Genomic DNA, 115343 nt, shown 5'->3' on the forward strand with positions numbered 1-115343 from the left:
ATGTAATGTAAGAACGATGGCAACGGAAGAAGCCATATGTCTGCAGTCTTTCTTCCAGCTCGTTAATTATGAAGGATGTTGGATACATCTCCCCTTTAATATAGAGATTCGTTTGTCCTTCACTGCTTTCGATATAATCAATTTCCGGAGGATTGAACAATATAATTTTGTCATTCATTCGAGTCGGAATTTTCTCAAATCTGACGTGCTGAACTATAGGTTCATCATCTTCAAGGTCCTCATCACTTGCTGCATGCGAAGGCATAGATTCTTCCTTTTTATCCGCATCTTCTGTCGATACTAATTTCGGTTCCTCTTCTGTATCTTGAACATCAAAAGCTTTGAGTCCCTTCTCATCCAGTCGATAGACCCGGCTTGTCACACTAAGCGCTGTTTCCATATTCCCCGTGAGTACGAGAATCGCTTTGCCGCTTTCCCCGAGTGTACGAACTATTTTATGAAAAACAATCCTCGTTTCGATATCTACGTTCTGATCCGGCTCCTCAAATATGAAAAGAGCAGGATCTYGAAACAATAAGCGTGCAAACTGAACCCGTCTTTTCTCTGACAGGCTCAGCTTCGTTAGGCGCTTATTGGCTTTCAGATCAAGATTGACGATTCGGACAGCTTCATCGATGGATAGGCTTGAACCGTATATTTGTTTAAAGAAGCTAAAGTTTTCTTTGACAGTCAACCGTTCATAAGAGCCTTCTTCCAACAGCAGAAGACCTATCTGACTAAGAAATCCTTTCCTGTTATTTGCAAATGACAGATCATTCAACTTAATTTCCCCGCTGGAAATCGGCAGTTCTCCTATCAGCATCGCTAATAACGTATTTCGGACATTCATGCTCGAATAAAGCGCGACCACCTCATGACGTGCAATTTCAATATGAAAGGCTGGAAATACGAGTACATTTTCGGTATATCTCTCTAACTCATTGATGGTCAGAACCGCCATATGATCACCTAGCTTATCTATAGTTTAAAAGCCATATTTTTCATTTAACCTGTTTATTATACATGAGCACATAGCTATGCTGAATATAATGTGGGTATTTATTCAATTTGCAACAAAAAGCCACAACCTTCTTATGGTTGCGGCTTTTTATCGAATCAGAAAAAAACGATATTACCTATTCGAACCCATTCCCTGAATCGTAATTTTAAACTTCACATTTACTTCCGCCTCTGAGAACGCTTCTCCCCAATGGTCCTTAACCTTTTTCCATTGCTGGTATTTAAAAGCTCTAGCATATAAGCCGAGTCCAATGGGGTCGATTTTGGCCTTTTGTAATTTCTTGACCATCTGATCCACTTGCTTCTGAAGCTCTTCCTCGATTTGTTTTTGTAATTCGGGTGCATTCTTCTGAACATCAAAAACAAATAAACGTTCTGTGAGGTTAATCCCCATCCTCGCTTCAATATCAAATTTAAATTGATCGTTCTTGTAATCGGTTTTTGTTCTTACTTGAATTATGGTAGGAAAAAAACTTATTTTATTTTCCTGAGCCATTCCCTCGTTTGGCTGCTGAGGAAGGCTGAGCGTAAATGAAAATACGCCGCCTGTTTCATCCTGCAAAATTTTCAGAAGTTTTGACTGATTCCTATCCAGCGTTAATTTGTATTTTCCTGAATGATCCAAGAGCGCTGTACCTGTTACTCTTATGAGATTATCTTTTTTCATCTCGGTCATGCTCGGAGTTATCCCTTTTTCCGTAAATTGACGATGAAGCTCTTGAAGCGTCGTTTTCACTGTAAGATTTTGATTGTTCGTCGTCTCAATCAGTTTCAATAAATACATCGGAAGACGCGGCTTATCCTTAGGCGTGAACATCGCAATTTCTGAAACGGGTCCGTCTACCAAGACGACTCGAGACATCGTTGTATTTTTCCCATCGCGATACATCGTGTCCAAAATATTAAACCAATCCTTATGCTGAAATACACGTTTGCCGATAAGAAATACTTGAATCTTGCCTCGCCTCGATAATGCCGTTATTGATGAATCCAATTGATCTCTAGACTCTCTAATCGTAATGGATTTAACCATCGTATTCTCTTCCTTATCCTTCGCTTCTTTATAGAAAACAGGGCTAGAGGAGGAAACAACGAGATTTCCATCCTTATCTAGATCGATTCCCAACATCAAGCTAAGAGATATATCCTCAATGTTAATCCGATCCACACAGCCCGAAAGAACGGAAAGCGATATCAGCAGAAAAACAAAGTAAACGACTTTCACAGGCTATCACTCCGCTTAAACCGATTATATATGCTTACATAGAGGTAAAGCAGAATAGGAAACACATAAGCGAACCCAATTCCTACAGTGCTGATGAAAAGCACCCAATTCCCCGTTTGATTCCATGAAGGGTGGAGAAAAAGGGTGCAAATCACGATCGAAACAAACAAGGTTATGACGATAGGCGTTGGTTTTTTTGTCCCGAGCAGATGGTTTGTACTAAAGACCACTCCGTACATATAAGGAAGCCAAGCGGTGGAAATGACAAACAAATAAAGAGCCAGAAATACCATGTCAAAGCGCTCCAAAAAGTGCAGCTCGATCATTTTCAATAAATTAAATAGCGGCTCATTATATTCGGTTATGCCGTCCGGACTAAAGTAGGCGAAGCATATAAAGGTAACGCCCAGATAGATAAATAGAGTAATGGAATTAGCTATGACAATTCCGCGAACAGCCAAATGCTTTTTTTGCAAAAAAGGATATATCAAAAAAACGATTTCAAAACCGAGAAAGGAGAACGTGGTTGCTTTAACTCCATTGAAAATAGGCATCCAGCCTTCCTTGATAATGGGAAGCAGGTGAATCCAGTTGCTGTCTCCCATAGGGATAAGCAATAGAAAAAACATCCAAAACGTCATATAAAAAACAAGCTCCGCGTAGCGTCCCAACGCATGCAGCCCTTTTCCAACTATAAAAAAACCAGGAATAATGAGTAAAACCATCACAATATAATCCGGAGTCATTTGCAAAAACCACTGTTTAATAAATAACATCGTGACTGACAGTATCGTCCATGCAAAAAAGGCGAAATAAGCAATAATAGGAATGCTCATTACCTTCCCTGCAAATTTGCCAAAGAGTCGCATTAACAAGTCTGGCAAAGTATCCTCCGGGTATTTTTCAAAAATCTTTATGATTGTAATACTGGCTATCAGGTTTACGCAGTATCCAATGAGCAAGGATATCCACCCGTCCGTTCCTGCCTTTTCTGCAAGCGTCCTTGGCAGGGAGAATACGCCTGTTCCCACTTGGCTCCCATGAATAATAAAAATAAACTGCATGATCGTAATTTGGTTTCGTTTATATTTGCTCAAGAATCTTCACCACTCCGATATTTTTTCTGTCTAGTGGTTTGTAACGACATCGTGCTCTTAGGGCGCTTAAGCATGCTCCATATCGGAAAACGAACAAAAACATCCTTCATTTCAGAATATCTAAACGGAGCTAAAGGGCTCCCATAGGGCGTTCCCAACGATTCCATAGAAACGAAATGGGCAACTAATGCGCTCGCACCAATGACGATGCCTACTATGCCAAACATCGAAGCCAAAATCATGATTGGAAATCTTAGAAGGCGTATGGAAGCCCCCATATCATAGTTCGGGATAATGAAAGAGGCGATCGCGGTAGAAGAAACGACAATAACCATAATGTTGCTCACGATTCCTGCCTGAACTGCCGCTTGTCCAATAATGATGCCGCCTACGATACCAATCGTTTGACCAATCATCGCAGGCAGCCGAATTCCCGCTTCTCTCATCATTTCGAGCATGATTTCCATCAAAATAGCTTCTATTATCGGCGGAAAAGGAACCCGAGATCTAGTCTCCGCAATCGATAGAACGAACTGAACGGGAATGACCTCGTAATTGAACGAGATGAACGCGATATAGGCAGATGGCAAGAATAAAGCGATAAATAGAGCAAAAAAACGCAAAAGACGAATAAAAGAAGCTATCAGCCAGCGGCTATTGTAATCATCAACACTCTGAAAAAAGGCAATGAAGTTTACAGGAGCAATCATCACAGTAGGGGAACGATCCACAACAACTGCAAATCTTCCTTGTAGAATATGTGATGCTGTTGTATCGGGTTTTTCGGTCAAAATAACTTGAGGAAATGGTGAAAAGGGATTATCTTCGATAAATTCTGCCAGCTCTCCCGTATTCATGATGGCGTCAATATCAATATGATTGATCCTCTGTTCGAGCTCCTTAAGAATCTCTGGATCAGCCACGTCAGCTAGATATAAAATTGAAACCTTTAATTTTCCGCGTTGTCCTATGATTAGCTCTTTGATTTTCAATTCACGGTTTGGAATATATCTGCGAATCAAGGCTATATTTTGGCTCCCCGTTTCAACAAAGCTCTGATGGGCTCCTCGCAGCGAAGCTTCGATACGAGAATCATCAACCGGTCTTTGCGGCCAGCCCTTCGTATCATAAACGTAAGCCTGGGATTGCCCCTCAACAAAGAGCACACTATCCCCTTGCAAAATGGCATTTTCGATTTGATTCCAGGTTGATTCGTTCCGGATCGTTCCTACACTGACTTCAGGCAAGCGGAAATATTGGCCAGAGTCGCCGTTAATTAAAGCATGTAAAATATTATTGTGAATGTATTCCTTATTGACTAACCCCTCCAAATAAACAAGAGTCGCAGAATTATCATCTTGATTCGTTTGGATCTGCCTTATGATTAAATCTGGCGTTAACGTGAACAGCTGTTTGAGGTAAATAATATTAGTTGACATATTTTTGCTAATGGGAGGATCTTGAAGAGATGAGGCACTATTCGTCGGTATCCGATATTTTGATTTTCGGTTCCCTCTAAAAAATTTCATGTATGAAAACACAAGGAATCATCCTATCTCGTTTCTGTCTATGGATTTAAAATAGTCATTCCAAGGATCGACAAAAAGCGACTAAAAGATACTCCGCGTGCCTTACTGGATATAAAAAGAAGCCCTCAATCCCACTCCTATTGTGGTTTTGAAGGCTTCTTCCTTATGGCTTGCTCCTACTCATGCGGCTATTGGAAATCCAAGATAAAATATAGCACCGCCGCCCTTGCGGTTATCGGCAGTAATGAGTCCCCCGCATCGTTCCACAATCGCTCGCGATATGGCAAGGCCGAGGCCGGACTCTCCGTCCTTGCCTTTCACAAAACGATGAAATAAATAAGGAAGAAGCTCATCCGGAATGCCGCCGCCATCATCGGACACCGATATTTCTATGCGGCCTTTCTTAGCCGAAGCATGAATATAAATATTTTTATCCGCATGTCGAATCGCGTTTGTCACAACATTAAGCATCGCTTGAAGAAGCTTGTCTTGGTCTGCTCGTACAATCAGCTGTTCATGCTCATCATTGCTTGGATGCAGTGTAATTCCTTTTTTGACGAGCATAGGGTTTACACGTTCAATCGTCTCAGCGAGCAAATCCTTTAAACACACCAACGAGGGCTGATAAATATCCTCCTCGCTGTCCAGCTTCGCTAACAACGTCATTTCGGTAACCAAATTTTTCAGCCTGTCACTTTCGCTTAAAATAATGTCCAAGCCTTTATAAACACCTTCACCTTCAAACACTCCGTCTCTAATGCCTTCCGCATAACCCGCAATGGACATTAAAGGTGATTTCAGCTCATGTGAAGCATTTTGGAAAAACTGCTTTTGCGCACGGTTAAAGCGATTAAGCTCGTCAGCCATTTCAAAAACGACCTGTGCAACAGAACCAATCTCCCCCCCTGCCTTTACGCGCTTCACCTCGGAAAACTGGCGGCTCTTCACCTTTGTCAATTCTTCCTTTAATCTCATGAGCGGCTTGATTAGCTTCCTCGTGATCAAATGGCTGAGCACCAGCATAAGCATTCCGCCCAAACCGAATACAAGAAGCAAACGTTTCAGCAGCGCCTGTTCAATTTCTTTGATTTTGCTGACCGGCGTAAAGAGCGTCAAGGTACCCTGCGGAATGGCGTTCACTTCAACAAGAAACCCTTTATCCGTCCCGTCTACTACCTTACCAACGCTCGTAATGGCTGCTGTCTCCGTGCTCGATGCTTTACCGGCCTGCAAAGATTGCATCGGCAATACCTCTTTCATAATATTTCCTTGGGCATCCGTCACGACGGCTTCAATGGATGGGTTAATTGACAATGCACTGGCGGAAAGTGTCACCTGGCTATCTTTCGCTGATTGGGTCACCATTTCCGTCTTCATAGTAGCGGACAGCGTTGCGCTTGCCATCTTCAGTTCTTCCTTTTGCGCAACCATAAAATGATCTAATAACACATAGTGAATTAAAAGCGCAGTGATCGATAAAACAAGCACAAGCGCGATGCCAAATGCGAGATTAATCTGATGAACGAGCCTCATATTAATACACACCCCGATCCGTTCTCATTCGATAGCCATGACCCCATACCGACTCTATCGGTAAATGCTCTATTTTTTTTCGTATTCGTTTAATAAGATGATCGACTGCACGATCGCTGCCGAAATAATCGTCGCCCCAGACGAGTGTGAGCAGATCAGCTCTAGCAAAAGCACGGTTCGGCTGCTCAATAAACACCTTGAGCATCGTGAATTCCTTGCTCGTCATGTCCACTTCCTCGCCTTGCCAGAATACACGCCTTTCCTCCAGCATCAATTGAAGCTCACCGAGCTCCAGCCGCGACAATGGCGTTGCAGCATTCGCCGTGTTTTCTTCGGCTTGGTTAATTTTATACCAGCGTTGGAGCTGCCGCTTTATGCGCGCCATCAGCTCGCGAGGACTAAACGGCTTAACTAAATAATCGTCGCTCCCAAGCTCCAAGCCTAATATTTTATCAACCTCTGTATCTTTGGCTGAAATCATAATAATGGGCACTTCTGCCTCATTCCGAATTCGCCTGCATAGCTCATAGCCATCCATTCCCGGCAGCATAATATCGAGCACCCACAGATCCGGAGGATTGGTTTGCCACAGCTCCCATGCGTCCTCTGCATTTTCCAAACCGATTGTCTGGTAATTTTCCTTCTGCAAATAAATCTCGACTAAATTACGTATATGAAAGTCATCATCCACAACGGCGATGCGATAATTGCTGTTCACCTTCACTAACCCCCTGAACATTTCTTCTATAAGTATACCAAGCCCACAATCGCAATGGGGTCGTGCCATCGTTTTTCCACAAATACACCAATGTTCTGACACAGCCTTCTTGTAGAGTAAGACGAGTAAGACAAACCCATTAGGAGCGTGAAACCATGAACCATAAGTTGATTATTTCCAGAGTTGTCCTTTCATCTGCTTTATTGATGTCCGCTGTTGCAGGCCCTGCCATCTCGAATGCAGCGTCTAAAGCGCCAGCACCTGAAAAATTCTCAATGCTGCAAAACGTAACAGCAAGCACTTCCATCTCCGCAGATGCAACAACTGGCGTAGCTGTGGTTAACAGCTTTACTAATCCGCTCGACTTAGCCAAAAAGTATGCGCCTGACACACTCGCTGACTGGCAGGATACATTAGACCAATATGAGAAAACGATCGGCAGCACGATGAAAAATCTCATTTCATCTGTCGAAGCAATACCAGCAATTTCAGCTGGCAAGGAAACGATTTCTATCTCTAAATCGGAGAAATTGGAGAATAGCACAACTTTGTCATTGAAAGCTTCTGCAGTAAAAATCTCAGATTCCACTAAATTAAATATTGCACCAGCTGATGTCGTTCAGCTTGATAAGAATACAGGTACGGCGGTTCAAATGACTGAGGCGACTATTAGCGAAGCCGACAGCGCTGACATGGCGTTTATTAGAGCAGAGATTAAGCTGGCGCAAGCGGTTCAAGCTGAAGATGCTGCTGCTATTAAGCAATCACTGAACGAGCTTCTTGTACAATACAAACAGCAAATCGCTGAATGGAAAGCAGAGAAGTAAAGCCTTTAAAAAAGAAAACAAGCTCACCTCCTTGATGAGGTGAGCTTGTTTCTTTTTCGCATATGCTTACGCATCTAACGGTAGAAAATTACTGTTTCTAAGCTTTGCAGCATAATTTAAAGTGAAGTCTTAGCCAAGGATGTGTTGCCATGAAACGTAATCAGCAAGCTTCCCGAAAGCTCGATAAGCCTAATTTCCTTGTCATTCTGGTGGATGAGGAACGTTATCCCCCTGTATATGAGAACGCCGAAATAAAAAAATGGCGCAAAAAAAATCTAATCGCACAGGAGCTGTTGAAAGAAAACTCTATGGAGTTCCATAGGCACTACATCGGGAGCTCCGCATGCTGCCCAAGCCGGGCAACCTTGTTTACCGGACATTACCCATCGCTCCACGGCGTCAGCCAAACGGTTGGAATCGCCAAAGAGTCTTTCGATTCCGATGTGCATTGGCTGGATAAAAACACCGTTCCTACGATGGGCGACTATTTCCGCGAAGCCGGCTATCAGACGCACTACAAAGGGAAATGGCATATAACCAATGCAGATATTATCGTCCCTGGCACCCACAACAGCATACCAAGCTTTGATCCTTTGACAGGCGTACCTGACAGAGAGCAAACCGACTTATATTACCAAGCTAATCGCCTAGATGACTTCGGCTTCTCTGACTGGATTGGTCCGGAGCCAAATGGAAAAAATCCGCGTAATTCCGCCTCCTCTGCAGGTTTTGGAATAAGTGGACGCGATGTGGTTTATGGTGAGGAAACTGTGATGCTGCTTGAAAACCTTGATCGTCAAAAAAGCAATGATAAAAATGCCAAGCCATGGTTAGTCATTGCTTCCTTCGTTAACCCGCATGATATTGTTTTGTACGGTGCGCTCACCGCGCATTTGCCCGCCTTCCGTTTCGAAGTGGAGCCTACGGTACCATCCGTTTCCCCGCCGCCAACGATGAATGAATCGCTGCTTACGAAACCACGCTGCCAAGCAAGCTATCGCGATACCTACCCAAAGGCGCTGCAGCCGATCATCGACAATCCATTTTACCGTCAGCTTTATTACCAGCTGCAAAAAAATGCCGATCAGCAAATGTTAAAAGTATACGAGGCGCTTGCTCGCTCATCATTTTATGACAATACGATCGTTATTTTCACCTCAGACCATGGTGATTTGCTCGGATCTCACGGAAATCTTCATCAGAAATGGTACTGTGCCTATGAAGAGTTTCTGCATGTGCCTTTCCTTATTCATAATAAACATCTATTTCCGCGTAATAAAAATGTGGATACCCTTACAAGCCATGTTGATTTGCTGCCTACTATGCTTGGACTTGCGAATGTGGACATCCATACCATTCAATGCTGCTTGCAAAAGAGATTCAGCGAAGCCCGCCCTTTTGTTGGGCGCGACCTCACTCCTATCATTTTGGAACAAAAACCGGCCGTAACCGTCGATAGTCCTGTATACTTCATGACCGATGACGACGTGACACGCGGCCAGCACCAAGTCAATCCACTTGGGGAGCCCTATTCATCCGTTGTTCAGCCTAACCATATTGAGTCTGTCCTCATGACGATTATTACCGATGGAAAGAAACAATTATGGAAATTTTCCCGTTACTATGACAACGTGCAATTTTGGAGCCAACCAGGCGTACAGGATGTAACCTTTTTGCAAGCTGATCCTGTAAAAGGCGAACAGTACCCGCTGTGGGTGACACAAGTGAAAACGGAGCCGGCTCCAGAGGAATTTGAGCTGTACAACTTAACCGAAGATCCGCTAGAAGCTCGCAACCTTGCTAGTCCAGCCTATGCCACGCAGCATACGAAGGAAATTGAAACATGGATGATGGAGCTGCTGAATGAGCAGCGCATGCAAAAAAGACTTGTCCCAGCGGATACGGGCATCACTTAAAGCCATGAATTAAATCAAGCCTTGCAGGCGAATAATCGCCTGTGCGCGATCAACAACTTCCAGTTTGCTATAGAGATTGCTGATGTAGTTGCGTGCTGTACCTTCGGCTATGAACAACGCATCAGCAATTTCTCGATTGTTCAGTCCGCGTATAATAAGCTGTGCCAACTTTTTCTCGCGATCTGTCAGCTGGATGTGACGCTGGCTCGTTTTTTGCCATTGCTCGTGATCCTCTGTAAACCTGTTCATCCTCTCAGCCAGTTTGGCTGCAACCGCGGCTGGAAGAATGAACTGCCCGGATATCGTATCACGAATCGCGGCAATCATTTTATCGATGTCCATATCCTTCAGCATATAGCCGCTTGCCCCATGCGCCATGCCCTCTACAATATAATCCGCGTCTATGAATGTCGTTAAAAACAAAATAAAAATGTTGGGCGAGCTCTGCTTAATTCGTTTTAAAGCGGTGATTCCATCCATAATCGGCATTTGAATATCCAGCAGCATAAGGTGTGGCTGAAGCGTCTCTGCCATTTCACACGCCTCTTCCCCATTTTTAGCTACGCCAACGATCTCGAAATCATCTTCCAAGTCCAATATGGTTCGAAGCCCTTCCCGTGTCAGCATCTGATCGTCGGCAATTACTATCGTTATCTTATTCATTCCCTCTCTCCATTCAAACGTATCTTGTAGGGCAAATCGATTTTTAACAGACAGCCTTGATTTGGCCATGATTCAATAGAGAGGCTTCCGCCCAGCTGTTCCACTCGCTCTTTCATCGCCTTTAACCCAAATCCAAGCGCAATTCCAGGGGCTCCTATTCCGCAATCTTCGAGCCTGAACTGCAAATAGGTTCCTACGGTTTGCAAACTAAAGCGGAATTCCTTGCTCCCCCCATGTCGGATGCCATTGGTTAAGCCTTCTTGGAGCGCATGATAGATCGCCTTCTTATGCGCTGTCGACAGCTTCGGCAAAGGCTGAATCGCTGCATGAACTTTCACTTCCATATTGCGCTCTGTATCTTGAATGAGCCGGTTCAGCATTTGTCCGAGGTCAGCGAACTTGTCCTCTTTCAACATATGGACAGAACCGCGGATCTCATTCAGGCTATGCCTTGCTAGATCCTGCGCTTCTTTCAACCGCTGTATGCCGCCCTCCAGGTCCTTGTGCAGCAGTCGCTTTCCAGCTTCAATCTGAAGGATCGTCGAGGTAAGTGAATGGCCGACAATATCATGAATATCATGGGCAATGCGGCTCCGTTCCTCATAAACAGAAGCTTCGGCAAGCGCAGCAGACGTCTCTTGCATCGATCTCTCAAGACTGCGAGTCCGCTCGACAACTTGCGCCTCTAAGTTATTTTTGAGATATTGTATCCCCGAATAAAGCTTAGCGTTTTCTATGGAAATGGCGCACTGGGAGCCGAGCAGCTTCAGAACATCAAGCCGCTGCGGTGTGAAGACGCTCGTCGATAGCTTATTCTCCATATAGAGCAAGCAAATCAGCTTATTCTGATGCATGATCGGCAGACATAGAACCGACTTTAATCCATTATTTTTAACATACGGAATTCGGACGAACATCCCTTCATGAGCTGCATCATGCAGGACAACTTCCTCTTTCGTTCGTGCTGCATAGCCAATAATAGCCGCTGAGGCGATTTCCGATTCCTCCGCAAGGGGCACGGTTTCAATGTGAAGCTCCTCTGCTGTTCCATAAGCCTCAACAACCCAATTGTCTTCGTGACCAAAAATAAGTACGCCATATTCCGCGCCAGCATTATGAAGCATGATACGCATCAGCGTGTCGAGCAAACGATTCATTTCCATTTCGCCCGATAATGCTTGCGCGGACATGACTGCTGAGAGATAATCAACACTTTCAAGGCCCGACTCCCGTCTGATGTGGAGCAGATGCCCATATTTTTGTTCCAGATCAGCCGCTTTCGCAGCCGCCCCCCATTCAATATATGCTTCATACGCTTCCGTCATATAGATTTTCGCGAGCTGCTGCCTGCCTTGACGAAGGGCAAATTTTGCAAGACATTCCGCTGCTATTGCAAGATCATGTATATATCCATARGCACGCGCTGCCTCAATCGACTGCTCAAACAGCTCCTCCGCTTGACGGCTCTTTCGTGTAATCCGCGCCATTTCAGCTTTAATGAGCAAATATTTATGCTTATAGTTTTCTGGGCAACGCGTAGTGAGCACTTTCATTCTTTTCATATGCTTCTTAATAGTTGTCAAAAATTCTTTTTGCTCCTGTACGGAAACATCCTCATAAAGCTGTGCCAGCACTAACGATTCATAAAAGTATTGTACGGTGCTCTCATAGTTATCATTACGCGCAGAAATAATTGCGGCTGCTCTCTTCAAAGCTTCATTTGCTTCCTGATACTGGCCAAAAAAGTAGCCAGGCAAATAATGAAGCGTGCAAACCAGCTCTTGAATCGTATTAAATTGATCTCCGTGCACCGACCCGGCAAAATCCTCGCTAAAGATATCCGTTTCCATAAATGGATCATTCGGCGCGCGATATCCCGTTAAACGTACAAGGAGAGCGGAAAGCAGAACAGCTTGCTTCCAATGAAGCGTATTATTATGGCGCAAAAAATCGCCTGAATGCGCAATTAACCGGTTATAAATATCACTAAGCGGATGACCATATTGCAGCAGAGTTGCACAATTAATTAATACACTTTGATTGCTGTGCCACAGATCTCCAGATTCCAGTCCAACTTTCCCAGCATGCTCAGTAAAGGTCTTCAGCATCATCGGATCAAATTTGCGCCAGCTGTCGTAACAAAGGGTGAATGAAGTAAGCGTCTTAACATGCAGTATAGGGTACGGCTTCGATAATTCACAGGCGAGCATCCCCCATTCGAATGCCTCTTTATAATGCCGAAATTGAAAATTCAGGAACATGGCATAACCGACAAAACCGATTGATGACCCCGGGGCCATGCCGTAATCTAGTGTCATTTCGACCATGGTAAAAGTAGTAGCAAGCCAGCCTTTTTGATTTACAAAAAAACTGGCATTGCTCGTATAGACCATCGCGGTCATAGCCGCTTTCCGTACTTCATCTGTCATTGGCGGCAGTTGCTGCAGCGATGCTATCGAATGTTTCTTAATTTTGCTTCTGAGCTTTAACCACTGCACAGTCAATTCGAATGTGCTTGGCTCAAAACGAGGGTGAATATCCAATAGCTCCAACGTTTGACGGCCCAAAGAAAGGACCTCGTCGTAATTGTCATTCGTTGCCTCTAATTGAATATTCATAGTCCAAACGAGCGCTTTATCTAAATTAGTTTCCGCTTTGCTGATCAACAAATTAAATAAATCATGTGCTTTCGCAAAATGACCGCATAAATATTCCGCCTCGGCGCGTTCTCTGAATATTCGGAAGGCAAGCGAGTAGCTGTTTTTCCAACATTCCTCTTCGATAAGGGCAGCAGCATGACGCAAATAGCCTAGTGATGTCTCATATGCGGTCGATTGTTTGGCCTTCAAGGCCGCCTTTAAGTTCAGCTCGGCGAGTTCAAGCTTCTGCTCTAGACGTTCTATTTGTTTCCATGCCTGATTGAAATGATTGACAGCTTCGAATACATTTGCATCTTCAGTGAATGCAACACGGTCCGCAAGCAGCGATCCGATTCTCCAATGCAGTGCGGGAAGCTCATCCTCGGATACAAGATGATAGGCAGCCTGCTGAATGCGATCATGCTGAAATTGATAAATTTGTCCGTTCCCGAGCTTAACTGGCTGCAATAATTGTTCACGCTCGGCTTTCTCCAGCACTTCTTCCAGCTCCTGCAGGGGTAGATTCGTAATGGAAACAAGCATATCTACATCAAAGCTGGTGCCAAGAACAGCTGCCCGCCCTAGCACATAAACCATTTGATCCGGGAAAAGCTTCATCTTACCCGATATATAATCAGCCGTATTGGCCGGAACGTTCCTTTCAGCAATAAGCTGCAAATCCCACTGCCAGCGCCTGTTCGATTCATCAAACATAACTTGCTCATCATCAACCAAATCCTGAATAAATTGCTTTAGAAAAAAAGGATTGCCTTCCGTCTTATGGAGCAATACAGCAGCCAGCTCATCTGTTTCAGCAGCTTCGCAGCCCATGGTGTCGCTTAGAAGGCTGGTTAAATCAGCGGCTTCCAAAGCCTCTAGATGAATACGGCTGTTCTTTGTGTTGTGCTCTTCAAAATGATTCTCCAAACGGCTTAGCGGATGCAGAGGCGTAATTTCTCCATCCCGATAAGCCAAGATGACGAGTAAATGATTGATGTCCCTATCCTCTAGAAGATAAGCAAGATACTGAAGCGATTCTTCATCCGCCCATTGAAGATCATCAAAGAACAAAACCAACGGGCAGTCCCGGTGAAGGAAGAGATGAATAAAACGGCTCAAAATAAGGTGAAAACGGCGCTGCGCTTCCACTGGCGGCAATGAAAGCACCGCTGGCTGCTCTCCAATCAGCAGCTCCAGCTTTGGAACCAATTCAATCAACAGCTGTCCATACCCATTTAAGGCATCTATTATGCGCAGCTTCCAAACCTCTGCCTGCAGCTTGCTCTCCATGAGCATTAGGCTAACCAATTCATCAATGGCTTGAATCCATACGTCGTAGGGTTTTGCCGTTTGCTGCGGATTGAATTTGCCCGTAACAAAATAAACTTCAAGCGGCATCGATTTTCTAAGCGTTTCATTCACAAAGGACGTTTTTCCTATTCCTCCGTTGCCGCTAACCCAGATAACCTCCGCAGCGCTTAACGACGCTCGCTGCAGTGCATCTTGCAAGCATTGCTGCTCGGAGCGTCTGCCGTAATACTGGTTTGAAGTCCTCCAAAGATCTGAAATATCACGGCTTGCCAGTGCAAAGGCTTCTACTTCTCCTGATAACTGGAATTGATTCAGACATTCTTCCAAGTCCGACTTCAACCCGAATGCACTGATATACCGCGCATCAGGCATCTTCTCCATACACTTGCTTACAATAGCAGATACCATCTCGGGTATAGAGGAATACCTCTTATGCAGAGGTTCAGGCGTGCTGGCAATATGCCGATATATAACATCCATTACATCTTGTGATTCAAAAGGAAGGCTTCCCGACATCCATTCGTATAAGGTGACGCCGAGCGAATAGAAATCAGAGCGGTAATCGGGGATCATTCCCGTTCTGCCCGTCTGTTCTGGGGAGATATAGGACAAAATGAAGTCAGGCCTGCCTGTTGTTAATGGAAGCGGACTCTTGTTAAGTTCAGTTGAACACATTCGAATATCAATAAACTTCACTTCATAGGTATCGGGATTAGCGATGAGATGAAAGGGGGTTATTTCATTGAGTATTATTTTTTCACGATGTATTTGCATCAGGCTATCTGCTGCCGATACTGCGATGGCCAGCAACGCTTCATGCATAAAAGGGTTATCGCGCGTGCGCAATACCCGATCCAGTGTACTGCCTCCGATATCCAGCAAAATCAGAACAGGTCTGTCTGCTAACATTTCCAGACTATATGCTTCTAACGTTCCTCGTCCGCCGAGCTTAACGAGCAGCTCATACTCATGCTGAAATGCAGCAACCACGTTCGGTCCTGGATAGATATCACATGTGGTTTTGGCGATAACAGGAATGTTATCCGCTTGGCGAATCATTCTATATAGGTTTATATCATCATAACTGCCTATTTCATCGATCATTTGATAACCTGATATCTCAATCAAGAAGCCGCACTCCCCAGTTGCTAGATATGGAAAGAATTCATTAATTAAACAAAGGTAATCAATTAAAGGAAGCCCAGAAGAAATTTAACTTCATTATAGCATTGGCTCTTCTACTATGAATACCACGCTCGTGCTCGGAATAAAAAAACAGACCATCCGATGGAAAGTCTGCTCGTTACATTCACTTAAACATCCGTTTTCGATGATTGCTCCCAATTTTATACCAATATTTAGTATGTTCATCCTTAAACAGTCGAATGCCCACCAATCGGAAAGGCGTCCAAATCTCTCGAAACATGATATACTCAGCCATTGTTTTCACCTCAAAAATAATTCCTATTATCTATTTACCTTTAGCATTTCTACCATTTACATGATACTAATTACCTATAAACAGTATAATCCAAATTATCCCTTTTATATAGTGAGAGTTGTCATTTTTTTGTCATATGACAACAATCGGTCAGCATGTACGTAAAAAATGGGCTGTCCCAACCGTAGATTAATCTACTTTTGAGACAGCCCGCTAGTATGATAGAGATATAAAAGATGATCCGATTGCTTAGCATGCTATACGGATATGACAATTCCAAAATATTTACGTAATGCTTCCGCATATTCCTCTTGTGTAGAAGGTGTGACTACCTGAACGCCCAAACCCGTAAATATACGAAACTCTTCGCCTGCAATCGTATTTCTTCCTTCAGCTGTCCGAATGGCCGCCATCGGCGTGCTCACAAATATCGAATCTTGTGCATGCTCACACCAGTAGGAGGTCATAATGAAATCCTGCGGCAACTGCGGTTCCTCGGTAAAGGTATAAAGGCGGCTCCATTCCCCCTTCTTCCTCTCCAGCAGCACCCAGCCAAAAAAGGCATCCCGCTCCAGCTGATACGCTTCTTCCTTTTGCTCATAGACGACATTTTCAGCCAATAGAATCGGGTTTCGCGGTGCAATACCGCCTACTCCCACATCGCATAGATACGGCTTTCCTTCAGCTACTACCTGTAAAATATGATGCCTGCGTTTTGGCGGTGTCTGTGTTTCATCACGCCAGAACCTAGCAAAATAGTTCGTCACGTTAAAGCCGAGCTCGGCTAGCAACCAACCAAACAGTGCATTCAACTCAAAGCAATAGCCACCGCGATGCTTAGTAACGATTTTATTGAACAGGTCGGGAATTTCCAATGATAGCGGTACCCGATTTATAATATCTAAGTTTTCGTAGGGTACGGTATGTACATGGCAGTTCTGGAGCTCCGTAAGTGTTGCCAAACTGTTGTCGATCGGGCCGTTATAGCCTATTCGTTCAAGATACGCCAATACTTCAGGTTTCCATAGCTTGTGGTCAACTACCATTTTATTTACCCCTCGCTGTTCGTAGACTTGTTATTTATTTCATCATATCTTCCTGCATCGACTAATGGCAAGACAAGCGCTGCAATTAATGAAAATCAGTAAAATTATTGTATTCAAAATAAACCATTTACGGGCAAAGCCACGATTTACTCCGAATACCGTTCCGATTATCCAATAGCTTATAAAAGCTGTCCCAAAAGTAGAAATCTACATTTGGAACAGCCCTTGTTATGTTTATGGAGGCTTAGATAAAATGCATGCCTGAGTGAATCGCTGTTAACAAGGCGCTCCTTTGCCCGGAATTTGTATTGGATTTATCTCTAACGAACCCAGCAGCTCTTATTTAAGCCATTTGGAATGATTTGAATTTGTAACGAACTCCAGCGTCGCTATTTTGAGAAAAACAGCACCTAACCTCTCCTACAGCATGCCATAACGTTAATCAGATTCGTTAAAATTTATAAGATGCCGTTTTCTGCCTAATAAGCATATTACGATTCGTTAGAGAAGTAATGAACCGAAATTATCTGCTTACTAAATTTGAGAAACCATAAAAAATTGAGTAAACTATAGGTAATAAAGGAGGCGTATGCTTATGGCCGATTTGGCAGCAAACATGGAAATTGGAATTAGTACTTTTTTGGAAACGACACCGGACCCGGTGACAGGAGTAATCATGAGCCATGCTGAACGTCTGCGCAACGCGGTTGAGGAGATTGTGCTCGCAGATCAAGTTGGACTAGATGTTTATGGTATTGGAGAGCATCACCGTGCTGATTACGCGGGCACTGCGCCTGCGGTTGTACTGGCAGCAGCAGCTCCGATGACCAAAAACATTAGACTCACCAGCGCTGTTACCGTTCTGTCCTCAGACGACCCGGTTCGTGTATTTCAACAGTTTTCCACACTCGATGGCCTCTCGAACGGCAGAGCCGAAATTATGGCAGGACGGGGATCATTTATTGAATCCTTCCCGCTATTTGGGTACAGCTTAGAAGATTATGATGAATTGTTTGAAGAGAAGCTAGAGCTGCTTCTTGCTATCAGAGATTCCGAAAAGGTCAATTGGCGCGGTGGACATCATCCTGCTATTCATAATCTACCTGTATACCCGCGGCCAGTTCAGAGCCCGCTTCCCGTTTGGATCGCAAGCGGCGGCAACGCGCAATCTGCGATTCGCGCAGGTCTGCTCGGCCTTCCTATCGCCTTCGCTATTATTGGCGGGATGCCTGAAAATTTTGCACCGCTGGTCGATCTTTACAAAGAAGCTGCTGCAAAAGCTGGCCATGATCCCAGCAAGCTGCAAATCGCCACTCATTCACACGGCTTTGTTGGTGAAACAACGGAGCAAGCAGCCGATTTATTTTTCCCGCCAACTCAGGCTCAAATGAATGTCATTGGACGTGAACGCGGCTGGGGGCAGCATTACAGTCGTGCAGCTTATGACTCTGCCCGCAGCCTTCGAGGCGCTTTATATGTGGGTGATTCTGAATATGTTGCAGAGAAGATTCTTTTGCTGCGCAAAAATTTAGGCGTTACTCGATTCTTCCTGCATGTGAATGTAGGTACGATGCCGCACCGCGAGGTACTGCGAGCTATTGAACTGCTCGGCACCAAGGTCGCCCCAATTGTACGCAAGGAGCTTGCAAGAAGCGAAGGAAAGCAATAAGAAAGATAGCCATTATCTAAAAATAGAAGTGTGCGGGCCTGAGATGCCAGTGCACTTCTTTTTTTAGGTTAGGTAAATCTTCTAATAAAAGGAAAAACGAAAAAGACAGAGAAATAGTACACAATCCGACACTTAAGGAGCCTCTGTATGAATCATCTTTCTCGCAAACAAATACAGCAAATTCAGCATATGTTTCCCACATTCGCCCATTATATCAATTAAGTACTGAATGGCAATATATTAGCTCTTATAATGTTTCTACAGAACCATATTTAATAGCATACTCATCTCAAAGTAGAGAACCTACAACTGCAGAATGTTTGATTGGGCAATGTGAACTAAATACAGTAAGTAATACATTTGATTCATTAGCTGGTTTTCATATCCCATCAGACATTACAAGTGGAAGTTGGACAGCAACAACGACTACCTTAGCTACTGACTCAATTCAAACGAACACAACTCAAATTGAGAGTAAAACTTTGATAGAGAATCCAGAGTATACAGCTATCGAAAACAAGATACAATTGGATGAATTCGCAGCTGAGGTGAATGACAATATAAGAGAACTTAAGGGTAATGAACTTTCAGAGTTTATTATTACTTTTAACAGACCTTTATCAAGTGAAGAAGTCAAAGAATATTTAGATGATATTTCGAGTGTATTATTGTATGGAAGAGGTATTAACTCAAATAGTGAACGTGTAACTATTGGTCAAGTACTACTGTCTGATTCAGTGTTTGATGCAATAGAAAGTGATACAAGTTATGAATTTAAAGGCTATATACAATTACAAGGTGTGGCAAGTAAAGAAGTTTTAGAAAAATTGGTAGATGATTCGAATGTGTATTCAGTTGAAGTTGCTAAAGGTACAATTCCAATGGGATTATATTGGAAGCTAGAAAATAGTAAATAATAATCTTAAGCCTGGAGACTTGTCTTCAGGCTTAATAATTTTTGTGAATGTGGTATAATATATACTAAACAAACAGGGGTAAGGTGGTGAGTCATATCAAAGTTGGTCACTATAAAAGGATAATTGGAATCCTTACATGTTTGACAGGTTTACTCTATATTCCTAGTGTATTGAAATGGCTTTGGAATAGTGATTCAACTATGAGCGACCTCTCAGTTAGCTTAGTATGGAGTTTCGTTTGTGTTTTTATTGGTATTGCTTTATGCTCTAAGGACTGGAGTAATCTTCATGTTGCTTTTTTAGTGATCAATTTAATTTATCACTTGATTTGGAGTTACTTAATAATTGATCAAGTCCTACATCTTCCTAACAAGCAACTCCAATACTTACCTTACTACATTCATATCGTATTAGTAGTAGGTTGTGGAGCGTATTTTATTATTTATAACAACAAAAAAAATACAGTTTAACAATAGTATCAAGTCAATAAGTCTAGTGTATTCTAGGCTTTTTATTTTGCGATCTATTATTACTTTTTATAATTTTAATAGGTGTAATAAACTTAAGGCTCTTCGCTCTATTACGTGGGTAAGCAGAATTTTGCTCCGATGATAGAACGATTTGACTTGGAGCCTCTGCGGCATGAGTAGTCGCGCCAAAGAAGAAACAGTCATTACAATATTTTCATGTTTCGGTCCCCAAACATATTCATTACTATAAATAGGTTCCTTGCCCTTAGTCTTATTGAGCTTTTGTATTAATCGAAACTGTTCTTGAAGAGAACATGCTAACTGAATATCTTCCTCTGAAAACGTTTGACTCGCAAGCAAATTAGTTAGTTCACTTTGCAGAAGTGGAATTTTCTTTGTTTGGTCTAATGTTTCAACTGCAATTCGTTCTATGTCTGATGGATTTAAATTTTCATACACTTGACCTGTAATACCAAGAACTTGATTATTTGCTAGAACATATTCTTCAAGTCTTATAAAATCTCCAGCTGCATTTTTTTAAATTCAATTTGTTGGTCAGAAGCTCTCTCTATTTCTGGCAAAATAGTTCTGTGTAGTTCCTGCTTGCCAATACCAACGGATAAAACCATTTTTTTAACTTTTTAACATTTGCAATAACAGAGTTTCCTCTAATGACACCTAGTAAACGTTCAGCTTTCCCAGCTACATTTAATGAATCGAATTCATCTAAATGGGGGCTATCTGGCTTATAGTTTTTCTAGTGTTTTTGTGTTGCAATCGACCAGTAACCCTCTCTTAGTTTGTCCATTATCATTTCCTCCGTAATTAAAAGTTACTAAATGAATTTATTAATATATTATATTAGATATCTCCAATTCCGACTTCAATTCTTCAACTGCGTTTCCACTAATAATAATCTTTGGGGAAATTTCAATAGTCATGTAAAACAAACCCTCTTTCTTAGAATCTTACAATCCGACAAAAATGAAAGAGCTCATTGCTGTAGCCGTTGCTCATGTGATCGGATGCCCCTATTGCATTGATGTGCATGTGAAGAAATGCAAGGAGCTAGGAGGCACACGGGAGGAAATAATAGAGGCCGTTTTGGTTGCAGCATCCACAAGAGCAGGCGCCATTCTCAGCCATGCGACCCATGCCTTAATCTCATTTGAAGAAGATGATAACAAACGTCACGCAAGGAAGCAGAGCAATCATCCTCAGCGCCTGACTGTTTCTGTTAAGTTTATTTCTTCAAATTAAAAAGCAGCAGCCCCCATTTGTTGTCGCGGGGGCTGCTGCATATTCCCTCAATCCAGAAACGGACTAACCGTTATGCTCACGACACTAATCTCGCCATTGCCGCCTGTGAGCCTAATGATATTGTCATCACCTGGCTCTAGCTGAACGGTAATGCTGGCAAGGCCGCTATAGTCCAGCAGACTTCCTGTCGACAGTGCATTAAGCAAGGAATAATCATGACCATTCACGGTCAGGTTTAGTTTGGCGAGTCGCTCTGCCGTTGCATAACGAATATGAATGGCCGCTCTTCCGCCTTTTTCTCCGTTGATAGCTTGAAACTCACAATAAGAGCCCTCAATATCCAAACGATTAACGACACTTTCTCCTTGCTCGTTTGCTTCAACAACCGCTCCTCCGTCCACACGGCTGGCAGAGTAGGTTTTCTGATTTGTGTTAGGAGCCGGAGCATCCCCTACAGGCTTGACGCCTTCTTTGGTTTGAACGACGGTCTGGATCGTTCCATCTTCATTAAAATACAAATAATCAATACACATGCTTCTTAAATTGCCTTGGCCCGAAATTTCCTGATTGTGATAAAACAAATACCACTGCCCCTTAAACTCCGCCACAGAACCGTGAGTAGTCGAGCATCCAGTCGGCTCTAGAAAAATACCTCTATATGTCCATGGTCCAAGCGGATGCTTGCTGGTAGCATATCTCATGCGGTTGTTTCCATCTAAATTATCGGCGTAGGTCAGATAGTAGAGGTCTGCCCTTTTGAAAACCCAAGCCGCCTCATGAAAATCCTCCAGTCCTTCCATCTCGCGCATCTCGCCGTTAATGGACATCATATCGTCGTTCAGCTCGCCGCCCTCGCATCTGCTGCCCCCGCCATAATACATATAAGCACGTCCATCATCATCAACGAGCACGCATGGATCAATGAGTGCAAATCCGCCCAGTCCCGAGATATAACCTTGATCCTTAAAACCGCTTCCTGGTTTTTGACTCGTCGCCACACCGATTTTCCATGTATCATTCCAATTTGACCCGCTGGGATGCGGGTAATAGAAATAATAGGTTCCGTTCTTGTAGGCACAATCGGGCGCCCACATGAAGCCGCCTTCCGGCCTGCCCCATGCTACATCGTCTGAACGAAGAATTTCACCCTCATCCAACCAATTGACCATATCGGAAGAGGAGTACACATGGTATCGATCCATTAAATCACAGCCTCTTGCCGGATCCATATCATGTGAAGCATAAATATAAACCTTGCCGTCCTCCCAAACATGAGCAGAAGGGTCAGCCGTATATATTGTAGTTATTATCGGATTTTGAGATGTTAACTTCACATGTTTACGTTCTACTGGAATACCTTCATTTTTTATCATGTTCATCTATTCCTCGCTCTCCAGCCTATATTTTATAAACTTAACCAAATGATTAGCTTACTCCAGCATAACTCGACTTACCTATACGTCACCATGAGACGATATTAAACAATCTAGTCGATTTGAATAGCATCTTCATATGCCACGTTCATTACATTTGTTTTAAAAAGCCAAATAAAAAAAGAGCACCATCAACGGTGCCCTCCAAAAAAATCAATAACTATATTCCGACACGGATCTTAAACGGTCGTAGACTTCCCACGGCAGCGTATTCCCTTCAGCTTCAAAAGCAAGCCACACCGCTCCGACAACCGGTTCAATCTCGAGCTTAACTAATGATGCATCTGGAGCACAGCTTTTGACAGCTTGTTCAATATACGGGTGAATAAAACTTGCCTCTCCCCTAGTAAGTACGCTGCCAGCAAGGACAACATCGAACTTGTCCGCCTCCATCCTCAGACGTTGAATGACAGCCCGCGCCGACTTGCCCAGCTCCTCCCCCTGCACTCGCAAAATCGTTAATGCAACCTCATCTCCCTGTTCTGCTGCTTGAAACAGCAGCTTCACTGTTCTAAGCGGGGGTGTTTTATCGTGATTCAAATAATCGTTGAACATGCTCTCCACACTGTCGTAGCCTTGGTCCTGCAGGAGGAGGTTCGTCAATATAGTCGGCCGCTCGCGCCCATCCCAAGCCCGAATAACCGAGCGGAAAGCTTCAATGCCTAAGTCGCTGCCACCGCCGAAATCTCCGAAAGCATAAGAGAAGCCTCCGCACTGATAAAACTCATTCCGAGAGTTAACGCCCGCGCTGTTCGTCCCAGCACCACAAATCAGTACAACGCCATACGGCTGATCCGTTCCCGCTCGAAGAGCTATCGCTGTATCGCAATTCACTTCATGCTTTGCAAATCCCAGTTCTGCGATCATAGGTCTCAATATTTCATAATCCGCTTCCCTGTCAGCACCAGCCAATCCAAAATAAGCGAACTGAATGTCACTGTGGACTACATTTGCTTCTTGTAATGCCATCTCAACCGATTCGCGTATGTTGCGTTTGGCCGCCTCATAATCAACCTGATGATTGCCGTTCCCGCTATTCCCTTTTCCTACAATTCTGCCCGACTCATCTGCAATCAGCGTGTACGTCTTGCTGCCGCCGCCATCTACACCCAAGTAATATTTCAACGGATACACTCCCTTGATTTCATGTTTGTTATTGCCTCAAAGAAGTTGTCTCCCGAATAACCAGCTCAGGGCTCAATTGAACAGTGACATTTCTTTTGGCTGCACCGCTTATGCTCTTCAGAAGCAGTTCAACCCCCATCCTTCCAATTTGCGCGGCCGGCTGGCGCATCGTCGTCAGCTTCGGGTGAAACTCCGTGGCAAGAATCTGATCATCAAATCCAATGATCGAAATTTGCTGAGGTATCCGAATTCCTTCAATTATAAAAGCATTCATAGCGCCGAGCGCCATATTATCATCGGACGCAAATACCGCAGTCGGCAGTCTGCCAGCGTCCATCCAGCTTCGAGCAATTCGATAACCCGTAGATATTTCAAAATCTCCGCGCTCCACACAGAAGGGTGTTATGCCCGCTTCTTCCAATGCGGCATGGTATCCTCGTTCACGCTCTCGACTGCTCAGAAACAGCTCTGGACCACTAATATGCGCGATATCCCTATGCCCCAAATCGATTAAATGTTTGGTTGCTTCATATCCACCATAAAAATTGTCTACGATGACAGAGGTTGCTGGCGAATTCATCTGCTGATTATCGAGCATGACAAATGGAATTCGGTTTCTCTTAAGCTCTAATACGTACTCATCCTCACGTATGGGTGACAATAAGATGACGCCATCGACACGGCCTTCCTGAAACAATGATCGATGGATGTGATCATCCTCTTCTGTTGAAATCGATAATGCAAGAAAATAGCCGTTTTCCGCAAGCCGATCATTAACCTCCTTCACGACCGCATCGAGAAACGAGTCATGCAAAGTTGTTAACGCTAGTCCGATTATGCCTGTTTTTCCTCGTGCAAGACTCCTTGCAGACGCATTAGGGTGATAATCAAGCTCCTTCATAGCCTGAAGAACCCGCTCCCGGTTGCTCTTTCTGACACTTGGCAAATTGTTTAATACCCTTGATACTGTCACAATGGATAATCCTGATTTTTTGGCAACGTCCACAATGCTTACCTTCATAAGAACGCCTTCCTCAGACTAGTAGTAATTATGCTTTGTATAAAATGGAGGGGAGCAGCCTAAATCGCCCCTCCCCTTAACCCATTACTTATTCACTCTTGCCAAAAGATCCTTCAGCTTCTGTTCAATGACTGGCAGCACATCCTCAACCTTCTGCTTTCCGTTCTCTACACCTGAAAGTTCATTGATGAACAGCTCATTGATTTGAGAGTAATTGGAAATCAAATGATTGTACGATTCGAAGCCGTATTTATAAGCGCCTTCAAATACTTGTTTAATGCCAGCTGGATCGATGCCTTCAAAGTTGCTGTAATACTTTTCTGCAGCTGCTTGGTTGACCGGAGGATTGCCTCCGCTAAGCTCGATCGATTTCTCCTGAATTTCAGTTGTAACCAAGAACTTAATCCACTCCGCAGCTTCCTTCGGATGTTTCGAATCCTTAAGTACAAATAATGGATCCACGTAAAGCACGCTCCGCACATCACCTTTTGGACTTACTGGAACCGCAGCAACACCTACTTTAAAGTTGAAATCTGCAGCGGCAGCAAGGCTCCATGAACCAACTACAGACATCGCGATTTTACCCGATAGGAACGGATCGCCGAATTGCCCGGATACGGATTGGGAGAATGCTGGCGTTGGCGACACTTTCAAATCATGAATGAGACCATAAAGTGTTTTGTAAGCATCAATCACATCAGGCTTAGTCAGATTAATTTCGGAAGGTTTGCCGCCATTTGTCCATGTATCATCGGAGTAAACATTCGCACCGAAGTATTGAGGACGTTGGTCGCGCTCACCAAATCCAAAGTCGACGCCATATTGAGCTTCCTCCAAATTTTCAGAGTCAACGGTCAGCTTCTTCGCATATTCGACCATTTTGTCGAATGTCCAGCTTTTATCCTCGTAATCAGTTGGAGGGTAAGGAAGTCCCGCTTTATCAAAAAGATCCTTGTTGTACAGCATGACGGTCACGTAGCTATTTAACGGAATACCATAGGTTTTACCATCAACCTTGTAGATGTTCATTACATCTTCCGGAATATTGTAGTCCGCTGCTTTGAAGTCTTCAAAATAAGGGGTCATATCCATCAGCATATCTTTATTGTAATATTCCATAAAACCGCCATAGCCCCAGTGAGAGGTTACGTCCGGGGCATTTTTCGCGGCAATAGACGATTGCAGCTTGGAATCAAACTGTTCATAAGGTGCTTTAGTCACTTTAACTTTGATGTTCGGATGTTTTGCTTCAAACTCAGGAATCAGCTTCTCTACAAACGTTCTGTCCGGCGAGTCAATCGTATAATGCGTGATCGTTACCTGCTTTTCTTTGCCGGAACCCTCGTTTCCGCCGTTTGAGCAAGCGGTTGCAAACATCGATAATGCGAGAATAGCGGTAATGGATAACCATTTCTTGTTCTTCATTCTAATTTCCCCCTTGATTTTATTAGATTCCATACAAGCAAGCTAAAACGCTAAAAAAACTATTTAATGCCTGTAAGTACGATTCCCTCAACGAATCTCTTCTGTGCTACCGCAAACAACACGATAATTGGCAGTACGGAAAGAATCGAAGCGGCCATCAGTAAATTCCAAGGCGCTAAACGAAACTTCGATGACAGCATAGCAGCCATCCCTACTGGAAGCGTGAAGTTCTCCTGCGAATCTAAGTAAAGTACAGGGGTGAGCAGGTCATTCCAACTCCAAATGAATGAAAATATAGCAACCGTAGCGAGCGCTGGTCCTGCTAAAGGCAGCGTAATATTCCAGTACAGTCTGAACTCGCTGCAGCCGTCAATCCGGCCGGCGTTATAAAGCTCGTCAGGCAGCGTAGAGAAAAACTGTCGCAATAAAAAAATCATATAAGCTGACCCAAAGAAAGCGGGCAGAATCAGCGGCAATAATGAATCATGCAGTCCAAGATTCATAAATAATAGGAACTGCGGAATCATAATCGCTGGATAAGGAAGCATCAATGTGCTGAGCACTAGCATGAACATCAGCCCGCTGCCTTTTCCCTTATATCTAGCAAATCCAAAGGCAACGAATGATGATGAAAGCACCGTTCCAATAACTGTGAATAGGCCAACAATCAAGCTGTTCTTATATTGCTGTCCGAATTTAATTTCGGTATTGGTAAACAATTCACGGAAATTTTCCCACGCAAACACTTTTGGAATAATTGTTGGGGGAAACATAAGCATTTCTTTCGTCGTCTTCAGGGATGTCGAGAGCATAAACCAAACCGGTGACAGCATCGTAATCGTTACCGCTAATAAAATTAGAAATCCGACAATTTGCGAAAGCTTTAGCTTTCTTTTGACAATAATTCGCTTTGAGCTCGCGTCATGGGTCACTTCACTCATTTGCTGCCCCCTCCTTCGTAGTAAACGTAACGTTTCGACGTTCTCATGATAAAGTAGGTGACAACGAGTACTGCCACGAGAAGGATCCAGGCCATGGTAGACGCGTATCCGTAGCGGAAATTTTTGAACGCATTGATGTAAATGTTGTACACGTAAAACCATGTAGAGTAGTTCGGTCCACCACGCGTGATGGTATAGGCCTGTGTAAACACTTGGAAGGATTCARTGACACCGATGATAAGCTGGAACAGAAAAACGGGCGAAATCATTGGAAAGGTTACATTCCAAAATGTTTTCCACCGGCCAGCGCCGTCGAGCCTTGCTGCCTCCAGCAGATGAGCCGGCACACCTTGCAGACCCGCTAAGAAAATGAGCATGCCTGCGCCGAGTCCCCAGAACGACATAATGATGAGCGCCCACAAAGCGTAATTCTCATCCAGGAACCAGTGAATGGGGTCAATTCCGAAAAAAGATAATCCATAGTTGAACAATCCCGCCTGTGGATTAAACACCCAAAACCATAACAAGGCCATGGATACGCCTGAAATCATACTTGGAAAATACATCGCTGTTCGGAAAAAACCGTTAAAAGGAATCTTTTGGTTAATCAAGATTGCAAACATAAGTGATAAAAACAACGTAATAGGAACACTAATAAGCGTGTACTTGAGCGTAACCATTATCGAATTATAAAACTGTTCATCCTGAAAGAGCTCTTTGAAATTGTTTAATCCCACGAAAACAGGCGGGTTAATAATATCGTAGTCTGTGAAGCTGTAGTACAATGATGCGCCTACTGGATATAAAGCAAATATGAGAAAACCAATAATCCATGGCGAAATAAATAAATAAAAGTGTTTGTTTTCTCGTCTCTGAAATTTGCTGTTCTTCAGTAAAACCGCCCCCTTCCATTTGGTTTCCTATTCCTCTTGGCCTTAAAAGAAGCAAATTTAAAAACTCTTAATCGCTCTCTTGTATGCCCCTTTTTTCCGCCATTACTTTGCTTCTGCATTTCATCGAAATCGCTTTTCAAATCACCTCTTTTTCTCTCTGTTATTGCTTTTCATCCACGAAAGTTAAACCGCTTTAATATTCAACATGAGTTTATACCGACATTCAAAATATGTCAATTAATATTTTTTTTGTTTATTATGGATTATAGATTCCCTTTACCTAGTACAAAAACGCACGGTTTCTGTTTTTGTCTTTACTTGTCTCTTATAAGTATCAAACGTATATTTTGTCGTATATTTTGTTTAAACGTTTAAACTTTATTATGTGAAAGCGCTATTCAATTATCGGGTTCTCTTAAAATGATTAATGCTGATATTGTTGAGGGCGGGACATTAATTATTCCACATATTACTTTGAAGCTAAATAAAGAAGGCATAATTACCGATTCCCCATTAAAGCAGGAGTTAATAACCGCGCTTCAATCACTTGAGCAGGCTTGCTACTAGAATTAATAGCCACTCAGCCAAATTAAATAGAAAGAGCCAGCGCAATTACTATACAAATAGTAATTGCGCTGGCTCGTTTGCTCATTATTATTAAACTTAACGCCCTCTAGGCGCTCCCGTCGATTTCCTCACCATTAACTCCGGATCAAACTCCATGATCGTATTTCTTTTTGGAGAATCCTTGATTAGCTTCAGCAAAATATCCACACCCTGCCGCCCAATTTTCTCAAATGGCAAACGGATGGTTGTCAGCGCAGGATGGAATTCTTCCGCATAGATCTGATCGTCGAAACCTACGACGGATACATCTTGAGGAATGCGAATCCCTTCATTTTTGAAAGCGTCCATTACGCCTAAGGCCATAAAGTCATCTGCTGCGAATACCGCTGTAGGCAGCTTGCCTGCATCGATCCAGCGCTTGGCAATGGCGTAGCCTGAAGGAATATCAAACGATCCTTGCTCCACTTCAAAAGGCTGCAAGCCTGCTTCTTCGAGCGCGAACAGAAAACCTCTCTCACGCTCACGGCTGCTCAGAAACGGATCTGGCCCGCTAATATGAGCGATTTCGGTATGTCCAAGGTCGATGAGATGTTTGGTTGCATCATATCCGCCTTTGAAATTATTAACAATAACAGAAGGAACCGTCGGATTGCGCTGCTGATTATCAAGGATGACAAAAGGAATTTTCCGCTTCTTCAGCTCCATCACATATATATCTGCATTAATTGGCGAGAGCAAAATAACTCCATCTACACGGTCCTCTTGAAACATCGAACGATCGAATGAATCCTCGTCCCCCTGCGAGATGGAGAGTGCCAGGAAATAACCCTGCTCTGCCAAGCTATCATTAATTTCTTTGACTACAGCGTCAAGGACAGTATCATGCAATGTCGTCAAAGTTAGACCGATAATACCGGTTTTGCCGCTTGCAAGACTGCGGGCTGAGGCGTTCGGATGATAGTCCAGGTCCTTCATGGCCTGCAACACTTTTTCTTTATTTTTCTGGCGCACGGATGTCGACTTATTAAGAACTCGGGATACCGTTACAACCGACAATCCTGACTTCTTGGCAACATCGAATATACTAACCTTCATTGATGAACCGCTCCTGTTAAACGCAATTTACATAAACATACCACATTTACCACTAGATTTCACATAAGTTGAGACTTTATTAGAGTAAATTTATGTTTTATTCCATTGACAGGTCTATATTCTGGTTTTGACCGTAAAAGGCACCTCGCATCCCTGCCCAATTGTGGATCGGCATATAAAAGCTTTGCATTAATTGAATAGAAAAAAAGAACCGTCACGTGGAAGGACGGTCCTTTTGTAAAATCTATTTTGCTCCGACTATGAATGGTTTAATTGGTGAAGCAAGCCGTTTAGCATTTCGTCTGTAAACGCCCCTTGGCTAAAGGACACCAAGCTGCGAAGAGGCATAAATTTCATCATCGCGGCCATCATGTCTGCCATTTCGTTATCCTCAGACATCAAGATTCCCATTCCTGCTTGAACCTGCTGCATAATGCCTTGCACGATTGGACCCTTCTCCGTATCGCTTATTAAGTCACCGAGAAGGCTATTGCGATGATACACAACTTTCAGAGGGACAGTGGATTGAACGCGCAGCGTCTCGCCTAGAACAATATTCTCCGATGAACGCCCAATAAGAACAGCAAAGTCTCCGCTCTCGACATGCCAGTCTTTTAGAGCAACATTGTAATAAGCGAAAGATCGTTTATCCAGCGTAAACGTTATCTTCTTTTGCTCTCCAGGCTGCAGCTCTACCTTGGCAAAACCTTTCAGCTCTTTCTCCGGCCGAATTACGGTGCTCTCGACATCTTGAACGTACAGCTGAACGATTTCTTTGCCGGTGCGTGTTCCTGTGTTCTTAATCGTGACGTGAACGTTTACCGTTTCCGTATCCTTTATTTCCTTGCTGTCTATCAACAGATTTGTGTACTCGAATGTTGTATAGCTCAGACCATGCCCAAACGGAAACATCGGCTTAACGCTCTTTGAATCATAGTAGCGATATCCGACAAAGATGCCTTCCCGATACTCCGCATGATCTGCCTCGCCTGGATAAAATAGAAATGATGGATTGTCGCTTAGCTTAGCAGGAAATGTCTCTGCCAGCTTGCCGGATGGATTCGCTTCTCCAAACAGGACGTCAGCAATTGCACCGCCAACCGCTTGCCCTCCTAAGTAAGCCTCCAAAATGGCTCCCACCTCGTCAGCCCAAGGCATCTCGATAGCCGAACCATTCATAAGGACAACAACGACGTTGCTTTGCACACTCGCTACAGCCTTAATCAACTGATTCTGATTACCCGGCATATTTAGATGTTTTCTATCGTATCCCTCAGATTCATAACGGTCGGGAAGACCCGCAAATACAACAGCCACATCAGCTTCGCCAGCAGCCTTCTTCGCTTCTTCCACGAGCGCATCATCAATATTATCGTTATCCAGCGAGTAACCCTCAGCATAAACAATGAATGACGAGTCTCCAGCCAGCTGCTTCATTTCCTGCAGCGGATTATCGAGCGCAGTCGGCACGATATGCGAGCTGCCGCCGCCTTGAAACCTAGGTTTTTGAGCGAATGCGCCAATGACCGCCACTTTTTTTCCTTTGCTAAGCGGCAGCAGCTGTTGTTCATTTTTCAAAAGCACCATACATTCACTAGCAACCGTGCGAGCTAGCTGATGATGCTCTCCCACATTGTAGGAAGCGTTCTCTTTTTTCTGATCAACGCTCATAAAGATAATCCGAAGCAGTCTTGCAACAGCTTGATCGAGCAATTCCACGGATAGCTTGCCGCTTTGAACGGCCTCTATTATTTTTTTGTCGCCACTGCCGTTGCTGGAAGGCATTTCTAGCTCAAGCCCCGCTGCAAGCGCATCTACTCGCTCATCTACCGCACCCCAGTCGGAGACAACAAAACCTTCATGGCCCCATTCTTCCTTCAAAATATCCGTTAACAAAAATTCGTTTTCCGAAGCATACGTTCCGTTTACTTTGTTGTAGGCGCTCATGACCGTCCATGGCTTCCCTTTTTTCACCGCACCCTCGAAGCTTGCCAAATAAATTTCACGCATCGTCCGCTCGTCGACAATCGCATCAACTGACATCCGGCGGTGTTCTTGATTGTTGAGTGCAAAATGCTTGAGTGAAGTGCCAACACCCTGGCTTTGTACCCCTTGAATATGGCTTGCCGCCATTTCCGAGGATAGGAAAGGATCTTCAGAAAAGTATTCAAAATTCCGTCCGCATAGCGGCGTCCGCTTGATGTTCGCGCCTGGTCCAAGTAAAACAGCCACATCCTCCGCTTGGCATTCCTCGCCAAGAGCCACGCCTACCTTTCCAACTAATTCACGGTCCCAAGAGCCGGCAAGCCCCGCCGCTGATGGAAAGCAGGTAGCAGGAACGCTATCAAAAATACCCACATGGTCAGAAGAGCCCTTTTGCTTACGCAGCCCATGAGGTCCATCCGTTACCATTATAGAAGGAATATTTAGTCGTTCAACACCCTTTAGATGCCAGAAATCGAGCCCCGAGCACATTCCTGCTTTTTCTTCTAAAGTCATTTGGTCAATAAGCGCTTGAATATCAATTTTCATTTAAAATCCTCCTCTATTATGTTTCTCATTACACCTATGTTTAGACGCCTTAAGCTCTGAATACAGCATTAGGATTCTCATGCCTAGCCGTACTAAAGAGAATGCTGCCTGCGATAAATAGGACAATAAATGCAGGATGCTCGCCGAAGTTTTCAAAAAACTGTCCAAACAAGGAGTGTTCCTCGTTATATATCGCTTTGGACAAGCTCAAATCAGCAAAACTAAAAACGATCATGACTGCGACCCACAAGAGCACAAATCCCCAAATAAAGAGACGCATTCCTTTCGATGTCATATCCATACCCCTTTTCGAAAAATGTATTACAGCAAGCGCTTACATTTATTCAAAAAAGATAGAAGCTGCGACTAAACCATTACTTCCAGCATGGTCATGCCTCATTTTCAAATACCTCCTCATCCCCATTGGTGCATCCCAATACGTTGATTATAAAATGCCAATTCCACAAAATATGGTATAAATTTCAGAAAAATAGTATTTTAATGAGATGTTGTGAAAACAGAAAAAAAGGAGCTCCTTTAAAAGGGCTCCTTGAGTGCCAGAATAGCGATTATACTTTTCGTACCGTTTGAAGCTGTACTAATCTCCGAAATTTAATATAAGAAACGACTCGCCATGGGATGACGTAGAAGAACGCTAAAATCATAAACAAAGCAGCCAGCGTTTGAGGTTCAATTGTGGACATGTAATGGTGAAGCTCGAAACGAATAGCAATGACAACAAGAAAAGCGACGATGAATCCCCAGTTCTTCTTGGCGTATATAAGATGATCATCACGAATTTCATAGTTTGTGGTCCATATTAGAGGAATCGAGAGGATAATACCGATAGCCGCAGCAATCAAAAATTCGTAAAACGGCGCATGGACGTTGGAATTAAATATCAACAGCAGGCCCGGCAGCATAAATAGAATCGGGTACAACAGCCTTTTGCCGTCTCCTCGAATGGGGCGGTAAAAGCTCCTTGTTCGTCTCCACAGCACGAGGGCAGCAATGCCAATGACAAACACATAAAATGAGCTATCCATTTCAACACCGCTTTCTACAAATTAAATATTGAATTTCCATAATTTATATTATACCTACTCGAAGGAAATACCTGCAATACGATTCCTTTGGATATAAAGGGATCACTATGTGAAGTATATGCTGCACGCATACTCTCCGCCAATTATATATATTTAATATATATAATTATTGTATGCAATACTCATGGTTTGGCTATGTAAAAGGGACTATTGTCTATCTCTTTTGCGCTATAATCCTTTAGGTCTCGAGTTGCCTTCTGTTGGAACCTTTGTCGAAACGATTGTATTAAACATAAATATATTTAATATATAGTTTAGGTACTGCCGTATGCGCATTAGCGAAGCCGCCTAAGAAGGAGGGAATGGAAAAGGCGCTATGACGATGGTATTACCCAATCAGATGAGACGAGGTGTAAGATCGTGATTCGAAAACTTACTGTCACATGTCTGGCTATCGTATGTACGCTGTCTTTAACGCTTGGCGCTTCAGCACCAGCTGCAGCAACTGCGGAATCCAAATCCGGCAATAGCTCCATTAGCTGGCCAAACAAGCAAGCGCTTCCATCCTTTGCAACCCCCAAAAAACTAGATGTAGCTGATATTTATGATGCGCCAGGGGACATTAAGCTTCTGCTTGCAACGCTGCAGGGTATCGTTAACCGTGAGGAGCCTCGAATATATCTGCTGGAAAACCAAGAAGAAGGCAAACTGACCTGGCTAAAAGATTTGAAGGTTCCCTACAATGTGCATGCAGATTACTGGGATATCGTCAAAAAATATAAAAAAGAAGTAAAAGGCATCATTGTTTACGATCCGAAGGTTGCTGATACCGTCAATGTAGCGACTACTCTTGCTGGGTTAAAGGATGCCGTTGTCGCTAGCCCTGCTCTCGCCGCGCAGTTGAAAGCAGCACCTTTTAACCTAAAAGTGCTCGATGATTTACAAGGCAAATTCAAAGACCGTTTGGATGCTTACACATGGCAATATGAGAATCTATGGGCCAAATCGACACATCGGATGTTAGTCGGATTAAGCCCTGACACATCTGTTAGAATACCCCCCGGACTCCCTGAATCGTTCAAGACCATTGCAGAAGACACCACGCAGGAGCGCGATGGCAAAAATAAAAATACGTACGAGCTGGATTTGACGAGCAATTTGGGCAAAGAATCCGTATTTCTTCGCTTCGAGGACGCTTTCCCTCAGGATGGCTGGGGATCCGCCGTTCATGAAGTAACCGTGAAGGCAGACGGGCAAACAATCGCACAGTTCATTCCAGGTACGCCTGAGGAAGAGGCGTTTCTGTACGACCGCCAAAGCTCTCAAGTATCAACAGGTCAAGGCGGACACCGATTCGCAGACAATGGCCGATACTTCGTCTATAAGTTTACGCCGCCTGCAGGTACAAAGCAGTTAACTGCCTCCGTCCTCATGTGGAATCAATTTAAGGTATCGGCAGGCAATATCCAGCCGCCAACCTCAGACCAGAAGGAGCCTTACGGCTACCTCCGTGATTATGCAGTTGCGAACAAAGCGATGGTGTTCTGGCTTGATTCCAACGTGCCGGAACAGAAAGCGCTTTTCGAAAAAATCTTATCAGGCGTCAAGCCAGGCACCCCTTACTTAGGCTGGTTCAATAATGACGTTGAAGGCGAATTCAGCTCCGTAGAAATTACATCCAATTACAGTGTCTACGTGCTTGCGGCCGACTGGTTCAGCAACTTAACGGTTTTCTCGGGTACAAAGGCAAAGGCAGTCAAAGCCAAAACGCCTAAGGCGCCTAAGCTTGCAAATAAAATTTACGTCACATACACCTTCAGCGAAGGCGACAACTTCCAATACAATCAGCATAGAATGCGTATCCTATGGGATGATCCTGCTCGCGGAAAAGTACCGATCAACTGGACATCAAGCCCGCTTCTTTATGACGGCGCACCCGCTATTCTGAACTATTTCCAAAAGACAGCGACGGAAAACGACCTCATCATCGCTGGTCCGTCTGGATCAGGATACTTCTATCCAGAAGCATGGCCGGAAGCCACATTCTCTGATTTCCTTAAGCAGTCTTATACGTATATGAAGCAAACAGGAATGACCGTTCCGTATGTGCTGAATCGTGTGAACAGCGTGAATGTTCCGCTCAGCGCATCAAAGGCAGCTGCCTATGAGAAGTTTTACAAGGCAAAAGGACTATTCCTAAGCTGGGAAGATCATTACGGCGTCGAAATCATAAACGGTACACTGCCGGTATCCACGATTCAAGGCATAAGTACCGCACAAGACGGGAAAAACATTTTGGCAGCAGCCAAAGCAAAATGGGATGGAAAATCACCATTATTCGTATCACTCGGGCTGCTCGCATGGAGCATGACACCTTCTGATGTTGTGGCGATAACAGAATCGCTCGGACCGGAATATCAAGCTGTACGGGCTGACCACTACTTCTCACTTATCCGCGATTACAATAAACTGCCAGCCAAATCGCAGCTAGCAGAGGACGAAAACGAGGATTAGATTTAAAGTGGACGAGGCTTTTGTTAAAAGTGGAACCAAAAAAACTCTGACCAAAGGTCAGAGTTTTTATTTCTACATCATTCCTATTAGTTCAAGAAAAATTGAATCGTACGATCCGACGAACCCGGCAAATGCTCATGCCCGAAGTCCGGATAGATGGCTAACTGCTTAGGAGAAGTTATTTTGTTATAAGCTGCAAACTGTGTGGAAGGCGGACAAATGGTGTCCATGAGGCCAACAAACATCAATACTTCGCCGCGAATGCGGTTTGCAAGAAATTGAAGATCGATATAACCCAGCTTCTCAAAAATTTCATCCTCGCGCTCATGCAGCGGATCAAAATAACGGAAGAAGGTACGAAGCTCCTGATACGCGTCCTTCGCCAAATCCATCTCCCACGTGCGTTTATAATCGCAAAGGAATGGGAAAACAGGAGCTAGCTTCTTTACTCTCGGTTCAAGCGCCGCACAAGCAATCGTAAGCGCTCCGCCCTGCGAACCGCCAGCTGCATAAACACGTTCTGGATCAACCTCAGGCAAGCCCAGTGCGATGCCCGCCAATTGTGCAGTATCCAAATAGATATGACGGAACAACAGATTGTCCGGATGGTCATCTAATCCCCGAATAATATGACCCTGATGTGTATTTCCCTTCACATTGCCGGAATCCTCAGACTCCCCGCCTTGACCACGGCAATCCATAGCTAGAACGGAGAAGCCTAATGCGGCATAAGCCAGCTTGTCACTCCAATCGCCTGCATTTCCCGTATAGCCATGGAATAATACGACTGCCGGATGCGGCTCTGCCATATGTTTTGGCCGAACATATTTTGCATGGATACGAGCCCCGCGAACGCCCGTAAAGTAGAGATCGAAGCATTCCGCGTTCGGAGTCTGAAATGAGCTTGGAACGAGCTTAATTTGTGGATCTACAGCACGCATCTCAGCGATCGCACGATCCCAATAAGCATCAAAATCAGCAGGACGAGGATTAATTCCTTGGTACTCTTTTAACTTCTCAAGCGGCATGTCAACTAACGGCATTTACACTCATTCCTCTCAAATATAATCGATTTATTAAAGTAGGCGTTTAGCGTATGGTAGCATACGAATGACACCTGCAACAACACAAAAAAGCGACCTCGAAAGGCCGCCTGCGAAAGCTTTGATTAAAGCAATATCTTTATTCTTACTCTGTAATTAATTCATAGGCGGAAATTCCTTTGATTCTCCGCGACACAAGTATGGAAACAACATAAGACAACATAACAATTCCGAAACAAAGCGCAATAACAAGAGGCAATTTAATAATGAACTGGACATTGTGAATTCCCGCTCCAGAGAGCAGCAGGGTCAGCATGGAATTGGTATACAGGCTGCCCAGCACACCGCCTATAACTACCCCTATAATGACAATTGGTACAAAGCTGAGCATGATTTGCGTCATTAGCTGGCTCGTCGTATATCCTGTTGCTTTAAATATTCCGAGCTCCCTCTTGCGCTTCAGAATCATCGTTTTAATAACAAGATAAAGAATGAGAACGACAACCAATACAGTGATCGCGAGAACAAGCACCATAACAGCAAACACCGCGGAAATATAAACGCTGCTTTGGCTGTTTATCGTCTCATCTACATCAACAAATTCCTCTACTGAGCTTCCGTATTGTACTTTACTATTTTTGATAAAGCTTGCATTATCGATACCATTTAAATAAACGTTGAGCATCTTGCCTGTATAATCTGGAATGAGGTGCCTAACACCTTCCAAAGTGACAGATGATATTTGCCCCATATTGCTAATAGACTGGCTCAGACCGGTAATTAAAAAAGAATAACTGGCTTCCCCTAAATCTACTTTGACCGTATCCCCAATGTTTTTTTCAAGCAGCTGCGATACTGCCCACGAAACGACAATTTCGTTATCATATTGCGGATATCGTCCCTCATACACCATTTGGTTTTCCAACCCGCTGTAATCATCCGAAATCGTCATAGCAAACGGTTTATCGTCAACTTTCGCTATTAAATAGTCCAGTAATACCGTTTTTTCAACACCATCCATTTGCTTAATGGATGCAAACAGCGCCTCACTATCTACGTCCTCTTTAGCCTGAACATTGACATTCGAGGTTTCTGCACCAACGAGGTGAATAAAGGCTGTTTTATCTGTTGCTATATTGTAATAAAGAACGATAGCAAAAACAGAGGCAAAGGTAACGGCGGCAACGATAAATGTAATCATAATGTTCTGCCTGATGTTCATCACGATGGTTTTGCAAGCAAGCACAAAGCTTAATCCACCCTTGGCTTGATCTAGTGGGAAGCGATTTTTCTTAAAGCTATGAGTCACAATGCCTCCCCGCAGCGCCGCTATGGGATGCAGCTTTCTAATACGAATTGAAGCGAGAAGGGTTACGGTTACGACCAGTACAACTACAATTAGAATACTGGCTAAATTAATTACAGCATTAAAGCTTTGATTCCATAGCAGTCCAGACAGCGTAGAAATAATGCCTCCGAATACAGGCATAACGGTGTAAGTGACCRCCACCCCCATAATGCTTGCCAATAAGGTAATGATCATAAACTGCATCATAATAGATAAAATAATTTGCTGGCTCGTATAGCCCACTGCTTTCAGAACACCAATATTAACAAGGCCATCCTCAATACTATTAGTGACACGGAACTTAATAACAAGCAATGACACCACAACAATAACCGCTGCAAAAGCAACCATAATCATAGCGACCAGATTGATCGTCATCGTACTTATACCCTTCATCGTCATAACGTCTAATGAAGAATAAAAGGAGCTTGCCTCATTATGGGAAAAGGGAAATTGCTCTTCGTAATCTTTAAGCAGTTGAATCGATTGCTCGCTGTTTTTTAACTTGGCAGATAAGAAGGTGCCTTCCTCTTTGGGGCTGAGCTGGCTGAGCAGCTGCTCAAATTCCTTATCCGGCAAAAAATATTTCATCAACGTTATGTTGGTGGTGCCAAGCATCGTTGTCTCAAAAAAACCTGCAACCCGGTAACGATATTCCTTGTCCTGATAGGTAAAGACGAAGCTGTCAGCCAGCTTATACCCGCCGCTTACTTTAAAGCTGTAAGGGAGGTATATATCCGGCTCAGAGCTCAAGGCTATCTGCTCAATTAGTTTTAATGGTGCAATCGTGCGATCAGTATCCGCATTAAGGATAACAGCGGCATGGCTCATGTCACTATCCCCATAACGAAATTTGGCTGAACTCATCAACACCATGTTTTCGAGCTCATACTCACTCACATCAGAATAGTTTTTCAAAAAGTCGCCCTTGGCATTCGTATAGCTTGCACTGTCCATGATGATGTTTAAGTGAGGATCATGTAGTTCCGCCACCTTATCATCAAAAAACGTATTAATTTTGAAAATAACCGTCATTCCCACATTAAGCAGCAGCGCTGCGATAAATATCAAAATAAAAAGGGAAAATGCCGCGCTTTTGCCTTTTCTGATGTTGGCCCAGGCTAGGTTGACGATGTTCATCTCACCACCCCATTTCAGCCAAAAATGCTTTTAGCTGCTCATGCCGTTTATGGTTATTTTCCACATGGAACGGACTAAGCTGCAAATCCCCGAAAATAACGCCATCACGCAGGTAAAGGATTCTATTCCCTCTTAATGCGGTTTTCATATCATGTGTAACCATAACAATGCTTTGTCCGCTCTTATTAACCTCCGTCATGACATCCAGCACACTGTCGCTAGCAGCGGAATTAAGCGCGCCGGTTGGTTCATCTGCAAACACAATTTTGGGATCATTGATCAACGCGCGCACGATGCCAGCACGCTGCGCTTCTCCTCCGGAGAGCTGCTCCGGAAATTTACCCCATGAGGTTTCATTTAATCCCACTTGGGCAAGCAGTTTTTTTGCTTTGGCTACGATAGCCCGCTTGTTTTTGCTAACGAGCAGACCGCTTGCCAGCGCATTATCCAGCACGCTCATATTGTCGAGCAAATAAACCTTTTGGAATACAAAGCCGCAATTGTTCCTTCGGAAAATCGCCAGCTGATCGTTATTTAGCTTCGAAATCTTTTTCTCCTCAAAATAAATTTCGCCTAACGTCGGTTTATCCATTCCAGAAAGCGCGTAGAGCAGGGTCGATTTGCCCGAACCCGAGCTTCCCATAATAACGGTAAAGTCACCCTCCATTAAACTAATGTCGAGGTTTTTTAGCACATGCTGCTGATTTCCCCCGCTTGAGAACGTTTTGCACAATTTTTCGGTTCTTAACATTTGGCTTGGCATAAATTAAATCTCCTTTATACTGCAGTTGTATGATAGCTTCGCTCTGCCCTAAGCAAAAAAGACTGTAATGTAGCTTACAGTCCTATCATACAAAACCAATTCTTAGTTAAGCTTTGTTCAATCCTTAGCCAATTCTTAATTCTTTAAGCCAACTTAATTTTTAACGTCACGCTAAAACCATCTTCACGGTTATGGCAGGTTATATCGCCCTGCATGCTTTGCATCAAGTACTCGGATATGTATAGCCCAAGCCCTGATCCACTTCGTCCCTCTGCATTATTTCCTCGATAAAATTTATTGAACAAGAGCGGCAATTCATCCGGATGAATACCTTTTCCATAATCCATAATGCTTATTTCTAAATAGCTGTGTTTTATTGCGGATAAAATGGTAACTGAGGTGCCCGCATACTTATAAGAATTGCTCAAAATATTATCAAATACCTGCTGTAAACGCGATACATCCGTTAAGATTAGGCATGCAGGAACAGGAGCAAAGCTGATTTGATCATCATAATTTACGTTAGCGATAATACCGTTTAAAACGCTGCTTTCTTCCTCCGTCACCGTTACTTTTAACTCATTAAGCTCCTCTAAAGTCGCCGTAAACATATCGCTCACCAATAGGTTGATCTGCTCTGCCTTTGAATAAATCGTCGTTAATTGCTTCGTTACTTTCTCATCGTCAGCTCGAAGCAGCATCAATTCGCTCACCGCTTTAATCGAGGCGACTGGTGTCTTAATGTCATGACTTAAGCTGGCTACAAGCTCCTTCTTGCTGCGGTTTGCCTCATATTCACTTTGCCTTGCTAGAGCCAGTTCCTCGCGCATAATGTCGAAGCTTTCTGTAAAAGCGCCAAACGGGTTGTTTTGACCCATTTTCAAAGGAATATCCAGATTCCCTCTCGCCACGTTAACTGCAAAGCTTTGCAGCTTATGAAATGGTTTGAAAACCTTATAATTTAAAAATAAAACATAGATGACACTCAGCAGCGCAAACATGGTAAAAGTGATAAAGAGCACGATAATAAGCTGCCGTTTCATTTGCTGAATTACTTTTTTATCATCGTTTAGCACAATAAGCTTGCCAACTAAAGTACCCTCTACTACGACATCTGCTATCGTATCTCTGTTTTTAATGGCATCATTAATGGTAGGAGATTGCCCCTCGAATGTTTGAAAGCGTACATGGCCATGAGTATCGATAACGCTGAATGGCTGCTTTATCGTGCTGAAATCCGCTTGATCGATTTGCCCCCAGTGGCTCTCAAGCTTTTTTAACACCTCATTTATAGCTACCATATCCACTTCGGTATCCGTCTTGCTATTCATAACGAGCCAAGAAGCTGCACTGCCTGTTGCAAATACAAAGAGGATAGTGATGAACAGCCACTTTATTCTCATAGCTTGTGATCTTCCAGGACGTATCCCGTCCCCCATACCGTTTTAATATATTGCGGCTGGTTGGGATTCGGTTCGACTTTCTCACGCAAGTGGCGAATATGTACATTAAGAGTTCCATCTCCGGCAAAGGAGTCACCCCACACCTTGTCAAACAGCTCTTCTTTTGAAATGACTCTGTTTTTATTTTTCGCCAAGTAACAGAGCAATTTATATTCCATCGTTTTGAGCTTCATATCTACACCGTTCACACGAACGCGGCAAAGATTGCAATCAATTTTCACTTCACCAAACTCCAGCATTTCGGTTGGGCTTTGATTCCCGTATCTTTTGAGGACAGCCTTCACTTTAGCAAGCAGCACACTTAGCGTATAAGGCTTCTGGATATAATCGTCGCCGCCTATGTTAAGGGCTATAAGAATATCGTCATCACTGGACCGGGCGCTAATAAACAGAATCGGAATTTGTGTCGTTTGTCTAAGCTTCTTGCATAAATCAAACCCGGAGGTATGACCAAGATTAATGTCGAGAAGGATAACCGACGCTTCATTTTCCCGTAAAAAGAGCTCACATTCCTCCGCACTTGTCACGTACGCCGATTTGACCTCAAACATATTAAAATATTCACTCGTCGTTTCTGCAAGAACCGTCTCGTCATCCACAATTAAGCAATCATAGTTCATATGCGTTCTCCATTAGTTGATAGAATAGTAAACATCAGTCACTTCCATAATATACTATGAAAAAGGAAGTTTAAATGTAAATAAACCAAAAACACCCTATCGCGCAGCACGCAAGCGGCTCCTCGTTAGGGTGTTTTAATGTTCGTTAATTATAATATTACTGATATTCACGTTGTATAATCGATACATTTTCCTTGTGGCAATATTCCGTAAAGGTGGATAAGAAGGCATGCTCACGGTAAAGGGCAGCAAGAGCAGTCTCGTTATTTGCCATAACTGCCTCACAAAGGCGGTTTAAATAATCCGATGCCCTAGCCAAACGTCTCTTCATCTCTGACGAGTCGGCTGTCGCTTTTCCGTGACCCGGTATAAGCAAGCGAACGGAATGCGTTGCAAAAATACGGCCAGCCTTCTCAAGGGTATGATTATACGCCTTCGCACTTTGATAAATAAAAGGCAGCTCGAAATCGGATAAATAGTCTCCTGCAATCATGATTCCTAACGGCTCGACGATCGTTATTAATCCATCCTCCGTATGACCCGGCGCAAGATAGAAAGTCAATGTCATATCTCCTACGTGCAGCTGCTGTCCATCCTCTTTAATTATGATATCAAGGTTCGGGAATGCGATAGGATAATTTCTTGCAATATAGTTTTTACGATCAAAATCTCGAATCATTTCAAGCTTCTCTTCTTTTTGCGGATGATGCTGCAGCCCGGTACTGCCGATGGTTGTGGCATCAGGGAACGCTTGATAACCAATAATATGATCGAAATCTCCGTGAGTAAATAATAGATACAGAGCTCGATCACCTTTGATCTTATTTACATACTCTTTAATCGCCTCAACTTCTCCCGCAAGCCAGTTCGGATCTACGATGAGTACCATTTCCTCCGTCTGAATGACCGTCGCTGTCGTTTGATATAACTCACTTTGGAACACGGTTACATGTTCATTTTTATATTGAATCAAAAGTATCTCTCCTTTAGGTCTCGCCGAGAAGCTTCTTAAACGAAGCTTCTATTTCATCTTGGTCAAGCGATCCGATAATGTAATCAATGATTTCCCCGTCCGTATTCACAAAGCACAGAGCCGGGAAGCCATCTCCGCCATAGTACTTGTATACATCCCCCGTTTTATCCAGGAGGACCGGGTATGTAATTTGATGCTGCTCCACATAGCTTTTTACCTCTGATAATTCATCACGATTCGTAACATTTATACCGTATACATTAATTCTATCCTTATACTTTTCATGCAAAGCGACCATTTTTGGGGCATCCTCATTACAGTAAGGGCACCATGAAGTAAAAATGGATAAAACCGTTGGTTTCTCCGCAAAATCAACCGCCACTTCTTCCCCTGTGCTGAGCTCCGACAAGGCGATGCTTGATAATTCGGTTTTGAGTTTGTTGAGATAGCTATACCCAAGATAGACCATCAAGCTAAACGCCGCAATAATAATTGTGCCTGTCGTTATTTTAACTACTTTGTTCATTTCCTCATGTTCCTTCCATTGATCATTGGAATAATGGTTGAATGTGGATATTCATTCTATCTTACGATGATTTTCACATGCAATCTACTTTTTTCTACACGAGCATCATAAGACAATACAAAAGTGCCGCCCTCTTTTTTAAAAAAGAGAGACAGCACTGTTTTCATTGCCTTATAAGACGTCCTTCAACTGACCGCGACTGTGGCCGTTTAACCTCTTCCAATCACGAACTTCACATCTTTTGCCGTTGATGTCGGTCAGAATAATTCGATTATTACTCGGGTATTGCATATGCTCATGCAAGTTCCGCATGACGATGCGGGTCGGTCCCAAATTCGTTTGCAGCTCCCAAATCCACATGTCGGCTTTTTGCTTAATGGAATCAATATGAGTTACAAGCGGAAGGAAATACCGAAGCTTCAGCTCCTTATCCATTTCGGTTCGGCTTTCTTTATCCAGCTGCTCAATATCCTGAATAACGCCGATCTCTTCACCCTTTGCATCGCGGACGGAAATATACTGGGTCGTGTATTGGAAAGGAAATATACGAAAGAGTATGATTTCTTCATAGGCCTTTCCTTCTAATACACCTTGAAAAACGCCGCCTTGGCTGCGGGAAAATGAGACCGCATTGGGTTCCAATAGATTAATCTCAAAAGGGTCCTTTGTGTTTATTTCAACACCAATGTCATTGGAATCAATCATGCATTTTCAACCCCCTTGATCTTGGACATTTCCTTTTGCGCCTCAACCAGCTTGTAGTATGCACCCTCGGAAGCCAGCAGCTCCTCATGTGTTCCTACTTCAACAATTTTGCCGTGATCCAGCACGACAAGCCGGTCTGCATTGCGCAAAGTCGACAATCGATGGGCAATCGCGAATGTTGTTCTTCCTTTAACCAGACGCGATATCGCTTCTTGAATTTGACGCTCCGTCACCGTATCTACGGAGGCTGTTGCTTCGTCCAGAATTAGAATTCGCGGATCATGAATAATGGCGCGAGCAATAGATACCCGCTGCTTTTCTCCACCAGACAGCTTGTGGCCGCGTTCACCAACTCTCGTGTCGTAGCCATCCGGCAGCTGAACGATGAAATCATGTGCATTAGCGATTTTGGCTGCGCGCATAATTTCCAGCTCTGTAGCGTCCGGTTTAGAGTAGGCAATATTTTCTGCTATCGTCCCGTCAAACAGAAACGTCTCCTGCAGCACGACGCCAATCTGCTTGCGCAGGTCGTTCTGGCTAATATTGCGGATGTTCGTGCCGTCGATCGTAATCGTACCCTCATCCGAATCATAAAATCGGCAAATCATGTTAATAAACGTCGATTTTCCGGCACCGGAATGTCCGACTAATCCGATCATCTCGCCTGCAGCTACCTTTAAGTCTACGCTTTTGAGCACAGGGTGATGCTTTTCGTATCCATAAGTCACCTTTTTGAATTCAACCTCGCCTTTTACGCGGCCAATCTGTGCTGGGTTTACAGTATCGGGCACATCAGACGGGGTATCCATAATTTCAAATACGCGGTCGGCTGCCGAAATCGCATGCGTTGCCCAGTTGATCATTTGGCTTACCCACTGCAATGGTCCAAGAAGCATGCCCAAATAGGTAACTAGAGCGATCAAGGTACCGATAGATAGATTGCCCTGAAGCACGGTTTTGCCGCCAAAATACCAAATCAATAAGGTACCCGCTCCAGCGACTAAAGCGAAGACGGGGAACATGCCCTGCCACAGACCTTCAATTCGAATATTATGCCGAACAAGCTCCTTATTCGCTGCCGTATAACGTGACATTTCCGTCTTTTCCTGACCAAATGCCTTAACCACACGAATACCTTGCAAAGAATCGCCAACTAAAGCATTTAATCTGAAAATAGACCTCCACTGTTGATACCACCGCCGACCGATCATCGGCCATAATACACTGGACAAAATAATCATAAGCGGCATAGGCAGCATGGCGAGCAGCGTTAATTTCCAATCAAAGCTAAACATGATGATGAAAATCGCAATGACACGCAGCGACTCACCAGAGACCCATATGACACCATCGGTCATGAATTGCCGCATCGCCTCTGAATCATTGTTTACCCGTCCAATGAACTGCGAGGATTGCCTTCGGTCAAAGAAGGATAACGACAATCTCATCAAGGCATTATAGACATCGTGCCGAAGATCGCCCATTAATTTGGAACCGATCCACACGCCAATAATACCGCGCACGGTCTGCATGAGAGTGACTACCAGTGAGGTCGCTGCAAGGCCGATAACAATCCACAAAAGCGTGGAGCCCATATCCTTTGGAGTCAGTACATCATCCACAATCATTTTGGTCAAAAATGGCGGGATAAGCTCAACCAATGTTGTGAAAATCAACATAATCGCTGCCGCAACCATTTGCAGCTTGTAAGGCTTCGCGTAGCTCAGCATTCGAAACAGAACCTTGCCGTTGTTTTTACAAACGGGGCAAGCTTGAGAATCGTCCGGCAGCGGATTGCGGCATTTTGGACAGTTTCTCGGGAATTCTTTCTCAGAAACCGTTGGCCGCTCTTCGCCTTTTGCCACTGCACCCATTAATTTAGATGCGTATCCAAATATAGAAGTAAGCGATGCTGTGTAGCGTATAAGGATAATCGGACCGTTCTTGGTATCCGCTAGCAATGAGCCGCCGCCTACTCCGCCAACAGCCCGGGCATCTGTAATATCCGAAAATGCGAGTTTAGTCACCATCATCCCATCCGAACGCCACACCGATACTTCCTTTTCAGTCAGGACCAGCCATTCTTCCCCAAACTGACCATCATTCATTAAATCTGATACGGCATGAAACAGCGTTTTCTCTCTAAGTTGTGCTTCTATCGCTTTAGGAAGCTTATTCATAAAGGTCATATTGTTCCCCCTTTCGTTACCAACCTATTTACTCACATATCTCCATATGGGTAAAGATGGAAAATGACTATAACTGTTTATTACTGCCAGGCTGTCTTTATTACAGTACAAACAAAAGCCCACAACCTTATTTGGTCGTGGGTTAGTATTCATACTATAGCTCTAAGCATATAAACACTTATTGCTCAGAGCTCCTTACTGCGTAATTATATGCTGTCATCAGCGATTTATAACCAAGAGCCACAATAATCAGAGCGAGAATTCCTGCTGCTATTGCTACCGCGAATCCCGTTCGCGCACCAAAGTGATCCACCACCCAGCCGGCAACGGATGATCCTAAAGCAACCCCGATTCCCATGCCTGTAATTGCCCAAGTCATTCCTTCCGTCACTTTGGATTCGGGCACAATTTTCTCCACCAAGCCCATCGTAACAATAATAGTAGGAGCTACCGATATCCCAGCGAAAAATACAGCTACTGCTAGCTTCGTTATATTATCTACAAATAATAGCGGAAGCATCGTTGCCATGGTGACCGCGGCAGCCCACAAAAACTGGCGATAAAGTGGAGTTCTCATCCTAAGTGCACCATAAACCAAGCCAGCTAAGCACGAGCCTAAAGCATAAACGGAAAGCACAATGCTGGCAGCTGCAGTATTTCCTTGATTTTCTGCAAAAGCTACACTAACAATATCCACGGTGCCAAAAATAGTGCCTAACGCAATGAGCGCAAACACCAATACCCGCAATGATCCAATCATAATAACCGATCCTTTATGATCTGTATGCAGAGGACGGACAGCAGGTTCTGTACTCTTTTGCATCGTAAACAGGATAACCCCTATGGCTAAAAAAACGATGGCTAGCAGCGGACCCGCTTCGGGAAACAGCATAACGCTTAAACCGACCGAAATGATTGGGCCAATGATAAAGCAAAGCTCATCCATCACAGATTCAAAAGCAAACGCCGTTTGAAGCTTCGGGGAGCCCCGGTACAGCTCAGCCCAGCGTGCACGAACCATTGCCGGCATACTAGGCATGCAGCCTGCAATTAAGGCAAACAGGAATAGCGTCCAATCCGGCGCTTCATATCTTGTGCATAGCAGCAAGAAAACGATAGATACTACACTAATCCCTGTAAATGGGAGCAGGATACGGGATTGACCCAACCGATCTACCATACGGGAAATTTGTGGAGCCATTAAAGCCGTTGATAAAGCAAAGGTAGCTGCTACAGCACCTGCTAGCCAGTATTCGCCGCGCAGCTGCGACAACATGGTCACGATGCCAATGCCCATCATCGATATAGGCATACGAGCAACAAAACCTGCAGCTGAAAACCCTTTTGCTCCGGCAGCTTTAAATATCTCGCGGTACGAATTAGCCATGATGCACCTCCAAGCAGTAAACGATTCGTACTACACTGTTCATTCCTTTTCTCCCCTCATATGAAAAACTTTTTATTAAGACTCTGTTTGATTTGGGAGTCGAAATATGATTTGACATACGACATGTATGTGAATAATATAAATACATACGGCGCGTATGTCAATGACTAAAAAAAGAATGCAAGCAGGAGGAAACATGGCTCGCAAAACGAGATCAGAAATGATTGCAGAAACTCGAATCAAACTAGTGAATGCCGCTAGAGAAGCATTTGGCACGATTGGGTATGCAAACACATCGATGGATGAGCTTACAGCTTCAGCGGGGTTAACGCGCGGTGCGTTATATCATCATTTTGGCGACAAAAAAGGGTTATTAGAAGCAGTTGTCAACGAAATAGATGCTGATATGGATAGCAGATTAGCCGAAATTTCAGATACAGCCGAAGGAAATTGGGAAGGGTTCGTCGGTCGCTGCCACGCATATCTTTCCATGGCGCTTGAGCCGGAAATTCAGCGAATCGTTCTTAGAGATGCACCCTCGGCTCTCGGAAATGCTTATTCGCAATCATCTCAGTCCCAATGTCTCGCAACGATGGCTGATATGCTTCATCGTTTAATGATAGATCAAGTTATAAAGACGACAGATCACGAAGCTTTAGCGCGGTTATTAAATGGAGCGCTAATTAATACTGCGTTTTGGCTGGCCAACGCCGAAAACGCCGAGGATGGCTTGAGTAAGGCTTTGCAGAGTCTATCCCTCGTGTTAAACGGCTTGCTTCTGAAAGATCGTTCATAACATATAAAAGCGTGATGCACCTCAAATGTGCGAATGAAGTCCTTATTGCTTTCATCAAATGGTTGGAATAGCATTAAACTATATGTGGTTATCATCTTCACAAAATCCGAAATGCTGGAGGAAGATCATATGAAGCTACGTTTCGAGGGGCATTATGAGGAGCTAATGCTTGGTGTACAGCTGCTCATAAAAGAGCTGGGAATTGACTTGCAAGAGGACGGGCTGCCCGTTCATATCGAACCATCCGAAGGTGAACTGGAAGTTTGCCTTGAACAGGACAAGGCTTATATTCGTTATGGACAAAAACATCAATTTTTCCGCGGACTTGGCTTGCTCATTCAACATAGCCGCAAGAGCAGCACATTCCATATCCGTGAGAAGCAGCAGTTCGATCAAATCGGACCTATGTTTGATCTTTCCCGCAACGCGGTGCTTACTTTAGACGGCTTTAAATCCATGCTGAATAAGATGGCTTTAATGGGAATGAACACGGTCATGCTGTACATGGAGGATACATACGAAATTGAAGGCGAACCGTATTTTGGCTACATGCGGGGCCGTTATACGCATGCGGAGCTGAAGGAAATTGACGATTATGCCGACCAATTCGGTATCGAAGCTTTCCCAAGCATACAAACACTCGCGCATCTGGAGGAATTTCTAAAATGGGAGCCGATCAAGCATTACCGCGATACAAAAGGCGCCTTGCTCGTCGGTGACGAACGGACAGATAAGCTAATCGAAAAAATGATTGATGCTGCCAGCTCGCCATTCCGCAGTCGCAAGCTTCATATCGGAATGGATGAAGCAGAGGAACTTGGCCGCGGCAAGTATTTGGACTTGAATGGCTACGAAAGCCGCTTTAGTATTATGACTTCACATTTGGAGAAGGTACTCGAGGTCGCTCGCAGCCGTGGCTTGAAGCCGATGATGTGGAGCGATATGTTCCTGAAGCTCGCTTCCGGGAATGGCGATGAATATTACGATAAAGATACTTCCATTCCAGAGGAGATGGCAAGCCGCATTCCCAAAGATGTCGATATGGTGTATTGGGATTATGTACATTTGGAAGCTGAGGATTACGAGAGGGTTATCGCTAATCATCGACCGCTCGGCTGTAATTTAGTATTCGCAGGAGCCGTTTGGATTTTCAACACATTCGGCGTGAATTACGGCTTATCGCTGAACGCTTCAGATGTTGCGCTGCAAGTGTGCAAACAGCAAGGCATCCGTGAAGTATATGCGACCATGTGGGGCGACGACGGCAATGAGGGAAATCCATTCGCAGCGTTGCTTGGTCTGCAGCTTTATGCGGAGCACGCTTACTCCGAACAAAAGCCAACGCAAGAACAGCTGGCGGAACGAGTTAAGTTTTGTACTGGAATAGAAGCAGAAGCTTTCATGCAGTTGAAGGATCTCGACGAAATTCCAGGATCAGAGCCAAACAACAGCAAGCAAAGCAACCCTTCAAAGTTTCTACTATACCAAGATGTGCTGCTCGGGATGTTCGACAAGCAAATTGAAGGGCTGGATCTGGACAGTCACTATGCTAACTTAGAGCTGCAAATTCATAATAAACGCGATAAGGATGCTTCGCTTGATTATTTGTTCGAGGTGCCTGAGAAGCTGTGCGCCGTATTGAAGCTAAAGAGCGAAATCGGCATTACACTTAAGCAAGCTTATGATTCAAAGGATAATAATAAACTGAGACACATAGCCATGAATGAGCTGACCGCTATTGCAGAAGCAGTACGTGAGCTTCGAATAGCACATCGCTCGCAGTGGCTGCGCATGTTCAAGCCATTTGGTTGGGAAGTCATCGACATTCGTTATGGCGGAGTTATTAGTCGCTTGGATACTGCGTCCGTTAGAATTATGGACTATGTGGAGGGACGAATTGCGAGGATCGAAGAGCTGGAACAGGAACGGTTGGTGTACAGCACAGTAAACCGCTTCAACCACAAAGGAGTAGGCTGGTGCAGCTATTATTATCGGATGGCATCGCCAAACGTTTTTTTCCATGTTTTGAACCCTTTTTAAGTGATGTGAACGAATCATTAGACTTAAAGCCCGTGAAACGACGATGTCTACAAACATCGCTGTCACGGGCTTGTTTATTATGAAATGTATAAGTGCCAGCGTTTACGAAAGGCTGCCTTAACCCTCTTGTGTCAAATTAGCGCTTGCCAAGAGCTCATTGTAAGTTGTAATCTGTGGCTCCTTAGAACCGTAATAGAATGGGTTCGTAAAGGCGAGCAGCATTCCCGCTTCATCGCGAATATCAAAGCGATACCAGTTATATGCGCCTTCTTCCCAAGGTATATTCCATTCCAGCGCCGCTGGCGCTTCTCCCGCAGCCGCCGCAGAAACTTCCTTCACGGATTCAGCAATACCGTTGTGAATTAAGGTTACTCGAGCGAACACATCACTCGCTACACTTAATGTACAGTTTACTTCATGGGATGCAGCCTCGCTTTTCCCCAAACTAAACGCATCAGACAAATTACAGCCGAATCGGTAATCGTGGCCGCTGACTTGAATCGACGCTTCAATCACGGGTCCGCGCGACACATAAACATGCCCATTTTTTACGCCTTCTAATACGTTGTCTGCACTCAAATCATTACACCACACATACGTGGAAGGGTCGCCAATTAAAGAAGGAATGGGGCTATCTTCATATTTATCTGTAGGCAGCATATGTGAGTCAGAACCGCCAATTCCCGTAATCCGATATCCTTCATTCCAGCTTGCCGTCCATAGCTGCAATGCCTTCTCTGTAGCGACAGTGTTCGGAGAAAAGGTCGGATCATTCCATATTTCCATGGAGTGTAATCCCTTTAGCTGCGTCTCCCCATATAGCCATGCCCAAGGTGCCAGCATCGGATGATTTATGGAGCAGACCGCTCCGAGCTCCGCTGCTTCCTTCATCAATCGGTCCATTCCCTGCTGCGTCGTCAAGCCGCCGTCTTGTGCAGTCGCTCTCCAATCGATCCATTTCCTTAGACCAAGTGCATTCCAATGCCCGTCACCAGCTGTGACCTCCACGCCGGGAATGACAAGTGCATCTCCTTTCGCCCATGATGTAGACAGTACATTGTGATCCGTCGCTACAAAGAAATCCAGACCCTGCTTTGCCGTTTGCTCACGGTTCATAAGCTGCGTCATTTTGCCATCGGACAATATGGTATGTGTGTGGAAATCACCTTTGTAATAGCGGCCCCCCGTCTTCCACACCTTCGCCCAATCGTAGTTGTCCATCGTGACGCCAGCATTCAAATTTCCAGTGCTCCAATATTCATGCTCGCCCTGCATCTGTGTCGATTCATATTCCGCCGGCAGAGCGCCATGTCCGAACTCCCATTCTGCTTCGAACATTCTGCCCTCTTCATTTGAAACCTCAAGCGTCCATACGCCTTGAACAATGGAACCCGGCATCGCTATGGGACTCGTAAATTCTACCTGTTTATGAACGACGATCAGCCGCTCGTTTCCACCATCTAGGAAGCAGAAGCGAATATTGTTCTCCGCATCGAATAAATGCAATCTTCCCCATGAATTTTTCTTCTCATACGTAAAGCGAATCGCAAGCCAGTCGTACTCTTCTTCAACTGCAATCGGAAAATAGCTGTTATTCTGCTCCAGCTTAACGGAAATTTTCCCTTTATTCATAGTTATTCACCTTCCATATCCTACTTTTATTCGTGTAATTCTGCAACTATCCAAGCGTGCCTATTAATGCCCGATTCCGCTTAAACCCGCCTATGCGAATCATGCCAAAAATAATAATCATTAAACCTGCCCATCCAAAAATAGAAAGGGACTCACTACAATTTTAAAATAGAGCCTGCTCTCTTACTCCATTTACTCGTACCAGTAACCTTTTATTCCTTTTTCCATCCGCATAAGTGCCTCAAGGTAAAAGTAGTCCCCCCAGATCATAAAATCATCCGGCGCTGTATTGCCTCTTACATAATAAGAGCCATGCTTTAATAACCCTTCTGCCTCTTCTCCCATCGTGGAGTAATGACGAACAAGTGAGGTCATCGACAAAATCAGCTTCCGTTCAAATTCTGCGCGATCTGGATCGTTATCGTCCAGATGGCTCATTAATTCCAGCAAGCCCGCGGCTGTAATCGCAGAGGCAGAGCTGTCACGGAACGTCCCTTCCTCGACCTGAACATCAAAGTCCCAGTAAGCTACATCATCCTCTGGCAGCTTTGAGAGGAAATAGGCTGCCATCCGTTTCGCTGTATCCAAATACGCCTTATTCCCGGTGTAGCGATAGGCAAGTGCAAAGCCATAAATACCCCATGCTTGACCGCGGGACCATGTCGATCCGTTCGTGTATCCTTGATGTGTTGCGCCGCCGAGCGCCTCACCGGTTTCTTCATTAAAAACGAAGGTATGATAGGAGCTGTCGTCACCTCGCACAAGGTAGCGGCGGCTTTGATCTGCCTGCTTAACAGCAACCTTATAATAACGCTTATCACCCGTTTGTTGATAAGCCCAAAATAACAATGGAAGATTCAAGAGGCAATCAATAATCATGCGCCCGCCATGCTTCTCGTCTCCAGCCAGTCCCCAAGCCTGAATGTATTGCCCTTTCTCTCTAAAGCGGCGCAAAAGCACATCTGCCGCCTGTAATGTCAGCTCTCTTGCTTCCTCATCCCGCTCCAAAATCCACTGTGCTTGCGAGGATAAGGTGTATAAGAAACCGATGTCATGATGATCGAGCACAATATGCTTTTCCATACGATGCTTGAAGCTCTTTACCGTGAGCCGAGCAGCATCACGGTAAGCTTCATCTCCGGAATATTCGTAGCATAACCACAGCATTCCACTCCAAAATCCGTTTGTCCAATCTTCATTGTCATTGCGTTCATACTTGCCGTTGACACTGACATGCGGGAAGCGAACCCCAAAACGCTGGATGTTCTTTTTTGTCTTCTCCATTGCATCTTCAATTGCCGATTTCCACATGTCCTTCCATCCTCTCAGCTATCGATTTATCTGATCCAGCATTCTCTTCACGATAGCGGCTGCTTCCGCACGAGTCGCTAAAGCCGCAGGGTTAAACCTTTGCTGCTTGTCCCCTTGCAGCAATCTATTATTTACCGCTGCTGCTGCTTCCTTTACACTCCATGGCGCAATATTTTGGGAATCCGTAAACATATTAAGCTGAGCAGAATCTGCCCCCGTCATCCAGTCTGGTTGAATCTTACTCATGACGCGAGCAATCAGCACCGCCAATTCTTGGCGCGTAATGGTTTGCTCTGGCTTAAACGAGCCGTCTGCATAACCGTTCATCAGTCCCGCCTCATGCACTCGAATAATATCATTCTCGTACCAACTGCCCTGCATGCCGCTTGCATCGGTGTACGTTAGATCTGAACCTTTCACACCAAGATCCAGCATACGAGCGATTATAGCAGCCATCTCTGCGCGAGTAATTTCCACCTGAGGCGCGAAGGTATCTGCATTTCTTCCTTGCATAATAAACTTAGATGCCAAGTATTGTGCATCATCCTTGACCCAGTGCTTCCCAAGATCCGCAAACGTCTTGTTCGCTTCAACCAACAGGTAGGTTTCGTCTGGCAGGCCGTCAAAGATTGCTTCTACACCGCTCCCAGCCGCTTTTAGCTTCATTGGAACTGGAACAAGCGCTTTGCGCTCCTCGTCATAACGCAGCCCCGCCAAATGAGCCGGATTTGCTTTCGTTTCTATCGTCCATTTCATTTCCAGCTTTCCAGCATTAATCAAGCTGCCGTACATTCGCTGCAAGGAGTCCGCCTCCACTACAACTTGGTCTGCGATATGAACGAGTGAAGCACCTAATTTTTTGGCATGGTCTGTAATCGTTGTAACTGCGTCTTCAGCAATAGGCTCCATTCCGACTCGCACACCATTTGCCTCTTGAAGATTAGCCATCTGCTTTAGTGGAAAAGTAATAAACATATTGGACCCGCTCACAATTAGCATAGCTTCACGGTTCCACTCCAGCAGCTTCGAAATGGCAGCGGAGGAGAGCTGAACGCTCTGGGCTCCATTCGGTATTGAAACTAAAATCTGCCCAGCCGCCAATTGCTCGTCTGTACTGACCATTTTTAATTCACTGCCAAGCATGCCTTGAACCCGTTCTTTTATCGTTATCTCATTTGAACCTGAACCTCCAGGTGCCGGGCTCGGCGTTGGATCAGGAGTCGGTGTTGGTGTTGGCGTTGGATCAGGCTTCGGCGTTGGCTCCGGATCTGGTTTTACTTCCGCCGCCTCAATTACAATAGTCGCCGTCGCTTGATACCCTCCATCGACAGAAGCTGCAATAATCTCCACCTTGCCGGGCAGCACGCCTGTAACAACGGCTTGTCCATTATTAACTTGCATCGTTGCTAAGGCACGATGCTCATCGCTCATCGTCCAAACGATTTGTTTGTTTTTTGCATGGTCTGGTTTCACAGCCGCTTCAAGCTTCACTTGCTTACCCTGCTTTAGCGTTGCTTCCGGTGGTGTAACAGTGATCTCCGTCACCTTTGCACCCTCTGATGCCTTCATCTTCACTTCCAAATATGGCGCAAACGCAGCGTTTTCTTTACTCTTGATCTGTGTATTCAAGCCTTTCACGCCTGACTGCTCGATCAATGCTAAACTTAAACGCTGATCACGCAGCAGCTCCGCTTTTACGGTATCTGCCAGCTCGTATTCACGCCATTTATCAACCTTTTTGAAAGCAATTGTGGAGATGGCATCACCATAAGCCGGTTGATTGCCCCATACCATCTCGGTCTCTTTCCAAGAATCGTCCTCAACGCGGTGAACACCGATTATGTTCGAGTCGTATTTGGCATCGCCATCATTTATTTTTCCGTAGACCTTCAGCTTTACAGACTCCATATCACCAGAGATACTGCCGAGGTCAAACTTCATGAAGGATCGTTGTGTAAATCCCTCGCCATATTCACGCACTTCAACATAATCTTTGGAGCCATTATTCACATTGGCATGATTTGCTCCACTACGAACGAAGGTATCCTCCATCACCGGAATTTTAAAGGTTTTACCTTCTTCCGGCTGCATGGCTTCCATATCGATCGTTTGGCTCGGATCAACCTTCAACGTAATCGTATGGACTTTTCCTGCTGCTCCTTGCGTATGGATTGCCAAGCGAGTATACGGGAAAGTTTGTACGACTTGAATGCTCGGATCTTGTGCAATGATCTGCAATCCTATTTTACCGAGGTCAACCGTTACCATGCCCTGCTTCTGTGTAGGTTCAGCAATCGCAAGGGTAAGCTCACTGCCTTTTTCCTTCATCATCATGGAAATAGGTTTATCGGTCTTTACATACTGGAAAGCAGACGCCTCCCAGAAATTCAAACCTGTAACCTGCCGCTTCGTTTCTTTTACAGCATGAACCTTCTCCGTTTTAGCCAGTACTTGGATGTCTGGATTCGCTTCATATGCCGCCGTTTGCTCCGGCGTCTTGCCCGGGAGCAGCACATATTCATAAGTGCCAGCTGTCGGCAATATGCCATGCTCAATGGCAAGGCTTAAATAATTGCGCTTCACTACATCCGCTGGGCCGCCCTTATTAATTTCGCTCCAAGCTCCCTCGCGCGCTTCACGTTTGCCTGTCACTTTTTCACCCGAAGGGAATACGTATCCAATATCAGAACCGGCCGCATTGCCCTCCATATGAGCCCATTTCACATCCGTCATTTGCTCCTGCCAGCCTAAGCTTGTTGGCATTTCATGACCGTTCACAATAAGCTTATTGGTACCCGCTTCGGTTAGCTGACGGTTCTCAACGATCGTTTCAGTCATGCTCGCCGTGTTGTTAACAATATCAGAGCCTATTGCAACCATTTCATCATCGAACAAGAACCATGATTTTTTTCCTTGCAAGGAGCTCCCTGTACTGCCTGCAAGCGAGAATTCCATACCTACAGCCCCATAGTAATCATCGATTACTGAGCCGCCAACCCAGTCCTTTCCATTCATATAATTGCCCCATTCTGCGGGCTCTCTGTAAGAACGATCCGTTGTTGTTCCGGGCAGCCTATAGCTATCAATCGTTGGCCAATAATGATCACTAAACTGCTTTAAGTCGCTATTGTACACATTTGTCATTCCGATTCCGGTGTACCAGCCCTTTTTATTCTCGCCATTGCCATATTCAAACGCTGCAATGCGATCCGAGAACATACTGATAGATAGCCCGAAGTAAGGACGAAGCTGAACCGCACGATCCATACCTGCGAACATTTGCGTATGCACCAGCTCGCCGCGAGGAGCAACGCTGTCATCCTGCATTAATTGCTTTAATAAATGAAGCTCATATAATGGCAATCCATCGTAATAGTTTTCAAATGTCGTGTCAGAACGTACCCATTCCTTCACCATACTTTTGGTTTCCTCTGCTATGGCAGGCGGGGCGGACTGAGCCAGTCGCAGCAATGTCATGATAATGGAGCGACCTGTAATATGATCAGAGTCGGCCGCACGAGAAATGCTTCTACCTTTAACTGAATCCAGAATCGCACCTTTATATAAAAGCGGTTCAAAAGAATCTTTTACCCAGTTATAAACATTGCTTGCACTCGGGTCTGAAATCACCCACTCTGAATCTGCAAAAATATAAAATAAATCTGCCATACGTCCGAGCAATACCGCACCATAACCGCCGGTATACGCTATGCTTGTATGTTGAACGAGGGAACCATCCTCATAAAGCCCATCCCCCTTCTTCACATACAAGAACTCATCCGCAATCGAATCGCGTCCCTGCATGACTTTAGCGGCATGTTGACCTACAATGCCACGCAGCGTCACAACGAGTGCTTTATCAAGCAGGTTTGCTCCTGTTTCAATCGTCGCTGAGTTCGCTACACGTTTCTTTGGGTCGGGCACGAACTTATCAATCGCTTCAATATATTTCGCAATCAAAGCTGGCGGCATTGCATCATACATGAGCGACAGGATATTCATAATTTCCTGCGGTGTTCCGATCTCCCAATCCCACCAGTTTCCTGTAATCTTCTTGCTGGAATTGTATTGATACTTCAGCATCCATTCCATCGCCTGAATAATATCGTTTTTCAAGTCTTCATTTTGAAAAAGAGAGGAGCCTTTCATCGAATAAGCCAACGAGAGATCTCGAATAATGCCGTACGCCCAGGAAATGCGCCACGAATCATTTTGAGTTTTGCTGATGACGTCTTCCCATAATGCCTCCGCATCAGCAGCTTTATTCAGCTTGTCCCATCTTCCGGTACCTTCTTTATTCGTCATTCGGTTTACTAAGGCTTCAACATTTGCAGCAAGCTCAGGATCATTCATATCGATCCCTTCTCCGCCAACCAGCTTTGCCGCCCATTTTTTGCGAAGCGTTTCATACGCTTTTTTCTGTGCTTCCGATTCTACCGTAACGAAGCTTTGTGCGGATACTCTACGATCGCTCGTCGCAGCTGTAATCACCGCCGTACCGTAATCATGAGCCGTTACTTCGCCATTTTGAACCGTTGCTACTAGCGAATTGGAGGAGCTCCAAATCAGTTCATTCATCGGTGCATTCGCAGGTACCACAGTAGGAATCAGCTGGACTTTTTGCTCCTTATCCATGTTTACGTTTTGTGGGCTAAGCGCGATGGACGTAATATCTTTGAATGGAGTGAGCGTTACATCGTCAATCCATAGAGTTCCTGTACCCGTCTCAAAAAATATTTCAACCTTAAAGCTAGCAATTTGCGGCTTATCTGGAACCTGCAGCAGCAGTTCATAAGAGGTCCAATCCGTTGTCCCTCTTACATAAGGAAGATAAGGACCGTCTTCAATCTTTTTCCCGTCAGCACCGCAATACTGCGTACGAATATATACGCCTTTACTCACATTTTCCGGCAGCACTTGATTCGTCTTCATCCAAGCCTGCAGCTTATAGGTCTGCCCTGGTGTAATCGGAACAAGCGGATCAGGAACGACGTCTGTTCTAGCAAGCTTATCGTGCTTCACTTGCACTGATCGTGCTCCCGTGTGATAGACAGCCTCCGTAACGGATACATTCTGATTGCCTTCCATTGCGCGCCATACGCCCCAGCCCGTTGGTCTTCCTCCATCCTGCCAACCTTTATCCGGAATTAAGTCGCCTTCCTCAAAGCCGCCATTAGCAATCAAATTGACCATTATATTCGGACTCGCAACCGCTTGATCGCCAAGCATAGGCAGCCCCGCAAACAAAAGCTGAAATGCCATACAGCATACCACTACAATTGAAATAGACCTCTTCCTGATCTTCATGAATGAAACCTCTCCAATCTCCAGTTCATGATGGTATTACTTTGCAATACTTTGCACTACCCCAAATCAGGTGTATCTTGAAGCGTCACCTGCAGCTCCTTCGCTCCATGCAGCTCGAACACTACAATTTCATTTGCACCGGTACGAAGCAGCGGACCTGGAACATAAAGCGTCTTCTGCGGCCCTGCTTCCCAGTAACGTCCGAGGTTAAAGCCATTTACGAATACAATTCCTTTGGTCCAGCCTTCAAGTGCCAGGAAGGTATCTGCAATATCCGACTCCTGCTCAATGTGGAAGGAGCCTTGGTAGAAGGTTGGTCCATTTATGTCTTGTACTCGCTCTTCAGCAGCAGGCGCTTGCTCAAGTTGAGCAAGATTATGAAGCGGCAGCGAATGAATCGTCCAATCAAATAGAAATTGGAAGCCTAATCTCACCCCTTCAGTAATCCCTTTATAATCTCGCAAATACGGTCCATAGTTGGTTCTGCCCATATTCTCGACTAGAATACGAAGCTCTGCCCCGCCCTCCGGCACATCGAACTCGATTGGCTGTGGGTCCCAGCGCTCTATAACACCCTTATACTCTCCATCTAAAAATACGAGCGCGCGATCGTGAACCTCCTGCAAGACAAGTGAACAATGTAGTCTTGGGCCCGAAACCTTTGTTGTATATAAAATAAATCCATAATCCTGTCCGAGCTTCTCCATCGGTTCAGGGCAAGTGCGCTGCACCGGTGTCGACAGCAGCGGCAGCACATCGAACAGCGGCGCAACCGGCTTCATCTGAACAGCGCCATATGCCATTTTGCGAACAGGCTCCGGAAGCGGCATTAACACCGTGCCAAAATGCTTTGCGATAAGCTCCCTTAACAGGACGTATTTCTCCGTAATATCCCCCCACTCCGTTAGTGGACTATCATAGTCGTAGCTCGTTACCGTCGGCTCATATTTCCCGTGGTTGTTGGCCCCATTATAGAATCCGAAATTCGTACCTCCATGGAACATATAGAAGTTAACCGATCCGCCAGCATTCAGCATATCCTCAAACACTTGCACCGCTTCCTGTGCATCCCGCGTATGATGCGGCTTGTTCCAGTGATCGAACCAACCATTCCAATACTCCATGCACATGAGCGGCTTGTCCGGCTGGACTTGCTTTAAGCTGTTAAAAGCTTCCTCTGTTCTCGAACCAAAGTTTACGGTTTCAAGAACACCAGGAATCATCCCGCCCTGCAGCATAAAATCTTCCGGGCCATCTGAGGTAAACAGCAGAACGTCCATTCCGCGCGAAATCATGCTTTCCTTGATATGCTCAAGATACTTTAGATCATTGCCATAGCTGCCGTACTCATTCTCAATTTGCATTGCAATAATTGGACCGCCGTTTGTACATAACAAAGGCTTCAGCATCGGCAGCAGCACATCATAATAAGCATCTACTTTTGATAAAAATAACTCGTCATAGCAGCGCAAGCGCATTTCATCCTCAGCAAGCAGCCAAGCCGGCATGCCGCCGAACTCCCACTCCGCACAAATGTAAGGGCTTGGACGTACAATGACAAGCAATTCCAGCTCTGCTGCTATCTCGATAAACGCTACAATATCCGCCATTCCCGTGAAACAGAACTTACCTTCCTGCGGCTCGTGCATATTCCATGCGACATACGTTTCAACTGTATTAAAACCGCAGGCTTTCAGCTTAAGCAATCGATCCTTCCAATACTCCGGAATAACACGGAAATAATGAATCGCCCCCGACAAAATCGTTATCGGTTTATCCTCATAAAGAAATTGATTACCTTGCACTCTGAATGATGCCATGTCACTTACTCCTCTGCTCATGAACTTGGTGTATTTAACTTGCCATGTCTACTTCGAATTTGCATGCTCGCCAATTAGACGGTTAATTTCCTCACGCTTGCGGATATACCATTCCGTCTCACGCGGATATGCTTCAAAGGATAGTTCCTGCGTTAAGCCATCTTCGAGCAAAGCAATAACCGCTTCTCGTGAGGTACTGCGCTCTAGAAGCTCAAGAGCTCGCAGATCCTGCAGCGCTTCTGTAAGCACCTCCAGCCTGATAGACTCAATCGGCCCTTCAGCACCTGGATATACAAGAAATGCATCCCCCGCTGGAAAACCGCCGCCTGCATCCGTCACTTGAAACGGATTAATCGGATACTTCGAGAACTGCGCATACCAGAAGTTGTAGCCCCAATGCAAGAAACCTGCAAGCTTCAGCTTGTACAGCTGCATGCCTAATACACGATTGCGCGAAGACGGCATATGGAGAAAGCGATTAGACACAAGCTTGTATTGGGCGCAGCAATAATACGACCATAATCCCTCTACCCCGTGTTCAAGAAATGGCTGAATCGCATTGCTAGCTGGAATGGGGTGCTTAATTAGACCACTTTCATAAAATTCATACTCTGAGAGTGCATCAATGATCGGAAATCCTTCCAAAATCGGTCCAATAAGCTCACTCGCTGCGCGATAGGTGCCCATGTCCGCAAGGTTTGGCTCATCCGACAGATGGAAATAAACCCGCTTCTCTAAACCGTTTTCTTTTATAAATGACACTAACTCATGCAAAAATAACGCAAGAAATTCGGTGTACTCCGAATCCTTGGAATCCGTATCCCAGCCAAACAGCTGCTTCTCCTGACCATCAACTGTGGCGACTACCTTCGGTGCATGCTTGGCACCCCATTGCGTAAAGAGATGAGAGAACTCAAAATATTTCACGCCGCTGCGGTCACATAGTGCAATCCAGCGCTTTAATTTTTCAAAAGTAAATCGGTAATCATTCCCCACGCGTTCAACTTGAACGAGCTGCACGGTTGGGCGGTCTCCCCCAATTTCCGTGTCTAACGGAGGGGTAAACAAAGGGGTCAAAATCATATTCATTCCATGTTTCACAGCGGTTTGGATGTATTGCTCAATCAAATGCCAATGGTACTCGCTAAATACGTCCGTCTTATAGTAGGTAGCCAAGCAGTCAACATGGAACCATTCGGTATGGATAAGCGACTGCTCCGGCAGTGCTGCCGCAATTACCTCCAGCGTAAATGTTTCCTCGCCTACTTGCTCGCCGCTATCATTGATGAGATAAATACGAATATCAAATAAACCTGCTTTCGCATCCATCGGCACCTCGACAGTTATCCATAGAGAACGCCATTGACTGGGATAACCGGTTAAACCGCGGTTTGCATCAAATGGGATTAACGCATCTGGATACAAGCCGGGCGTGCTTCTCAGCACATATTCATCCGCATCGTGATAGCTCACCATATTGGCGGGTACCAGCTCTACCGTTCGTACGGTTAATGCTTGCTCAAGCTCGGATTCCACCCGAACCTGCAGCTGCCGCATAAGTACATCTGCCCGATATGCAACCTGGAACGAATAGGATTCACCAAGCAGTGCCGAGCCTCTAGTTGCCGCAGCTGCATGCAGTTCTTCATCGGCAAATACTTTGATTAATGAACTGATACATCTCGTTTCCAGCTGCAAGGCTCCATTTAACTTTTCCACTTCATATTCCCCCTACATGATCTAATAAAAAAGATAAGCCCGGTAAACTCGACTGACCTATTCGAACTTACCGGGCTTATTTACTTACTTGCTTGCTAACGCTTTGTAAGAATCACTTGTTTCTTTCAGATGCTGCTGGAAGCTGGCGTCGGCTTTAAGCCCGCTAATAAACTTGTCCCAGTCCTCCATGCTTGCTTTGCGGATGACAACGTTTGTGTACATATCAACAAACTTCTTCTGCCAATCGCCGCCTTTTTCCATCCACACTTCAGTCGTTGGCAGCCCTGCAGCAGGATTCTTAATTGAGGATGCTGAGATGGTATCTACCAGCTGGCGGTTGTAATTTCTAACTTCTGCTGGCATGCCAGGTCCTTCAGCACGTTGATATTTGTTGAAATAACCGGAAATCCATTGCGCAGTCGTCGCTGTACCATAAGCTTTTTTCTTGCCTTCATCGGTTTGAACGATTGAACCATCTTCCGATACGGTATAATCCTTGTCTTTAATACCATAGGTAACGAGATTGTAGCCTTCTTCAGTCGCCGTTTCGTTATAAACCTCAAGGATTTTCTTCAGCTTGTCTTCGCTTACCTTTTTGCTGACTAGGAACAATCCATAGTAGCCATATGCTTGTTCATTGTACTTTTTGCCGTCTGTGGCAGCTGGAATTTCATACGCCTTCAATTCTGCTTCAGGCTTCATTTTTTGCAGCTCTTGTCCGAAAATAAACGCTTCGTTAATATTGCCGAAGGAGATGCCCGCTTTGCCTTGAATCATCATTTCTTTTACTTGGCTTGGCTTCATTACTGGCAAGTCCGGCGTAATAAGACCATCGCCATACGCCTTGCTCCAGAATTCAAGCGCTTCTCTTGCTTCAGCTGTCAGCCAATATGGCTCAAGACCGCCTTCAGCCGTTTCCTTCCACGCTGTGCCTGCGCCAAACATCGTCATCATATAAGGACTGACACTCGCTTGCACCATACCAAAGGTATCGTTTTTACCGTTGCCGTCCGGATCATTTTTTGTAAAAGCTTCTAACACTTTGTAGAGCTCATCCATCGTCGTTGGTGCTTTCAATCCCACTTTATCAAGCCAATCTTGACGAATAATGAGAGATTCATGTCCATCCAATGGGCGGACACGCGGAATACCGTAGGATTTGCCCTTGAACTTAATGTTCTCAATGGCATTCTCCGGATAACCTGCTAGGTTCGGATAATCCTGCAAGAACGGAGTCAAATCCCAGAATGCACCCTGCTCAATTGCGGTTGAGAATGCAGGATCATTGATATCCTCAATAAGAATGACATCAGGCAAGCTTTTTGAAGCAAGCAGAGCATTCAGCTTCTCTTTATAGCTATTAATCGGATAAAAATCGATGCTCAGCTTTACGTTTAGTTTTTCATTGAGCTGCTGGACACTTTCGAGATCACTGCTTGGAGATTCACCATAAGTCATCGTGCCGATATTAATATCAACCGGCTTTTGTTTACCCTCTTTATTGCCGGCCGATTTAGCTTCGCCACCATTCGAACAGCCAATTAAACTTGTCGTAAGAACGAGCGTCAAAAGCGTTATGCCAAAGCTACTTTTTTTCATTTTTAAAACCCTCCCTTATTTGTAGTAAACCCCTATATAATGGTCGTTTGTCCGTTAACCCTTTACGGAACCAACCAGCATACCTTTTACAAAATACTTCTGCAGGAACGGATAAACCATAATGATAGGCAGAGACGCAACGACTACCGCCGCCATCTTGATCGTCTCTGGAGGGAGCATTTGCTCACTCTGCAGCATTGCCGCTACGGATGGATCAGCTATATTGGTTGAAGCTTGAATCAGCATCATCTGCAGCACAACCTGCATCGGACGAAGTTCATCCGAGTTAATGTACAATACGCCGTTGAAGTACGTATTCCAGAAGCCTACTGCAAAGAATAACCCAAACGCAGCGACTGCTGGCATTGAGATAGGAAACATAATTCGAAAGAAAACCCCAATATCATTGCATCCATCGATCTTCGCTGCTTCCTCCAGCTCCTCCGGCAATTCCTGATAGAAATTTCTCATCAAAAATACGTACCAAGCGCTCGTAATAGCCGGTAAAATCAACGCCCACACGGTATCAATAAGTCCCAAGCTTTCAACCAAAAGGAAGTTTGGAATCATACCCGGGTTGAACAGCATCGTCATTAGAATCGCAACGAGGAAAAACTTTTTACCGAAAAATCGTCTCCGCGACAAGGCATAAGCCAAAGCGCTTGTAACGATAATACCGATTGCCGAACCCACAACAGCCAAGAAGCCGCTGACCCCCAATGAACGCATAAACATTGGAGTCGATAAAATGTACTTATAGGAGGAAAGGCTCCACTTCTCTGGAATTATAATTAACGACTTTCTCAAATACTCCGAGGGATCTGTAAAGGAAACAACAATGACATATAGAAAAGGCAGCAGCGTGATGAGTCCAATTAGACCAAGCGCCGTATAAATAATGCCGTTTGTTACTTTATAACCGAGGGACTTATGCATTAGTAAAGACCCTCCTCACCGAATTTTTTAGCTAAACGATTGGCTGTAACGACAAGGATAAGACCAACCACCGATTTAAATATGCCCACGACCGTCGCATAACTGAAACGACCGTTTTGAATGCCTGTTCGGTATACATACGTATCAAATACATCAGCCACATGTGAAACGGGAGAACTCATCATCAAGTAAATTTGTTCAAACCCTACCTCCATTACTTGTCCAAGCCGCAAAATGAGCAATACAATAATTGTGCTCTTAATGCACGGCAGCGTAACATTCACGATTTGCTTCCAACGGTTTGCACCATCAATTTGCGCCGCCTCATACAAGTCTTGATTAATACCCGCAATGGCAGCGAGGAAAATAATTGTGCCCCAGCCTGCTTCTTTCCAAATGCTCTGTGCAGTCAACAAACCCCAGAAGTAATTCGGCTCCGTCAAGAAACCGATCGGCTTGCCGCCTAATTCGACAATAATCTTGTTAATAATACCATCGCTTTGTCCGAGGATTATAAAGCAAATCCCTGCAATAATGACCCAAGACAAAAAGTGCGGTAAATAAATAATCGTTTGAATCGTTTTCTTAAAAGCCCGATTGTGAACCTCATTAATGAGAATAGCGAGAACAATGGGAATTGGGAAAAAGAAAACGATGTTCAGCAAGCTAATCGCCATCGTATTTCTAAATAAAAGCAGGAAGTCTGGATTCGAGAAAAACTCATTAAAATATTTGAATCCGACCCACTCGCTTTGCCAGAAGCCTAAGTATGGGGAATAGTTTTTAAAGGCTAACGCCAGCCCCCATATGGGCAAGTACTTGAAAATAAGAAAGAAGAGAATACCCGGAAGCGCTAATACGTACAAATATTTTTCTCGGCCTAAAATGACTTTAAATTGAGACCATTTTGAATCTCTCGTTTTTTGCCACTTAGGTTCATGTCCTTGTGATAAACTTGCGTTCGCTAATTCAGGATTAGATTGCGGCAAGGGTTTCACCACCTCCAACAATTTTGTTTAAACTTGGCTGCTCATATGGTTTCATGTCTGCATCTTACAAGCCGAAGCTTCCGCTGGGCAATGACCAATTCTTATTCGCTCAGAACGACTGAGCAATAATTGAGAATCCCTTGCTGCAGCTGGGTTTGTGGCTGCTTCGAGTCTCATTAATTAATCTCTTTAACCCCTGCCAGATTATAAATTCGCACCCCATAAAATCAAAAAAAGGCTTGCAAGATGGAGAGGTTACAATTCTCTCACTCTTAGCAAAGCCTTTTTGAAATAAGCCTATTCGATTTTGTAGGGCAATTTACTTGCGATGCATTTCTCGATATTGTCCCGGAGGCAATCCAACCTGCTTCTTAAATACACGAATGAAATTTTTAGGGTTGTAGCCTACCTGCTCTGCTATTTCATTCACCATCAAATCTGTTGCTTCCAGCAGCTCCTTAGCCTTCTCTACACGAACTTGTGTGAGGTACTCAATAAAGGAGATGTCCATCGTTCGCTTAAACAGCTTGCTTAAATATTGAGGAGTCAGATTGCAAATCTGTGCGCACTGATCCAGAGAAATATCAAGATTATAATTTGCCGCAATATAGTCTGTAACTTTTTCAATAAGCTGCTCATACTCTTGATTCCGCTTGCCGCTCACGGACATCATGATGGGTTCAAATATACGATCTATCAGCCACTCATTAATGGAATGAATCGTTGCACATGATCTCATATCGAAATTGAGCTCACTAGCGGTTCTTCCAAACAGCTGCTCTGGACTCATGTTCATTAAATAGACGGTTCGTAAAGTCGTAGACAGCAATTGATCGTACGACATCCTAATAAGCTCGGGATTATGCACAGCAGATTGCACTTTATCGGAAAAAGCATTAAGCAAACGCTTTGTTTCAGCGAGATCACCAACCTGCAATGAATCGATAAGATGGTTCTCGATCTCCGCTGGATAACGATACATCATTGAAACCGCAAGCCCTTTGCTCTCAATAATCTGATTGCCGCCATTAATCATCCTCGAATAAATAGCAAGCTGCGCCTCACGATATAAATCGGGCAGCTCCTCTACCTGCGAGGCTGCACGACTTAACCCAATCGTTGCTGGAGATTGCAGAAAATGAGTGATCTGCTGTCGTATTTTTTCAATGCCAGACTTCAGATGGTTTGACCATGCATTCATTTCTTCATTTTCTGTCCACAACCAAACCACAACTTGATCATTTAATCCATTAATGACCAAGCCTTCTAGCTGCTGTTGCTCCAGCAATTCTGTCGTCATATTTTTTATAATAAACAAAATTAAATCTTTATCCGACTCTTGAAACTTGCCTGCGTCCGATAGGTGATCATATGAAATAATAAAGACAGCTGCGCATTGTGTCTCTGGGATAGCGTATCTGCGCAGAAGCTCATGCAAATGTTCACGTCGTTCATGACTAAATTGCCCTTCCAATAGCCTTAAAGCAAACAACTCCCGAATAAGTGGAAACTGCTGATTGATTTGGCCTTCCAGCTGACTCGCCTTACTGTTAATTTCCTTCCACCGCTGCTGTACATAATTAAATTCGTCTGTCCCCATATCCGCTTGTTGATTATCACTAATATGAGAGACTAGCTTCCGAATCGGACTATATACCCTTTTCGTGCCGATCATCGCGAGCGCAATTCCCGCAGCAAGAACAACAAGCACGATGCCAATCGTTATACCCGCAATCTTCCTTGCGCTGCTGTAAAGCTCCGCTGTTGGAATCATATCCACAAACAGCAGCTTCTTGATTGGAGATACCATAGAAGTAACTAAGTACTCCCGGCCCTGCCATTGATATAAAAACTCTTGCTTGCCCTCATGTGCAACCGTTATCAACTCAAACAAATCTTTAGGCACTTCAGATCCATTCATATGGAATACGAGCTGGCCGCCTTCATCGATTACAAACATATGCTGGTTCTTGTATTTCACAAATTTTGCAGTTAGAGATTCAAACGCTTTATTATCAATAATGACTTGAATAATACCGATCGGATCTTTTGTATGTAAAGGAATTGTACTCGTTAAGGTAATACCAGAATCGTACACTTGACCGCCTTGAAAATAACCAGCCTGCCAAACTAATTGCTGATTGTTTTCCAGCAGCTTCTCATACTTTTCCCGTTCCACTGCCGACTCCATTTTTTTGCCACCATAAGTAGACGAAATTAAGTAATTCTCGTCCAATGTATATAGCGAAATATCCTTAACAAGTGGGTTTCCGTTCATAAAAGCCAACATGTTCTGATAGATACTCGAATAAAAGCCGGAATAATTGGTACGTTTCATTTCCTTCAAGTCTGAAGTGAAGAACGAGCTCATCTCCAGCTGAATTAAGTTATTCTCTAMTCTTTCAAGCCCATTATCGATGGTCTCTGAAGCGTAGCTTAAGACCTGAGTAATGTCTTGGCTGGCATTATCTTTAGCCGTTTTGGAAGTTAAAATATAGCTGGTGATCCCAAGGATAATGATAGGAATGATTGATGATAATAACGTAAAAACAATCATTTTGCGATAAAATGATGGATACTTCAGAAAGCTTTTACGATTAATTATTCGGTTACCCTCTATAAGCTTCATTCTGTCGACTCCTATGTTGATAGACTTTGCACCTCAGCACAGCGTACAAATCATTTGAAATGAAGTCAATAATTATTAATGAATTTATCCAATTTGCATGCTGCTGAACAAATGTCCACGCAAACAGCATAGCATTGCAATACTATAACTATAGAGATGCACTAGTGAAATAGAAGAATAAACGACTGTTGATTGTCAGTGTCAAACCTTTACTAGCCTATTTGCATTTTCTATATAATTAAGAATAGGGTGGGTGATATCGTTATGCTCTATACAGCTCTTGGAGATTCTATTACCTATGGGGAGAATGCCTCCTCACTCGCAAAAGCATATCCCCAACTAGCCGTTGCCGCTTTAAATTCACGCTCCCGTTCCCGCAGAGCAACTGGATATGTATTAGCTCGTCCGGGCTGGACCAGTCATGATCTATTAAACGCAGTCATCTGGAAGGGTTCGGCTGCTATCAGCAAATCCGATGTTGTTTCTGTTTGGATTGGAGGGGTAGATTTAGCAAACGCTGCTTTGTCTTCGATTAAGAACCAACAGCAAATAGCTATAAAACCGATCTTAACTCCCTACAGGCAAAATTTACGAGCCATTCTCGCTCATATAAAAAGCGTGAGTAACGCCCGTATTATTTGCTGCACGCAATATAATCCGTTTCCGAATAGTTCTCTAGCAGCTGCTGCTATCGACCAATTAAATTACACGACGATAGAGGTTGCCCAAAGCTATCATGCACAAATCGCTCCCGCTCATAGATGGTTTGAAGGAAAACAAGCCTCGCTAATCTATGGCTACCGTAATGGCAGATTAGAAGATGCATTAAGCGGTACTCTGCCTATCCATCCCAATGATCGAGGTCATCAAGTGATCGCAAACGGATTAATTCCCTATCTTGCTTCTCGCAATTAGTCATCATGCATCACTCACAAAGGTTAATGATGGCTGCCACCGGTATAATGAAAGCGGGCTGGAGATAAATGATCCCCAACCCGCTTCCTGTATACCGTTATTTCTATTTTATAATTTGTACTGTTTAACCGATTCATTTAGATCAACAGAAAGAGTCGAAAGTTGAACAATAACTGCTGATATTTCCTGCATAGAAGCGCTTTGCTGCTGCGCAGCCGCAGCAACCTCTTCCGTCCCTGCAGCCTGTTCTTGTGTAATTCCAGAGATTTGCTGCATAGAATCTGTTATTTTCATAAAGGATTCATCGACCTTGTCTAAAGCACTGAACATATGGCTTGTATGCTCGGTAAACTCTGAAACCCCTCCATAAATTCCTTTGAAGTTATCATAAGTTCCTTGAATCCACGAATGCCCTTGTTCAACAGCCTTGCTGCCTTCCTCAATACATTTCATTACTAATAAACTATTTGTTTGAGTACTGGAAACAAGCTCTGCTACAGAAAGCGCCGCTTCAGCAGATTGTGCTGCAAGTTTCTTCACCTCACCGGCTACAACAGCAAAACCTCTGCCAACCTCTCCTGCACGAGCCGCTTCTATGGAAGCATTTAAAGCTAACAAATTCGTTTGATTGGATATTTCTGAAATAATAGTAATGATTTCATTTATTTCATTGGATCGTTGTCCTAATGTTATAGCAGCCTCTTGGGATTGCTGCATAGCTTGTTTGATGACAGTCATTTGTTCGAGAGTACGTCCTACTAAATCCTGTCCTTGCTCGGATTGGATATGAACGTCTGTAGCAATGACCTGAATCTCCTTCATACCGCTTGAGACATCTTTAATCTCGACATCGATATGATTAATATTTGTATGGCTGTGAGTGACGCTTTGCACAATTTCGTTAATGCCTTCTGTCATTCGGTTCGTTGATTCCGCAACTTGCTGCGCGCTGTTCGTTGATTCATTTACTGACTGTTTTAGGTGCTGGCTTGTATCGGATATAAGATTAGATGAAGCAATGACTTGTTGAATTAGTTGACTAAGACTATTAATCATTAAGCTAAATGATATCGATAATTTCCCGATTTCATCCTTGCTATTAATAGCAAATGTCGTTTTCATATCGCCCGCAGCAATTTTGTTGGCTGCTACCATTAATTTGCGGAGCGGATTCGTAATAACTTTACTTATAACAATTGCAATTAAACTACCCACCACAAGTACGATGAGAGAAATAATAATCGTTGTTAAATTAGAGCTTGATGTTGTTTTTGGGACAACTGAAGCATCTAAATCTATCCCAAGAATACCATAGGCTTGACCAGACTCATCTGAGAGTGGGACAAATATAGATTTATGCGTTCCATACTCATCTTTGTAAATAGGGCTGATTACAGTTTTTTTTGAATCGATGGCTTGTTTCATTTCATCTGTAAATGGGTAAGGAGTGTTAAAATCATCTGGTACTCCTGATAGTACAAGAATTCGCTCGTTATTCTGACTATTTGATAATATAAAAATATTTTCTAAGCTATGTACGTCTTGTAATTTTTCGAGTTCTTTCTTAATAATTGCATAGTTAGGATCGTCTGTCGTTTGCAATTGCTTTTCTGAACCAGGGATTGCAGATAATGTATTGCTTGCAATTTGTATATCGGTTATAAGACGTTTATCGAATTGTTCCAATAGTTTCTCAGATAAATTCTGCTGGGTCATATAGCTGGATACTGCAAAGGCTGCACAGGTTATCACTTGCAATAAGAGAATACTGAGAGCGATTTTCACAGAGAGATGTTCTTTGTACCAATTAAAACTAAGTATAGATTTCTTCATGAGTATACTCCTTTTTACTAATTCGCATATATTCCACATAGGTTTCATTGATTTTTGCTTTTAGATAAGCGACGATTTTATCAACATCGGTTACTTGTGTATGCGGCGAAATAACAAATAATTTACTCGCATACAATGCTATTCTTTTGTTATCCAAGGTTGGGACATAAAGATGTTTTTTGGTATCGCCAAAGAACATTTCTCCGCGGTCTCTTCCAAGAATCTCAAACAATAGCTCATTTAATTTATTAATCTCTTCTACTTCAGCATAGCTCATGGAGCCGGCATATTCTTTTTCATAACCATTTTGTTTATCCTCATAAAGTCTAAAGAGTGTAACAATACCAGGGTTTAGATGATTTACAATAACGGCTTCAGGTATTTCTCTTTGCAAGGTCTTTCTGAATGTGACATTCACCTCAACAAATTGGGCAAGCAGCTTTTGATAGCCTTCTATTCCAAACGCTAATAGCGCGCTATAAATACTGATGGAACTTCCCATTCTTGAGCATTCAAGAGTATAGCTGGTGTGATATTGTCCATATCCACGGTGTCCAACATAAGGAGTCTCATCTGGGTCCAAATCAAGAAGCTTTAAATCAGCAGCATTTTTTGCTAAAAATAAGCTCGTTGAATAAGGCGTCTGTCCCAGCTTTTGAAAATCGAAACAAAGCGAGTCTGCTTTCATGAGATGCTGCATTCTCTCTTGAATCAACTTTAGAGCAACAAGCGTATCACTCTCAATGCTTAAAGGGTTTCCTTCAAAATCGTAATCATTATAAAATGCAAAAAAGCCACCTAAAGCTGAGTCGGCATGAATATGCGGTCTTTGAATGTTATGCTTCTGCGAGAGCAGCTCTGTCATTTTATAAATGTCATCTATGTTATCAATACCCATTGCATCAGTCGTACCCGTAGTAGCAACGACGTATATTGGGATGCCTCCGTGCATAATGACGTTTTCCATCTTTTCTTTCAAATCATTTACATCCATTGATGAATCTTCGTTTGTTCTAATCTTAATTAAATGTTTGCTCCCTAGACCTGTAGCCTCAACTGATTTATAAAGGCTGTAATGGGCCGCCTCCGAACAAAAGGCATATAAATTTTGTGGAACCCCGTTTTGAGCTGCAGTCGGACAGGCTTTATTTATTGCCAGCCTTAAACCAGTGAATATAGCTCCTTGGCCGCCCCATGTCGTATATCCGCCGCTTTCAGAAGGATTATAGCCCACGAGATCTGACATCATCGCCACGACTTTAACTTCAGCTTCCGCAGCCGCCGGACCATACACATCCCATAAATTATTGCCATTAACCATAAATGCTGCAATCATGCCAAGTACACCTGGAATACTAGCCATAGGCAAAATATTTGTTAAAAAGTATTTTGTATGATAAGGATGAGCATGAAGCAATTTTAAGAGTTCTTTATTGACTTCTTCTAATGGATTTCCCATTGCGGGAATTCTGCTTGCCTCCGCTAGTTCTTTATAGAAATGAGGACCACGTTCTTTTTCTCCTTTAAGAAATACCGATTCCGGATCCTTTAATTCATCAACACCACTTACAATCTGTTCAATTAAATCTAACATGTAATTTCGTTGCGTTATGTTGCCGTCTTCACTTGGAAATAAACTTTTAATATTAGGCTGGTCTTTCCTATTCATGCTGTACCACTCTCCACCATTCATTTTTCTCTCTATTTTTTACAATCAAAAAGGCATACCTAAAAATAACCATAGGTATACCTTCTGCATATTAATTCGCAACTGGCTGACATTTCTTTGAAAGAAGTAGTCCCTATAGCTTTGCGTCACCACCTTTCGATGGTTTTGCCAATATTTAATTTGGACAAATTTGCAAACTTATTAGCAAACATTTACATCTATCGAAATCATTTTACTATTTTATTTTTCGGAGATCAATATAATTTTTGGTTAATTATGTCTTAAACTAATAGAGTTGCATCTATATTTTCAAAATCTTCATACTTTTCCATCACTATTTCATGTAAACATAAATAAATTCTTTACAATGGTCATAGAAGATAGATATTAAATATTAAAAGCTCAACAATTTCCCTAAAGAACACCTACAGCGACAAGCACCCAACCAATCATAAAAGAAAGCCCGCCTAGCGGTGTAATTGGACCAAGAAACCGAGCTTTAGCAACACTAAGTACATATAGGCTTCCCGAGAACAATATAATTCCCGCTACCAAAAACCAACCGCCCGTAATGATCATTTGAGCACCCGGATACTGACCCGCGAGCAGTCCAATCAGAATTAAACCTAATGCATGTGCGATGTGATACTGTACGCCGACCTCATAAACCTTCAGCTTGTCCGGTGTGATCTTGCTTTTCAGTGCATGTGCGCCGAAAGCTCCAATTGCGACCGCGAGCACCATGAGAATACATCCGAGCATAATAAATGTTTGCATATCAACATCTCTCCTCATTTTATGAATTTGCAAGTTAAGCATATCATGATTGAAAGGAGCAGGGAATTACTAGCAATACTCCAATACCATATATAAAATTACAATTTCAATTTTTTTCTCTACATAATAATTTCCGATTGATTTACTGTTGCCAGAGGAGTAATGTAGTTTGGTATAGCATCAGGAGGCATCTACGTGAAATTCATTCAATCTACCGCCACAGAGTGGCAGGGCTGGTCCCGCAATATTCGTTTATTTTTTCTAGCAAACATGTTATATCAAATCGGTACGGGCATGTTCTCGGTACTCTACAATTTGTACATTCACGAGCTCGGTTACCCCGATGCCATGAGCGGAAAAATTGTCAGTATGCAATCACTCGCAACCGCGTTATGTTTCATTCCCATTGGCTTATTCGGCGATCGCGCCAGCCGCAAGCGCTTGCTCGTCATTGGCGCTCTTTGCAGCGGTGTGGTACTCGCTGGACGCTCATTATTTGAAACAGAAAGCAGCTTACTTACAATGGCCGTTCTGACCGGCTTATTTGCTGCCATCTTTCAGGTGCTTGCCATTCCCTTTCTTGCCACAAACGTAGCTAAAGCAGATCGACTGCGCATTTTCAGTATTTTTTCAGCATTTGTTCTCGCTTCTCAGGTCGGCGGCAGCCTTGGCGGAGGCGTCATTGCAGATATTATGCAGGCGGCAGGACTAAGTAAGCTGCTCTCTTTCAAAATCGTTTTACTTGCAGGCAGTATAGCGACAATTGCAGCATTTCTACCTTTGCAAGCCATTAGGGAATCTGCGCGCAGCCAGAAGGAAAGTGTTGAAGCAACTAACGAGCAGCCTGCTTCGAACCAAACAGCTCACCCTAATAAAGAAATGTCATTTATTATTAAGTTCGCCTCCATACAGCTTTTGATTGGTATCGGATCGGGCCTTGTTGTTCCTTATTTGAATTTGTATTTCACCAATCGGTTCTCGATATCGCTTAGTGCGATGAGCTTATTGCTTTCATTAGGTCAAGTCATGACCATCATCTCTATGCTCATTGGCCCGTCGCTTGCCAATCGAGTTGGACAAGTGAAAGCGATTGTTATTTTCCAAACCTTATCGCTGCCATTCCTGCTATTAACGGGTTTTACAAACCTGTTGCTCGTCGCTTCTATAAGCTTTCTATTCAGACAAGCGCTTATGAATGCGGCCAATCCGCTGCAATCGGCTATTTTGATCGACCGGGTTTCTGCAAAAAAGCAAAGCCTAGCCAACTCCTGTATGCAGACCGCTTTTATGCTTGGATGGGCTACGATGGGACCCATTCATTCTCATCTCATTGCTACTTATGGCTACTACTGGGGATACGCCATCACGTTCAGCATAACTGGAGCACTGTATGTCACGGCATCTATGCTATTTTTTATGTTGTTTCGCGAGAAAAAAACGGCTGCCGCAGCAAAAACGCCTTCAGCGTCTATTTGACGCAACAGCAGCTTTGACCGTTAGATATGAGTAGCTTATAAGATGAAAGCTTATAAAATCTTATATTTTAAACAGAAAATCAGCCCTCAGATACAATCTGGGGGCTGATTTTTTTTCAATTATTTCCGCGCTGCAAGGAATGCATCGACTTGGCTTTGTACCTCTGCAATGATCTTATCGATTCCGGCGGCCTTGATTTTTTTCTGCAAATCTTCCAAGCCTTTATCTACATCTTTAATCGCACCGTATTCGAGTGGAATCGCATAACGGAGCATGACGTTGCTCACATTAGCCACTTCTGTTTTCACTTTGCTGTTGTCGAACACAAAGGTTTCAAGCGGGTAGTGATATACCGTTGCTTCCCATGCTTTGCTCATGGCAGATGCCTCTTCTGGGAATGCCGCATCCGTACGATTGAGCGGAGAGTTAAAGCTCCAGTTGGAGAAGCCCGTATAATTGGCAGTCTTGTCTGTCGACTTAAGTTTATCGTCGCCATCAGCTACATAGTTCACGCCATCAATACCGTACATCATGAGATTATGAAGTTCTTTATCATTTTGCATCAAGTTAATGAACATCAGTGCACGTTCTGGATTTTTCGAAGTCGCATGAACCGATGTTCCATTTTGCGTAGCAACGGCTTGAGACTTTTTCTTAGCAGGCGTAATATCGGCAAGCGCAGCTTTATATGGAGAGTTTTCTCTTTCCATCGCTGCCTTCAAGGAACCGAGCGTACCCATATTATGAGTAATCGATGCCGTTTTGCCTTCTTTAAAATCCTGCTGGTGATCATTTTTGTTGTTCAATACGTTTTTTGACCATGCATTATGATCTGCAAGATCCTTATAGTAGTAGAGCAGCTGCTTGAACTCTTCTGTTTCATACACATTGAAGATTTTGCCCGTCTCATCTGTCAGCTTAAACCCGATCGGAAGATCGAAATCAAGCATATTCCACTCACTTTGCTGCTTAAGTAAAATACGATCTAAATTGTGGAGCTTCCAATCACCTGTTTCTGGCGTAAAGGGTACAATACCCTTCTCATTTTCAGAAACCGCCTTTAAGTAATTCGCGTAAGCTTCAGGACTGTCGATCGCAGGAAGATTATATTTCACACGCAAATCTTCGCGGTACAAGATGAGCTTCTCAACGGACTCCCCGCTGTTCTGAGGAACCATGTATAGCTTGCTGTCTACCTTTGCTTGATCCCAGCTGGATTTCGGCATGATTTCCCAAGTTTCCGGCATGTATTTAGAGAGCATATCTTCCGTTAGCTCTAAAAATCCGCCCTTCAACGCCTGATCATTATATCCAGCCCAGTTCGCGGAATAAATTAAGTCAAATTCTTCGTTGGCTGCTAGTTTTAGTGGATACTTTTGAGCCCAATCGGACCAATCTAGAAATTCGCCCTCAACTGTCGCATTAATTTTTTCCTTCAGCTTCTTATTAATTCCAGCAAACACCGTATCATAATCTACCGGCTTCGGACCTACAAAAATCATTTTAAGCTTAACTTCCTTGGAAGTATCGATCCCCTCTTCTGCAGCGGCAGGCTGCTCAGTAGCAGGCTGTTCCGTAGCGGTCTCGGTTCCTTCATTCGCTGGTTTCGGAGATGTTACTTCTTTGTTGCTGTTGCCTGAGCATGCACTTAAAATGAAAACGAATGTTAGTACAAATGCCAGCCAAAGCGATTTTTTCTTAAACATGCTGGAGACCCCCAATTCATATATTGATAAACCAGGATTGCCTGGAACTATCCTTTTACAGCGCCAATCGTTAATCCTCTAACAAAATATTTTTGAACGAATGGATAAGCGATGAGAATGGGTCCGCTTGCTACGATTGTCATCGCCATCTTTAAACCCTCTGTCGGAAGGCTTGTCGTAACAACCGCGCCTGATCCCATCATTGCCTTACGCATGCCGTCCATATTGCCTAACATTTTGTACAAATAGTACTGAAGCGGCATTAATTTCTCATTCGAAATAAATAACAGTGCATTATACCAATCATTCCAGTATCCGAGTGCCAAGAACAAACCTATTGTAGCCAAAGCTGGCTTGGACAGTGGAAGAATAAGACGCATAAAGATTAGAAAATCGCCTGCGCCATCTATTTTTGCTGATTCCGTAATCGCTTCCGGTATACCGCTCATGAATGACTTCATCACGATAATGTAGAAAACATTGAACAACAGCGGTACAATTAGAGCTAGCGCGGTATCCTTCATATGGAGATAGTTGACGATGAGCAGATACCAAGGAACAAGTCCGCCGCTGAACAACGTGGTGAAGAAGAAATAAAACGAAAAGTGATTACGCCACTTAAAATCCTTTCTACTTAGACAATAAGCAGTCATCGACGTTAGAAACAAACCAGCTATCGTGCCAATCGCAGTAACAGCTATTGTTACGATGTAAGCATTAATCATTTGATCCGGGTATTTGAAAAGTATTTTGTAAGCTTCCAATGAGAATTCGCTTGGGAAAAGCTGAAACCCGTCTACAACAATTTTGCTCTCATCCGTTAGGGATGACGATAAAATCAAAATAAATGGAACGATGCATAACAAGGCCAGCATCACAAGCGCGGTATAGCCAATCGCATAAAATAACCGTTGATCCACTTTTTTTATTTTAGCAGCCTTGACTGCTTTCTTATTTAAACTCAAGCCGGATGCATTCATGTCTTGACCCCCATTCAGAATAAAGCGCGATCCTTATCATATTTACGAACAGCATAGTTGACTAGYATGATTGTCGTGAAGCCAAGTATAGACTGATACACGCCTGCCGCTGCTGACATTCCGATCTCGTTGGTTGTGATAAGTGACCTAAATACGAAGGTATCGATGACATCTGTGGAGGAGAACAACACCCCGTTATTGCCAACCATGTTGTAGAACATGCCGAAATCGCCGCGGAAGATGTTGCCGACTGCCAATAAGACTAAAATAATAATGGTCGGATACAGATTCGGAATCGTGACTCGCATCATTCTTTGGAAAATATTAGCCCCATCAATTTCAGCAGCTTCATACATTTCCGTGTCAATGCTCGTAATAGCGGCCAAGTACATCACCGTACCATAACCAAGCATCTTCCAAGCGGAGACAAATACAAGTATAAACGGCCAATATTCAGGTGTATTATAAATGTCGACCGGCTCCATCCCAAAGCTCTTCAGCAGGACGTTCACCGTACCAATGTCGCTATTCAATAAGTTGTAGGCAATCGCTCCAACTACGACCCAAGAAATGAAGTATGGGAGAAAAATAACCGTTTGCGTAATTTTACGGAACCATTTGCCGCCAACCTCAAACAAAAATATGGCCGCGAACATTTGCAGTAAGTTGTTTACGACAATAAAAGCTATGTTGTACAATGCCGTATTTCTCGTTACCCGCCAAGCATCACCCGATTCGAAGAAAAAGCGAATGTTGTCGAGGCCATTCCACGGACTTCCAAACACACCGCCCGCATAATCATAATGCTTAAAAGCAAGAATGATGCCGACCATCGGAATGTAGGCAAACAGGAGATAAAATAGAACGGCAGGCGCCAGCATGAAAAGGATTACTTTATACTTGTTCAGATCATTCCAAAATCGATGTCGAATCATCAACACTGCCCCTCTCTTCTCTATGTACACATATTATAAAAAGCAGCGGCAAATAAATTAATTATGTGAAACAACTAAAACCAATACTAAATCAACGATTTGAATATCTTTTGCAAAAAAAATAGCCCAACGCCTGCTTTCGACTTGAGCCTTGCACTACTCTTTTTAGATTTTATGCTTTTTTCGATATTCTCCAGGCGACAGCCCCATCGCTTGCTTAAATTGTCTATTGAAATAAATAATATTTTTATAGCCGACCTGCTCGGCAATTTCATAAATCTTCTTTGCCGGGTCCTTTAATAGCTCGCACACCCGCTCCATTCGCAATTGATTGAGATAATCACTGAATAGTATGTTCGTCTCTGTTTTAAATAGCTGTCCCAAATAATTTGGTGTGAAATCGAAGTGGGCAGCAACCTCATTGAGCGTTATTTTCTGGTCCAATCGCTGCTCGATATAGGCTGTAATTTGATCAATCAGCTTGCGTTTCTGCCGCTGTTTCTTTAAATACAGCAGTTCAGATAGTTCAAAGAACCGTCTCCTTAGCCAAGAGAGGATATCATGCACCGTTTCAAATTCAAACAAAATAATCGGATGATGAGATTCCCATTTCAGCATTTCGTACATATGTTCATTCATTTGCTGCAAATCAGCATGAAGCTTGGAGGTAATACGAATAATGAGATCATAAATATCGTTTTTCTGGGTCAACGGTTTTTCACCGTTTAAGAGCTGAAGCAAACAGTCGTCAATGGTCGTCAGGTCATACTCCAGCATCGCTCGAAGCATAACATCAACAACCTCTTCAAAATTTGATGCGGCTGATTGTTTGGGGCTCCACTGGAAAGCGCCTTGAATGATTCGATTTTTGCCCATGATCCATTTGATGCTTAATCCTGCTTTCGCCTGCCGATAGGAGTCATGAAGCTTAGCAATATCATTCGTGTACATGCCCATTCCAATCGTAATGGAGCAAGAGAACGTCTCATTAAATTGCCGAACGAGTTGTTCCAGCAGCGTCGTCATGTATTCCTCTTGAACAGCAGCCAGCAGAACATAATGGTAGTCATAGCTTGTCATCATACTGCCCAAGTTGTTGTCCAAGGCAAAATTGCGAATAAAGAGGGTGATCTGATTCATAAACAATCGCCTCTCTTCCTCACTTTTCTCCTTAAGCTTCCATGCGAGATCATCAATCTCAATAATCGAGACAGAAGCCCCTTGCTGCAGCAGAGGCGATAAAATCGTATGAATATGTGCTTCAACCTGACCTGGCGTTGCTTCATTAAACCACCTAAGCAGCAGCTCCTGATTTACTAACGATAAGGTTTCAGACAAGGCCATATTCTGCTGTCGTTCGTTCTCAATCTTAGAGCAAATGAGAATGAGCATGTCGTTGAGCTCACTATCATCTACAGGCTTAAGCAAATAACCGCTGGCATTCAGTTGAATGGCCTCTTTGGCATAACTGAAATCCTGATGTCCGCTTATAAAAATAATATGAACTTGAGGATTAATTTCCTTTGCCTTGCGAGCAAACTCCATTCCAGACATGATCGGCATTCGAATGTCGGACAAAATAAGATCGATGCGCTTCTGTTCCATTATCTTCAAAGCCGCAAATCCACTGATTGCCGTTCCTACATCTTGGAGGGATAGCTGTTCATTGCCTGCTACCCGGCGCCTTAACCACTCCAAATCAATTGCTTCATCATCTACCAATAGGATGCTGATATCCATGTCGGCACTCTCCTCCTCTGGCGCATCATTATGATAGCGGTTCCAAATCTTCAATGATTTCTTCATCGATCGGAAGAATAATTTGCACCGTCGTTCCTGCTCCATATATACTGCCGATATGAATGCCAAAGTCATTACCGTATCTTAGCTTTATGCGTTCCTCCACATTTTTCAGACCGTATCGGTCCGAGTGGATCGTGCTCGCCAGCATTCTTTTCAACGTTTCCGGTCTCATGCCGATTCCGTTATCAATAATTTTCAGCTCAATATGGTTCCCGAGACGTTTCCCTGTAATACGAATAGCGATCGTTTCTCCAAACCAAGCATGTTTGAAAATATTTTCGACAAACGGCTGAAGAATCAGCTTAATAACCGGGATATGTGCGATCTCAGGCTCAATATCGAAATACACCTTAAAGGTATCTGCATACTTCACTCTTTGAATGTCTAGATAGGATTCCACCTGTTCAAGCTCTTTCTCAAGCGTAATATAGACATTGCCTCCGTTTAGCGTAAGCCGATAAAACTTGGACAGCGCCTGCACCATCTTTGTTACTTTATCTACTTCCCCTAAGTTAGCCAGGCTGCCGATCGTTGAGAGCGTATTGTATAAAAAATGAGGGCTAATTTGCGCTTGGAGCACATCAAGCTCTGCCTGTTTTTTCTGAATGCCCTGCACATATACATTTTTGATGAGGTCCTGAATGCTGGTTGCCATCTGATTAAAAGAATCTGCAATATGAACAAATTCATCATTCCCTGTAAAACCAATCCGCTTATAAAAGTTCCCTTCTTGGAACGATTGCACGAGCGTTACAATACGCTTCATCTTTTTCCCTGACAGACGGGCAACAATTACTCCGATAAACGCCATAACCAAGAAACTAATGAAGCAAACGGTACTTATCGCTTTTTTCATTCTGGTCGCATCTTTATTGAGATAGGAATGAGGAACCAACGTCTCGATCACAAAATTTGTTCCTGGAATCTCTTCCCTCACACTCAAATATGATTTCATGCTAGCCTTCTCATCTATGCTTCCTCGTTCATATAGATTAAGTCCAGAAGCCATATCAATTAATCGCAGGCTGATGCCCTCTTCGATTGGGAATGTATCGAAATTGCCTAACAATTGATCGAAACGAGCCGTAACGCGCAAATAGCCGATCGTAGACGAAATGCCGCTGGATGTGACTAATCTACGGAAATGAGAGATGTTGTTTAGTTTCTGGTCCGAATCAACCTGAATCCATAGATGGTCTTGGAATGTAGAGGAAATGGATTTAAACCAATCCGTATTCTCTATACTGTGATGAGATAACACATAATAGTCACGCCTGAAAATCGGGGTGGCCATATCATCGCCCGAAACTTCAAGCATATTTTCGTTAACCGTATAGAGCGCCAGTCTAATATTGTTTCCATACAGCAGGAGAGGCGCCTTCATTTGCGGAATAATATCATCCCTCATTTTGAGCATCATATCGAGCTGGTCCCCTTCAAACTGAAGAGCGTTCTGAAAAGTAATGCTGCTGAAAAGTGTACTGGACATTCGCTGAATCTCATCCAGCTGATATTCTATATTGCTCCTCGTCTGCTTCATAGCCGTACGAATATTCGTTTCCGCCATCTCTGTTCTCGACTCAATGAGCATCGTGTAGGAGATGTATCCAATGACAGCGTCGGTCAGCAGCACAAGAATAAGATACGGAATCATCATTTTGTACGTAAACGGAATATACATTTTATTCGGAATGAATCTCTTCATTTTCTCCCGCCTTTAGCCCGTTCTACCCATAAATTAAAATGATAGTCTCATATTATTGTAATAAAAATCCATATAATTAATAAAGATATTACAGTATGCCTTCATTAAATACAATCGGTTGCAGAACGATAATAATAGAAAAATACAGGCTAATATCGCATAATGCCAAAAAAACCACAACACGATACGGTTGTGGTTTTTAAGTTCATTCTTCATTTTTTTCTTACATTAAGCCTCACCTAATGGAGAGACTTATTTCGCTGCTATTACTACATGCAATCTTTTCAAAAAGTTGTTTAATTTTTCGGTACACAAGAGCATAGCAATCGCAAAAATAATAATAAACCATGGAAAAATACTAATCGTTGTATTGGTTGCAAGCAATCCTAGAAAAGGGGGCACTAGCGTACTGCCCGTATAGGCAGCAGCCATCTGAAAGCCCATAATAGACTGTGCGTTCTTTTTCCCGAATCGCGCAGGTGTTTCATGCAGCATACACGGAAATATCGGAGCTAATCCAAGCCCTACAATCATAAATCCGACAAGCGAGACGATAGTTGGTAACTGCAGCACTAGCACTACTGTTCCGATTAATGCGATCAGCTGGCCGTACCTAATCAGCATGCGACTGCTCATTTTAAATGTTATAAATCCAGTAATCATTCGACCAACTGTAATTCCGACAAAGAACCATGACACCCATTGCGCAGCTGTCGCTGCAGGCAAATCTTTAATATTTACAAGAAAGCTGCTTCCCCATAATCCCATGCTCGCTTCAATGCCGCAGTAAAATAAAAAGGTTAGCATCGCTAATTTGACCCCTTTTATTTGCCATGGCTTCTTATTTTCGGCGGCCTGCTCCAACTTCTGATCATGCAGCTCATTGTGAGCTTCAGCATTTATGACATGACTGCTTTTTGCAACTTTATCCCATAAAGGAAGAGAAACAAATAAAATGACGACTAAAATAAACTGAATCGCTGCAACCGTGAGATAACCGTCTCTCCAAAGGTTTTGCCCTGAGATAGACGAAGCCATAATAATTGGACCTAGCGTAGCTCCTACTCCCCAAAAACAGTGCAGCCAGCTCATATGATGAGCTTTGTAATGGGTAGCCACATAGTTGTTTAATCCAGCATCTACACTGCCCGCGCCAATACCTAACGGAATCGCAAAAATAATTAACCAAATAATTGAAGGAGACCATGAAAAACCAAGTAAAGCTCCTGCTGTCAGAATACAGCTCACAAGCGTTACCTTCCCCGTGCCAAAACGGTGCAGTACGGTACCACTTATCAAGCTCGAAACGATCGTGCTTGCTGCAATCACCATGGAAATGCTCCCAGCCGTTCCTAATGACGCATTCAAATCCATTCTCATCACAGGCCATGCCGATCCGAGCAAGGAATCCGGCAAACCTAAACTAATAAAAGCCAAATAAATAATAATTAAAAAGAACGTTGCCATCGTTATCTAATCTCCTTGGTGTTCGTCATCCATTTGTTTAAGAAGGCTTCTGCCGACTTATTAAAGATCTTTAATAAGTCATTTTGATAATAGCAGGATTACGTCGTACTGACAAGAGAATAAATCAGTGCTTGCCCTATTAGTTATTACATATATTACCTGATTCATTTTATCGTCCATTAACAAATGAGCTTTATACTAACTCTAATGCCTCGCATTGTACATCATCTTTGGGAAAAAGAAAGGAATAACATGCTATGGGAATTCATACGTACTTTCAATCGCTTAACGATCTCGAACGTATCATTCGTTGTCCAGGTAAATTTAAGTTTGAAGAGCACAGCGTATCCGCTCATTCTTGGAAGGTTGTTCAATACGCCAAAACATTAGCAGATATTGAAGAAACGAACGGCGTCACAATAAATTGGAAGAAGCTTTACGAAATTACGAGCAGCCATGATTATGGTGAAATATTTATTGGCGACATTAAAACACCAGTTAAGCATTACTCCTTAGAACTGCGTGGCATGCTGCAAAAGGTTGAGGAAGGCATGATCGCTCTTTTTATCGAGGAAAATATTCCTGAGGAATTTAAGCCTATTTTCCGCAGACAACTGCGTGAGGGCAAGGATGATTCCGTGGAAGGCCTAATTCTTGAAGTAGCTGATAAGCTTGATCAAGTTTACGAGGCGCTTACGGAATTGCAAAGAGGCAACACCGAAAAGGAATTTGTCGTTATGTACCGTGAAGCGCTCGTCAAAATCAAAAAAATAAAGCTGCATTGTGTAGATTATTTTTTAGAGCACATTTTACCAGACATCGTGAAAGAAAGCTCCAATTGTCCTGTCGATATTCAAAAGATTACAAAGGAAGCCTTAGAGCTGTAGCTGTAGCTTCAACTCCTGCTAAATCCCGTAATAAACCTCAGCAATACATCACCTTTTATATGCCTGTAGTCAAAGCTTGCAAAATGGCAACACGCCTCATTTATCACTAATCTTCCCTCCTTTTTTTAAATCAAACCCACTTTCCTTTCTGTTTTTAACTAAATACCGCGAACTGTGGTTATATAACACCACAATTCGCCGTATTTCATTCCGTACTTTTTTAGCCTCTACGCGATATTGCCTCTTTTACTTCATTCCGTTTCATAAGTGTATTAATTGTAGCCTTAATCCCTATCTCGTATGGTGTGGCAGGGATCGGTCCGACAAGCCGCTTATATTTTTCACCGCTTAACAAGAATGGTTCCTCAGTTAAATACAGCATCTCAACGACCTCTTTCATAACTGGGGAAAATAGACCGAGCAGTGATAAGCCCATTTTACCAAGCGGTATGACTGGTTTTGACGTACCTGCTGCCCTCTGCGCTATCTCTACAAAATCGCGGCCAGAGATGACGCCTGATGCTGGGATATGCCAGTTCTGCTCATAAGCATCCTCCCTAATGGCCAGCTCTACGATCATAATTGCCGCATCCGGCAAATAAACAAACTCACGAGCAACCTTCATCGTTCCAATAAATACGGAAGGTTTGCCAGCCGCAATTCCCTCTAAAGTGGATCCCAAATAGGATGCTTGGTTAGCAGATGGGCCATAATAGTCTGGTAAACGAACAATCATTTTATGCGCCTTATTCCACCGTGGGCTAAACACCATTTGCTCGTACTGCAGTCGAACCTTTCCTTTTTTAGTGTGCGGATTTTTAGGATGATCCTCAGTTGCCTGATTAGTCGTTTTTCTCCCATAAGGATAAATGCCATCCACAACGACGATTTTTGCACCAAGCTGATTAGCGGCCTCCATAACTGCCTCTCCCATAGGGATCAGCTTCGTATGCATGTCATTGTACGGCACATTCGCGCAGCTAAAAATAACCTCATGACCTTCGCATGCTGATATCAGCTCTTTGGTATTAAGAACATCTCCAACTTTAAGCGATAAATGCTCAGGATTACCCAAATCCATCGCAAGCTGTTTCAGCTTTTGATGAGACCGCCCGATTGCCGTAGTCTCGATTCCTCTCTTTAGAAGCTCCTCAACAATGGGAGCACCTGTACCTCCGGTAGCACCTAATACAATAGCTTTTTTCATTATTATTCACTCCTCAAATATGTAATTGATCAATCACTAACAAACTGGCGTACGGACAATGCATTGACTTCAAAAACAAACAACAAATCAATTACCTTGGCAAACTTCTAACACGGTCTGTATTTAGCTAGCCATGGCAGCCCCTAATATGCCAAGTATTTAAAAGTAATTTTGTTGATGTAAGTCATTTATTGATTGATCAATTACATCAATATATTAAAGAGCCAAAAATCAGCTCTAATACATTAACTCCGGCAAGGATAGCGCCATCGAGACATTACACAGCATGCCTCTAGCCAAAAATATAACCGTTTTATCCTTCGGATTCTCAAGCCCAGCTTGCTGGAATGCATTTAACACTAACTGCTGCACTTCACGGTATCCATTTCGCATAACCTCGACAATCGCTTCGTCTTTTATCGTCTGAGCCTGCATTAACAGCAGCGTTTCATTCTGATACGATTTCATGACTTCTATATAAGCTTCAACAAGCTCCTTCTCAAGCTGCTCAGGTCCCGCTGTCTCGATCACGCTGCGAAATGCATCAACTATGCGTGTCCATGAAACCTCCAAAGCTTCTTTCAACAGAATTTCCTTCGTTGCAAAAAAACGAAAAACATACGGCTGTGATATTTGAGCACGTTCAGCAACCTTTGCTGTTGTCGCGCGATAATATCCAATTTCAGCGAAAACTTCAATCGCAGCAGCAATAATATCTGTACGGCGATTAACGGACGCTGCTGTATTTTTTTCCATTGTATCTTCCACCTTTAAGTACTCACTTGTTAGTAATTGATCAATCACTAACTGAATTGATCATAACTTATCGCTTGAAGGAATGCAATAGCTTTTTAGCCATGCTGCAATTTAAACACATGAGTTCAATCAATTGAAATCGAAAAAACGAAGACAAAAACTGCATATCCACTGTTATCTTCGTTTTTGAATATCCCATTATTGCTGCACCTTATTCCACAGGCCACAGGCAACCCACAATCACTTACCAACTAACCATTCTGCTATTTCTTCAGTCTGGAGTAGGATCGCTATGGGGTCCCAGTACCATGACCGGTCGCTTCCCCATATATACACCCTATCGTTCTTGACCGCATCAAGCGTATTCCAAATCGGATCAGCCTTGAGATCTACAAGGGTATGCGAATCGGAAGTCAGTATGTTCCTTACCGAGCAGCTTGCCGAAATAGGTAATTTCCTCATGAACGGTTTTCAACGATGCATAAGGCATGATAACCGTAGGTGCGTACGGAGTAGGCAGTTAACGATTCTTCGGCTTTCATATTGATGTGACGGACATCAAAAATGGTGCAAAAAGCATGATTCCATGACACCAAATGATCATGCAATTCCATTTTCAGAAACCTGCTTTCTCTATACGCGCTTAATGGGGTACGATATGATTATATATTATAAATGATATGTATTCTCACTAGTAAAATAATTCTATGTAATCCGTCACGGGGTGTGGTTATGGAATGGCATGAGACCATCACAATATGGAGCCAAATGCCGGTTAAAGTGCTTGATATTCGGCATTTGGCAATGAAGACAGGTGAGGAATTGCAAGCTTACCGCCTTCCAGCAAATGCTTTTATCTTCACTAACCAAGGTGAGGCTAAAATAAGTCTTGATAGAATGGCTGTCGAATCCGCTAATTCCCAGCTGCTGCACGGCGGCAAAGGCGCTACGCTGAATATCAGCTGTCTGAGCCGTCCTTTTGACTACTATCTTATTTTATATAAACCTATGCGCGGCTTATCTACTCAATCTACGCAAAGACAAGCTGAGCAGCATGCTCCATTTGGGCAGCAGTATACATTTAAAGCGAAACACCCCTTATCTTTGCTTGCTCTGCTAGAGTCTATGCAGCAGTATTGGAAGCTGAGTGAAGAGCTGGACCGGCTGCAGGTGACAGGCCTCTTCTACCAATTCGTGCATGAGCAGTTCCGCCAGCTGCGTATCGCTGATACTGAAGCTGCCTCGCCTGATCTGGCTGTACAGATCGCTAGTTATATTCATGCGCATTATCACGAAACGATCTCGATGGAGATGATCGCGAATATATTTCATTACAGTACACACTACCTCTCCAGGGTGTTTAAACGAAAATATGGATGCAGCCCTATGGAGTATCTCGTTCAGACACGTATGAATCAAGCTAAGTTTTTGCTAAATGAAACAGAGGTGACCATTCGTGATATCGCCTACAGTGTCGGATATGCAGATATGTATTATTTTAGCCGCCTTTTCAAAAAGCAGACTGGCGAGACACCAGCTCAGTTCAAAAAGCATAACCTCGGTTTAAAAAGTTCAGTTCGCACAAATTTTATGCCCGAATCGTTCATTGCTCCCTCCCTAGAAGAAGGTTATATTGTTAACAGTGATAATCATTATCAACAAGATACTTGGAGAGTGGATGAAATGAGTTTTGGTTTTAAGCCTTCTTTTGCTGTAACGCTATTGTTTAGCCTATCGTTGCTGCTTGCTGCTTGTGGTGGTTCAGATTCAAATGTGCAGCAGTCTACAGAGGGCAATAATAAGCAGCAAAGTGAAAGTACAGATACATTGCCGGCAGATACTAGGGTTTATAAGGATGCATTAGGGCGAGAAGTGACTATCCCTGTTAAGCCGAGCAAGGCTGTCGTCATTACATACGGTGGTTATTTGCTGCCGCTAGGACTAGAGCCAGTTGGGGTCGATCAAGGTACACTTGAACAATATCCAGACACCATGACAGAGGCCGAAAGCATTGGTGATGGACTTGGCAATGCAGAGGCCATATCTGCCCTGCAACCAGACATCATTATACTGCCAGACTATCATAGCGCTGAAATCTACGAAACTTATCAGAAAATAGCTCCAACGGTTGCCGTAGCATGGGGCGGCGATCCAGATGTCATCAATACGCTCCGAGCGATGGGCGATGTCATGAACCGGAAGCCAGAGGCGGAAGCATGGATTTCTAAATTCGAGGAGAAGCTTGAGCGTATCCGAGATGAGATCAATATTAATATTAAAGAAGGTACAACCGCCATCACGTTCATTCTTTATAAGGGCGAGGTTCTATTGGGAGGCAAAGGCGGTACTTTGGGCAAGCTGATCTATGAGGATTTAGGATTCCAAATGCCAGAGCAATTTGAGAAATTTGCCGACGGGGGCGCTGCGTTGTCGATGGAATCTTTGGCTGATCGGCCTGCCGACTATTTCTTCACACAAATGAAGGATGATGAGCTGGAAGAGATGACAAAGCTATTCCAAGAGCCTCTCTATAAAGCTATTCCCGCAGTAAAAAATAATCGTGTCTTAAACATAACCCGTAATAAATGGAATTATGGTCCTGACCTCGTGGATGAAGCGGTAGATGCGTTAATCGCACAGGTAGAACAGTCGCAGAAATAAGGTTGAACTATAACTAGCTTAATCTAAAAAAGCCAACAACCGCGCATGATTTGCGTCGGTGTTGGCTTTTTTTTTGGGTTAATTCAATTCAAACTTATAAGCTTGACGGTATTTAAGCGGTGAATGGCCGGTAATATCTTTGAAAATACGTCCAAAATGCGTCATGCTCTCAAAGCCGACCTTTTCAGCAATATCAGCTATTTTCAAGGTGCTCCCCGTTAAGAGCTGGCGTGCCTCCTTGATTCGAACATTGTTCAAGTACTCTGTGAAGGTGAAGCCTGTGTTCTCCCGAAACATTTTGCAAAAGTAAGAGGAGCTGATGAAAAACCTGCTGGATATGCCCTGAATCGTTTGGTTTTCATGATAATGCTGGTTCAAATAATCGACGATTTCAAAAATCTTTTTATTGATCGGATTGCTTCCGTCATGTTCAGCTGCAGGCAGCGTTGACGTCTTGCGGTAAAGGAAAATAAGCAGCTCGAACAGCAGTGTTTTTAAATAATATTCATAGCCGGGAGGCTGCTTTATAAATTCCGCAATCATTTTATCGAAAAGCTTCTCGATCATGCTTTGTTCTTGGCCGTTTAAGGGCATGAAATTTTTGCCGCTTGAAAAGCTGGATAGCACATGAAAGCTGTCATTGTAAGGAAACATATCCTCAAGGAATTCCTCTTGAAACAACAGCGTAATCCGCTCAAATGATTCTCTGCTTGAATTGACCAGCTTATGAATCTCATTCACATTGATGATCAATAACGCGCCGCCAACCACCTGATAGCTTTTATCCTCGATAAAGTAGCTGATATCACCAGAGACGAGATAGAAGATTTCATAGCCATTATGATAATGACGTGATGGCATGCTTGTGTCAGTTTTTCTCTCGCGACTAATATCAAACTTCGCAGCTTCATAAAAATTCGACTCCATAAACATTACACCACCATGTAAAGTAATGAGTTTATATTCAAAGTAATATACGTAGAAAAACGATAAATTAGATAAGATATGTGCTTATAATTCATATTATCATATGCTATATTGGTTAGCAATAAGGCATAACAACAGTGGGTGATGCATAATAGAACATGCTTTTAGAGCGAAATTACAATAATTAAAGTTAGTTTTATTAACATTTTGTAAATGTAGGTTCAAAAAAACGAATACGGGGGTTGTCATGAAAAATCTAATAACGAAAAATCGTTTAGTGATGAGTGCACTTCTTTTGTTTTCTCTTTCTACCACGTTGTCTGCTTGCGGCGGTGAAGCCGGTTCAAAAACTAACAGCAACGGAGGGGTAAAGAACAACGGCAAGGATAAGGTTGAGATCGTTTGGGTGATGGCAGCAGACCCGGACAAAAAGGCATGGCAGGACGCGATGGTTTCGACCTTCGAAGAAAGCCATCCGAATGTAAAAGTGCGGCTTGAGAATATCCCGTACGATCAATTCGATCAAAAGCTGACGACCTTGATTGCCAGCGGCAATGCACCGGATGTTTGGAATCCCAATCAGGCGGATAGCGGATTTGCTACTTATATGAAGATGGGCGCATTGAAGGACCTTACTCCTTATATTGAGAAAGGGGCTCCCGAGCTCGATACCATGGACCCTAACCTGCTCGATATTTATAAAATCAACGGTAAAAATTACGGTATCCCGCTCGTAAGCAACGCTACTTATCTTTATTACAACAAGGACTTATTCGATGCTGCTGGCCTTTCTTACCCGACGACCGACTGGGATGATAAGTCCTGGAATTTCGATGCGATGCTCGAAACCGCACGAAAGCTGTCCCATGACGTAGGTGACGCTCGCAAGCAGGTTTTTGGTTTCTCCAGTGCATTAAGCGCAAATGCAATGACGTGGCTATTCGGAGGAGATCTATTCAAGCCCGAAGCTTATACATCCGGCGTAATGGGTGAGCCTGATCTAATGAAGCCGATTAACGTCGAAGCACTGCAATACAATGTGGATTTAATCAATAAATACAAAGTAGCGCCGGACGCAGAGACAGTAGCCGCATCCGCGCAGCTGGGCGATCCTTTCCTTACCGGCAAAGTAGGAATGTACATTTCCGGCGGCTGGGGACTCGGCTCCTACAAGCAAGCGGATTTCAAATGGGGCGTTGCGGCTGTTCCCTATCATGATGGACGCAAGGTTACCCTTTATGTTGACCCTTGGAGCATCTCGGCAACAAGCAAGCATCCCGACGAAGCATGGGAATTTGTCCGGCATTTAGCTAATCCAGCTGAAGGCGGCGGTGCCTACCGTTACATGAATGAAGTAGGGAGAACGCCGGCAGACGCAAGCCTATTCAAGCTTTGGTATGACAAAATGGGTGCAGAAATCGGCATGGATCCTGAGGCATTCAAGCAGGTACACGAAGGCTCGATCAAGTATGGCCGGGAAGCTGAAAACCATTTGATCGTCAAATTCAATACGGTTCTAGAAACGATGAACCAATCGCTCTATCTGGTATGGGGAGGCAAGAAGAGCATAGCCGACGGTTTGAAAGTGTTGAATGATAACCTCCTATCGTTGAATTTGAATCAATAGCAGCCAGAGCTTTAATTAAATTTCAGCCGAGCGGATTCCCTTCATTAGAAGGCGTCCGCCGGCCCAACGGAGGTAGCCCATGAGAAAGCTTTCGCTGGCCATGAAGCGCGAGGAACGGTCGTTTTGGTTTTTCATAGCCCCTTGGTTTATCGGCTTTATATGCTTCACCGGGGGACCGATTCTCATCTCGCTGCTGCTCAGCTTCACTGATTACAATGTCATCTCGTCCCCGACATTTGCAGGAACAAGCAATTACAGCACGCTGTTCGGAGACCGGCTGTTTTACAAGTCTTTGTCCGTGACTCTCTATTACAGCGTAATGGCCGTACCGTTTACGATACTCACATCTTTGATTGTTGCCGTTCTTCTTAATCAAAAAATCAAGGGGCAATCGCTCCTTCGCACACTGTATTACGCACCAAGCATCATATCTGGTGTAGCCGTCTCCTTTTTGTGGTCATGGCTGCTTAACCCGCAGTTCGGTGTCGTGAACTCAGTCCTTTATGATTGGTTTGGCATTCAAGGACCAGGTTGGTTTACGAGCCCGGGTACGGTCGTTCCATCCATGGTACTCATGCAATTGACGGCATCAGGCAGCACGATGGTGATCTTTCTTGCCGCGCTGCAATCGCTGCCGGCAGATCTGTTTGAAGCCGCATCTATGGAAGGGGCGAGCGGTTTCGCAAAGTTCCKTAAAATTACGATTCCGCTTATTTCACCTGTCATTTTATTTAATACCATCATTAGCATGATCGGATCGCTGCAAATCTTTACAGAAGCCTACGTTATCACGAAGGGAGGGCCGGACTGGAACTCCTATTTCTACGTGTATTATTTATTTGATACTGCATTCAAGCAGTTCCGGATGGGGTATGCCTCCGCTCAGGCATGGATATTATTCCTGCTTATTTTCGCCCTGACTCTCGTATCGCTGTGGGGCTCCAAAAAATTCGTCCACTATGAATATGACTCGAAGTAAAGGAGGTTCCTTTATTATGAAGCGAAAAAAATCGTACAATCACGGCGATCTGCGTCTGATGGACAAAACAATCATCTACATCCTTCTATACGGAGGCGTTCTATTGTTCGCATTTCCGCTGTTTTGGATGCTCTCCACTTCGCTTAAGACCATCGGCGAAATTCATCGCGTTCCGATGACGTGGTTTCCAGCCCATTTGCAGTGGATCAACTTTAAGCAGATTTTTATCGATGCCCCTATGGCTCGTTTCCTATGGAACTCGGTGTGGTACTCAGCCGTGACGGTAGGTGCAGTCGTATTCTCCTCGTCGATGGCCGCATTCGCTTTTGCGAGATTGCGGGCACGCGGAAGTATGCTTTTATTCGGGCTTGTCCTCAGTACGATGATGATTCCGTCCCAAGTCACCTTGATTCCGCAATATTTACTGTTTACAAAGCTGCACTGGACAGGCACGTATCTGCCGCTCGTGATTCCAGCTTTTACAGCAAGCTCCTTTACCATTTTTCTAATGCGTCAATTTTATTTGGGCATTACCAAAGAATTGGATGAAGCCGTCAAAATCGACGGAGGAAGCCATTTCACGATGTATTTCCGCATCCTGATTCCCCTCTCCATGCCAGCCTTCGCAACTGCGGCTATTTTGGAGCTGATATCGAGATGGAATGATCTATTCGGACCGCTCATTTATTTGAACGATATGACGAAATACCCGGTTTCACTCGGGCTCGCTAACTTTACAGCTGCATACGGGGCAACACCGTGGCATCTGTTGATGGCAGCTTCGCTGGTCGCGATTTTGCCGCTGCTGTTCATTTTCTTTTTTGCTCAAAAGTATTTCATTCAAGGAATCGTTGTATCCGGCTCTAAAGGCTAAATGTATCTAGTATTCATCACGCATTCATCGGAGGTACTACATGAAGTTTGACTATCATACGCATCATGAACGCTGCGGACACGCAGTTGGTTCGGTCAAGGAATATATCGAAGCAGCAATAGCACAGGGATTAGATATTATCGGCATCTCGGATCATACGCCATTTTTCGCAATTGCTGAAGATCGTCCTTCCTTAACTGGCAGCATGGCAAAAAGTGAGTTTCCAGCTTATATTAGAGAGGTCTTGGAGCTAAAGAAAGACTATGAAGAAAAAATAGAGGTGCTGCTCGGCATCGAAGCTGATTTTTTACCTGAACATCTGGATTTATACCGCTCGGTTATCGCTTCTTATCCTTTTGATTATGTTATTGGATCTGTGCATGAATTCGCCGGTATCGGCATATACGATTCAGAGTATTGGGAAGGCTTGACTGCAGCACGTAAATTGGAAGTAAAAAATTTATTTTATGATTATATCGCTCAGTCCGCCAAATGTGGATTATATGATATTTTAGGTCATGTAGATTCATTGAACCGCTACTTCTACGGTTATCCAGAGCTCCGCACAGAAGCTGCCGACGTCACGTTGAAAGCAATCGCTGCTAGCGACGTCGTCATTGAAATCAATTCTTCCGACAACAATTGGGTGCCGGATGGCTATTTCCTAGAACGCGCGCTCCATTATGGGGTTAAGGTGACCTTCGGCTCCGATGCGCACCAGCCCGAACGCGTAGGCGAGCATTTCTCGGCCATCGGCAGCCATTTATATGAAATTGGGTATCGAGAATGGGCCATATTCCGCAAACGCGAACGGTTGATGGTTCCAATTAGTCGGTGATCGCCTTGGATAACCCGTGGGTTATTGACCATGCCACCATCCTAATCCGGTTGTCTCTGGCCGTATTTCTTGGCGGTCTCATCGGCTTCGAACGGGAGCAGCAAAATCATCCGGCTGGGCTTCGCACGCATATTCTGGTCTGTCTCGGCTCTTCGATGATCATGCTGCTGTCGATTTACGGCTTTGCTGAGTTTGCGGGAGAGCCCAACGTACGGATTGACCCGGCGCGGTTAGCAACGGCTGTCATTACCGGCGTCGGCTTTCTCGGAGCCGGAACGATTCTATTCACAGGCAAGTCTATTACAGGGCTGACAACAGCCGCTTCCTTATGGGTCGTCGCAGCCATTGGGCTGCAGATCGGTGCGGGCTTTTATTTCAGCGCAGCGGCAGGAACGATTCTTGTGTTCATCACATTATGGGTTTTCAATAAAGTGGAGCACCGTTTTCTGAAGAGCAAGAAGGTTAGAAAGCTTACCATTCAGGCGGAGACAGAAGAGGAACTGCTGGACATCGTCACCCAGAGGCTTGCCAGCCGCTCGATTATGACGCAAAAAATGATGCTGCAGCGGATACGTCCATCGCTTGATATGCCGCTATGCTGGGAAGTAAAGCTTGATATCGTCGTCCCAAGAACCATGGAGCCGAAGGAAATCGTAGCCGAAATGAAACAAATTGGCGGAGTCGTTGCTGTTAGTTTTGAATAGAATAAATAGCTAAACACCCCCAGAGTTTATCGCCGGGGGTGTTTGTTCATTTCATCTTTATAGCATGATTAACTATAACTTAAGGTAACTCATCTATAATATCTATTAATTCGTAAAATTTTCTACATTCATCTTGCTCATGATCTGTAATTGTGAAAAACTGAGTATTGCCAATTTTTGATACTGCGTCATATTCACCAATTAATGAGTCCAATAGAATGAAATATGCGAAAGTATACCGATTATCGTTGGGATCATATTTCTCGATATGAATGCTTAGGTCAATATAGTGCCCTTTGTTTTCATATGTGAAGAAAATATCATCGTAGGATAATTGAATATCCCCCATACTAATTTGCAAGCTTTCTGAATTCATCCTTGGTCTAAACTTTATTATAGTCCAATTAGAATAATGTGGAGCTACGTTGCAGAGACTTTCCACAGTTTCAAATGAATCCGCAATCCCATCTGCAGAAATGATAAGTTCTCTCTTCTCCCCTTCTTTTATCGTACTGATTTCAAATGTTAAATTATCATCTATTACCTTAAGTTTATTACTAATTTCATCTAGAAAACATTCTTTATTATCCTCGAAATTCTCATAAATTTCCGACTCCCTGCTACTAAACCATTTCCAAAATGAAACATTAGGATCCGCTTTGCTAAATAGCTTTATTTTCATCGTTACCCTCATTTCACTACTAGTTTCTCACAGCATTTTAATAAGCCTATTCGTGTCGTTATTTAGTTATAGTTTCTATAATAATAGTAATCACTTTATCCTGCTTATATCATTAGTTTAATAGAAGAAGGGGGTTTAGTATATCTAACAAATTTAAAAAATCCGACCTTATATGGTCGGATTTTAGCAATGTGAGGTGAGGAGCAATCTCCCTTCCCATCGTGCAATCTACAAGCCTAACTTTTGCCCCTTCTCAAGCCGCAAAATTCTGCTTTCTCCCTCATTTGCCAGTTCTCTGAACTGACTAATGGTTTCACGCATACGAGGAAGCGCCTCCTGCTTATAGGTGCTAATTGAATCTAGTGCCRACAGCACATCAACAAAAGCCTGTTTCATCGTGTCGACTGAAATATTTGTTTCAAGTGATTGCTTATGGATCGCTGCGCCTTGATCTTTCAGCATTTTTGAAGTGCCGCTGATGAGAGTGTCCGTGGTTTGATTGAGAAGCTCAATCTTTTTTAGTACAATCCTTTGATTGTAGAGTGCGCTGGCCACTGTGACTGAAATTTTCAGGGCAGAAACGGTAACGTTCCTTGCTCTGTCTACCCCTCTCATAAGCTCCTTATTATTTCTCATGACAACTTCAATTGCCATAATCCCCTGTTGATTAACGACCAGCATTTGCTGCAAATCCATGAGACGCTGGCGCAAAGGAAACAAAACTTCCTCTGTGATGAACAGAATTTTGTCTTCAGATTCTTGACGCAGTTTAGCTGCTTCGATCTGCGATTCAATTTCCGAATCCATTAACACACCCAGCTGGATTTCCTTTTGAAGCTTTTTAGTGAGCTCCCTGAGAGCATGCTGCTCAATTTCCAAGGTTGTATTATCATTTTTCAATACCGTTTTTCCCTTATCCAAAGATAATATGATATCCGATATGACAGCATCTGCTTTCTGGTACTTTACAAAATAACGCCGCAAAGGGTTAAACAACATGCCTAATACGCCGCTTTTCGCAAAATCTATGACGCTGGGATCTAGATCTTTTAACTGAAGATGCAGCTCCGCCAAGCCCTTGGCTACTTCCCCGCCTTCATCCCCTGTTTTGGATAAATTCCCTACAGAAACCTGCAAAAGAGCATTTTTCTCCGAGGATGACCGCATGGAGCTCATCCCGAAGCTATCGATGGATTGCAAGACCGCCTTCCGCTTCTCCAATGACTCAATATCCAATGCCAAAATCGTAGAAACATTATTTAAAGCCAGCTCCTTCAGCTGCGTTAATTCCTCTGGCTCGGGCTTAACCTGCTCCTCCATTGCTGATTTCAGTTTTTCCTCACTAATTACTTCCATAGAAAATGACATTGAAGCCCCTCCTCATTGATAATCCTTACATTTGAACGTTGAGTAAATTGCTGATTTTATAAACAACATCTTCTGTATCTGCGTTAATGCTGGCCGCCTCATTGATGCTCGAAATACTTTGAAGCGCCTTGATGTTCGCATTGTAGCCTATCGTGTAGATCGGGATTTTGTACGTCTCAATCAGTCCTCTAATATCTTTAAGCGAATGCCCTTCATTTGTTTCCCCGTCGCTGAGCACAAAGATCAGCGGCTTCACATCTGAATTTAAGGCCATCTCATCCTGAAGCATTTTCATCGCCACCACAATACCGTCAAAAGTAGCTGTTCCTCCACTGGCTTGAAGGCTGTCTATGGCCCCAACGAACATCGACTGCTGATTCGTGTCATACTTCCCTATAGGAAGATTAATGGCTACATCACTGGAGTAAGAAACGAATCCAATACTGTTGTCCCGTCCCAAAAACTTTTGTCCTTTCAGCAGCGATTCCTTCAATCGGTTTAATGGCTCACCGCCCATACTCCCTGATACGTCTGCTACAAACACAGCCGCAATCGGTTTACTTCCGTTCTTCTTTTCCTTCCACAGCTTCTGCGCAGCAGACAAAATACTGCCATCCACCGCTTCAAGCTCTGACTTATAGTCATTCAGGCCATTAAAGCCCTTTTGCTCCGCTAATTTCTGATATTTTTCTTGTTCCACAAAATCGGCAAACTTCTGAATAATATCGAGCTTATCCTTTGGCAAATCACCTAAAGCATAAAGCGGGCTGTCATGCCTGACGCCGAAAGGGGTGAATACATAACCCGCTTTGAAATCTGTTGCGTTCACAAAGGTTTGATACTCAAGAACAAAAGCATCAAGCATACCTGTCTTGGCTGCCTCACGCATTTGCAGCGTGGTAGAAGCAATAAACGGTACATTTGCCTGGAACTTCTCAAAGCCTTGAACCGCTTTCTCTCCAAGCAGGTTGGAGCTGTCAAAGGTTCCGAGAGCAGTCACCAGAAAATTTAGCCCTGTAGAACTGGCAAATGGATCTGTATACCCCATAGCCAGCTCATTATCCGCGATAGCGTCGGTTACTGTTTTCAAATTCAGAGAACCGTATTTATCGACAAGCTCATCATATTTCGCCTTCGTTGCTACAATGCCAGTAACATTGCCAACAAGACGCTTAGAGACCAGCTCAGCTTGGATGCCATCCGCTTTCACCATTTCTCCCCACAGCTCGTTGGAAGGCGYAAAAGCATCCGGTATATATTTGCCTGATCTGATATAATCAGCAGCAGTTCCCGACGCAATATTACGGATCATGACCGAAACTGGCTTTCCATTTACCGTCGTATTGGATTTATTGAATTCCTCAGCCACCTCGTTTAACCAGCCATCAACACCCGTTCCTGATTTCTCTGTGGATGAGAAAATCTCTACAAAGCTGTCCGTTGTATTAGTTACTGAAACCGGAAACTTCGAAATATCGGGTAAGGAATCACCAATTGACGCGGGATCAAGATCGATTTGACCCTTGATTGGCTCTATCGTTTTCACAGACACATCTTTATATAATTTATCAAGCTTTTTCGCTGCATCTTCCGTCGTGATCTGCGTTTTTGTTTTACCTAAATTTGAAGTTAAGCTAATGCCCAAATAAACAAGCAAAAAAACAGACACTGCAATAGCTCCTATCACTACAAAAGCTTTCCCCTTACCTGCCATATCCGTCTCCCTCTCCATGCTTATATAATTTAGTCTGCTTGATTAATATATCGATTTCCTTCATGCATGACATTTCCTCAACATCTCTATAGTCGGTACTGTTTAACAGCGATATTTCCAATAATAATTTATCTAGCTTAAGCAAAATTTCCTCATTCGCACGAAGATAACCCGTCACGTAGGATAAGTACTCCTTGTATAAATTTGTTTTTTCCTGTACTAGCTTGTTAGATAGCCCCGCGGGTTGTTGTTGGCCTGCAAAGTTGGAGTATCCAGAGGCATTGAATACACTAAGCTTATTGAGAATACCTCTAATATTAAGATAGAACAGCTTCTCAACYTCATAAATAACCGAATCGAACTTCTTATAGCTTAACTCCGTCTGATCAAATCGCTGACTAAGAACCTCGGTCAAGGCGTTCTTCTTCTTATCTATGCGTTCCAGCTGATCCAAAGCAAGAGCCATATCATTTTTAAGGTCTTTTGCATGTCGATACGGTTGAAGCGCTGCGATATAATCCTCACGCGTTGAAATGTTTTTTACAGGCAGCGCAACTGGCGGTTTAAAAAGCAAACTATAACTCCCATATAACATAACAAGCAGGCTCACAACCAATAACGTTACGCCTGAAGCCGTTTCAAGTACACTTTCACCTCCTATTTCCACACCTAGAAGTCCAGGTGACAACACAACAATATTCAGAATCGCAACACCGCCAATAAGCCCAAACAGCTTCAAAAATCTCCCGTTATCCAACGTTCACACTTCCCCTGCTATTACAGTAACTTACTCCAATTCAACTTTTTAAGAAGCATCATTATCAACACAGCTACATCGTTAAAATATAGATATTAAACTCCTTATGCTTAATTTTATCAGAGAATAACCGAACAAGCTCCTAAATCTTACTAATTTATCCGTTTGAATTTATAAATGGAAAAAAGAGACGCCTGAGGGTCTCTTTTTTATTGGATTTATAAGTAGGGGAAAGTTAAATTCTTTTTGCCCGAACCCACAATGATCTGCTGCCTAGAGGCATTAGAAAGCTGAAGCTGTAATACCGTAGCATAGTGTCTGTTTAAGTACTTTATGAAGACTTACGAGGGTTTTAAGTGATGTAATCAACCTATTAATTAAATATTAAAATGGCTGCTTAATAACTGGACAAGCAAAAACCCCGACCTCTTATGGTCGGGGTTTCACATAGTGGAGGCGAACTACGCCAAAGTACAACGACAATTCGCCTAAGCGCAATGATTAGATTGCTGGGAGTAGTATGATTCCTTATATTCATTGCTTCCTAATCACTCTTTATGAAATGCGCAGCGCCTGTCTTCTCATCCACATCGTCGCTACCCACTTTTCACCTTTAATCACCGGTGTACCTGCATGCAAGGTGAAATCATTTATTTCATTATTGTTATAAAAATATTCAAAGTAAACAGCCATGCCTTTGTTAGGAAAAACTGAAATATTAAGCAGAGGGAACGCCGTTTCTCCGCCTTCCTCCACATCATTCAAATACATTATAAGCGTACTAATTCGATTGTTAGCACTTGCTCGATTTGTTTCTGCGAAAAAATCATAATGTGGCTGATACTCTTGGCCAGGGGTATATAGCAAAACTTGCAAGCCGTCGCCATGCTCAATGGGAATATTCATAATTTGAGAGAATCTTTTTTCGATTTTTGTAATCGTCTCATTCTCCTCACAAAATACTCCACTGCTCGTTCTAATTTGGTTCTCTGCACGATCTCCACTTATTTTTGAACGCTGCAATTGTTCCCTAGAATGTCTAATTAGCTCATCGCATTCCTCATCGCTAAGCACATTTCCTAGTACGACAACCAATGGCTCCTCATACTTGGCAAGAATACGAATCTCTCGATCTTCTGTCTTAATTGTATTTCCAGCATGATCAAATATCGTCCGCTCTTTTTCCGTCGTATCCCCTATCATTCTTACACAGCCCCTATGGTATGACATTCACCACAAAATACCATACCATACATTTCAAGTATTTACTTTAAAAAATCAGAAAAATCGAAAAAATCAAACGGTCACCCCGCTATGGTTGCGCAGGTATATACATATTTTGTATCTCCTGTACTCCGGGCACGAACCCGAGATTAAAATAAACAGATTCTGCATCATTACCTTCCATCACATACAATCGTAGAATTGAATATTTATTTTTCAGCATACTCAGCGCTCTTTGCAGCATAAGTGTAGCCAGCCCTCTTCCTCTATGAGCAGGTATTACACCGATACTATATACTGCTGCCATGTTATCTTGTAGACAAAGACGACAATTGGCAATGAGCTGACCAGAGTTCTTATTATAGATTAGTGTTGAAGCCTGAACTAATATGTCATTCGAATAATTAGGATCTTCATTTGGAATAAAATCTTCTAAAGAAAACTTTTTTCTCCTTACTGCTTCAAATCCGCCTTTAAAGCTTTCATATTCACAATGAGCAATTTCATCTTCATTGATGAATCGCTTAGCTCCCATTTCGTTCTCTTCAATTTGGGGACTTTTAATAATTAGATTATCATCCCAGATCACTTCGAAATGATCTGTAGGACGCTGCATCCAACGGCATCTGAATTCATCCGCCCAGAAGCCTGCCCTCGCAAATAATTGAACTTGATCAGGAAGAACCTCAAAAGTCTTAATTGGCTGCGATCTGTCAGACCAATGCATTACTATTTTTTTAAGCAGCTTCAATATCTTGAATGCATCATTAAAAGGAGGAATAAAAAACAAATGGTAAATTACGTTGGGCGCCATTCTTACGCCACCGATTCTATTCTCTCCCTTATAAATCCAAAATGAATTTCTTCGCGATGCTGCATAGCTTTCTTCTCTAAAAAAACCATTATATTGCATATTATAATATACAGAACAATACAATCCCCATTCTTCTGGCTCCGCCATCCGAATAGAATATTCCTTCGACAAATCATAAGTAATGGTATCCATAGACCAATTGTTTAATTGCATCCTCCATACCTCCTTGTAAATTCACAAAATAATAGAATGAAAACACAAATCATTACCGTTTGATACCTCTCCAGAAGACATTCGAGAACGACAAAAAGACTACAGATGAACATAGCTTCATCTGCAGCCTCTAATCTCCTAAGTGATCCCTATTCACAGGAATGAATTTCTTCATACCTGACATAAGTATACAATTACCGCGCACATAAGTGGCGTTAGAGTAAGGTCGTATGATATTGCTATTATTCTTAATGTACGAGTTCAGCTAAATAGCAGATATGCAGATCATAACTGCGATCACATCCAATTGAGCCAAACCTCATATATTCAGTTATTTTTTCAACTGATTAAGAACAACAATAATCACGACACCATTTACTCCTATCGCATGCTTATTTGCCTATATTACCAACGAGATTGCCTATTTTCAATTTACTAAATAATTATAAAAGATCTCTACCCGTATTTTATCCTACAGATAGCAAAAGCTTAACGACCTATAACCCGCCTAGTGCTTCTGCCTTTCTATTTTGCCGGCTACAATTTGTGGAGGATAAGATTGCATTACAACATATTCACCTTTATCATTCGTTTTGGGAGTTATATTAACTGATTCACCTATCCCCAGCTCGTTGTAGAGCAGAGTATCCTCAACAATATAATTTATTAACTCAATATCATTCTTTTTAAATGTTTCAAAGTCCATATTTTCTGCATCTTTCCAAGAGATGTCCTTCGCTACTAAGATTTTTTGCTCTTCCTTTGCAATAATGTAATTCCCCTTTTTATCGTCTGACGAGGAACTGCAACCAGCAAATACACATACGAAAATTAATAAGGCTACTCCTAATACTAACTTTTTCAACATTTTCACCCCTATTCAGTATAACCTTCAGACGAAAATGCAAGTGATATGTTACGAACGAATACAATTTTTAGCTTTTGTTTTGGTTGATTTATTAATACATCATCATATTTCATACTTAATCACTATTGCCGCTCGGTTCAACATTCATGTTGTATCTCAAAACGGAATCAACCCATTTCGTAGTAATTTATTTCAGATCTTTCAATTGGCCCGCTAGTAAGCTTCATATAAAATGAGAGTAGGTTCCGCAAAGCCAACACATTAATGTTTTCTATTTAACTAACTAATTCTCGTAACAAAAAAATCATTTAAAGGCTAAGTTCTTTCTCTTAACATTGTATAAATCGAAGCCTTCAGTAAACCAAAATTCCTGTAAACCTACTTCGTTATACAATTCAATCTCTTCTCGGTAAATCGGGTACATCCCAGTTAAAAATATAGGCTTGTCAGTTGTTTCAATTCTTGAGGTTACATTGTCTATTATTGAAGGTGCAAACGCAAAAAAGCCAACCATATCAGATTCTTCGCTTACTGGTTCATCAAATATAAATAAATCGCCAAATGAAAATCTCTTAATACCTCTTCTCTCTGCAACTAAGTGAGCTATAGCAAAGCCCCATGAAGGGTCGTTTGTCTCTAAACTCAATATTAATTCCGGCTTTCCCCCTACCCATTCTGAATGGTCTGCTTCCGAAAGCCCGTAGGTTATAAATGTCATCATACCTTTTTCTGGTAAGTCGTTATATATAAATAAGTTTATTGGACTACCATCATCAATTGAATTTATCCTTTTTATTTGATATTCATCTCCGAATGTTGCTTCGATATGTTCCAGAAATATTTCAACATTTTTTTTCATAATTCCCTCCGTGTAACTTACAGTTTATTTTTTCACTAACTTAGATATGAAGGTATTCATCATAAATAGACCATTTTCTTGTTTTGTGTTTGAAGTAACTGCATAGCGTAATGAAGCAGCCGATCATTACAATCGGCTGCTTCTATTTTTTTATTGAACTATTGCGTCCCGTTAATTCTATGACACTTTAACATCTACCAAGCTGATGCGTTCATTCTGGCAATCTCATCGGTTAGTCCCAGTCTGGTCATTTCTTCTACCATTACTTTTTCGACTTCCTCGCTATGAAAGCCCTTTGCGTTAAATGTACGTATCAATGCTAGTTTGCCAGCATAGGTAGCCCGCTTTAAATAGCCCTGCAATTCTTCAGCTTCCAAATCATCATCCACCAGAAGTGTTTCGTGTTGCCGACCTTTATCCCCAGGATGTATATTAGTTACCCCTAGTCCATCAGGAGTAGCGACAACAATTTGTTTCTCCCTCGCTGCTTTCACTCGATCAAGGTATGTATATGGATGATCGATTTTAGGTAGGTTTAGCGCATCTACCAGTCTGGACATGACCTTACGGCGATTCGCTTGATCTTCCTCGGTTGGTGCCCATTCATATTGCGCTTCCTCTTCCTCTTGTAAGTAGTTTTGGTAGGCCTCATCACTTTCAAACGACATATATATAAAAGTACTGTCAATAGCAATTACGCTTAAAAACTCCCTAATATTGTTGGCAATGACTTCTCCAGCTTCATCCCCACCCATTGGAGAAACTCTTACGATAGGGGCATTATTTAAATCCGGGACAGATCCAAATTCCGTTAAGAAGCCGTAGTGTTCGCCATCTCCACCCGTCCACCCAAACGAAATAATATCCCAAGGAGTATTCCCATACTCACTCTGGTAATAACCGCCGTAAAAGCCGAGCTCGTCCCATAACGATAGTCCTTCTTCTTCAAGTTCCTTATCTAAGGAGTACAGGTCGCTGAATATATCCAGATCAGAATATTTTCCGTAATTGATCTGCTCACTTTCTTCTGCACTCATTGTATTCTCTGTGACCGTTTCTTGCTTCGCTTGCCATGCGAGCAATTCCTCCCTGTCTTCATTTGTGACCTCTCCTGGGTTTGGAGAAGTCGTAATCATGACTTTACCTGTCTCAGCATTAAAAACGATCTCTGAATCTGTTAAACCACTTAATCGTTTGGAGTGAATATAAATATGCCCATCAATTAGTCGAAGCGTATCTTCCCACTCATCATGCATATAGGTCGTGCCACTTCCATTTAATGTTTTGTAAGAGATAGCTAAAGATCCATCTTCTTCGTGATTATAAGTCCAACCCATGGCAGTAAGTACCGAATCAAGAGGAAGATACAATCTTCGTCCCTCTATAAAAGGTTTGTTAGTAATAAGAATTTTATTCCCATCAACGTAAATATCCACTTGCTTTCCTGCCTTCTGTATATTCTCAGGCGGATTGGGTCTATCGCCACATCCACTCAGCATGCCCACGATTATATTAAGGACAACTACCACTAATACTAGTTTCTTGACCGTCATTTCTTCTGTTTGCACATACTAATCCCCTTTAGAAACGATCTCTTTTTCTATATTTTCGTCAGATAGTTAGATTATTCTGCCTGTTAGCTTAATCGTAAATTTTTCTGAGATGAGAGCTATATTGCGCTTCCTCAAAAGTCATAATAGGGATTTCATCAAGCCAATTAACTTTTGAACCAATTCCTTCGCATCCCAGAAGCATATCTTCCCTTGTACTCCTATCAATACCAAGTTTCTTCCAGATAATGTACCCATCCGCTTTAATTACATTTGCAACAATTACTGTACACGTCAAATCGCAATCATCTGGGCACATTAGTACTGGCAAAACAACCTCTTTGCTTACCGAATTGAACCTTCCCTTAATACATTCTTTCTCTTTCAAGTCGTAGACCCATTCAATAATTGTTGGGATCATGCCTAGAAGGTTATTTGAAGGATAGTAATTATGAAGCAATAAATCCAGAGGAGTACCATCAATGACAATAGTGTGATGTTCAACTTTACAATACTCACTCTTCATCGTTACGACTTCAATTTTATTTACCAGTTCCATTGTTTAGACACCTCACTTTAAACAATTACCACAAAATAATGCACTACGATTTGCTCCGCTAACCTATCCGTTAGTTCAAACGACCTCCTATTTTAAAATCTCAGTTGGGATAGGCGGTGCAAACTCATATCACCAGCCACGAGTATATCTCTTGTTTTTAAACCCCGATTCAAAACATGCACCGTTAAATAATTCGCTTTGGCGACTTCAATATCCTTCCAGTTAAGATGCTATCTCCTCCAATATAAATCTCCAATAGTGCAACGGTGGATTGAATTATTCGACATGTATTACGACTTACCAACCAATGTATGAGTTTATTAATTCGCTATATACGTTGACGCGTATATACACTTAAGTGTATATTAAGCGCATGAACACAACAACTATGCAATTAACATTACTTACACTCGCCGAGCCGAACCGCTTCAACATTGTTGAGCTGTTAAAAAAAGCACCGCGATCGGTGAGCGAGATCGTCCAAGCGCTCAATATCGGTCAGCCGCAGGTGTCTCGCCATCTACGTATTTTGAGCGAGGCTGGGTTGGTTCGCTCCCGCAACAAGGCACAACAGCGAATATATAGCCTCGAAGCAAAGCCCTTTCAGGATCTGGATGCGTGGTTTGATTCATTTAGTATCCTTTGGGAAGAGCGTCTCGATCATTTTGAGGATTATATGCTCGACTACAATAAAAAGGAGGATTAATGCTATCCTTTTATCTCAAGCGTTATCGCAGCAATGTTCGAAATCACCAAGCCTTTTGGAATAATCGATTTGACGCACTAGAAAATGACCTAAAAGGATGAATGAAGATGCGATCAAAAACAAAAATCCATAAAAACCGGGAACTTCGTGAGCTTACCATCGAACGGATATTAGCATTGCCTCCCAAGCTTGCTTGGGAAGGTTGGACAAACCCGGAACATATTGCGCGTTGGTGGGGCCCTAAATTATGGACAACCACCGTCTATGAAATGGACGTAAGACCCGGCGGTATTTGGCGTTATAGCCTCAAATCAGATGACATTAGCGGGGAAGAGGCTTTCTGCAAAGCTGTTTATCAAGAGGTTTTTGAACCCTTTACACTAGTATACACCGACTCGTTTACCGACAAAGACTGGAATGTCGTAGAGAACAGCGAGATGCTAACGACTGTTCAATTCGAGGAAACAACAAATGGCACAAAGCTTAGTATCGTTACACGATTCGCAAGTGCTGAGGAATTGGAAAATGCCGAAGCAATGGGTATGATTGAAGGCTTCAATGATGCATTTGACCGACTTGAAGAATACTTAGAAACGTCGACGGGAGGACTTATGGATACAGTTACTTCAAAGGATGGAACAAAGATTGCATATGAAAAGCTAGGAAATGGACCTGCCTTTATCCTAATATCATCGGCCGTGGCCGACCATAGCGATGCAGCCCAGCTTGCCCAGCTGCTCGCAACTCATTACACCGTTTACAACTATGATCGCCGTGGCCGCGGTCAAAGCTCTGATGTCGCACCTTATTCCGTCCAACGTGAAATCGAGGATATTGAGGCTCTAATCCATAAGTCCGGCGGCAGTGCTTGCCTGTTTGGAAGCTCATCCGGCGCTGTGTTAGCCCTTGAAGCAGCAAGTCGATTAGGAGATCAGGTTTCGAAGCTGTATCTTTACGAACCACCATTCATTATTAATGACAGCCGTAAACCCTTGCCTACAGAATATGTTCACCATCTGAACGCGCTAAACCAAGCAGGTAGACGCAGCGAAGCGGTCGAATACTTCATGTACGAGGCTCTCGGTATTCCGGAAGAATATATTGGCTACATGAAAGCCGATCCTTCTTGGCAAGCGATGGAAAGCATGTCTCACACAATCGCCTATGATGGCATGATTATGGGTGACACGCAATCCGGCAAACCGCTTCCAACCGACCGATGGAAAGTAAATGTTCCCACGTTAATTATGACAGGCGAGAACAGCGAACCGCTCTTTCACGAGTCAGCCAAAGCACTTACCGAACTTTTGCCTTTTGTTGAATCCCAAACGCTGGACGGACAGGATCATTCGGCGGTCGTRATGGCTCCGAGCATTCTAGTGAAGACGATTGTCAATTATGACATCGTCCGAGAAGAAAAATGACGAGATTATTGCCATTAGAGAATACGAAATCAGTTAAACCACTATTGATTGCAAAACCTATATCCGCGATATCATCTAATGCCGCACGATTGTCTATCGTCTCTGGATCACTCTTCATCTTGATCCTGGGTTGCCTACACCTCTTAGAGCCTGAATTCAATCCGACTTGGCGTTTTATTAGCGAGTACGCTTTAGGCAACTTCGGCTGGATGATGCATTTTGCATTTATATTGCTCGCTGTAAGTCTCGTAAGTGCCGGTGTTTCAATCTTCTCACAAATTCGTAGCGTCTTAGGATATATCGGGCTCGTTATTCTTGGACTAAGTGTCTCAGGTATTTTAATAGCAGGTATTTTTGTGACCGATCCTATAGCGGTGAGCCCAGATGCTGCAACGTTCAGCGGTAAAATGCATGCCATTGGCGCCACGCTCGACTATTCACCTGTCGCTGCCCTCTTGATCAGCTTTGCATTGGTACGCAATGAAGCTTGGAGGCCCATTCGCGGACAACTGTTAATCACCAGCGGAATTATGCTTGTGTTAATGGCGCTATTTATAATTCAAATCCCTCAAGATGGACAGTTCACTCCTGACGTGCTTGCAGGTTTATTTGGACGATTCTTAATTGCATCCTACCTTGGGTGGCTTTTGGTCGTCGGGTTTCACGTGCTCAAGCTTCGCAAGCAGAGCTTATAAAAACAGATTTGCCCTACTAGCATGAACAGAAAAATCAAAAAATCCGACCTCATGAGGTCGGATTTTTTCATGGTATTGGTGGCGAACCATGGCTGTGCAAAGCCATAATTCGCCGAAGTGTGCTGCTCAAACGGTTTGATGAGTGGAATGACCAGTGGCACGTCCTCCTCACAGGCACAGCCTTACTCTTTCACCGCGCCCAACATAATACCGGAAACAAAGTACTTTTGCAGGAAAGGATATACGATCAGCATTGGTACCATAGCTATAAAAACCTTGGCCGCATTCAGCGTTCGATTAGACAGCTCGGACAGCTTCTTATATTGTTCAGGGGTCAGATTGGTGCCAACCGGAATGTTTACGACCAGCTGCTGGATATAAGTTTGAAGCGGATATTTAGCCGCAGTATTCATTAGCACTAACCCGTTGAAGAACTCATTCCAATGATAAACGCTAAGGAACAACGCTACTGCAGCAAGCACAGGAAAGGAGCAAGGAATATACACCCGAAACAGCACTGACCAAGGACCAGCACCGTCGACTACCGCCGCCTCATTCAGCTCCTTCGGCAAATTGCGGAAGAAGTTCATAATCAGGATCACGTCGAATACCGGCACTCCTCCGCCAAGTACTAACGCCCAAATCGAATCGATTAAATGATAGTTTTGAATAGTGAGATACCACGGAATCAAGCCCCCGTTAAACAGCATGCAAAAGACAAGAATCCACATGAAGGTATTGCGCATTTTAAAATCCCGCTTAGGCCTTGCCAGTGGGTAAGCCATTAATACCGTCATCAGCAAGGCAAAACCTGTACCGAGCACGGTGCGCTGAATGGAAATCCAGAACGCGTTAAAGAAGAGAGCGTCATTAATAATTTCCTTATACGGCGTCAAGGAGAAGCCAATGGGATAAAGCGTAACCAAGCCTGCATTAGCAGCGGATTTTTCGGAAATCGATACACAGAAGGTGTACCAAAGCGGGTAAATACAGCTAATAAGCAAAAGGCCGAGGACGACGATATTGGCAATTTCGAACGTCCGTGAGCCTAACGTTGTATTTCTGACCAATGCAGCGCCCTCCCTCAGAATACCGTGTAATCGGCATAGCGATACGCCAGACGATAGGATATGAATATCAGCACAAAGCTAATGACCGACTTGAACAAACCTGCCGCCGTCGCGAGCGAGAATTGAAGATTTTGCAAGCCCAGTCGGTACACCCATGTATCCAAAATATCTCCAGTTGAATACACAAGCGGGTTATAAAGGTTATACACTTGATCGAATCCGGCGTTTAGCACGTTGCCTAGACTTAAGACGCCCAGCAAGACAACCGTGGTTGACAGTGCAGGCAGCGTGACGTGCCTAATCAACTGCCAGCGATTGGCACCGTCAATGGCGGCCGCCTCATATAGATTGAGATTAATGCCTGTTAACGCCGCAAGATATATAATTGCGTTAAAGCCAAATTCCTTCCACACATCCGTACCGATGATGAGCTGCCGGAATATCCCCGCATCCGCCATAAATAGTTTAGGATCGAAGCCGAACATTCCAAAAACCGTATTAACAACGCCATAATAGCCAAAAATTCCAATTACAATCGTTGACATAATAACCCACGATAGAAAGTGCGGCAGGTAAACGACAGTCTGCACCAGCTTTTTGTAGCGCATGCTGCGAAGCTCGTTCAGCAATATGGCAAAGATGAGCGGAATGAGCAGATTAAGCACGATTTTGCCGATTGCGATGATAAAGGTATTAACAATAACCGTCTTGCTGTCATTAAGCTGAAACATATACTTGAAGTTTTCGAGCCCCACCCACTCGGATTTAAGCAGCCCCGCTCCCGGATTGAAATCCTGAAAGGCCATCAGAATTCCAAACATAGGCACAATACTGAACATCACAAGCCAGACCATACCCGGCAACAGCATCAAATAATAGTGTTTCTGATGGCCTAATTTTCTCACTAAGGCTAGCCTCCCGTCTCCCTATCAGGATAACAAAGCTTGCAAAAGGCACTTAAAAACGCCAGCGCCTTCTGCAAGAGTATGCTCGGTTACTTCTTCAAGAGCTCGGCGACTTCCGCTGTAATCTCATCTCCGCCTTGAGACTTCCAGTCCTTCACGAATTTATCGAAAGAGTCGATGGACGCTTGGCCAAGGATGATTTTCATAACGGTCTCATCCTCCATCTTCTTCAGGTTAGCCCATTTCGTTTCCATCGTTGAAGTTTGGTTATAGGTTACGCTAAAGACCTTTTTATCGATTGGAATTGTTGTGAACGGACGATCACCAATCATGATGGAGTACAAGCGCTGGAAGTCTCCGAAGTTAGCTGTACTGAAGTTGCTGACATTTAGATCGTCGAACGGAGGCTTAATGACGTCTTTTACCTTTTTCGCATCCGCATACATCAGCTTGTACAAGCTGTTCGGCTTATTATAATCCTCTGGATTGGTCTCGCCTTTCAGTACTTTCAGAAGCTCTGCATACTCATATTCCGTCTCATTGGCCGCGGCCATAACGTTGCGAAGCGGATACCAAGCCACATTAACTGACAAATCAAAGGTCGCTTCATCACGTACAAGCGCATTATTCATGATCATAATGGCTTTGACGACATCCGGTTTGGCATTTTTGCTAATAACAGTGTAGGTGCTGCCCGTCGTTTTCATATGCACATTCCATTTGTTATCGTCAGAATAGACCGGATAGGCCTGCCAGTTAGCCGTCGGATCGTTTTTGAAGGAGTCCCCGTTGCCATAGCCGCCATTCCACCATGGGCCAAAGAAAATCCCCGCCTGATTGGCATTAATCGGATCCCCTACATTGTCACGGGTACCTACTTCAGGATCAATAAGCCCTTTTTTGTACCAGTCAGCCAGCAAAGCCAACGTTTTTTTCGTATTGTCCGTCGTCGTTCCGTAGGTTACCGATCCGTCGCCATTGTCAAGCCAGTAGCCCGGATACGCATCCATCGCGCCAAAAATTGGATCGAATCCTCCCATATTGTTAGAGGAGACGAGGAAGGTAGAATAAGGGAACGTATTTTTGGAAGGACCGGCAATACCAATCATTTTGTCCCCGCCAAGCTTGCTATCAACAAACGCTTTTGCCGTTTTTTCGACATCGGACACCGTCTTCGGCACCGGCAGCTGCAGCTTATCAAGCCAGTCCTTGCGAATCCATAAGACATGAACGCCGTCAGTATCCACCGTAATGTTTGGGAGCGAAACCATCTTGCCCTTGTAGCTGGCATTTTCCAATGCACGGCCTTCGGTGCTTGCCATGATATCCTTCACCTGTGAAGACTGATATTGCTGGAAGATGTCGGTGATATCATAGAGCAGACCCGAGCTCGCCGCTTTGGTCATGAAGGAGCGGTCGTCAACGACCATACCGTCTGGCAGCTTGCCCGATGCGATCGTCAAGCTCACCTTCTGCTTAAAATCGTTGCCAGTGGCCGCAGTCCAATCTACAATTACATTGATGTTGTACTTTTCCTTAAGGTAGCGCGTGTACTGGTTGTTGCTTACACTGTCGCCTTCCGGCAGCGTTTTGTCTGTCGGATCCACCACCATGCCGATGTGAACATCAACAGGGTTCGGAAATTTGGAGAAGGCCAGATCATCTCCCGATAGTGCTGGGTTTTCAGTGTTTGAGTCTGGATTTGAAGACGCTTTCAAATTATTCGATGAATTGTTGGAAGAAGAACACGCTGTCAAACTTAGACCAAGTAATACGACGGAAAGCATCAATGCCATATTCTTTTTCATCTAATCCCTCCTCAAAAGAATGGCCAAGCAATTCTTACTTCGTAAGCAACTGCTTAGTTTCTTGCCTTCTCATTGTACATGGGAAGTTAGGAAAAAAAGTCAGACAGATGTGCCGTGTTTTGCACCAGATACAAGGCCAAGGTAGATATTTGTTCGATCCGTTGTAGTCATTCCTCCCCCTTGTGGAACTGGGCCCGAAATTCGGAGGGTAAAAGGCGGGTCTGTTCATGGAACAGCTGGGAGAAATATTTGGAGTCGTTATAGCCTACGGCATGAGCAACCCAGGCGATCGACTGATTGGTTTCACACAGCAGACGCTCTGCCGCTCTTATTCGCTCTTGTCTTAAGTATTCATTAAACGTTGAACCCGTCAGCTTCTTAAAGCATTGGCTAAAATAACTTCGGCTCATGTGCACATGATCAGCGACGTCCTCGGCATGCAGCGTATTTGAAGCCTTCTCGCAAATGAATAACACAGCCTTTAGGATGCTGGTTGTCGTATTGGTAAAATCGGAGGATGAAGCAACCTGCGCATAAACACGTTTCCTGTAATCGCGCATCCATTCAACCGCAGACCGGACATCGTCGGCATCAGACCGGAGCTCTGCAGCGAGTAGAATTACGGGCTCAATTTGTGATAGCACACGCATAAATAACCCTTCCAGACGGCGAAAAGAAACCTTAGCTTCTATGGTCTGTTTACATAACCGCTGAAAAACCGATTCATTATATAGCCAGTAGTGTGAGCGCCACTCCTGCTCCAGCCTGCACCACTCTTCTTCCTTAAGGTTTTGCTCAGGGCCATGCGTAGGCGCTGGTTGCGCAGGAGTCTTGGCAGAAAGAGGTTTCATTTCTCCTGTCATTTTCTGCTGGATTCGTTTCAATATTTGCTCATCATCCTCTGATTCCAGGCGTACCTTGGAAATATAATCGAGCACACCCATGCGATAAGCCGTTTGCACAATCTCAAACTCTTCGTGAAAAGATAAAATAACGGAACGCAGGTCCGGAAATCTTTGCCGTGTGACTTGAAGCAGCTCCATACCTGACATGACAGGCATCGAGAGATCAACGAATATGAGGTCCACCTCATAGCTTTCCATAAACTCCAGCGCCTTCGCGCCGTTCGCCGCTTCTCCTACAACAACCATATCATGATTAGACCAAGGCATAATTGAAATCAAACCTTTGCGTGCTAGCTTGTCATCGTCAACAATTAATACACGAATCAAATCGCTCTCTCCTTTCTATGATGGAGAAAAGGAAGGGTTAAAGTAACGGTTGTGCCTTGATTTGGAGTGCTTTCTATACTCATACGAGCTTTATAGCCATAAGATGATTCCAGCATAGACCTGACATAACGAAGTCCAATTCCCCAACCCGTCTGCTGCTGATCCGGCGTGTCGCGCTGCAGCAAAGCAAGCGTCTCATGACTGAGCCCTTTGCCATCATCACGGATTATAATGCGCACCATCTGTGCCTTTTCATCAGCCGATATGTTGATCTCCAGCTTGCCGTTATCGTCAAGGCCATGACAGACGGCATTTTCCACAATGGGCTGCAGAATGAACCTCGCGACAGGACTATCGAGATAAACCCCTTCCGCAATATTCAGATTCACCTCAAAATCATGCCTCATCTGCTGCAGTTCCAAATAGGTTCGCATGACCTCTATCTCCGACCTGAAGGTTGCCGTATCCTCTGATTTACCCAAATTATAGTTCAGCAAAAAAATTAACGAGGAAACAAACTTCTCAATCTCCGCCTGCTTATGCATAACCGCCAGCCACCGTACCGAATTGAGCGTATTCATCAGAAAATGCGGGTTGATTTGATAGGCTAGCTTCTCTATCTCCAGCTGATGACGGCGCTTTTCCTTTTGCTCCACGTCCATAATCAGCTGCTGAATTTGTCGCTTCATAATATTGAATTGATCGAGTAGCCGATCGAATTCATCGATCCCCGTATGATATTGGCTGGTGCCCATATATCCCTTGCCAAACGTCCTCATTTCCTTCTCGATTAGTCGAAATGGCTTGTTAATGATCCTCCGCAATAATAGTGTGAGCATAAACATCATTAGAAGAGCAATGGCGAGAATCCAGTACATATGATTTTTCCACGTGTAGAGCTCGTGATTGTAAAAGGAGACAGGAAGCAGCAGCGTGATGCCGTAGCCGTAATCACCTGTCATTCGGTTCCATACATAACCGCCCGTCACACCCGATTGACCGCTTAGACTGAGACGCTGGCCAGCACTAAAAGCAGTTGAGTTGCTGCTATAAGTCACCAAGCCAGCCGTATCAGTGAAAACAAGCATATAGGGCATACTCAAGCTTTCTGTAAGCGAATTCATAACGGTGGAGATATCCGATTTGGCTTCAACATAAACAACTAATTTCGTTCCATCTGAAAATTCAACCTCTCGTGTCACCGACATAACCAAATCATCGCTGAATCGGCATAGGGATTTATGCGGAGACTGGTATTTCAGCTCTCCGGTACCGGCGACACTCGGCAAAGATGCCAGCGTGAAGTCGCCGCGCAGCGGCAAATTCGAATAAGAAGCATTTCCGCTTGCAGGATTATAATA

At 43.6% G+C, this 115343-nt stretch carries 88 protein-coding genes and 1 riboswitch (1 of these 89 running past the window's edge); of the genes, 21 read left to right on the forward strand and 67 right to left on the reverse strand.

Annotated elements, in window-relative coordinates; genetic code table 11:
• The 6 genes from AB4Z17_RS01250 to AB4Z17_RS01275 all read right to left on the reverse strand — a co-directional run.
• Positions 1-961: LytTR family transcriptional regulator DNA-binding domain-containing protein (locus AB4Z17_RS01250; RefSeq protein WP_441957641.1), on the reverse strand; the 961-nt coding region annotated here is incomplete at its 3' end.
• A 171-nt stretch (positions 962-1132) separates the two neighbouring features.
• Positions 1133-2245, reverse strand: a complete 1113-nt coding sequence (locus tag AB4Z17_RS01255; RefSeq protein WP_441912412.1) for a Ger(x)C family spore germination protein — start codon at positions 2243-2245, stop codon at positions 1133-1135.
• The gene (locus tag AB4Z17_RS01260) at positions 2242-3342 is read right to left on the reverse strand and encodes a GerAB/ArcD/ProY family transporter (protein WP_441957643.1); all 1101 of its coding nucleotides are present in this window, start codon (positions 3340-3342) and stop codon (positions 2242-2244) included. The genes AB4Z17_RS01255 and AB4Z17_RS01260 overlap by 4 nt, the downstream gene beginning before the upstream one ends.
• Entirely contained in the window at positions 3339-4871 is a 1533-nt protein-coding gene (locus tag AB4Z17_RS01265; protein WP_441957645.1) for a spore germination protein, read from the reverse strand. The genes AB4Z17_RS01260 and AB4Z17_RS01265 overlap by 4 nt, the downstream gene beginning before the upstream one ends.
• 180 nt (positions 4872-5051) lie before the next feature.
• Positions 5052-6404, reverse strand: coding sequence for a sensor histidine kinase (locus AB4Z17_RS01270; protein ID WP_441957646.1), 1353 nt, complete (start codon positions 6402-6404; stop codon positions 5052-5054).
• Position 6405: 1 nt separating this feature from the next.
• Positions 6406-7122 (reverse strand): response regulator transcription factor, encoded by a 717-nt coding sequence (locus tag AB4Z17_RS01275; protein WP_339206184.1) that lies wholly within the window; start codon positions 7120-7122, stop codon positions 6406-6408.
• Positions 7123-7277: 155 nt separating this feature from the next.
• On the opposite strand from AB4Z17_RS01275, the gene AB4Z17_RS01280 reads away from it, so the two are divergent.
• Together AB4Z17_RS01280 and AB4Z17_RS01285 are read left to right on the forward strand one after the other, a co-directional pair.
• The gene (locus AB4Z17_RS01280) at positions 7278-7949 is read left to right on the forward strand and encodes a hypothetical protein (protein ID WP_441957648.1); all 672 of its coding nucleotides are present in this window, start codon (positions 7278-7280) and stop codon (positions 7947-7949) included.
• 149 nt (positions 7950-8098) lie between these two features.
• The gene (locus AB4Z17_RS01285; RefSeq protein WP_441957650.1) at positions 8099-9865 is read left to right on the forward strand and encodes a sulfatase-like hydrolase/transferase; all 1767 of its coding nucleotides are present in this window, start codon (positions 8099-8101) and stop codon (positions 9863-9865) included.
• A 9-nt stretch (positions 9866-9874) separates the two neighbouring features.
• Here AB4Z17_RS01285 and AB4Z17_RS01290 read toward each other — a convergent pair whose 3' ends face one another.
• From AB4Z17_RS01290 to AB4Z17_RS01300, 3 genes are all read right to left on the reverse strand, one after another.
• Entirely contained in the window at positions 9875-10528 is a 654-nt protein-coding gene (locus AB4Z17_RS01290) for a response regulator (protein WP_441912418.1), read from the reverse strand.
• Positions 10525-15606, reverse strand: coding sequence for an AAA family ATPase (locus AB4Z17_RS01295; protein WP_441957652.1), 5082 nt, complete (start codon positions 15604-15606; stop codon positions 10525-10527). Before AB4Z17_RS01295 ends, AB4Z17_RS01290 begins: the two co-directional genes overlap by 4 nt.
• Positions 15607-16176: 570 nt before the next feature.
• Positions 16177-16965: an arylamine N-acetyltransferase family protein gene (locus AB4Z17_RS01300; protein WP_441912420.1), complete on the reverse strand. Its 789-nt coding sequence runs from the start codon at positions 16963-16965 to the stop codon at positions 16177-16179.
• Between the two features lie 616 nt (positions 16966-17581).
• Between AB4Z17_RS01300 and AB4Z17_RS01305 the strand changes: the two genes are divergently transcribed.
• From AB4Z17_RS01305 to AB4Z17_RS01315, 3 genes are all read left to right on the forward strand, one after another.
• A complete protein-coding gene (locus AB4Z17_RS01305) occupies positions 17582-18634 on the forward strand; it encodes an LLM class flavin-dependent oxidoreductase (protein ID WP_441957770.1) in 1053 nt (350 codons plus the stop codon).
• A 320-nt stretch (positions 18635-18954) separates the two neighbouring features.
• A complete protein-coding gene (locus AB4Z17_RS01310) occupies positions 18955-19551 on the forward strand; it encodes a hypothetical protein (RefSeq protein ID WP_441957653.1) in 597 nt (198 codons plus the stop codon).
• A 1454-nt stretch (positions 19552-21005) separates the two neighbouring features.
• Positions 21006-21281 carry a carboxymuconolactone decarboxylase family protein gene (locus AB4Z17_RS01315; RefSeq protein ID WP_441957655.1) on the forward strand — a complete coding sequence of 92 codons (276 nt, stop codon included), beginning with the start codon at positions 21006-21008 and terminating at the stop codon, positions 21279-21281.
• A 47-nt stretch (positions 21282-21328) separates the two neighbouring features.
• On the opposite strand, the gene AB4Z17_RS01320 is transcribed toward AB4Z17_RS01315, so the two are convergent.
• From AB4Z17_RS01320 to AB4Z17_RS01345, 6 genes are all read right to left on the reverse strand, one after another.
• The gene (locus AB4Z17_RS01320) at positions 21329-22660 is read right to left on the reverse strand and encodes a family 43 glycosylhydrolase (RefSeq protein WP_441957656.1); all 1332 of its coding nucleotides are present in this window, start codon (positions 22658-22660) and stop codon (positions 21329-21331) included.
• A 207-nt stretch (positions 22661-22867) separates the two neighbouring features.
• Positions 22868-23839, reverse strand: coding sequence for an N-acetylglucosamine kinase (locus AB4Z17_RS01325; protein ID WP_430056004.1), 972 nt, complete (start codon positions 23837-23839; stop codon positions 22868-22870).
• 28 nt (positions 23840-23867) lie between these two features.
• Positions 23868-24860, reverse strand: a complete 993-nt coding sequence (locus tag AB4Z17_RS01330; RefSeq protein ID WP_339206164.1) for a LacI family DNA-binding transcriptional regulator — start codon at positions 24858-24860, stop codon at positions 23868-23870.
• An 84-nt stretch (positions 24861-24944) separates the two neighbouring features.
• Positions 24945-26285: an ABC transporter substrate-binding protein gene (locus tag AB4Z17_RS01335; RefSeq protein WP_179089816.1), complete on the reverse strand. Its 1341-nt coding sequence runs from the start codon at positions 26283-26285 to the stop codon at positions 24945-24947.
• A gap of 59 nt (positions 26286-26344) precedes the next feature.
• Positions 26345-27226 carry a carbohydrate ABC transporter permease gene (locus AB4Z17_RS01340; protein ID WP_441912427.1) on the reverse strand — a complete coding sequence of 294 codons (882 nt, stop codon included), beginning with the start codon at positions 27224-27226 and terminating at the stop codon, positions 26345-26347.
• Positions 27223-28011 (reverse strand): carbohydrate ABC transporter permease, encoded by a 789-nt coding sequence (locus AB4Z17_RS01345; RefSeq protein WP_441957659.1) that lies wholly within the window; start codon positions 28009-28011, stop codon positions 27223-27225. Before AB4Z17_RS01345 ends, AB4Z17_RS01340 begins: the two co-directional genes overlap by 4 nt.
• A 528-nt stretch (positions 28012-28539) precedes the next feature.
• Between AB4Z17_RS01345 and AB4Z17_RS01350 the strand changes: the two genes are divergently transcribed.
• Positions 28540-28686, forward strand: coding sequence for a hypothetical protein (locus AB4Z17_RS01350; RefSeq protein ID WP_441957660.1), 147 nt, complete (start codon positions 28540-28542; stop codon positions 28684-28686).
• A 96-nt stretch (positions 28687-28782) separates the two neighbouring features.
• Here the strand turns inward: AB4Z17_RS01350 and AB4Z17_RS01355 are convergent, their stop codons facing one another.
• The 4 genes from AB4Z17_RS01355 to AB4Z17_RS01370 all read right to left on the reverse strand — a co-directional run bounded on the left by AB4Z17_RS01355 (position 28783) and on the right by AB4Z17_RS01370 (position 33359).
• The gene (locus AB4Z17_RS01355) at positions 28783-29781 is read right to left on the reverse strand and encodes a LacI family DNA-binding transcriptional regulator (RefSeq protein ID WP_441957662.1); all 999 of its coding nucleotides are present in this window, start codon (positions 29779-29781) and stop codon (positions 28783-28785) included.
• A gap of 258 nt (positions 29782-30039) precedes the next feature.
• Positions 30040-32313, reverse strand: coding sequence for a glycoside hydrolase family 3 C-terminal domain-containing protein (locus AB4Z17_RS01360; protein WP_441957664.1), 2274 nt, complete (start codon positions 32311-32313; stop codon positions 30040-30042).
• A gap of 49 nt (positions 32314-32362) precedes the next feature.
• The gene (locus tag AB4Z17_RS01365) at positions 32363-32608 is read right to left on the reverse strand and encodes a hypothetical protein (protein ID WP_441912430.1); all 246 of its coding nucleotides are present in this window, start codon (positions 32606-32608) and stop codon (positions 32363-32365) included.
• Positions 32609-32882: 274 nt separating this feature from the next.
• Positions 32883-33359: a CcdC family protein gene (locus AB4Z17_RS01370; RefSeq protein ID WP_441957666.1), complete on the reverse strand. Its 477-nt coding sequence runs from the start codon at positions 33357-33359 to the stop codon at positions 32883-32885.
• 420 nt (positions 33360-33779) lie between these two features.
• Here AB4Z17_RS01370 and AB4Z17_RS01375 point away from each other — a divergent pair, with 420 nt between their 5' ends.
• Complete coding sequence (locus AB4Z17_RS01375; protein WP_441957668.1) at positions 33780-35873, forward strand: GxGYxYP domain-containing protein; 2094 nt, start codon at positions 33780-33782, stop codon at positions 35871-35873.
• 86 nt (positions 35874-35959) lie between these two features.
• Here AB4Z17_RS01375 and AB4Z17_RS01380 read toward each other — a convergent pair whose 3' ends face one another.
• From AB4Z17_RS01380 to AB4Z17_RS01425, 10 genes are all read right to left on the reverse strand, one after another.
• Positions 35960-36916 (reverse strand): alpha/beta fold hydrolase, encoded by a 957-nt coding sequence (locus tag AB4Z17_RS01380; protein ID WP_441957670.1) that lies wholly within the window; start codon positions 36914-36916, stop codon positions 35960-35962.
• 145 nt (positions 36917-37061) lie between these two features.
• A complete protein-coding gene (locus AB4Z17_RS01385; RefSeq protein ID WP_441957672.1) occupies positions 37062-39404 on the reverse strand; it encodes an FtsX-like permease family protein in 2343 nt (780 codons plus the stop codon).
• 1 nt (position 39405) lies between these two features.
• Positions 39406-40167, reverse strand: coding sequence for an ABC transporter ATP-binding protein (locus tag AB4Z17_RS01390; RefSeq protein ID WP_076270674.1), 762 nt, complete (start codon positions 40165-40167; stop codon positions 39406-39408).
• A 143-nt stretch (positions 40168-40310) separates the two neighbouring features.
• The gene (locus AB4Z17_RS01395; protein WP_441957674.1) at positions 40311-41570 is read right to left on the reverse strand and encodes an ATP-binding protein; all 1260 of its coding nucleotides are present in this window, start codon (positions 41568-41570) and stop codon (positions 40311-40313) included.
• Positions 41567-42250: a response regulator transcription factor gene (locus tag AB4Z17_RS01400; protein WP_441957676.1), complete on the reverse strand. Its 684-nt coding sequence runs from the start codon at positions 42248-42250 to the stop codon at positions 41567-41569. The genes AB4Z17_RS01395 and AB4Z17_RS01400 overlap by 4 nt, the downstream gene beginning before the upstream one ends.
• A gap of 157 nt (positions 42251-42407) precedes the next feature.
• Positions 42408-43223, reverse strand: a complete 816-nt coding sequence (locus AB4Z17_RS01405) for an MBL fold metallo-hydrolase (protein ID WP_441957678.1) — start codon at positions 43221-43223, stop codon at positions 42408-42410.
• A 13-nt stretch (positions 43224-43236) separates the two neighbouring features.
• Complete coding sequence (locus AB4Z17_RS01410) at positions 43237-43749, reverse strand: TlpA family protein disulfide reductase (protein ID WP_441957680.1); 513 nt, start codon at positions 43747-43749, stop codon at positions 43237-43239.
• A gap of 171 nt (positions 43750-43920) precedes the next feature.
• Positions 43921-44454 carry a DUF1854 domain-containing protein gene (locus AB4Z17_RS01415; protein WP_441912494.1) on the reverse strand — a complete coding sequence of 178 codons (534 nt, stop codon included), beginning with the start codon at positions 44452-44454 and terminating at the stop codon, positions 43921-43923.
• Positions 44451-46643 (reverse strand): ABC transporter ATP-binding protein, encoded by a 2193-nt coding sequence (locus AB4Z17_RS01420; RefSeq protein ID WP_441957682.1) that lies wholly within the window; start codon positions 46641-46643, stop codon positions 44451-44453. Before AB4Z17_RS01420 ends, AB4Z17_RS01415 begins: the two co-directional genes overlap by 4 nt.
• 178 nt (positions 46644-46821) lie before the next feature.
• A complete protein-coding gene (locus AB4Z17_RS01425; protein WP_441957683.1) occupies positions 46822-48030 on the reverse strand; it encodes an MFS transporter in 1209 nt (402 codons plus the stop codon).
• A gap of 196 nt (positions 48031-48226) precedes the next feature.
• Between AB4Z17_RS01425 and AB4Z17_RS01430 the strand changes: the two genes are divergently transcribed.
• Positions 48227-48826, forward strand: coding sequence for a TetR/AcrR family transcriptional regulator (locus tag AB4Z17_RS01430; RefSeq protein WP_441957685.1), 600 nt, complete (start codon positions 48227-48229; stop codon positions 48824-48826).
• A 129-nt stretch (positions 48827-48955) separates the two neighbouring features.
• The gene (locus tag AB4Z17_RS01435; protein WP_441957687.1) at positions 48956-50866 is read left to right on the forward strand and encodes a beta-N-acetylhexosaminidase; all 1911 of its coding nucleotides are present in this window, start codon (positions 48956-48958) and stop codon (positions 50864-50866) included.
• Positions 50867-50983: 117 nt separating this feature from the next.
• Here AB4Z17_RS01435 and AB4Z17_RS01440 read toward each other — a convergent pair whose 3' ends face one another.
• From AB4Z17_RS01440 to AB4Z17_RS01480, 9 genes are all read right to left on the reverse strand, one after another.
• Positions 50984-52498, reverse strand: a complete 1515-nt coding sequence (locus tag AB4Z17_RS01440) for a CehA/McbA family metallohydrolase (RefSeq protein WP_441957689.1) — start codon at positions 52496-52498, stop codon at positions 50984-50986.
• Positions 52499-52690: 192 nt separating this feature from the next.
• Positions 52691-53809, reverse strand: a complete 1119-nt coding sequence (locus AB4Z17_RS01445; protein ID WP_441957690.1) for a glycoside hydrolase family 88 protein — start codon at positions 53807-53809, stop codon at positions 52691-52693.
• An 18-nt stretch (positions 53810-53827) separates the two neighbouring features.
• Complete coding sequence (locus tag AB4Z17_RS01450; protein ID WP_441957692.1) at positions 53828-59071, reverse strand: polysaccharide lyase family 8 super-sandwich domain-containing protein; 5244 nt, start codon at positions 59069-59071, stop codon at positions 53828-53830.
• A gap of 101 nt (positions 59072-59172) precedes the next feature.
• On the reverse strand, positions 59173-60936 hold the full coding sequence (locus tag AB4Z17_RS01455; RefSeq protein WP_441957694.1) for a glycoside hydrolase family 35 protein: 1764 nt from the start codon (positions 60934-60936) through the stop codon (positions 59173-59175).
• A 48-nt stretch (positions 60937-60984) separates the two neighbouring features.
• Entirely contained in the window at positions 60985-62655 is a 1671-nt protein-coding gene (locus AB4Z17_RS01460) for a DUF4091 domain-containing protein (protein ID WP_441957696.1), read from the reverse strand.
• Between the two features lie 84 nt (positions 62656-62739).
• Entirely contained in the window at positions 62740-64254 is a 1515-nt protein-coding gene (locus AB4Z17_RS01465) for an extracellular solute-binding protein (protein ID WP_441957698.1), read from the reverse strand.
• Between the two features lie 54 nt (positions 64255-64308).
• On the reverse strand, positions 64309-65190 hold the full coding sequence (locus AB4Z17_RS01470) for a carbohydrate ABC transporter permease (RefSeq protein ID WP_076270687.1): 882 nt from the start codon (positions 65188-65190) through the stop codon (positions 64309-64311).
• Positions 65190-66179, reverse strand: coding sequence for an ABC transporter permease (locus tag AB4Z17_RS01475; protein ID WP_339206122.1), 990 nt, complete (start codon positions 66177-66179; stop codon positions 65190-65192). Before AB4Z17_RS01475 ends, AB4Z17_RS01470 begins: the two co-directional genes overlap by 1 nt.
• A 319-nt stretch (positions 66180-66498) precedes the next feature.
• On the reverse strand, positions 66499-68808 hold the full coding sequence (locus tag AB4Z17_RS01480) for a helix-turn-helix domain-containing protein (protein WP_441957700.1): 2310 nt from the start codon (positions 68806-68808) through the stop codon (positions 66499-66501).
• A 264-nt stretch (positions 68809-69072) separates the two neighbouring features.
• On the opposite strand from AB4Z17_RS01480, the gene AB4Z17_RS01485 reads away from it, so the two are divergent.
• On the forward strand, positions 69073-69723 hold the full coding sequence (locus tag AB4Z17_RS01485) for a GDSL-type esterase/lipase family protein (RefSeq protein ID WP_441957702.1): 651 nt from the start codon (positions 69073-69075) through the stop codon (positions 69721-69723).
• A gap of 108 nt (positions 69724-69831) precedes the next feature.
• Here AB4Z17_RS01485 and AB4Z17_RS01490 read toward each other — a convergent pair whose 3' ends face one another.
• The 3 genes from AB4Z17_RS01490 to AB4Z17_RS01500 form a co-directional block, all read right to left on the reverse strand.
• Positions 69832-71556, reverse strand: a complete 1725-nt coding sequence (locus AB4Z17_RS01490) for a methyl-accepting chemotaxis protein (protein ID WP_441912510.1) — start codon at positions 71554-71556, stop codon at positions 69832-69834.
• Positions 71537-73225: a pyridoxal phosphate-dependent decarboxylase family protein gene (locus AB4Z17_RS01495; RefSeq protein WP_441957704.1), complete on the reverse strand. Its 1689-nt coding sequence runs from the start codon at positions 73223-73225 to the stop codon at positions 71537-71539. Before AB4Z17_RS01495 ends, AB4Z17_RS01490 begins: the two co-directional genes overlap by 20 nt.
• A gap of 94 nt (positions 73226-73319) precedes the next feature.
• Positions 73320-73405, reverse strand: a riboswitch (cyclic di-GMP riboswitch).
• A 234-nt stretch (positions 73406-73639) separates the two neighbouring features.
• On the reverse strand, positions 73640-74002 hold the full coding sequence (locus AB4Z17_RS01500; protein WP_441957706.1) for a DUF423 domain-containing protein: 363 nt from the start codon (positions 74000-74002) through the stop codon (positions 73640-73642).
• 195 nt (positions 74003-74197) lie between these two features.
• On the opposite strand from AB4Z17_RS01500, the gene AB4Z17_RS01505 reads away from it, so the two are divergent.
• Positions 74198-75478, forward strand: a complete 1281-nt coding sequence (locus AB4Z17_RS01505) for an MFS transporter (RefSeq protein ID WP_441957708.1) — start codon at positions 74198-74200, stop codon at positions 75476-75478.
• A gap of 119 nt (positions 75479-75597) precedes the next feature.
• Here AB4Z17_RS01505 and AB4Z17_RS01510 read toward each other — a convergent pair whose 3' ends face one another.
• The 6 genes from AB4Z17_RS01510 to AB4Z17_RS01535 all read right to left on the reverse strand — a co-directional run bounded on the left by AB4Z17_RS01510 (position 75598) and on the right by AB4Z17_RS01535 (position 84074).
• The gene (locus AB4Z17_RS01510) at positions 75598-77184 is read right to left on the reverse strand and encodes an ABC transporter substrate-binding protein (RefSeq protein WP_441957710.1); all 1587 of its coding nucleotides are present in this window, start codon (positions 77182-77184) and stop codon (positions 75598-75600) included.
• A 47-nt stretch (positions 77185-77231) separates the two neighbouring features.
• Positions 77232-78164 (reverse strand): carbohydrate ABC transporter permease, encoded by a 933-nt coding sequence (locus AB4Z17_RS01515; protein ID WP_076270694.1) that lies wholly within the window; start codon positions 78162-78164, stop codon positions 77232-77234.
• A 14-nt stretch (positions 78165-78178) separates the two neighbouring features.
• Positions 78179-79099, reverse strand: a complete 921-nt coding sequence (locus AB4Z17_RS01520; RefSeq protein ID WP_441957712.1) for an ABC transporter permease — start codon at positions 79097-79099, stop codon at positions 78179-78181.
• 165 nt (positions 79100-79264) lie between these two features.
• The gene (locus AB4Z17_RS01525; protein WP_441957714.1) at positions 79265-80905 is read right to left on the reverse strand and encodes a response regulator; all 1641 of its coding nucleotides are present in this window, start codon (positions 80903-80905) and stop codon (positions 79265-79267) included.
• Positions 80868-82607 carry a sensor histidine kinase gene (locus AB4Z17_RS01530; protein WP_441957716.1) on the reverse strand — a complete coding sequence of 580 codons (1740 nt, stop codon included), beginning with the start codon at positions 82605-82607 and terminating at the stop codon, positions 80868-80870. The genes AB4Z17_RS01525 and AB4Z17_RS01530 overlap by 38 nt, the downstream gene beginning before the upstream one ends.
• A gap of 252 nt (positions 82608-82859) precedes the next feature.
• Positions 82860-84074, reverse strand: a complete 1215-nt coding sequence (locus tag AB4Z17_RS01535; protein ID WP_441957718.1) for an MFS transporter — start codon at positions 84072-84074, stop codon at positions 82860-82862.
• A 257-nt stretch (positions 84075-84331) separates the two neighbouring features.
• Here AB4Z17_RS01535 and AB4Z17_RS01540 point away from each other — a divergent pair, with 257 nt between their 5' ends.
• Positions 84332-84961: a YfbR-like 5'-deoxynucleotidase gene (locus tag AB4Z17_RS01540; RefSeq protein WP_441912518.1), complete on the forward strand. Its 630-nt coding sequence runs from the start codon at positions 84332-84334 to the stop codon at positions 84959-84961.
• A gap of 220 nt (positions 84962-85181) precedes the next feature.
• On the opposite strand, the gene AB4Z17_RS01545 is transcribed toward AB4Z17_RS01540, so the two are convergent.
• The 4 genes from AB4Z17_RS01545 to AB4Z17_RS01560 all read right to left on the reverse strand — a co-directional run bounded on the left by AB4Z17_RS01545 (position 85182) and on the right by AB4Z17_RS01560 (position 87538).
• Positions 85182-86168 carry an NAD(P)H-binding protein gene (locus AB4Z17_RS01545; RefSeq protein ID WP_441957720.1) on the reverse strand — a complete coding sequence of 329 codons (987 nt, stop codon included), beginning with the start codon at positions 86166-86168 and terminating at the stop codon, positions 85182-85184.
• Between the two features lie 237 nt (positions 86169-86405).
• Positions 86406-86924: a TetR/AcrR family transcriptional regulator gene (locus AB4Z17_RS01550; protein WP_441957722.1), complete on the reverse strand. Its 519-nt coding sequence runs from the start codon at positions 86922-86924 to the stop codon at positions 86406-86408.
• A 240-nt stretch (positions 86925-87164) separates the two neighbouring features.
• On the reverse strand, positions 87165-87386 hold the full coding sequence (locus tag AB4Z17_RS01555; RefSeq protein ID WP_441912521.1) for a hypothetical protein: 222 nt from the start codon (positions 87384-87386) through the stop codon (positions 87165-87167).
• Positions 87383-87538 (reverse strand): hypothetical protein, encoded by a 156-nt coding sequence (locus AB4Z17_RS01560; protein WP_441957724.1) that lies wholly within the window; start codon positions 87536-87538, stop codon positions 87383-87385. The genes AB4Z17_RS01555 and AB4Z17_RS01560 overlap by 4 nt, the downstream gene beginning before the upstream one ends.
• Before the next feature lie 118 nt (positions 87539-87656).
• Between AB4Z17_RS01560 and AB4Z17_RS01565 the strand changes: the two genes are divergently transcribed.
• Positions 87657-89585 (forward strand): ABC transporter substrate-binding protein, encoded by a 1929-nt coding sequence (locus AB4Z17_RS01565; RefSeq protein WP_441912523.1) that lies wholly within the window; start codon positions 87657-87659, stop codon positions 89583-89585.
• 78 nt (positions 89586-89663) lie between these two features.
• Here the strand turns inward: AB4Z17_RS01565 and AB4Z17_RS01570 are convergent, their stop codons facing one another.
• Entirely contained in the window at positions 89664-90512 is an 849-nt protein-coding gene (locus tag AB4Z17_RS01570; protein WP_339206102.1) for a helix-turn-helix transcriptional regulator, read from the reverse strand.
• A 247-nt stretch (positions 90513-90759) separates the two neighbouring features.
• Between AB4Z17_RS01570 and AB4Z17_RS01575 the strand changes: the two genes are divergently transcribed.
• From AB4Z17_RS01575 to AB4Z17_RS01595, 5 genes are all read left to right on the forward strand, one after another.
• Positions 90760-92139 (forward strand): ABC transporter substrate-binding protein, encoded by a 1380-nt coding sequence (locus AB4Z17_RS01575; protein WP_441957726.1) that lies wholly within the window; start codon positions 90760-90762, stop codon positions 92137-92139.
• 79 nt (positions 92140-92218) lie between these two features.
• Positions 92219-93118 (forward strand): carbohydrate ABC transporter permease, encoded by a 900-nt coding sequence (locus AB4Z17_RS01580; RefSeq protein WP_441957728.1) that lies wholly within the window; start codon positions 92219-92221, stop codon positions 93116-93118.
• 16 nt (positions 93119-93134) lie between these two features.
• Positions 93135-93992, forward strand: coding sequence for a carbohydrate ABC transporter permease (locus tag AB4Z17_RS01585; RefSeq protein WP_441957730.1), 858 nt, complete (start codon positions 93135-93137; stop codon positions 93990-93992).
• Positions 93993-94032: 40 nt separating this feature from the next.
• Positions 94033-94830: a histidinol-phosphatase gene (locus AB4Z17_RS01590; RefSeq protein ID WP_441957732.1), complete on the forward strand. Its 798-nt coding sequence runs from the start codon at positions 94033-94035 to the stop codon at positions 94828-94830.
• A 5-nt stretch (positions 94831-94835) separates the two neighbouring features.
• Positions 94836-95534 (forward strand): MgtC/SapB family protein, encoded by a 699-nt coding sequence (locus AB4Z17_RS01595; RefSeq protein ID WP_076270708.1) that lies wholly within the window; start codon positions 94836-94838, stop codon positions 95532-95534.
• A gap of 79 nt (positions 95535-95613) precedes the next feature.
• Here AB4Z17_RS01595 and AB4Z17_RS01600 read toward each other — a convergent pair whose 3' ends face one another.
• From AB4Z17_RS01600 to AB4Z17_RS01645, 10 genes are all read right to left on the reverse strand, one after another.
• A complete protein-coding gene (locus AB4Z17_RS01600) occupies positions 95614-96216 on the reverse strand; it encodes a hypothetical protein (RefSeq protein WP_441912526.1) in 603 nt (200 codons plus the stop codon).
• A gap of 228 nt (positions 96217-96444) precedes the next feature.
• Positions 96445-97584, reverse strand: coding sequence for a toxic anion resistance protein (locus AB4Z17_RS01605; protein WP_441957733.1), 1140 nt, complete (start codon positions 97582-97584; stop codon positions 96445-96447).
• Positions 97585-97609: 25 nt separating this feature from the next.
• Positions 97610-99298 carry a VWA domain-containing protein gene (locus AB4Z17_RS01610; protein WP_441957735.1) on the reverse strand — a complete coding sequence of 563 codons (1689 nt, stop codon included), beginning with the start codon at positions 99296-99298 and terminating at the stop codon, positions 97610-97612.
• Positions 99288-100055, reverse strand: coding sequence for a hypothetical protein (locus AB4Z17_RS01615; protein WP_441912529.1), 768 nt, complete (start codon positions 100053-100055; stop codon positions 99288-99290). The genes AB4Z17_RS01610 and AB4Z17_RS01615 overlap by 11 nt, the downstream gene beginning before the upstream one ends.
• Positions 100056-100610: 555 nt before the next feature.
• Complete coding sequence (locus AB4Z17_RS01620) at positions 100611-101258, reverse strand: 2OG-Fe(II) oxygenase (RefSeq protein WP_339206093.1); 648 nt, start codon at positions 101256-101258, stop codon at positions 100611-100613.
• Positions 101259-101367: 109 nt separating this feature from the next.
• On the reverse strand, positions 101368-102306 hold the full coding sequence (locus AB4Z17_RS01625; RefSeq protein WP_441957737.1) for a GNAT family N-acetyltransferase: 939 nt from the start codon (positions 102304-102306) through the stop codon (positions 101368-101370).
• Between the two features lie 508 nt (positions 102307-102814).
• Complete coding sequence (locus tag AB4Z17_RS01630) at positions 102815-103174, reverse strand: hypothetical protein (RefSeq protein WP_441912531.1); 360 nt, start codon at positions 103172-103174, stop codon at positions 102815-102817.
• A gap of 304 nt (positions 103175-103478) precedes the next feature.
• Positions 103479-104033 (reverse strand): suppressor of fused domain protein, encoded by a 555-nt coding sequence (locus tag AB4Z17_RS01635; protein WP_441957739.1) that lies wholly within the window; start codon positions 104031-104033, stop codon positions 103479-103481.
• A gap of 194 nt (positions 104034-104227) precedes the next feature.
• Positions 104228-105601 carry a hypothetical protein gene (locus AB4Z17_RS01640; RefSeq protein ID WP_441912533.1) on the reverse strand — a complete coding sequence of 458 codons (1374 nt, stop codon included), beginning with the start codon at positions 105599-105601 and terminating at the stop codon, positions 104228-104230.
• A 73-nt stretch (positions 105602-105674) separates the two neighbouring features.
• Positions 105675-106142, reverse strand: a complete 468-nt coding sequence (locus tag AB4Z17_RS01645; protein ID WP_441912534.1) for a hypothetical protein — start codon at positions 106140-106142, stop codon at positions 105675-105677.
• Positions 106143-106515: 373 nt separating this feature from the next.
• On the opposite strand from AB4Z17_RS01645, the gene AB4Z17_RS01650 reads away from it, so the two are divergent.
• From AB4Z17_RS01650 to AB4Z17_RS01660, 3 genes are all read left to right on the forward strand, one after another.
• On the forward strand, positions 106516-106848 hold the full coding sequence (locus tag AB4Z17_RS01650) for an ArsR/SmtB family transcription factor (protein WP_441957741.1): 333 nt from the start codon (positions 106516-106518) through the stop codon (positions 106846-106848).
• Between the two features lie 107 nt (positions 106849-106955).
• Positions 106956-108272, forward strand: coding sequence for an alpha/beta fold hydrolase (locus tag AB4Z17_RS01655; RefSeq protein WP_441957743.1), 1317 nt, complete (start codon positions 106956-106958; stop codon positions 108270-108272).
• Positions 108269-108967: a DUF998 domain-containing protein gene (locus tag AB4Z17_RS01660; RefSeq protein WP_441957745.1), complete on the forward strand. Its 699-nt coding sequence runs from the start codon at positions 108269-108271 to the stop codon at positions 108965-108967. Before AB4Z17_RS01655 ends, AB4Z17_RS01660 begins: the two co-directional genes overlap by 4 nt.
• A gap of 182 nt (positions 108968-109149) precedes the next feature.
• On the opposite strand, the gene AB4Z17_RS01665 is transcribed toward AB4Z17_RS01660, so the two are convergent.
• From AB4Z17_RS01665 to AB4Z17_RS01685, 5 genes are all read right to left on the reverse strand, one after another.
• Positions 109150-110037, reverse strand: a complete 888-nt coding sequence (locus AB4Z17_RS01665; protein ID WP_076270717.1) for a carbohydrate ABC transporter permease — start codon at positions 110035-110037, stop codon at positions 109150-109152.
• Positions 110038-110051: 14 nt separating this feature from the next.
• Positions 110052-110942 carry an ABC transporter permease gene (locus tag AB4Z17_RS01670; protein WP_076270718.1) on the reverse strand — a complete coding sequence of 297 codons (891 nt, stop codon included), beginning with the start codon at positions 110940-110942 and terminating at the stop codon, positions 110052-110054.
• 89 nt (positions 110943-111031) lie between these two features.
• On the reverse strand, positions 111032-112750 hold the full coding sequence (locus AB4Z17_RS01675; protein WP_441957747.1) for an extracellular solute-binding protein: 1719 nt from the start codon (positions 112748-112750) through the stop codon (positions 111032-111034).
• A 167-nt stretch (positions 112751-112917) separates the two neighbouring features.
• On the reverse strand, positions 112918-113982 hold the full coding sequence (locus AB4Z17_RS01680; protein ID WP_441957749.1) for a response regulator transcription factor: 1065 nt from the start codon (positions 113980-113982) through the stop codon (positions 112918-112920).
• A protein-coding gene (locus AB4Z17_RS01685) for a sensor histidine kinase (protein ID WP_441957751.1) crosses the window boundary here: on the reverse strand, positions 113979-115343 show its 3' portion. The gene runs 420 nt beyond the window's last position; the window shows 1365 of its 1785 coding nt (coding positions 421-1785); its start codon lies beyond the right edge, outside the window; its stop codon occupies positions 113979-113981. Before AB4Z17_RS01685 ends, AB4Z17_RS01680 begins: the two co-directional genes overlap by 4 nt.

It is taken from the genome of Paenibacillus sp. TAF43_2 (assembly GCF_052113545.1).
In the GTDB taxonomy this organism is placed as follows: Bacteria; Bacillota; Bacilli; order Paenibacillales; family Paenibacillaceae; genus Pristimantibacillus.

What these genes read in the sequence shown, in the direction of transcription:
- AB4Z17_RS01515 (WP_076270694.1), bottom strand. Translation starts at nt 78,164, where the DNA reads ATGAATGCATCCGGCTTGAGTTTAAATAAGAAAGCAGTCAAGGCTGCT.
- AB4Z17_RS01300 (WP_441912420.1), bottom strand. Translation starts at nt 16,965, where the DNA reads ATGGTAGTTGACCACAAGCTATGGAAACCTGAAGTATTGGCGTATCTT.
- AB4Z17_RS01555 (WP_441912521.1), bottom strand. Translation starts at nt 87,386, where the DNA reads ATGAGGAAATTACCTATTTCGGCAAGCTGCTCGGTAAGGAACATACTG.
- AB4Z17_RS01540 (WP_441912518.1), top strand. Translation starts at nt 84,332, where the DNA reads ATGGGAATTCATACGTACTTTCAATCGCTTAACGATCTCGAACGTATC.
- AB4Z17_RS01315 (WP_441957655.1), top strand. Translation starts at nt 21,006, where the DNA reads ATGAAAGAGCTCATTGCTGTAGCCGTTGCTCATGTGATCGGATGCCCC.
- AB4Z17_RS01495 (WP_441957704.1), bottom strand. Translation starts at nt 73,225, where the DNA reads ATGAATAGGAAAGACCAGCCTAATATTAAAAGTTTATTTCCAAGTGAA.
- AB4Z17_RS01675 (WP_441957747.1), bottom strand. Translation starts at nt 112,750, where the DNA reads ATGAAAAAGAATATGGCATTGATGCTTTCCGTCGTATTACTTGGTCTA.
- AB4Z17_RS01290 (WP_441912418.1), bottom strand. Translation starts at nt 10,528, where the DNA reads ATGAATAAGATAACGATAGTAATTGCCGACGATCAGATGCTGACACGG.
- AB4Z17_RS01435 (WP_441957687.1), top strand. Translation starts at nt 48,956, where the DNA reads ATGAAGCTACGTTTCGAGGGGCATTATGAGGAGCTAATGCTTGGTGTA.
- AB4Z17_RS01355 (WP_441957662.1), bottom strand. Translation starts at nt 29,781, where the DNA reads ATGAAGGTTAGTATATTCGATGTTGCCAAGAAGTCAGGATTGTCGGTT.
- AB4Z17_RS01590 (WP_441957732.1), top strand. Translation starts at nt 94,033, where the DNA reads ATGAAGTTTGACTATCATACGCATCATGAACGCTGCGGACACGCAGTT.
- AB4Z17_RS01565 (WP_441912523.1), top strand. Translation starts at nt 87,657, where the DNA reads ATGGAATGGCATGAGACCATCACAATATGGAGCCAAATGCCGGTTAAA.
- AB4Z17_RS01420 (WP_441957682.1), bottom strand. Translation starts at nt 46,643, where the DNA reads ATGACCTTTATGAATAAGCTTCCTAAAGCGATAGAAGCACAACTTAGA.
- AB4Z17_RS01550 (WP_441957722.1), bottom strand. Translation starts at nt 86,924, where the DNA reads ATGGAAAAAAATACAGCAGCGTCCGTTAATCGCCGTACAGATATTATT.
- AB4Z17_RS01280 (WP_441957648.1), top strand. Translation starts at nt 7,278, where the DNA reads ATGAACCATAAGTTGATTATTTCCAGAGTTGTCCTTTCATCTGCTTTA.
- AB4Z17_RS01380 (WP_441957670.1), bottom strand. Translation starts at nt 36,916, where the DNA reads ATGCCGTTAGTTGACATGCCGCTTGAGAAGTTAAAAGAGTACCAAGGA.
- AB4Z17_RS01465 (WP_441957698.1), bottom strand. Translation starts at nt 64,254, where the DNA reads ATGAAAAAAAGTAGCTTTGGCATAACGCTTTTGACGCTCGTTCTTACG.
- AB4Z17_RS01350 (WP_441957660.1), top strand. Translation starts at nt 28,540, where the DNA reads ATGATTAATGCTGATATTGTTGAGGGCGGGACATTAATTATTCCACAT.
- AB4Z17_RS01645 (WP_441912534.1), bottom strand. Translation starts at nt 106,142, where the DNA reads ATGGAACTGGTAAATAAAATTGAAGTCGTAACGATGAAGAGTGAGTAT.
- AB4Z17_RS01635 (WP_441957739.1), bottom strand. Translation starts at nt 104,033, where the DNA reads ATGAAAAAAAATGTTGAAATATTTCTGGAACATATCGAAGCAACATTC.
- AB4Z17_RS01415 (WP_441912494.1), bottom strand. Translation starts at nt 44,454, where the DNA reads ATGATTGATTCCAATGACATTGGTGTTGAAATAAACACAAAGGACCCT.
- AB4Z17_RS01270 (WP_441957646.1), bottom strand. Translation starts at nt 6,404, where the DNA reads ATGAGGCTCGTTCATCAGATTAATCTCGCATTTGGCATCGCGCTTGTG.
- AB4Z17_RS01625 (WP_441957737.1), bottom strand. Translation starts at nt 102,306, where the DNA reads ATGCAATTAAACAATTGGTCTATGGATACCATTACTTATGATTTGTCG.
- AB4Z17_RS01575 (WP_441957726.1), top strand. Translation starts at nt 90,760, where the DNA reads ATGAAAAATCTAATAACGAAAAATCGTTTAGTGATGAGTGCACTTCTT.
- AB4Z17_RS01285 (WP_441957650.1), top strand. Translation starts at nt 8,099, where the DNA reads ATGAAACGTAATCAGCAAGCTTCCCGAAAGCTCGATAAGCCTAATTTC.
- AB4Z17_RS01560 (WP_441957724.1), bottom strand. Translation starts at nt 87,538, where the DNA reads ATGGAATTGCATGATCATTTGGTGTCATGGAATCATGCTTTTTGCACC.
- AB4Z17_RS01425 (WP_441957683.1), bottom strand. Translation starts at nt 48,030, where the DNA reads ATGGCTAATTCGTACCGCGAGATATTTAAAGCTGCCGGAGCAAAAGGG.
- AB4Z17_RS01410 (WP_441957680.1), bottom strand. Translation starts at nt 43,749, where the DNA reads ATGAACAAAGTAGTTAAAATAACGACAGGCACAATTATTATTGCGGCG.
- AB4Z17_RS01525 (WP_441957714.1), bottom strand. Translation starts at nt 80,905, where the DNA reads ATGAAGAAATCATTGAAGATTTGGAACCGCTATCATAATGATGCGCCA.
- AB4Z17_RS01335 (WP_179089816.1), bottom strand. Translation starts at nt 26,285, where the DNA reads ATGAAGAACAAGAAATGGTTATCCATTACCGCTATTCTCGCATTATCG.
- AB4Z17_RS01340 (WP_441912427.1), bottom strand. Translation starts at nt 27,226, where the DNA reads ATGAGTGAAGTGACCCATGACGCGAGCTCAAAGCGAATTATTGTCAAA.
- AB4Z17_RS01400 (WP_441957676.1), bottom strand. Translation starts at nt 42,250, where the DNA reads ATGAACTATGATTGCTTAATTGTGGATGACGAGACGGTTCTTGCAGAA.
- AB4Z17_RS01370 (WP_441957666.1), bottom strand. Translation starts at nt 33,359, where the DNA reads ATGGATAGCTCATTTTATGTGTTTGTCATTGGCATTGCTGCCCTCGTG.
- AB4Z17_RS01430 (WP_441957685.1), top strand. Translation starts at nt 48,227, where the DNA reads ATGGCTCGCAAAACGAGATCAGAAATGATTGCAGAAACTCGAATCAAA.
- AB4Z17_RS01570 (WP_339206102.1), bottom strand. Translation starts at nt 90,512, where the DNA reads ATGGAGTCGAATTTTTATGAAGCTGCGAAGTTTGATATTAGTCGCGAG.
- AB4Z17_RS01365 (WP_441912430.1), bottom strand. Translation starts at nt 32,608, where the DNA reads ATGACATCGAAAGGAATGCGTCTCTTTATTTGGGGATTTGTGCTCTTG.
- AB4Z17_RS01585 (WP_441957730.1), top strand. Translation starts at nt 93,135, where the DNA reads ATGAAGCGAAAAAAATCGTACAATCACGGCGATCTGCGTCTGATGGAC.
- AB4Z17_RS01450 (WP_441957692.1), bottom strand. Translation starts at nt 59,071, where the DNA reads ATGGCATTTCAGCTTTTGTTTGCGGGGCTGCCTATGCTTGGCGATCAA.
- AB4Z17_RS01650 (WP_441957741.1), top strand. Translation starts at nt 106,516, where the DNA reads ATGAACACAACAACTATGCAATTAACATTACTTACACTCGCCGAGCCG.
- AB4Z17_RS01485 (WP_441957702.1), top strand. Translation starts at nt 69,073, where the DNA reads ATGCTCTATACAGCTCTTGGAGATTCTATTACCTATGGGGAGAATGCC.
- AB4Z17_RS01660 (WP_441957745.1), top strand. Translation starts at nt 108,269, where the DNA reads ATGACGAGATTATTGCCATTAGAGAATACGAAATCAGTTAAACCACTA.
- AB4Z17_RS01630 (WP_441912531.1), bottom strand. Translation starts at nt 103,174, where the DNA reads ATGTTGAAAAAGTTAGTATTAGGAGTAGCCTTATTAATTTTCGTATGT.
- AB4Z17_RS01500 (WP_441957706.1), bottom strand. Translation starts at nt 74,002, where the DNA reads ATGCAAACATTTATTATGCTCGGATGTATTCTCATGGTGCTCGCGGTC.
- AB4Z17_RS01470 (WP_076270687.1), bottom strand. Translation starts at nt 65,190, where the DNA reads ATGCATAAGTCCCTCGGTTATAAAGTAACAAACGGCATTATTTATACG.
- AB4Z17_RS01490 (WP_441912510.1), bottom strand. Translation starts at nt 71,556, where the DNA reads ATGAAGAAATCTATACTTAGTTTTAATTGGTACAAAGAACATCTCTCT.
- AB4Z17_RS01265 (WP_441957645.1), bottom strand. Translation starts at nt 4,871, where the DNA reads ATGAAATTTTTTAGAGGGAACCGAAAATCAAAATATCGGATACCGACG.
- AB4Z17_RS01305 (WP_441957770.1), top strand. Translation starts at nt 17,582, where the DNA reads ATGGAAATTGGAATTAGTACTTTTTTGGAAACGACACCGGACCCGGTG.
- AB4Z17_RS01445 (WP_441957690.1), bottom strand. Translation starts at nt 53,809, where the DNA reads ATGTGGAAATCGGCAATTGAAGATGCAATGGAGAAGACAAAAAAGAAC.
- AB4Z17_RS01440 (WP_441957689.1), bottom strand. Translation starts at nt 52,498, where the DNA reads ATGAATAAAGGGAAAATTTCCGTTAAGCTGGAGCAGAATAACAGCTAT.
- AB4Z17_RS01360 (WP_441957664.1), bottom strand. Translation starts at nt 32,313, where the DNA reads ATGAAAATTGATATTCAAGCGCTTATTGACCAAATGACTTTAGAAGAA.
- AB4Z17_RS01530 (WP_441957716.1), bottom strand. Translation starts at nt 82,607, where the DNA reads ATGAAGAGATTCATTCCGAATAAAATGTATATTCCGTTTACGTACAAA.
- AB4Z17_RS01330 (WP_339206164.1), bottom strand. Translation starts at nt 24,860, where the DNA reads ATGAAGGTAAGCATTGTGGACGTTGCCAAAAAATCAGGATTATCCATT.
- AB4Z17_RS01320 (WP_441957656.1), bottom strand. Translation starts at nt 22,660, where the DNA reads ATGAACATGATAAAAAATGAAGGTATTCCAGTAGAACGTAAACATGTG.
- AB4Z17_RS01600 (WP_441912526.1), bottom strand. Translation starts at nt 96,216, where the DNA reads ATGAAAATAAAGCTATTTAGCAAAGCGGATCCTAATGTTTCATTTTGG.
- AB4Z17_RS01455 (WP_441957694.1), bottom strand. Translation starts at nt 60,936, where the DNA reads ATGGCATCATTCAGAGTGCAAGGTAATCAATTTCTTTATGAGGATAAA.
- AB4Z17_RS01620 (WP_339206093.1), bottom strand. Translation starts at nt 101,258, where the DNA reads ATGATAGGGGATACGACGGAAAAAGAGCGGACGATATTTGATCATGCT.
- AB4Z17_RS01510 (WP_441957710.1), bottom strand. Translation starts at nt 77,184, where the DNA reads ATGTTTAAGAAAAAATCGCTTTGGCTGGCATTTGTACTAACATTCGTT.
- AB4Z17_RS01390 (WP_076270674.1), bottom strand. Translation starts at nt 40,167, where the DNA reads ATGCCAAGCCAAATGTTAAGAACCGAAAAATTGTGCAAAACGTTCTCA.
- AB4Z17_RS01545 (WP_441957720.1), bottom strand. Translation starts at nt 86,168, where the DNA reads ATGAAAAAAGCTATTGTATTAGGTGCTACCGGAGGTACAGGTGCTCCC.
- AB4Z17_RS01535 (WP_441957718.1), bottom strand. Translation starts at nt 84,074, where the DNA reads ATGGCAACGTTCTTTTTAATTATTATTTATTTGGCTTTTATTAGTTTA.
- AB4Z17_RS01395 (WP_441957674.1), bottom strand. Translation starts at nt 41,570, where the DNA reads ATGAGAATAAAGTGGCTGTTCATCACTATCCTCTTTGTATTTGCAACA.